Annotated in this window: 86 protein-coding genes and 5 tRNA genes (1 of these 91 running past the window's edge); 56 read left to right on the top strand and 35 right to left on the bottom strand. The window is 33.0% G+C overall.

Features of this window, described 5'->3' with window-relative positions; translation table 11 throughout:
* Window positions 1-534: 534 nt before the first annotated feature.
* From DMB71_RS05225 to DMB71_RS05215, 3 genes are all read right to left on the bottom strand, one after another.
* The gene (locus DMB71_RS05225) at window positions 535-1,956 is read right to left on the bottom strand and encodes a coiled-coil domain-containing protein (protein ID WP_111364262.1); all 1,422 of its coding nucleotides are present in this window, start codon (window positions 1,954-1,956) and stop codon (window positions 535-537) included.
* A gap of 70 nt (window positions 1,957-2,026) precedes the next feature.
* Complete coding sequence (locus DMB71_RS05220; protein ID WP_162614783.1) at window positions 2,027-2,635, bottom strand: hypothetical protein; 609 nt, start codon at window positions 2,633-2,635, stop codon at window positions 2,027-2,029.
* Window positions 2,636-2,894: 259 nt separating this feature from the next.
* Window positions 2,895-3,092 (bottom strand): ATP-binding protein, encoded by a 198-nt coding sequence (locus tag DMB71_RS05215; protein ID WP_262510404.1) that lies wholly within the window; start codon window positions 3,090-3,092, stop codon window positions 2,895-2,897.
* Between the two features lie 420 nt (window positions 3,093-3,512).
* On the opposite strand from DMB71_RS05215, the gene DMB71_RS05210 reads away from it, so the two are divergent.
* The gene (locus DMB71_RS05210) at window positions 3,513-4,604 is read left to right on the top strand and encodes a hypothetical protein (RefSeq protein WP_111364256.1); all 1,092 of its coding nucleotides are present in this window, start codon (window positions 3,513-3,515) and stop codon (window positions 4,602-4,604) included.
* 7 nt (window positions 4,605-4,611) lie between these two features.
* Here the strand turns inward: DMB71_RS05210 and DMB71_RS05205 are convergent, their stop codons facing one another.
* The 10 genes from DMB71_RS05205 to DMB71_RS05155 all read right to left on the bottom strand — a co-directional run bounded on the left by DMB71_RS05205 (window position 4,612) and on the right by DMB71_RS05155 (window position 18,152).
* Window positions 4,612-5,076, bottom strand: coding sequence for a JAB domain-containing protein (locus DMB71_RS05205; RefSeq protein WP_111364254.1), 465 nt, complete (start codon window positions 5,074-5,076; stop codon window positions 4,612-4,614).
* 426 nt (window positions 5,077-5,502) lie between these two features.
* A complete protein-coding gene (locus tag DMB71_RS05200; RefSeq protein WP_111364252.1) occupies window positions 5,503-7,821 on the bottom strand; it encodes a hypothetical protein in 2,319 nt (772 codons plus the stop codon).
* Between the two features lies 1 nt (window position 7,822).
* Window positions 7,823-9,028 (bottom strand): hypothetical protein, encoded by a 1,206-nt coding sequence (locus DMB71_RS05195; protein WP_111364250.1) that lies wholly within the window; start codon window positions 9,026-9,028, stop codon window positions 7,823-7,825.
* Window positions 9,029-9,184: 156 nt separating this feature from the next.
* Entirely contained in the window at window positions 9,185-10,480 is a 1,296-nt protein-coding gene (locus DMB71_RS05190; protein ID WP_111364248.1) for a hypothetical protein, read from the bottom strand.
* On the bottom strand, window positions 10,468-10,896 hold the full coding sequence (locus DMB71_RS05185; RefSeq protein ID WP_111364246.1) for a hypothetical protein: 429 nt from the start codon (window positions 10,894-10,896) through the stop codon (window positions 10,468-10,470). Before DMB71_RS05185 ends, DMB71_RS05190 begins: the two co-directional genes overlap by 13 nt.
* A 95-nt stretch (window positions 10,897-10,991) precedes the next feature.
* A complete protein-coding gene (locus tag DMB71_RS05180; RefSeq protein WP_111364245.1) occupies window positions 10,992-12,569 on the bottom strand; it encodes a UvrD-helicase domain-containing protein in 1,578 nt (525 codons plus the stop codon).
* A complete protein-coding gene (locus DMB71_RS05175; protein ID WP_111364243.1) occupies window positions 12,566-14,407 on the bottom strand; it encodes an ATP-dependent nuclease in 1,842 nt (613 codons plus the stop codon). Before DMB71_RS05175 ends, DMB71_RS05180 begins: the two co-directional genes overlap by 4 nt.
* Before the next feature lie 311 nt (window positions 14,408-14,718).
* Window positions 14,719-16,455 (bottom strand): DUF4209 domain-containing protein, encoded by a 1,737-nt coding sequence (locus tag DMB71_RS05165; protein WP_111364239.1) that lies wholly within the window; start codon window positions 16,453-16,455, stop codon window positions 14,719-14,721.
* Window positions 16,456-16,530: 75 nt separating this feature from the next.
* Window positions 16,531-17,775, bottom strand: a complete 1,245-nt coding sequence (locus DMB71_RS05160; RefSeq protein WP_111364237.1) for a relaxase/mobilization nuclease domain-containing protein — start codon at window positions 17,773-17,775, stop codon at window positions 16,531-16,533.
* Entirely contained in the window at window positions 17,763-18,152 is a 390-nt protein-coding gene (locus tag DMB71_RS05155; protein WP_111364235.1) for a plasmid mobilization protein, read from the bottom strand. The genes DMB71_RS05160 and DMB71_RS05155 overlap by 13 nt, the downstream gene beginning before the upstream one ends.
* Before the next feature lie 529 nt (window positions 18,153-18,681).
* On the opposite strand from DMB71_RS05155, the gene DMB71_RS05150 reads away from it, so the two are divergent.
* Window positions 18,682-19,959, top strand: a complete 1,278-nt coding sequence (locus DMB71_RS05150) for a hypothetical protein (RefSeq protein ID WP_111364233.1) — start codon at window positions 18,682-18,684, stop codon at window positions 19,957-19,959.
* Window positions 19,960-20,099: 140 nt separating this feature from the next.
* Window positions 20,100-20,867, top strand: coding sequence for a hypothetical protein (locus DMB71_RS05145; RefSeq protein WP_111364231.1), 768 nt, complete (start codon window positions 20,100-20,102; stop codon window positions 20,865-20,867).
* A gap of 105 nt (window positions 20,868-20,972) precedes the next feature.
* On the opposite strand, the gene DMB71_RS05140 is transcribed toward DMB71_RS05145, so the two are convergent.
* Entirely contained in the window at window positions 20,973-21,377 is a 405-nt protein-coding gene (locus DMB71_RS05140; protein ID WP_111364229.1) for a helix-turn-helix domain-containing protein, read from the bottom strand.
* 180 nt (window positions 21,378-21,557) lie between these two features.
* Between DMB71_RS05140 and DMB71_RS05135 the strand changes: the two genes are divergently transcribed.
* From DMB71_RS05135 to DMB71_RS22285, 5 genes are all read left to right on the top strand, one after another.
* Window positions 21,558-22,127, top strand: a complete 570-nt coding sequence (locus tag DMB71_RS05135; protein ID WP_111364227.1) for a hypothetical protein — start codon at window positions 21,558-21,560, stop codon at window positions 22,125-22,127.
* 34 nt (window positions 22,128-22,161) lie between these two features.
* Window positions 22,162-23,784, top strand: coding sequence for a hypothetical protein (locus DMB71_RS05130; RefSeq protein ID WP_111364225.1), 1,623 nt, complete (start codon window positions 22,162-22,164; stop codon window positions 23,782-23,784).
* A gap of 16 nt (window positions 23,785-23,800) precedes the next feature.
* Window positions 23,801-24,151, top strand: a complete 351-nt coding sequence (locus tag DMB71_RS05125) for a hypothetical protein (RefSeq protein ID WP_111364223.1) — start codon at window positions 23,801-23,803, stop codon at window positions 24,149-24,151.
* 261 nt (window positions 24,152-24,412) lie between these two features.
* Window positions 24,413-24,682 (top strand): hypothetical protein, encoded by a 270-nt coding sequence (locus DMB71_RS05120; protein WP_111364221.1) that lies wholly within the window; start codon window positions 24,413-24,415, stop codon window positions 24,680-24,682.
* Between the two features lie 3 nt (window positions 24,683-24,685).
* Entirely contained in the window at window positions 24,686-26,335 is a 1,650-nt protein-coding gene (locus DMB71_RS22285; protein ID WP_111364278.1) for a recombinase family protein, read from the top strand.
* On the opposite strand, the gene DMB71_RS05110 is transcribed toward DMB71_RS22285, so the two are convergent.
* A tRNA-Met gene (locus tag DMB71_RS05110) sits at window positions 26,295-26,367 on the bottom strand. The two genes, DMB71_RS22285 and DMB71_RS05110, sit on opposite strands and share 41 nt — an antisense overlap.
* A gap of 117 nt (window positions 26,368-26,484) precedes the next feature.
* On the opposite strand from DMB71_RS05110, the gene era reads away from it, so the two are divergent.
* The 4 genes from era (at window position 26,485) to DMB71_RS05090 (ending at window position 33,072) form a co-directional block, all read left to right on the top strand.
* Window positions 26,485-27,366: a GTPase Era gene (gene era / locus DMB71_RS05105; RefSeq protein ID WP_111364219.1), complete on the top strand. Its 882-nt coding sequence runs from the start codon at window positions 26,485-26,487 to the stop codon at window positions 27,364-27,366.
* 345 nt (window positions 27,367-27,711) lie between these two features.
* Window positions 27,712-29,025, top strand: a complete 1,314-nt coding sequence (gene der, locus DMB71_RS05100; protein WP_111364217.1) for a ribosome biogenesis GTPase Der — start codon at window positions 27,712-27,714, stop codon at window positions 29,023-29,025.
* Between the two features lie 179 nt (window positions 29,026-29,204).
* Window positions 29,205-30,116 (top strand): hypothetical protein, encoded by a 912-nt coding sequence (locus DMB71_RS05095; RefSeq protein WP_162614782.1) that lies wholly within the window; start codon window positions 29,205-29,207, stop codon window positions 30,114-30,116.
* 205 nt (window positions 30,117-30,321) lie between these two features.
* A complete protein-coding gene (locus DMB71_RS05090) occupies window positions 30,322-33,072 on the top strand; it encodes an outer membrane beta-barrel protein (protein ID WP_111364213.1) in 2,751 nt (916 codons plus the stop codon).
* Between the two features lie 105 nt (window positions 33,073-33,177).
* On the opposite strand, the gene DMB71_RS05085 is transcribed toward DMB71_RS05090, so the two are convergent.
* The 8 genes from DMB71_RS05085 to DMB71_RS05050 all read right to left on the bottom strand — a co-directional run bounded on the left by DMB71_RS05085 (window position 33,178) and on the right by DMB71_RS05050 (window position 40,712).
* Window positions 33,178-33,921, bottom strand: coding sequence for a DUF2490 domain-containing protein (locus DMB71_RS05085; RefSeq protein WP_239452928.1), 744 nt, complete (start codon window positions 33,919-33,921; stop codon window positions 33,178-33,180).
* 141 nt (window positions 33,922-34,062) lie between these two features.
* Window positions 34,063-36,624, bottom strand: a complete 2,562-nt coding sequence (locus DMB71_RS05080) for a TonB-dependent receptor (RefSeq protein WP_111364211.1) — start codon at window positions 36,622-36,624, stop codon at window positions 34,063-34,065.
* 251 nt (window positions 36,625-36,875) lie between these two features.
* Window positions 36,876-37,289, bottom strand: a complete 414-nt coding sequence (locus tag DMB71_RS05075) for an RrF2 family transcriptional regulator (protein ID WP_012023964.1) — start codon at window positions 37,287-37,289, stop codon at window positions 36,876-36,878.
* 92 nt (window positions 37,290-37,381) lie between these two features.
* Entirely contained in the window at window positions 37,382-38,215 is an 834-nt protein-coding gene (locus tag DMB71_RS05070) for a TPM domain-containing protein (protein WP_111364209.1), read from the bottom strand.
* 3 nt (window positions 38,216-38,218) lie between these two features.
* Entirely contained in the window at window positions 38,219-38,656 is a 438-nt protein-coding gene (locus DMB71_RS05065) for a TPM domain-containing protein (protein ID WP_111364207.1), read from the bottom strand.
* A 79-nt stretch (window positions 38,657-38,735) separates the two neighbouring features.
* Window positions 38,736-39,320 carry a LemA family protein gene (locus DMB71_RS05060; RefSeq protein ID WP_111364205.1) on the bottom strand — a complete coding sequence of 195 codons (585 nt, stop codon included), beginning with the start codon at window positions 39,318-39,320 and terminating at the stop codon, window positions 38,736-38,738.
* Between the two features lie 34 nt (window positions 39,321-39,354).
* Window positions 39,355-39,687 (bottom strand): MerR family transcriptional regulator, encoded by a 333-nt coding sequence (locus DMB71_RS05055; RefSeq protein WP_111364203.1) that lies wholly within the window; start codon window positions 39,685-39,687, stop codon window positions 39,355-39,357.
* Window positions 39,688-39,734: 47 nt separating this feature from the next.
* Window positions 39,735-40,712 (bottom strand): M23 family metallopeptidase, encoded by a 978-nt coding sequence (locus DMB71_RS05050; RefSeq protein ID WP_111364201.1) that lies wholly within the window; start codon window positions 40,710-40,712, stop codon window positions 39,735-39,737.
* A gap of 277 nt (window positions 40,713-40,989) precedes the next feature.
* Between DMB71_RS05050 and alaS the strand changes: the two genes are divergently transcribed.
* Window positions 40,990-43,629 (top strand): alanine--tRNA ligase, encoded by a 2,640-nt coding sequence (alaS, locus tag DMB71_RS05045; protein ID WP_111364199.1) that lies wholly within the window; start codon window positions 40,990-40,992, stop codon window positions 43,627-43,629.
* Window positions 43,630-43,904: 275 nt separating this feature from the next.
* On the opposite strand, the gene DMB71_RS05040 is transcribed toward alaS, so the two are convergent.
* On the bottom strand, window positions 43,905-45,650 hold the full coding sequence (locus tag DMB71_RS05040; RefSeq protein ID WP_111364197.1) for an ABC transporter ATP-binding protein: 1,746 nt from the start codon (window positions 45,648-45,650) through the stop codon (window positions 43,905-43,907).
* A 357-nt stretch (window positions 45,651-46,007) separates the two neighbouring features.
* Here DMB71_RS05040 and DMB71_RS05035 point away from each other — a divergent pair, with 357 nt between their 5' ends.
* The 6 genes from DMB71_RS05035 to DMB71_RS05010 all read left to right on the top strand — a co-directional run bounded on the left by DMB71_RS05035 (window position 46,008) and on the right by DMB71_RS05010 (window position 57,119).
* Window positions 46,008-46,784, top strand: a complete 777-nt coding sequence (locus DMB71_RS05035; protein ID WP_111364195.1) for a hypothetical protein — start codon at window positions 46,008-46,010, stop codon at window positions 46,782-46,784.
* A gap of 104 nt (window positions 46,785-46,888) precedes the next feature.
* The gene (locus DMB71_RS05030) at window positions 46,889-47,848 is read left to right on the top strand and encodes a GSCFA domain-containing protein (protein ID WP_111364274.1); all 960 of its coding nucleotides are present in this window, start codon (window positions 46,889-46,891) and stop codon (window positions 47,846-47,848) included.
* Between the two features lie 114 nt (window positions 47,849-47,962).
* Window positions 47,963-48,685 (top strand): hypothetical protein, encoded by a 723-nt coding sequence (locus DMB71_RS05025; RefSeq protein WP_162614781.1) that lies wholly within the window; start codon window positions 47,963-47,965, stop codon window positions 48,683-48,685.
* Between the two features lie 212 nt (window positions 48,686-48,897).
* Entirely contained in the window at window positions 48,898-53,997 is a 5,100-nt protein-coding gene (locus tag DMB71_RS05020; protein ID WP_111364191.1) for a translocation/assembly module TamB domain-containing protein, read from the top strand.
* Window positions 53,981-56,296, top strand: coding sequence for a translocation and assembly module lipoprotein TamL (tamL, locus tag DMB71_RS05015; protein ID WP_111364190.1), 2,316 nt, complete (start codon window positions 53,981-53,983; stop codon window positions 56,294-56,296). The genes DMB71_RS05020 and tamL overlap by 17 nt, the downstream gene beginning before the upstream one ends.
* Before the next feature lie 193 nt (window positions 56,297-56,489).
* Window positions 56,490-57,119, top strand: coding sequence for a DUF4230 domain-containing protein (locus tag DMB71_RS05010; RefSeq protein WP_111364272.1), 630 nt, complete (start codon window positions 56,490-56,492; stop codon window positions 57,117-57,119).
* A 251-nt stretch (window positions 57,120-57,370) separates the two neighbouring features.
* On the opposite strand, the gene DMB71_RS05005 is transcribed toward DMB71_RS05010, so the two are convergent.
* From DMB71_RS05005 to DMB71_RS04995, 3 genes are all read right to left on the bottom strand, one after another.
* Complete coding sequence (locus DMB71_RS05005; protein WP_111364188.1) at window positions 57,371-59,134, bottom strand: aromatic amino acid hydroxylase; 1,764 nt, start codon at window positions 59,132-59,134, stop codon at window positions 57,371-57,373.
* A gap of 137 nt (window positions 59,135-59,271) precedes the next feature.
* The gene (locus DMB71_RS05000; RefSeq protein WP_111364186.1) at window positions 59,272-59,718 is read right to left on the bottom strand and encodes a hypothetical protein; all 447 of its coding nucleotides are present in this window, start codon (window positions 59,716-59,718) and stop codon (window positions 59,272-59,274) included.
* Between the two features lie 76 nt (window positions 59,719-59,794).
* A complete protein-coding gene (locus DMB71_RS04995) occupies window positions 59,795-60,205 on the bottom strand; it encodes a group III truncated hemoglobin (protein ID WP_111364184.1) in 411 nt (136 codons plus the stop codon).
* A 376-nt stretch (window positions 60,206-60,581) separates the two neighbouring features.
* Here DMB71_RS04995 and DMB71_RS04990 point away from each other — a divergent pair, with 376 nt between their 5' ends.
* Window positions 60,582-62,747 (top strand): RICIN domain-containing protein, encoded by a 2,166-nt coding sequence (locus tag DMB71_RS04990; RefSeq protein WP_111364182.1) that lies wholly within the window; start codon window positions 60,582-60,584, stop codon window positions 62,745-62,747.
* A 79-nt stretch (window positions 62,748-62,826) separates the two neighbouring features.
* Here the strand turns inward: DMB71_RS04990 and ilvA are convergent, their stop codons facing one another.
* From ilvA to DMB71_RS04970, 4 genes are all read right to left on the bottom strand, one after another.
* A complete protein-coding gene (gene ilvA / locus DMB71_RS04985) occupies window positions 62,827-64,071 on the bottom strand; it encodes a threonine ammonia-lyase IlvA (RefSeq protein ID WP_111364180.1) in 1,245 nt (414 codons plus the stop codon).
* Window positions 64,072-64,331: 260 nt separating this feature from the next.
* Window positions 64,332-64,868, bottom strand: coding sequence for a DUF4136 domain-containing protein (locus tag DMB71_RS04980; protein WP_066032610.1), 537 nt, complete (start codon window positions 64,866-64,868; stop codon window positions 64,332-64,334).
* Window positions 64,869-64,897: 29 nt separating this feature from the next.
* Window positions 64,898-66,874 (bottom strand): urocanate hydratase, encoded by a 1,977-nt coding sequence (locus DMB71_RS04975; protein WP_111364178.1) that lies wholly within the window; start codon window positions 66,872-66,874, stop codon window positions 64,898-64,900.
* A gap of 506 nt (window positions 66,875-67,380) precedes the next feature.
* Complete coding sequence (locus DMB71_RS04970; RefSeq protein ID WP_066032608.1) at window positions 67,381-67,560, bottom strand: DUF5522 domain-containing protein; 180 nt, start codon at window positions 67,558-67,560, stop codon at window positions 67,381-67,383.
* Window positions 67,561-67,674: 114 nt separating this feature from the next.
* On the opposite strand from DMB71_RS04970, the gene DMB71_RS04965 reads away from it, so the two are divergent.
* From DMB71_RS04965 to hemL, 5 genes are all read left to right on the top strand, one after another.
* Entirely contained in the window at window positions 67,675-68,010 is a 336-nt protein-coding gene (locus DMB71_RS04965; protein WP_111364175.1) for a hypothetical protein, read from the top strand.
* Window positions 68,007-68,912: a 1-aminocyclopropane-1-carboxylate deaminase/D-cysteine desulfhydrase gene (locus DMB71_RS04960; RefSeq protein WP_111364173.1), complete on the top strand. Its 906-nt coding sequence runs from the start codon at window positions 68,007-68,009 to the stop codon at window positions 68,910-68,912. Before DMB71_RS04965 ends, DMB71_RS04960 begins: the two co-directional genes overlap by 4 nt.
* Window positions 68,905-69,804, top strand: coding sequence for a glucosaminidase domain-containing protein (locus DMB71_RS04955; RefSeq protein ID WP_111364171.1), 900 nt, complete (start codon window positions 68,905-68,907; stop codon window positions 69,802-69,804). The genes DMB71_RS04960 and DMB71_RS04955 overlap by 8 nt, the downstream gene beginning before the upstream one ends.
* Before the next feature lie 52 nt (window positions 69,805-69,856).
* Window positions 69,857-70,363, top strand: a complete 507-nt coding sequence (locus DMB71_RS04950) for a hypothetical protein (protein ID WP_162614780.1) — start codon at window positions 69,857-69,859, stop codon at window positions 70,361-70,363.
* Window positions 70,364-70,429: 66 nt separating this feature from the next.
* Window positions 70,430-71,716, top strand: a complete 1,287-nt coding sequence (gene hemL / locus DMB71_RS04945) for a glutamate-1-semialdehyde 2,1-aminomutase (RefSeq protein ID WP_111364167.1) — start codon at window positions 70,430-70,432, stop codon at window positions 71,714-71,716.
* Window positions 71,717-71,795: 79 nt separating this feature from the next.
* On the opposite strand, the gene DMB71_RS04940 is transcribed toward hemL, so the two are convergent.
* The gene (locus DMB71_RS04940) at window positions 71,796-72,212 is read right to left on the bottom strand and encodes a hypothetical protein (RefSeq protein ID WP_111364165.1); all 417 of its coding nucleotides are present in this window, start codon (window positions 72,210-72,212) and stop codon (window positions 71,796-71,798) included.
* 194 nt (window positions 72,213-72,406) lie between these two features.
* Between DMB71_RS04940 and DMB71_RS04935 the strand changes: the two genes are divergently transcribed.
* Window positions 72,407-73,408 carry a 2-hydroxyacid dehydrogenase gene (locus tag DMB71_RS04935; protein ID WP_111364163.1) on the top strand — a complete coding sequence of 334 codons (1,002 nt, stop codon included), beginning with the start codon at window positions 72,407-72,409 and terminating at the stop codon, window positions 73,406-73,408.
* A gap of 25 nt (window positions 73,409-73,433) precedes the next feature.
* Entirely contained in the window at window positions 73,434-74,030 is a 597-nt protein-coding gene (locus DMB71_RS04930) for a hypothetical protein (protein WP_111364161.1), read from the top strand.
* 115 nt (window positions 74,031-74,145) lie between these two features.
* Here DMB71_RS04930 and lysS read toward each other — a convergent pair whose 3' ends face one another.
* Entirely contained in the window at window positions 74,146-75,849 is a 1,704-nt protein-coding gene (gene lysS, locus DMB71_RS04925; protein WP_111364159.1) for a lysine--tRNA ligase, read from the bottom strand.
* Window positions 75,850-76,006: 157 nt separating this feature from the next.
* Here lysS and DMB71_RS04920 point away from each other — a divergent pair, with 157 nt between their 5' ends.
* The 5 genes from DMB71_RS04920 (at window position 76,007) to DMB71_RS04900 (ending at window position 80,014) form a co-directional block, all read left to right on the top strand.
* Window positions 76,007-76,777: a hypothetical protein gene (locus DMB71_RS04920; protein ID WP_239452927.1), complete on the top strand. Its 771-nt coding sequence runs from the start codon at window positions 76,007-76,009 to the stop codon at window positions 76,775-76,777.
* Window positions 76,778-76,782: 5 nt separating this feature from the next.
* Complete coding sequence (lipB, locus tag DMB71_RS04915; RefSeq protein ID WP_111364155.1) at window positions 76,783-77,481, top strand: lipoyl(octanoyl) transferase LipB; 699 nt, start codon at window positions 76,783-76,785, stop codon at window positions 77,479-77,481.
* An 18-nt stretch (window positions 77,482-77,499) separates the two neighbouring features.
* The gene (locus tag DMB71_RS04910; RefSeq protein ID WP_111364153.1) at window positions 77,500-78,318 is read left to right on the top strand and encodes an AraC family transcriptional regulator; all 819 of its coding nucleotides are present in this window, start codon (window positions 77,500-77,502) and stop codon (window positions 78,316-78,318) included.
* A 79-nt stretch (window positions 78,319-78,397) separates the two neighbouring features.
* Window positions 78,398-78,997, top strand: coding sequence for an NAD(P)H-dependent oxidoreductase (locus DMB71_RS04905; protein ID WP_111364151.1), 600 nt, complete (start codon window positions 78,398-78,400; stop codon window positions 78,995-78,997).
* A gap of 165 nt (window positions 78,998-79,162) precedes the next feature.
* A complete protein-coding gene (locus DMB71_RS04900) occupies window positions 79,163-80,014 on the top strand; it encodes a nuclear transport factor 2 family protein (RefSeq protein ID WP_111364149.1) in 852 nt (283 codons plus the stop codon).
* 42 nt (window positions 80,015-80,056) lie between these two features.
* Here the strand turns inward: DMB71_RS04900 and DMB71_RS04895 are convergent, their stop codons facing one another.
* On the bottom strand, window positions 80,057-80,719 hold the full coding sequence (locus DMB71_RS04895) for a ribonuclease HII (RefSeq protein WP_111364270.1): 663 nt from the start codon (window positions 80,717-80,719) through the stop codon (window positions 80,057-80,059).
* A gap of 652 nt (window positions 80,720-81,371) precedes the next feature.
* Between DMB71_RS04895 and DMB71_RS04890 the strand changes: the two genes are divergently transcribed.
* The 7 genes from DMB71_RS04890 to DMB71_RS04860 all read left to right on the top strand — a co-directional run bounded on the left by DMB71_RS04890 (window position 81,372) and on the right by DMB71_RS04860 (window position 92,032).
* On the top strand, window positions 81,372-84,656 hold the full coding sequence (locus DMB71_RS04890; RefSeq protein ID WP_111364147.1) for a SusC/RagA family TonB-linked outer membrane protein: 3,285 nt from the start codon (window positions 81,372-81,374) through the stop codon (window positions 84,654-84,656).
* Between the two features lie 3 nt (window positions 84,657-84,659).
* Window positions 84,660-86,174 carry a SusD/RagB family nutrient-binding outer membrane lipoprotein gene (locus tag DMB71_RS04885; RefSeq protein WP_239452926.1) on the top strand — a complete coding sequence of 505 codons (1,515 nt, stop codon included), beginning with the start codon at window positions 84,660-84,662 and terminating at the stop codon, window positions 86,172-86,174.
* Between the two features lie 248 nt (window positions 86,175-86,422).
* Window positions 86,423-88,408, top strand: a complete 1,986-nt coding sequence (locus DMB71_RS04880) for a putative porin (protein ID WP_111364143.1) — start codon at window positions 86,423-86,425, stop codon at window positions 88,406-88,408.
* Between the two features lie 48 nt (window positions 88,409-88,456).
* Window positions 88,457-89,818, top strand: coding sequence for a pyridoxal-phosphate dependent enzyme (locus DMB71_RS04875; protein WP_111364141.1), 1,362 nt, complete (start codon window positions 88,457-88,459; stop codon window positions 89,816-89,818).
* 79 nt (window positions 89,819-89,897) lie between these two features.
* Window positions 89,898-90,380, top strand: coding sequence for a 3'-5' exonuclease (locus DMB71_RS04870; RefSeq protein ID WP_111364268.1), 483 nt, complete (start codon window positions 89,898-89,900; stop codon window positions 90,378-90,380).
* Window positions 90,381-90,454: 74 nt separating this feature from the next.
* On the top strand, window positions 90,455-91,726 hold the full coding sequence (locus tag DMB71_RS04865; RefSeq protein WP_111364139.1) for a DUF2851 family protein: 1,272 nt from the start codon (window positions 90,455-90,457) through the stop codon (window positions 91,724-91,726).
* Between the two features lie 78 nt (window positions 91,727-91,804).
* On the top strand, window positions 91,805-92,032 hold the full coding sequence (locus DMB71_RS04860) for a PspC family transcriptional regulator (protein WP_008466940.1): 228 nt from the start codon (window positions 91,805-91,807) through the stop codon (window positions 92,030-92,032).
* A 52-nt stretch (window positions 92,033-92,084) separates the two neighbouring features.
* On the opposite strand, the gene DMB71_RS04855 is transcribed toward DMB71_RS04860, so the two are convergent.
* Complete coding sequence (locus tag DMB71_RS04855) at window positions 92,085-93,557, bottom strand: APC family permease (protein ID WP_111364138.1); 1,473 nt, start codon at window positions 93,555-93,557, stop codon at window positions 92,085-92,087.
* A gap of 327 nt (window positions 93,558-93,884) precedes the next feature.
* Between DMB71_RS04855 and DMB71_RS04850 the strand changes: the two genes are divergently transcribed.
* The 17 genes from DMB71_RS04850 to rpoB all read left to right on the top strand — a co-directional run.
* Window positions 93,885-94,709, top strand: coding sequence for a ComEA family DNA-binding protein (locus DMB71_RS04850; protein WP_317048394.1), 825 nt, complete (start codon window positions 93,885-93,887; stop codon window positions 94,707-94,709).
* 13 nt (window positions 94,710-94,722) lie between these two features.
* A complete protein-coding gene (locus DMB71_RS04845) occupies window positions 94,723-95,862 on the top strand; it encodes an acyl-CoA dehydrogenase family protein (protein ID WP_111364135.1) in 1,140 nt (379 codons plus the stop codon).
* A gap of 145 nt (window positions 95,863-96,007) precedes the next feature.
* Window positions 96,008-96,202, top strand: a complete 195-nt coding sequence (gene rpsU, locus DMB71_RS04840) for a 30S ribosomal protein S21 (protein ID WP_026730435.1) — start codon at window positions 96,008-96,010, stop codon at window positions 96,200-96,202.
* Window positions 96,203-96,292: 90 nt separating this feature from the next.
* Complete coding sequence (locus DMB71_RS04835; RefSeq protein ID WP_111364133.1) at window positions 96,293-97,186, top strand: tyrosine-type recombinase/integrase; 894 nt, start codon at window positions 96,293-96,295, stop codon at window positions 97,184-97,186.
* Between the two features lie 32 nt (window positions 97,187-97,218).
* Entirely contained in the window at window positions 97,219-97,521 is a 303-nt protein-coding gene (gene hpf, locus DMB71_RS04830) for a ribosome hibernation-promoting factor, HPF/YfiA family (RefSeq protein WP_008466930.1), read from the top strand.
* Between the two features lie 90 nt (window positions 97,522-97,611).
* Window positions 97,612-97,685 (top strand) — tRNA-Thr (locus DMB71_RS04825).
* 59 nt (window positions 97,686-97,744) lie between these two features.
* Window positions 97,745-97,825, top strand: a tRNA-Tyr gene (locus DMB71_RS04820).
* Window positions 97,826-97,905: 80 nt separating this feature from the next.
* Window positions 97,906-97,977: transfer RNA gene (locus DMB71_RS04815), tRNA-Thr, on the top strand.
* A 55-nt stretch (window positions 97,978-98,032) separates the two neighbouring features.
* Entirely contained in the window at window positions 98,033-99,220 is a 1,188-nt protein-coding gene (tuf, locus tag DMB71_RS04810; RefSeq protein ID WP_111364131.1) for an elongation factor Tu, read from the top strand.
* A gap of 55 nt (window positions 99,221-99,275) precedes the next feature.
* A tRNA-Trp gene (locus tag DMB71_RS04805) sits at window positions 99,276-99,346 on the top strand.
* Window positions 99,347-99,364: 18 nt separating this feature from the next.
* The gene (secE, locus tag DMB71_RS04800; RefSeq protein ID WP_008466927.1) at window positions 99,365-99,562 is read left to right on the top strand and encodes a preprotein translocase subunit SecE; all 198 of its coding nucleotides are present in this window, start codon (window positions 99,365-99,367) and stop codon (window positions 99,560-99,562) included.
* A 10-nt stretch (window positions 99,563-99,572) separates the two neighbouring features.
* Complete coding sequence (nusG, locus tag DMB71_RS04795) at window positions 99,573-100,124, top strand: transcription termination/antitermination protein NusG (RefSeq protein ID WP_008466925.1); 552 nt, start codon at window positions 99,573-99,575, stop codon at window positions 100,122-100,124.
* Window positions 100,125-100,191: 67 nt separating this feature from the next.
* A complete protein-coding gene (gene rplK, locus DMB71_RS04790; RefSeq protein ID WP_008466923.1) occupies window positions 100,192-100,629 on the top strand; it encodes a 50S ribosomal protein L11 in 438 nt (145 codons plus the stop codon).
* A gap of 13 nt (window positions 100,630-100,642) precedes the next feature.
* Window positions 100,643-101,332, top strand: a complete 690-nt coding sequence (gene rplA, locus DMB71_RS04785) for a 50S ribosomal protein L1 (RefSeq protein WP_008466920.1) — start codon at window positions 100,643-100,645, stop codon at window positions 101,330-101,332.
* 22 nt (window positions 101,333-101,354) lie between these two features.
* Entirely contained in the window at window positions 101,355-101,855 is a 501-nt protein-coding gene (gene rplJ, locus DMB71_RS04780; RefSeq protein ID WP_111364129.1) for a 50S ribosomal protein L10, read from the top strand.
* Window positions 101,856-101,946: 91 nt separating this feature from the next.
* Window positions 101,947-102,318: a 50S ribosomal protein L7/L12 gene (gene rplL, locus DMB71_RS04775; RefSeq protein WP_008466917.1), complete on the top strand. Its 372-nt coding sequence runs from the start codon at window positions 101,947-101,949 to the stop codon at window positions 102,316-102,318.
* Window positions 102,319-102,584: 266 nt separating this feature from the next.
* Window positions 102,585-104,773: the 5' portion of a DNA-directed RNA polymerase subunit beta gene (gene rpoB, locus DMB71_RS04770; protein ID WP_111364128.1), read on the top strand. 1,624 nt of this gene lie beyond the right edge of the window; 2,189 of the gene's 3,813 nt are visible here — the first part of the coding sequence; the start codon lies at window positions 102,585-102,587; its stop codon lies off the right edge, out of view.

Below are 104,773 nucleotides of genomic sequence, written 5' to 3'. Positions count from 1 at the left end.
AAAGGGACAAAGAAGAAATTTTCCTCTTTGTCCCAATTAGTAGCGGGAACAGGACTCGAACCTGTGTCCGCCGTGGCGGATATGAGTTCGACAAGCTGATAAATTTTGAATAAAAAAACACCAGCTTTTTCAAGTGGTGTTTTTCTTTAGTAGCGGGAGCAGGACTCGAACCTGTGTCCGCCGCGGCGGATATGAGTCCGACAAGCTGAGAAATTTTGAATAAAAAAAACACCAGCTTTTTCAAGTGGTGTTTTTCTTTAGTAGCGGGAAGCATTCAATTATCTAACCACTTTATTGAAGATTATTGTAGTTTGATCGCATTCGCATCATAATTTTGTGTCCGCAGGGAAAATCAAAATGGTTAAAAATTATAGAGAGGATAGTTAATAGTACCATTTTTAATTACTCCATCGGTCAATATCCTGATTCTTTATAAAAAAACTGTTCCCCACCTTTCGCTTTCTATCAATGGAATGAAGAAACAAGTTTGATTATATGAATAAAAATCAGTTGATCTTTCTTTTTCATTTGTAATTAATTTAATTTTTGCTTTTCATTTTCACTTTTAGTAAGTGCATTTTCAATTTTATGTGATTTTTCTTCAAGTTTCTTCTTAGTATTCGATTCAAGTATTGCAGCTACTTTTCCTAATCCAGGTATTCCATCTAATTTATCAACTGCGAGTTGGAATTTATAGCTTTGTTCAAGTGCTTCCATTACTGGGTGATCAGAGGACTCGTAATTAGATATAAGTTTACCAGGGTTCTCAGATGTAACTTGAAGAAAATTAGACAACAATCTATATTTTAATTCGGCTGTTTGCTCATCGTTATCTAAATTATTTATTTGTTTAGATAGGCCTTCGTAAGTTTTGCTCAGTACTTCTTTGTGTGCATATTCTTCAATTAACCTTTTTGAAAGGTTTAATTTTTTGTTTGCAGAATACGTAAACCATAATATAGGAATGTACATAGGAATAATTCCTAAAACCATACGAGGAAGTTTAAAAATTACCTGATCTAATGATTCACCACGAGACATCAATACAATGCTTACAATAAAAGGTATAAAGCTAGCTGCTATCAAAAAATAAATTCCATTTGAAAACCTTGTTTGCATTAAGCTTAAATTAGTTTCTTCTTCTTTTTTCTTTGTAGAAAAAGCAGAGCTTAAGCCCGCTGTTAATGCTGCTGGTAGTAAACTAGCTATTTCTTTATTTATTTTTGAATAGTTTGTTTTATGTTCTTCTTCGAAGTTCTTATAATTAGCTTCAAAATCTTTATTTATTGTATGAATTCTAACTTCCGCTTTTGTAAGCTTTTCTTCTAAATCATCATAGGTGGTTTCTAATGCGTCTTTTTTACCTTCTACTACTACAGTTTCTCCATCTTCATTTTCATCTTCATATCCAAAAAGTTCTTGATAATATTCATCAATTTCTTTTTTTCGAGTATTAATTGTTGTCAAAGAAGTTCTTGACTTCGATAAATTACTTTCAATATCTTCAATAAACTTGCTAATGCCCTCTAATTTTTCATCCAAATCAGGATATTCTGTCATAAAATCGTTTAGATACTCTATATTTTCCTTTAGTTCATTATAAGCTTTATCAAATTCTTCATGAGTATTTTCAGCTTTAGCCTTAAATTCAATAACCAACTCATGATTTTTAGAAATACTGCTTAATAATTTCTCTGACTCAGCAAGTTTCGAGTTAATTTCTCCAAGTTTTTGATTTGCTTCTGTTAATCTTTCTTCAGTCTTATTCCTAAATTCCGCTGCCTTACGTGAGTGTTGAGCTGCTTCGCCTTGCGATTCAGAAGCTTTCTTGACTATTTCACCTCTAATACTCCTATTATCAGCTTCAAGCCTAACTAACCTATCCCAAATTTTTTTTCTCTCATCTTCGAGATGCTCTATTTTCTTTCTTGCTTCTTTGTCGTCAAATAAACCCATATGTTTTAAATATTATAATTTAATAAAATTACATTCCATAGTTTATATAAAAAACTATCGAAGTAAAGATTCAGCTTTTCCAGAGGTTGCAAACTGCTTGAATAAGGACAAAATTAATCGACCCTCTTCTTCCTTTTTTTCTTTCTTCGGATAGTTCAGTAAACAGGTTATTCATCGATTTTTCTATCTCATCTTCTTTTTTTGTAACAATTTTTTGCTCATTTCGACTTCTTTCAAAAGCATCTTCTGGTTTGCAAAGGGTTGCTCTATCTCGCAACAGCATACAAACATGATGAGCATCTCTAATATCGATAGTTGTCTGCAAGATGTAATCGTAGAACCTATAAAAAATATGATTTTCATCGTATTCAGCCCATATTTTTTCTCTTAATAGCAATAGTTGTTGATACTGTTCATAAGTTTTTTTTGTTCTAGTGAGAAAAATCATGTATCTATATTCCTCAGGAGTTGGAGGATCTATATTAATTCTCTGCCTTTCAATGATAACATCATCTGTTATTTCTCCTTCAAATGTTATAGGATCTCTGATAGACCTAATCATCCCCATAGCACTTCTACTATTGGCAAAAATTTCAATTCGAAGTTCATGTTTTTTCTGCTGTTTCCAACTTGATAAAGCAACATATGCGATTATACTAGTTACGATTGTCGCAATCATTGTCCAGAACTCGTAATTACTAAGAAAAGTCATATCTATGTACACAAACAAATTAAATTAATAATGATTAAGCAAATTTGAGTTTCTCACAGTGAGAATTAATATTGAGTAATGTTCTTATTTTTAAGTGTATTATATTGATTAATATATCAGCCGCCATACCCCCATTGCGCCTCACACTCAGGCACGGGAACTTACCCGTTCATCAACATAGGTAATTACCAATCACGTAATTGAGCGAGTTCTTAGTTGATTAATATTAATCTTCACTATTATTTTCAATTTTTCTTTGGCATGGAACAGCAATAATCGTCATACCCGCTTCGTCATACTTGTTCACTCCATAGATTATAACTCCACCATTAGAATTTGCAAAAGCAATAACATCTTTTGAATTTTCGTTTTTTTTCTTGTTTGTGCTTGAAATAGAATCAGCAACTTTATAATCTAAGTGTATGTTTTCTTCTACACCATCAAATATATAATAATAAACTTATAAATCATCAGAAAGACTTTGGTTTGTAGAATGCTTTTAATAGTGACATGGATATAATTTTAGTAGTTTTTACTACGGAATTAATCAATTTTAAGCTCAATTGCACAGCAAGCAATAACTGCAACATCCAATACTTTTTCCAAAACACATTTGAAAAGCAAAGCTTCAGAGAAAATTGAGATTTCTATTTTAAATGTCAATTTCTTGAGCCACTTTTCTTAGGAACTTGATAAATTATATTTTGTTTACTCTAGCATCTTGCAGTTTGAGTCATAAACAATTTTGTAATTTAAGCAATATCTGATATTTATCAAGACTTTAATTTTTTCTGATAAAATATGAACTACCTTCCTGCCGTTTTGGGTTGTAAACAAAGTGCTTATGAAAACAATCACGTTTACAAGGGAAGAATTATACGATCTGGTTTGGAAAAAGACCATGGAGCAGATTACAAGACTCTATGGCATATCCAGTTACAGCCTTCGTGCCGCCTGCGCAGAAATACAGGTTCCCCTGCCTTATGCCAGCTACTGGGTACAGGTCAGGTACGGCAGGGAATGGAAGACAAAACTGCCAGAGAATTATACGGGATCACAGACAGTGGAGATCCTGAAAAAGAAGTTTGAAACTGAAAAACATATACCGATTCCGTCTCCTATAGTAATGCTTACAAGAGAAATTGAAAAAGATCCGAAGGCTCCCCTTGAAGTTGGGGAAAGACTTAGCAAGCCTCATAGACTCATACAGATTACTAAAGATAACTGGGAAAAACGAGACAAAAGCAAAAGTTACTGGGAGCCGAATAGGGAAGGACTATTCTTGCACGTAGCTGATGCGCTTATGCCCAGGGCATTACGCTTCATTGATGCATTGATAAAACTGCTTGAATACCGTGGACATGAATTAAGAAAGAACCAGTACGGCTATACGGTCGCAGTGGTGGATGGCATCGAAATCGAGGTGCATCTTCGTGAAGCGAACAAACGTGTACCTTCGAAACAAGGATACAGCGCAACGGAACTAATACCAACAGGTGTATTTGTTTTTCAAGTGGGAAAATATTCCGACCAGAAAGAATGGCGAGACGGTACGACACCCTTGGAAGGAATACTTGCGAGGATTGTTGCCAAGCTGGAAATAATGGCAGAGAAGGAAAAGAAATGGCAGGAAGAAAGCCTACTGCGCCAAATAGAACGGGAAAAACAGGAAGCCATTGAAAGGAATAAAGCTGAGAGAAAGCAAAAAGAGGTGCAGGATTTCAAAGCCTTGCTTGAGGAATCACAAAGATTTGATGAGGTGACGAAAATACGGAATTATGTAAAAGCTGTTCAAAAGCAGGCAACCCCATTAGATGATCAGACTCAGCAATGGATAATTTGGGCTGAAAAAAAGATCAACTGGATGGATCCCCTCATATGTGCTTCTGATGACATCTTTACAGAATATGACTTAAAGCAATATAAAAAATGGTAAATGGCGCCTACAAGGCGCCTTCATCCGCAAAGGAGTAATAAGTCTCCGAGGTTATGATTAGATGATCCAGCAGTTTTATATCCAGCAGTTCGCCTGCTTGCCTGATCTTTGCAGTCATATGTTTATCTGCTTCTGAGGGGCTTGTATTTCCTGAGGGATGATTATGTGTAATCATAATGTTTGTGGCATTTGCTTTCAGGGCTGCCGAAAATATCATGCGAAGATCTGCTATAGTTCCTGTTATTCCTCCTGAGGACATTTCGTAAAGTCCTAAGGCTTTGAAAGAATGATTCAGAAATAAGATCTTAAATTGTTCAAAATAATCTATCTTACCCTGATCCCATGAGGATTTCAAAAGTAAGTAAGCGTCTTTAGATGATTTGATCTGAGGTCTTTCAGAGGTTTTAATTTTTGATTTGTAGACTAATTCAATTTCCGATACAATCTGCCATTTCTGATTTAAAGTTTCCATAATTTCTAAATTTTAAAATTAATTATGGAACATCAGTCGGAAATCATCCAGCAAGCGCAAAAAGCAACGCAATAAAGCAGGATTTTTATCCTGCATTTATGGGGGAATTTTTTGCAAGCGCCCGCAGATGATTCCCGAACTTTGTGACTAAATTAAATGAGATATTATAATAATGTACCTTATAGTATAGTCAAAAAACAAATTCAATTTATAATACTATGGTTCGAATCCCTTCGGGGTCACATTAAAAACTAAATTGTAAAAGATTAATACTTGTTCAAACTTTTAAATTCTAGCGACCTTGGCGGTACAGAATTCGAACCATTTATTACAAGATCTAAAAATTATAAATGATTTATAATACATAATTTTTCATCAGATTGGAAAAGTTCAGTTAATTTAATTAATCCAGAAATTTTATAATTACTATTTAATTGTAATTTCATCTATAATCTTTTTTTGTATAAATAAGCCAAAACATTTAATAATATCATTATTACAATTAACATTTAAAAATTCTAGAATTTCTACTAAATGATCAGTTTTAAGAGATAGCTTTCTGGTGGCTATGGCATATAAAAATTCTAATAATGCCTCTCCTTGTTCTTCTTCATGATATTTTATTAATGTTTCCAGAATGTTTTTCATTTCAAAAGACATTTCATAATCAATAGAATAGCTTAGTTCATCCGCTGTAGCACTTCGAAGTATTGAAGCTTGTATTATTCCATCATTAAATCTATTAAAATTAGCTGGAGATAACAAATTTCTAACAAATGATGACTGGCATAAAGACTTTTCAATTTTTTCAGAATTTCTTAGACTATTTACAATATTAGATATAGTAAAATAAATATCGGACTGATTAACATCTTTAACATAGTTGTCGAAATTCCAAAACGCAAAATTGTTTCTTAATTGCAAATTTTTATATGGTTTTGAAGTAACAACATGATAAAACAATTCATTACTTAGCCCTTTTAGAGTGTTACTGTAACTATTATTTATAAAATCTTTCCTTTGGTTAAAGTATATAAGAGAATTAGTGTCATTTCCTTCATCTTTAATTAGTGAAATCATGTCTTTTAAAAAATCAAGTTCTAATAGCCATGCACTTTTTTTCGATTTGTTGAGACAGGAAATACTTTCAACTTCAACATAGGTACTAGTCTCAGGGCCATAATTACCTTGTTTTAAATTACTCTTTAAAACTCTAAGACTATTTGAATTATTCATTCTTGATACTCCTACAAAATAAACAACTCTAAGTTTTTCAAAATTTCTCAAAGCTCTACTCAAATACAATAAATTTTTTCCATTTGAAATGCATGATCCTACTACTAAAACACTGCCATTACAATCTTTAGGAATTTCTTTTGATAATTTTGCATCCTGACTAATCAACAAAGGTTCTTTGCCATGCTGATAATTATCTTTTATTTTGTCTAAAATATATTCTGATAATTCTCTAGAGGAATTGTCTTTTAAATGGATAATAAATCTTGTATTACTTGGTACAAATTGATTTATATACGCATCTAATTTATTTTTATATTTAATATATCTTGTAGATTTAATTCCTTGTAGTATCTCAGAATAATCAATATAAATTTCATACTTGTTGGTCGGGTCATTCTCCTTGTAATTTGTTTTAAGGACGGTATTTTTATAATTTAAAGATTTAAATTGTTCAACAAATTTTGATAATTTTTTATCTGCATCATCAACACCAATTAAAATAGAATTTATACGGGGCTTTTCTAGTAAGAAAACATCCCCTGATACCTCAACGGGATACGAACCTGTTTTGCATAGTTGGCAATCTTCATTTTTATATGACCTATATAGTATCAAACCATTTGGGTTATTTTCTTTATTTTCAGTTAGATTGCATAAAACGTTTTCTTTTACCTCAGAGATTCTATTGTCCATATCTAGGAAGTACAAGACAACAATGTTAGATCGACTTAATTCCGAATGAACTTTAGTTATATAATTTAAAATATTACCTGATGTTGAAGCTGAAATTAATAAGAGGGCATTGTTTTTATAATTTAAATCATTCTTATACAATCCCTCATAAGAACTGAAACTTTCTATATGTGTAAGACTTGGCTCATCAATAAATCTATTTTTAAGTTCGCTTAATGCTATAGCAATTGCATTAATGGAAGAACTATCACAGTAAATTTGAGAATGCCTCTCTTCATCATAATATTTTAATAATGAAAATGCAATGAAGTAAATTTCACTACTATAAAGTAATATATTCCCGGTTCTTAAGAACTTATCACAATGCTTTCCAGAAGGAAAAACATAGTGGTGTGTCCCTTGGGTCTCAACTAATCCACCTCGTTTTATAAAAATATTTTGTAATCCTTCATTAAACAATTTTTCTTCAAAAGAATTAGGAAGTTTGATATCTCCATTAATTAAACTGAGATTTCTATTACGATCAAATGTAAATATATGCACGTTTTCATATAATGAAGTTTCTTCCCTTCTCGGTACCCCTTTAAATGTTTCTTTCTGATTATCAACAAATACCTCCATTAACCTTTCAAATAAATATTCTCCTCCGATGACAAAAATTTTATCTGTCTGGGAGTGGTTTTGATAAAACTTTTTTATTTCATCTGATAAATTAGTTTCGTTGATTACACTGTTATTACAAAAAATTACTGTGGATGAGATAATATTTGATTTCTCTTTAAAATCAAACTTATATATGTAAAAATTGTTCATATTAGGCTAGATTTAAGGATAATGGATAAATTATTGTAATTACTGAACCTGACGCATTTACATATTCAGTAAAGTTGTCTTTATCATCAGTTCTCCAATCAAATAGCTCCATTTCATTATCTGTATCGGTTTCTTCCAATTTTAAAGGATTTAAAATTAAATTTCGATATAAACATGTACTTCCTGTTTTTATTCTGAAAAATCCTTTTCGATTAAGAATATTTAAGATTCGATCTAAACCCAATCCTTTGTCAAATCTGTCAAGTCCCTTAGCAGATGTATTATGTTTTATGAGACATTTTTTAATAATATCGATGTTATTTAGTTGAGTATCGTTATTTAATGCTTTATATTTTTGGACAAATCCAGCACCACTATCAAAGACAGATATTTCTAGAAAATATATCTCACCTTTATCATTTTCTTTTAATAAATCGCTCTTGAAATAATCACATACAGCATTGTTACTATTGTACTCTTGAATAAGCTTTACTCGTGTCTTTTTATAGAACTTCATTAATAACCCCCTAATATTTGGATCATATGGAACACCCGTTTCATTATCCTTAGCCCATTCAAATGTGTTTTTCATCAATTCATATATGATTCCATTTAATTCATATTGCTCTTCAATATAGTTTTTTCTTGTAGTTGCGTCATATTTTAAAACATCGTTATGTATTGTAGTCTTTAGACTTTCTAGTAACTCGTTTTCATTTGAAATGAACTCTCCATTTCTCTCAAAACATGGTAAAATGCCTTTATTTTCAGATAAATGATCAAAATTCGTAAGCAACAGCTTTTCTCCTTTAAAAGCTTCAACCTTTTTCATTTTAAGAAAAGTAGCATTCTGCATAATCTTTAGATTATTACGTAAACTATTATTACCTGATTTATCAAAAACACCGTTTGTATCCCAAACCAAAGAAATAATCGGAAAGATAAACTCGTTTTCATAAATATCTCTAATCATATCGTCTGAAGGATTTTCAATATCAAGTCTGAGTTTACCAGATTGGTTGTATCTAATCCAAGTAGATATGTACTGAATTAAACTGGGTGTAATACCTAAGTAATTCTTTTTTAACATGATAGGTATTATTATATCAATTAAATAATTATTCTTAATTGCGTCGTATAATTCAGTATAGAGGTGGTCAATTTCTATAAGACCAATATTTTTGTCAACTTTGATTATTTTCAGCATGTTTTATATGTATTTTATCATTTTATAAAAAGTGATCCCGCTATTAAAAGATTGTGTAAAATTGTTGTTTAAAATTTCTTAGTTGCAATCGAAATTCAACATAGAAAAATAGAACCTTTTGCAAAAGAGTAAAATGTAAATTGCGAACTTCAAGTTTTAAAACGGTAAATCATCCGATTCCTTAAATAAACTTTCATCTGTATCATCGAAAAAACTTGTTTTTATTGTTCTTCGATGCTTTTCAGACTTAAATTGAATGCCGATTTCTTTATTCTCTTGATTTAAAAAGTAGTCATGATTAAAAGAATAAATTTCAATTCTATCGTCAAGGATTACGTGAAGGTGATTTTCATAATTAATTGATCGAGGATAGATTCTCCATCTGGTTATTGGACCTTCAATATTGAACACATTACCATCACTTTGTATAACAACTAATGCATTTTCGCATTCTACAATGTTACCAAAATAAGCTGTTCCACCATTTACTACTTTACCTTTCCACGCATTAAAATTTACACTTTTTAGGCGATTGAATTTATTTTCTCCTTTTTCTGGATTTGCATAATTATTATATTTAATAATTTCGAAACCACCTTCATTAGCTTTATATAATTTATCTTCAATACCCCAGCTAACAAAATGTTTTTTGCTTTTTACATTAAATATTTCATTATCACCTATACTAACATCAAAATCTCGTAAAGCTTTATCATTATTATTTCGATCTTTCGTCATATTCCATTTAAACATAGCTAAGAAAGAATTTTCTATTAAAGATGAATTATATATATTTAAATATGAATAATTAGAAAAAGACGAATGATTTTCGCTTACTTGAAATATAGGTCTGTTTTTCTCAATTCTTTTAAGATTACTGGGTAAACTAGTAGCCATGTTCAACTCAAATAGTCCATCACTACCTCCTGATAAAGCCAATTGTGGATATTTATTTGCTTTTATAGATAATAGATTGCAATCCCACAATTTTGTAGGCCTAGAACTGACGGGAAATTTAGCAGACTTTTCTCTATGGGCAGAACTAGTATAAAGACCTTTTTCGTGTATGAAATAGAGTTTGTTACTGTAAATCTCAGTATCGGTAGGTAAAATCCCAGTAGGAATATCTTGTTGACCAAATAAATATTTTTCAAGTTCAACTTCGCTAATATCAAAAGTTAATTTATGGATCGAATTAAATTTATTTAATAATAGATTTTTAAAATCTTCATCTTTAAAGAGCTCTATGAGGGAGGATTTATATAAGTAATTTCCATCTAAGAAGCAAAAAGTCATTGCAATTTTATCAGTTTCTTTTCTAATAAACGATTGTACTAATTCATTCCAATTATAAACCTTCAGAACACCTTCAAATGTCCATAAATATAGTCTGCCACGGTAAATTTGACAGTCATAGTAGTCTCCTTGAATTGTGATCTTTACAGGTAGCATAATTGACCTTGTCTAATTTTGTTCATCTTTGCTTTTGTGATATAGCCCAGATCAACCCATTTTTTTAAAATTTCTGTTGTTGGTCTATCTTGCGAGTTAGCCATGTGATTTGCTGGGTATCCATGCCAAACATTTTTTTTATTACCATCTACAAATTTAGCTAATTTTAATTCTTCTTTCATACTGCTTAAACCTAGAACCTTTAAGTTTGAATTTTCATGTTTTAAACCCCAAGCCTCAACTCCATCTTTCCAGTTGTTACTAATAGTTTGTATAAAACAATCTATTTCTTCTTTAAAATCTATTAACCAAATACTTTTATTCATATTTCCTGTTCTTCTATGTTGTGAGGAAATAATATATATACCATCAATGTGTTCACCTAAATCAATTTCAGTATCTGCTTTATATGTCATTTGAAATAATATTAGTAGTAAGTTTCAAGAAACTTAAAATGTTTTATTTATAAATTTAATTCTCATTTAATTTAGTAAGTAATCTGATATTGAACTTAAATCAATTTAACACCTAAATTTTCAAGTCTTGCTTTATTATTTAAATTTAGTTTTTCTAAACATCCAATGTAAAGAGCTGTCTTGGCTCTGCTAAAAGCAACAAATCCCAATCTATAATGATCGTCAAAAGCTTTTATCTTATTTTTGGCACTATACTGTATAGTAGTTCTATTATTGTGATCTGTTTCGAGCCATAAACTTAGTTCTTTGTTATCTTTTGCAACAACTAAAACGCAAGTAGCTTCCAATCCTTTTGATTTATGAATGGATGTTGTGAAATCTGTCAATTTGGTCGATATTTTTTTAAGCTTTAAATTTTTTAAATCTTCATAACACTTTTCAATATTTAACAAATTGTTATTTATATTAAGATGAAGTTCATTTGTTAGAAATTTTTTAAATTCATTAGAGTTTTTAAAACTTGCCTTCCATAATTTAATTGCCAATATTCTCAGTTGAAGAACATTCAAATTGTATTTTTCACAAACTTGTTTATGATTACAATCTTCGATCTTTGTTATAATTTGCAATACCTCCGAGAGTATGTGATTTGGTTTTGTAGTTTCATTGGAAATTTTTGACAAATTCATTTGTTCATATACACCGTCGAACATCTTATTTTCGTACGCTAGGTAAAATCTTTTGAAATCATTCTCTCCTTCCCACTTTATAGTTTTGTCTTTAAAAATTTTAACGACTTCTTTCAGATCTGATTTAGTTATGTAAAAAACTCCATCTTTATCAATAGTAGAAAAACTGGCATTTTGTTGTAATTGCGTATTGAAATTATTTATAAAATTTGTAATCTGAGAACTACAGCGGTTATTAATTTTTTCTTTTAATATTTCATATTTATTTTGATGGTGAACTATTGGTATTTTAGAGAAGTCTTTAAAACCTGCCGAGAAATTTGATATAAATTGTTCCGCATCACCTACCTTATATATCATAGTTTTTTTAGATTTTCTAATTTGGTCAAAAACTTCAAATTGCTGATTACTTGCATCTTGAAACTCATCAACAAATAAAAATTGCAATCTATTTCCTAATGCTTCGCGTATAACTTTATGATCTTTAATCAAAATGGATGAAATACTTGCTATTTTATCAAATGGAATCTTTCCACTTTTTAATAAATTATTTATAAATGCATTTTCATATATTATTTTTTTGTGAGGTTCTAATGTACTCCAGTTAGTGTAACTTGCTTTTAGAATCGTGTTTAGTTTTTTGTCATCTAATTCAAAAAAAATCTTGTCTACAGCAATAAAATCTTCTTTTATTCTATTATTTTTTTTGTCAATTGTAACTTTAGGTAATAAAGTTGCATAAGGTAACACCAAAAATTTATTAAAAAATGCATAGGTAGTTCCAATAAAAACATTTGGGGGTATTTTTATTTTTCGACTTAATTTTTCTTTAATTGAATTGGTTGCAGCATTGGTGTATGTTATTGCAACTAAAAATCTATATGGTTCTAGTTGAGGTATACTCCTCACAATTTCGGTAACCATGTTTGTTGTTTTACCACTACCAGCACCAGCGATTATTAACTTAGGTTTCTCGTTTTTCATGTGGTAAGAAATTTTAAACCTTTTTCAATATAGGATGGTACAATTACTGAATCTAAATTATTATTCATTTGATCTAAAAGATTAAATGCAAATTCTGACTTATAGTTTTCAATTTCATCAAAAAAAGAATTTACATCTAAATCTGAATTACCAATACTAATCTTATACGTTGAAACATTTTTTCTATTGCAGAGTTTTGTCTTTGTTTTTTGAAGTGCCTCTAGAAGAGTATTTTTGCCAATCCCTGATTTATTCGCCTCAATTAAATCTTTTTCAAAAGTTTCTTGATTAGTAATCTGTACATCTATTATAAATTCTTTAGAATAAGCTCTTTTAAGAGCAGGTGCTCTATTTTTAGTTCTTTTAGTAAAATCACTATCAGTAAAAACTACACATTTTATAAAAAAACCATTTTTTATTATTTTTAAAAAATGAGAAAAAGAAACTCCGTTCACATTTATAACATTACAATTTTCTTTTTCCAGAGTACTACCTGTAACTTTTTCAAAAAACTTGGGAAGTAATAGCTGTTCAGCTATACCTTCAACTAGGATGATTTTACGCGAATAAAACATTGTAGATTTCGTTGCATCTAAGTACTTCGAAAGGTAATTGATACTATCTTTATCTTTGTTTAAATCCAAACCATCTAGAATGTAATGGGATTTAATTTTTATTCCTTCTTTAAATAATACCAAAGTATTGGCTAATTTAAGATTTGAAGAAATATGGGTAGAATGAGAAGTTAGAATAATTTGTAAGTGTTTTTTATTATAACCAATATTCTCTATATTTTGTGACAAATGATTTTGTAAGTTCGGGTGCAAATGTGCTTCTGGCTCTTCAATTGCAATAATTCGAAAAGCAGTAAAATCTCTTATACTTTGTTCTGCTTTAAATTTTTGTTCCTCTACTATTTGAGAAAGAAGTAAAGTAATGTATAGAAGATTATTTCTTCCTAATCCATTTCTTTCAACACTTATAGGATTCGTACCATAAGTTAAACTTAACTTTTTTAAAATTTCAGATGTTTCAGGCGAACTAAAATCAAAATCAATTTCATTAACAGTATTTTTATCTGTTAATGAAACTTTATCAAGAAGTATGTTTACATCTTTTTTTATTTCTAGTAAATTGTGATTCTTTGTGATTTCTTCATTTAAACTACTTAGAACGTCTTTAATTTTAGAATAATTTGATGATTCTTTTCTATTTAATATTTTATAAAGAAGACGGTTATCACTATTAGCAACTAACTCCTTTTTGGCGTCACGCAATGCGTCTAAAAATTCCATTTTTAACATGCGCAAAAAATAGAGGTCACAGCGATTTGAACTATCATCTCCTCCAAAAATATGATATTCATATGAATCAATTGGAAAGTCAATTTTATCGCAATTTAGATCGGGGGATTCCCTTTGTTTAGCTATCCAATCATCTTTTTTAAAACTTAGTTGAGGCGCAAATTCGTACGTTATCTTAGCTTTAGATAATTGCCTGTCTATACACCAATCAGCTACGATCGCGGATTGTTCATCTAAAAAATCAGTTAATGTAACTTCTATTTTTACAATAGGTAATTCAATCGCTGTAGTAGGTAAATTTCTATTAGCTACTTTCCGTTTAAATTCCATAATTGAATCATAATTGAAATCATCAATTTCTAAAAACCTTTTTTTGAAAATAGTAATTTCTTGACTAAATATAAGTCCTATAGCATTTAATAAATTTGTTTTACCAATATTATTTTCGCCAATAATAAGAGTGAATGGTCGCAAATCAAGCTCAATATTGGAGAAATTCCTATAATTTTCAATCTTCAGTTTACTTATATACATATCCTGGTTGTAGTTATCTATAGATCATTATATTCATAATTTTTACGAAAAATTATTTAGCTCTTTTTATTGACAAATAAACTTTAAAAAAAAACTATTACTTTACGGAAAACCATAACAATTAAAGAAATATAATAAATAAGTACAACACGTATTTATACGTATATTTCAGTTTGAACAATTGGTCAATTTGCTCTTTAAGTTTACTAATTTTGTAAAAATCGTTAATGGCAACATATAATGAAGTATGAAAAAAGGATGAGCATTGCTCATCCTTTTTTTTTTCAACAGTAAAGTTTTGAAATTTAATTTCAATTTTCCATTTTATCTTTAAATTCATAATCTCCTAATTTTAAGAAAGCACAAATTAAAAGCCACATTAATGAAGCGGAATAGTCTTTTGGAGTATAAAAACTATGTGCAATATTGTTTCTGAGATTTAGCCCTTTAGAGGTAAATAAGAATTTAAAAAATGCAATATCATCTTCTTCAACTGCATCCATAAATTTTTCATTATCTAAAAGCTTATCGAAATTAATTCGCATTTCTGTATTTAGATCTTGGGCTTCAATTATTTGAGCTCCAATTAAATTTGAGAATTCTCTTAAAACTCCTTCAAATTTCATTGTTAATGAATCAATACCAACGATGTAATTTTCTCGAATATGAGTTGAGTTTTGAATATCAATTTCTGATTGATTAAAAAACAATTTTAAAGGTGGTAAAATAAATTCAAGCCATTTATATGAATTGTCATTACCATTAATTTCATTTTGTTTTTTAGTAATATTATACCATGAATATTTTTCTAAATATTCTTTTAAACTTTTATAAGTAATTTTTCCATTCCTTTGACCTTTAGTAAATATTTGTTTTAAATGTTGTATTGTGAAAGCTTCAAAATGGAAACGATAAGAATTAATGCCTTGATAGTTGTTTAAACTTAAATTTTTATTTTTATCTAACGATATGCTTGTTATAAAATCTAGTGATTGTGGTCTTATAAAATCCTCTAAAGTATTAGCTCTCGGATATAAATTCTTAGCACTTATTAGATAATGATATATCATTTCACTTGGTTGTTGTTCAGTTAAATTAGTAGAAAATTCATCTAAAGTTTTATAAAGTTTGTCTATCTCAGGACTGCTTTCAGTGAATGTTACCTTTTCTAATTTTAAATCATTTTTTGAATCTTCAATTAATTTAGAGACCTTATCTAATTTTTCTTTATTAGCTGTTTTTTTAAACATTTTCATTGCTGATAAATAATAAGTGTGGTCTGCAAAGTTATTACCTTGTTTTTTAGCTTCTTCGATATAGAAATCACCTAATAAATTTTGATATTCCTTTTGTGACTTATTAAGTTTTTGTGCTAGTGAAATAGCTAATTTTAAATATTCTTCTCTGTCGTTCGGAAAATTATTTTCATTTATTTCTTTTAAGATATAACTAAAGAAAAATTCTTTAGTCGGCTGATTTAACTTCATTGTAGATAAAGTAGAATCCATAAGAAGAAATGCAGTAAAACCTTCACTAGCAGTTAAATATTTTTTCACTAATTCAATAACTTCGTTTTGATTATATTTTACCTTTTCACTTAAAAAGATAAGATTATCAAAGAAATTTATAAAACCAATATTTTCTTGGTTGTCTTCTTGATTATATTGAATTGAATTAATAAAATTTAAATAGCTGTCAATTGCATCTGTTGCATAGCTTTTGTGATTCGTTTTTAAATAAAGCAAATGGGAATATTTTGCTTTATATTTATCATTAACACAATTAACTTTCCTTTGTTTTAGATAATTTAAATCATCAAATGCTGATAAATTAGGGTAACAGTTTTCTCCATTTTCAAACAGCGGGATATATCTTCCTTTACTAAATTGAAAATCATGAAAGCATATTTCAAAAGTACAATTTTTCCTTTCATCTTCCGAGTTTAGCTTAAGAAATAAAGGTTTTAAATTACTTGATAGCCCCATGTGTCTTTTGTAAGATTTATCGTCATTTAAAAAAGAATAATATTCTTCAAAGTTGTTGAACATTTTATTTAGGTTATTTGATATATGAACAAAGATATGAGACAAAGTTAAGGGCTCAATTATGCTCTATTAACTTTTTTAAATTCCTTTGTAAAATCTCTTTTTCTTTTTTGGTTTAAATTGTTTAGAAACATAATCATTTACTTTTTCACCACGAAGAAGTATATCTGCAAGATTTTCTTTTACATAATCTTGCGATTCGATATTTTGAAAGTTTTCTGACGCCATTGAATTGGACTTTTGAAATTTCCTTTCAAGTGTAAGAATGTTCATTGCACAGCTTTCCTGAATTCCTTTTGCACTGAATTCTTTTCCCAGACTGCTTCCGTTGAAAACGGATCTGGTTTTGTGGTCAATATAAGTTATTCCATAAAGCTGTCCTTCCTTGCTTTTTCTCAGTATCATGTGAATGCTTTCTCCTTCTAATGCTTTGGATAATTTTTCGGGAGAAAATATGCTTTCACGATAGAAAGCCAGTTTTATGGCATTCTTCACATATTTTTTATAAGACTCTTTCTCTGACTCATTAGACTTAAACTTTCTTTCCAAAAACTTTAAGGTAGGTCTGCTGTAGAATTCGCTGGCTTTTATCGGCACACCTATCGGTTTAGAATTCTGGTCAAGTATCTTGTAAAGCAGTCCATTGTTTTTAAAAACTCTCGATTCCTCAGTCCCTCTGTCAGCATGAACATTATAGAGGTTTAGAACTGCATTGAGTTCAGGCAGGCTTGAATATTTATAATCAAATAGAACCTTATTCAAAACTGAATTAATTGCTTTTCTTGACTCTGCTTTTCCGTATTCAACTCTGCCGACACTTATCGGTTTTAAAGTGAAAACTTCTTTCTGTTTTCTACCTTCCGCTTTTACCAGCCCAAATATATCTTCAGTTTCTTTTCTTGCAGGTTCTGATTTTTTAACGCCTATCAGATGCAGATCAATTCTTTTCCCGTCTCTCTGGATATTATTTGTGACTACGTGCAGATGAGGATGTCCCGCATCATGGTGCTGATAGACCAAATAGGGCTGTTTCCCAAAACCTATTTTGTCCATATAAGTGTCCGCAATTTCAATCAGCTTTTCTTTAGAATGATTTTCCGACGGATCAAAATTGAGCGATATGTGAACGCTGTTCCGTTTTGTGTTTTCATTAAGCGAAGACAGGTTTACAAAACGGTTCAGTTTCTGGGTAAAGCTTAACTTCTCCAATTCCAATGGATAGTTTACGGCATTGATGCACTCAGCCACTCCTTCCTTAACTTTGTTTTCGTTATAGTTGAGAATGCTGTTTATTGAACGGCTGGTTTTTATCACTGCAACCATCGCTCAGATATTTTTTGGGTGTGACTGGAAACTTCTTCCATTTTATCAAAAAGCTTTTTTCTCTGCACTTCAAACAGATAAAGATGCCCTTTGAAGTCGGGAATCATTTTCAGTGTATTTACTTTTCTGGCAATCTGGTTGATGTTGTTTCCAATTGAACGGAGTTCTGAAGAAAGCACGACGGTTTCTTCCATAAGTTCGTCTAATGACTGGTTACGGTATGTGCTTGTGATCGGTCTGCTGAATAAGTGTTTTCGAATATAATCGCTTAATTTTCTGCAGGTGCTTGCTTTGAACTGGCTTTCAATTTTTGCATACTCTTTCTCTGTCAGGCGCAGGGTTATTCTGCGTGATCTGTTTGAATTTTCTCTTTCCATTATTTTTCCTTTTCATTGTTTTCAAACTCTCTTCTTTTAAGATTCTCCACCGCCGAGTTCCGAGGCAATAGGTGGCAAGATAGGCGGTTGTCAGACAACCGTACATCTTGCCGATTGCAGGAACGTGGCAATCTTTAGAGATTTTTAAAAGCAGGCTTCTAATTTAAAGAAAATATTTAAAAGTATCATGATCAAAATATGGTCATGATAGCTGTAGGCTGTTGCAATTGATAAATGCTTAAAAAAAGAAAAAGGAAAAAAAGAAAGCATTCAGACAAAGGATATAGGTATAAGATGTGCTATAAATCCCGAAGGGTGACAGAAGGAGGAACGAAACCTGACATTATGCGCACATCTTATACCTATATCCGTTAATTTTGCTTACCTTTTTTTGTTTGATTTTTTTGAAAAATAATTCTAATTTTATGGGAAAACATAATTGCTTTCAGTTTTTTTATGTAGTATTGTGTTTACACAAAAAAATAGAGGGAACATAAAAGTTACAAGCTAGTTACGGTATAAAGTATATATGACTACACAAAAAGAAATAAAATTAAAGCATAATTCAGCTTATTATAATTTCGAACTTTTACGGGAGTTGGATTATGTAATTGGTGGTTATGGTAAAGCATCCCAAGAATTTATTTTCAACTTTAATAATTTTGTTGAATCATTCATTTTAAATGAATATTTCTTGTTATCCAATCAAGAATGGGATCATCATTTTTTAACCTCAAAAGTTACATTTACAAAGGGCAGACCAATAACAAATTTAGTTTTAACTCACAAAAATGGTATGCAAATTAGGGGGTTTCCATTTTTCATTAATATGGGAAAAGTTTTATATGCAGAAGATGTTCCAATCAATATTGACAGAAAAGACGAGTCCAAGTTATATGTTGATTTTCAAGATAAAAACAAAGACTACTTAATTGGAAAATATTTCCAACCAAAAAAGTTTGAAGATTTTGAGGTAAAGTACCCCGTTTTAATGGCTCACTATTCGGAAAGTCAAAAAAAAGATACCAAAAGATTTGTTGTAATTGAATGTTCTACCACGCCAAAAGATTTACTGTCAAGTCTTTACAAGTCATTGCCTGATAATAATTTTCAAACAACAATTCCTTTAACTGGGTTTAAAGCTGAATTGGAGATAAACAAAGGTCTTGGGATTTCTAAATCAACAATCGAAACCTTAAAAAAACTGCACGATATTAACATCGAAGAATTAGTGAAATTTAGTGGTTATAGAAAAATTCCTATTCCACCTTTAGTTCCCATTCTTTTATCTCAATGTAAAACAATTGATGATATACCAGATAAATTATTACAATTAAGAATCGATTTTCAAGAATTAAGAAATTCTTTTTTTAATTATGAACAGAAAATTTCAGAATCAAAAAATCTTAAAGAACAATTTGCAATCTACAAGGAATATAGTAGTTTTTGGGAAGCATTCAGCAGAAAGAATAAAATTAGTACTAATAGACTAATGTTTCATTTTTGGGATTTAGGAAAAGAATCGAATATAATAGATTCTGTTGAAAAGGTAGTCGATACAGGAAGTTTTGATGATTTTGTGGGAGATTTAAGTTTTACAAAAATGGGTGCAAAAGGAGTTGGTATAGTAATGGATTATTTCAAAGACAGAAAAGCCTTAAACAGATTTAAAGGGGTAACAAATTTATGGGACTTATTTCAGAAATCACCAACTTTAGAAAATCAAGTAAAAGATTTTGAACGAATTTTTGGAATAAAAGTAGATATTAATGCTTTAAATAGAATAGCTAAAACTTTGAATAAATAACTATAAATAAAAGAAAATTAAAAATTCTAACGTAATTGAAATTTAAAATCAATAGGGTTTAATTTAGCTCAATTCCACTGTAGTAATTGGATTTTAGTAATAATCTTCAAAATAACTTCAAACAAAATAAAAGATACATAATGAAAGTTAAAAAAAAACTTTTCAAAAAGCTCCTAAGTGATTTAAAAAGTATACCTAATTCAATTGACGAATACAAATATATTGGAACAGGAAATCCATATTCTGATATTTTAATAGTTGGAAAAGAGGCGGCAATATCAAAAGGATCAGAACAGTATCAAAGAGAAATCGTGGATAATTTTAATTATTGGAGTAATATGGAAGAATATGATTCTAAAGATATTATAGAAAGAGATTTAGAAAATTATTCAGCTTTATATCCATATAAAGGGCAAATTCTGAAAAAAGATAATGGGAAAAATTGGGGGACAAGTAAAACGTGGATAAATTATCAAAAGTTAATCAACTATCTCTTTGATAATAATGAAAACAGCCTAATCAATTTCCACGAGAAATCGTTCATAACTGAAATAAACTCAACTCCAAGTAAAATAACAGCAAACGCTGACATTGAATCAATTCCTTTTAGAAAAAAACATATTTTAACTTCTGATTACTTTCAAAGTTTTTCTATTGTAATTATTTCAGGAGTTGGATATTTTGAAATATCTGAACATAACAACGAAATTGAGCAGATCTTCAACGTAATTTTTATGGAAAAAAAATATGCTGATAACGAAAAAAAAAGTCAGCCTTATTGGATTCATTGTAATAAACAAAAAACAAAAATTGTAATAAACACATATCAATTAAGTATTGGTGTCGCTGAAATTTTATTGAAAGAAATTTCAAAAGAAATAAAAAATGCTAACTTATTAAAGAGATGATTAATAGTTAAAGCCTTATTGAGGTAAATAAATATTCTTAATAAACCAAAAAGAGACATTTAAGTCTCTTTTTGTTGTTTGAATTAATATGTCTTTTATTTGTAATTATTTACTAATTAGTTTTTCAAGCCTTGCCATCATTTCATCTTTTTCCTTTAGCATACGCTCATATAAAGCAATTTTTTCTTCGTGCAATTTTATGAATTGATCAATTTGATTAATTGTCGAATTGTAAAATACAGATGCAGGCTGCTGGCAGTTATCAAACGTATTCGAAATAATATTTATAGCCTGCTCTTCATCAAAATTCTGAAAAGCTTCAACAGGAATTTTCAGAGAATTGGAGATCTGCTTAAGCAGACTATCTTCAATAACGTCCTTCTGCTCCAGCATAGAAATCTTCTTCTGATTCCAGTCTTCCCCCAGATCATAAGCCAATGCCTCCTGCTTAATTCCAAGCATTTCTCTGAAGCGTTTCACATTTCTTCCCTGATGAATTTTCTGTTCCATAATGAGTGTTAGTTTTCTGAAGGCTCAAAGATAAAGCCATTTGGATTAAAAAGTCTGAAAACCAAAGATAGAAAAATATCCTGTAAAATATCCCTTTTGTCAGATATTATATCCGATTTCTGAATAGTTTATCCTTTTGAAAGGCAGGAACTTCGCTTTTGAATTCTAAATATTTCCGCTATGAAAAAGAATAAATTATCCTTTGGAACTAATTTTTGGTCAGCTTACGAGGCAGGAAATCCGTTTGATGCCCTTCATGCTTTTTTTGACTTTTCACATCTTGACGAGTACAAGCAGACTTTAAACGATCTAGTGATGCACAGCTACAGGACGGAGATTTGCAGACAGCATAACCCCTGCCATGTCTTTGTCATTTATACCGCTTTAAGCTCTTTTTTAAAAGTCTGCCACTGTCTGAAAAGAAAAAGCAGAAAATGGATTGTGAAAGGCTCGGGTGACTATACTTCACTAGTACATCTAGCTTCCCTAAGTAAAGCAGAGTATAAAAATCCTTTTAAAGCATTTCAAAAGGCATTCGAAGAGAAATCGCTGGATCAGTTTGAATCGTTTCTGTGTGAAATAGTGCATCTTTCATTATCTCCCCACGCAGAAGAATCGGATTATGACATTATCACTCCTTATGTGCACTTAGTCAAAATGCTCGATGCAGGACAGCTTATCATGGAAAGAGGGATTGAAAAGATTAAAAAAGAGAAACAGAGAGAGGATATTTTATCCTCTGCCGAGTAGATAACCGCAATATCAATTTCAAAAAACATACATTATGAAAACTTTAGAAAAACTTACTTTTCCACAGCTTGAAAACGAGTATCTGGAAAACATATTAAGAGAACTTGCGGGTAAATATAATATCGTGCAGATGTTTTTTACAAGAGCACAATCATCGTTATTTTCAAAACTTATAATCAATATTGAGAGCAGTATAGATGCGCAGAAACATCAGCATGCCAAATGGGTTAGAAAAGTTAAAGAACGCCTTCAAATAGATGTATTATTTATTTTTACTTCAAAAATTAGACATCACTATTCTTTAGGTGATCCCTTCAAAGCATTTTACTGCCATGAGTCTGCGGTTATCTACCAGAATAATGAATTTGCAGATTCTACTTTTAAAACGGTGGAATGGAAGAAATTCAAGAAGAGATTTAATGAATTTGAAAACAATTTCCATCATGATCATCAGCTTCATAAATGGCAGATTAAAAATCTCATTTCAGAAGGCTCTTCCAACAGTGTTTTTACATCTTACAGCAGGCTCATTGAATATGATCTCCAATGGCTGGAAGAATTATATATAGGAAATAGATCAGACTCTGCCGATCTGAATGAAAGGATAAATAATCTTATCCGATACATTCCAGTAATCCAAAAATACTTTGTAAAAACTGCTAAAGGAGGGTATTACCTTATTGATCTTTTTGAGCAGGCAAAAGAAGCTTCCAGCGATGAGGAAGCGATGTACAGAAATGAAATGTTTAAGGCTGTGGAAAATGCGGAAGAAAGTTTGTACGGGCTTATCGGGGATAGATTTAATGAGTTTAGAAAACTGATAAAGAAAGGATTTGTGCTGAAACAGGAAGTTTTATGTGATGCAGAACCAAGCGATAAAGTTCTTAAAACAGCTGTTCAGACTATTTTAGATTCAGCTGATGCAGAACAGATTTATTTCTACAGTAAGGCTGTAAACCATTCAAAAACTTCTTATTATCTTCTGATAATTGGTGAGGGTCTGGGGAATGAAAAATTAAAATCAATCACTAACTGCATAAAAAGCAGGACAGAAGGCAGATCTTCTTTTGTTCTGATCAGCCACAGCCGTTATTGGATACAGAATAATCTCTATGAATACCAAAACTTTTTTCAAAAGATAATTAAGGAAGAATTTCTAATCTATTCATCAAACATGAATCACCCAGATTTTCACTGGGAATCTCCCCACAGACCATATCATGGCGACATCGATTTTTTTTACAGATGGACAGAACAGAGTTTCCGCCAGTTTTCTATGATCGCCAATAATGCTGATGGCAATTACTGCGGGCTGACCACCATCTTCTCATTGTTTTTCATGTCATTCTGCAGAACCTACATTTTTGCAAAGACTTACTATATGCCTAATTATCTGCCAAGCCAGACCTTGTGGGAACTTTGCATTTATGCCGAACCAGATATGATAAAGCATAATTATTTAACGGAACAGTTCTGGACTGGATTTTTCCCTTTCTTGGATAGAAACAGGGCTGTGTTCAACTGGTCATCAAGACTGACTACGGAAGAAATTAATCAAATGAGAGTTATTGCGGAGAAACTTATGCATGAACTCGATCTTGCAGTTGTTGAAGGCGAGCTTGTGAAAAATTTTGGACAGAAGGATTCGGCAAATTAATTTAAGGATAAAGATTATGGATACAGATGAAATTATAAAACTGGAAAGAATCGGAATGTTAAGCAATAGACTGCTTAATACTTTAAAACCAGCACAGGATAAAAGAGGCATGTATAATGCAGAGATCAGGGTATATGATTATTGTGAACTTCTTTCAATTATAAGAAACCTGATGAAGCTCTGCATAATCGCTCTGGACAACGACAGTGCAGAAGTTCCGCCTACGGTTCTAAACCAGAGTATTGATGTAGGGCTTATATTGGGAGTAACCCTTCAGCTGTTCCCGATAGATGAATTTGAGCTTATAAACGAAATCAGCTATTTATACGAGGATATAAAAGAGGGAACTAAAGCAGATTCCGTGTAATGATTAACTTTTATGTACATATTATGTCCATGACAATCAGAGAAAGACCTATTAACTTTGTATGAATATAAAACTGGAGTGATGTAATGATGGGTAAATTTTACTTATGATCCTCAGTGAATTACGTTTTATATTTGTATTATCCCCACCATATTTTGATCAGGATAAAATGAAAAAAGTGTCATAACTTTATAGCGATGAATGATTGTGGAACAAAAAAGACCGAGACTCGGTCTTTTTTTAATGAAGAGGAATTGTATAATGGAAAACAGAGCAACGGATGAGAGAAGAAGAATCACCCGAGGGAAAACTTTTGTGAATTTGCAAATTGAAAAACAAGGGGTTAGGTTCTGTGAAGGAGAAAGTGGTATTTGTGACGCAGAAGAAAAAACTAAAACAAATGAAGGGAAATTAACAGTTGAAGAATTAAGAAAGTGCAGAGGTTTTGAAGAAATTTCAGAATCGGAGGGGAATGAAATAATCGAAAGCTTATTTCAATTGGCAGTGATTGTATATAATTTTAAAATGTAGATTATGGGGATTGAAAGTTTTAAGAAATTTCAGAAAGAAAAATTAGCCCAAAAAGCTGAGGTAAAAGAAATTTGGGGCTACACTAGGGTAAGCTCCAAATTGCAATTAGTGAACAACAGCCTAGAAGAACAGCGCATAGAAATAATACAGTTTGCTTCTAAGAACGGCTATACGCTCAAAAATATGCTTGGAGGAACTTATGAAAGCGCTTCAGGAGATTTTACCAGAAAGGAGTTTACAAGGCTATTGGAAGAGGTCAAAAGCGCAAAACAGAAGCCTTTTGCAATCGCCATAAAATTTATCAGCAGATTTTCCAGAACAGGAGGCAACGCCATTACAATAGTTCATGAACTTGTAGATAAGTTGGGAGTTCATTTGATCGAAACTTCTTCAGGACTTTGTACTAATGACGAATACAGCAAGCTTGACATTTACAGCAAGCTTTTAGATGCCAGAAGGGAAAACATGGACAGGCTTGAAAAGACAATTCCTGGCATGAAAGCACTTCTCAGAGCAGGAAACTGGCTAGGTAAAGCTCCTAGAGGCTATACAATGAGAGGGAGGAAAGTTGGCGATTATGCTCTAATGCAGGAAAAGCAATCTATCACAATTAATTTAGAGGGAGAGATTTTAAAGAAGGCTTGGAAATGGAAGCTTGCAGGAGAAAGGGATTTTGTAATCAGGGAGAAACTGGCAAAGATGAATCTAGATATTACAAAACAGTCGCTCGGTTCTATGTGGCGCAATCCTTTTTACTGCGGAATATTGGTAAATGCACTGCTTGAAGAGCCAGTGAAAGGAAACTGGACAGGTCTGGTCAGCGAGGACGATTTTCTGAAAGTTGACAGAATGCTCTCTGAAACCAAAGTGCCAATAAAAGAATACTCCAAAAGCAAGATCAATGAATTCAGACCTCTGACAGGATTTTTAAGATGCGAATGCGGAAGCCTTCTGACAAGCTATGTGGTAAGAAAAAAGAATGTGCATTATTACAAATGCCAGAAATGCAGAAATGCAAGTTTCAATGCATTGACCACGCCATATTCAAAAACGGAAGGGTTGAATGATTCTTTTGAAAAGCTGTTATCAACATACACGCTAAGTCCTCAATTTGTAGAACCTTTCAAACTTCAGCTGAATAAACTTTTTGATATCATGGAAAATGAGGGCAGGGAAGAAATGAAAGGTTTGCTTTCGAAGAAAAAAGATTTGGAAGCTAAAATCGAAAATCTGGATAAACGCTATTTTGAAAATCCGAATTTCGGGGATGAAAAATACAATAGATACTCACATCAGTTTGACATGGAATTAAAAGAAATGGAGATTCAGATTATGACAAACGGCAAAAAAATATCTAACCACGGCAGGCATATCGATAAAGTAATAGAGAAAGTTACAAACATCAATAAATATTGGAAAGAAGGGGATATTGACAGCAAAATAAGAATCCAAAATCTGGTATTTCCAGAAGGATTGTCAATTAGGACTGAAAACAGGGAATATCTAACAGGTAGAGTAAACTCGATTTTTGGATTAGTCCAAACATTTACAGGCATTGACAGAGGAAGTAAAAAGCAAAAAACCCATCAAAAATTTGATGGGTCATTCTCTGTAGCGGGAACAGGACTCGAACCTGTGACCTTCGGGTTATGAGCCCGACGAGCTGCCTACTGCTCTATCCCGCGATGTTTCAGGTGCAAAGATACGCCGATTTTTTAGAAATCCAACGAAAACTTAAAAAAATGTTTTATTTTCTGTATTGACTTGATATGACTACCTTTGCAGAATAAATAAAGCAAAAAATGTCACATAAAGCAGGTTTCGTAAATATTATCGGAAATCCAAATGTTGGAAAATCAACATTGATGAACGCTTTCGTTGGAGAACGATTGTCGATCATTACATCAAAAGCACAAACTACACGTCATAGAATTCTTGGAATCGTAAACGGAGAAGACTTTCAATTGGTTCTATCTGATACTCCAGGAATCATCAAACCTGCATACGAAATGCAGGAATCGATGATGAACTTTGTGAAATCGGCTTTTGAAGATGCTGACATTTTAATCTACATGGTCGAGATAGGCGAGCAGGACTTGAAAGACGAAGACTTCTTCAAGAAAATCATTCATGCTAAAATTCCGGTTTTATTGCTTTTAAATAAAATTGATAATTCAAACCAAGAACAATTAGAACAGCAAGTTTCTTTCTGGAAAGAAAAAGTGCCAAATGCAGAGATTTTTCCAATTTCGGCTTTGCAGAACTTCAACGTTCCAGAAGTCTTTGGAAGAATTATCGAATTATTGCCAGAATCCCCAGCTTATTATCCAAAAGACCAATTAACAGACAAACCAGAACGTTTCTTTGTTAACGAAACTATCCGTGAGAAAATTTTATTGAATTACGCAAAAGAAATTCCATACGCAGTAGAAATTGTAACAGAAGAATTTCATGAAACCGACAATATTATTAGAATCCGTTCGGTAATTATGGTGGAACGTGACACGCAAAAAGGAATCATTATCGGACATAAAGGCGCAGCGCTTAAAAAAGTAGGAACCGATGCCCGTGCCGATTTAGAGAAATTCTTCGGAAAACAAATTCACATTGAGCTTTATGTAAAAGTGAATAAAAACTGGAGAAGCAACGCCAATATGTTGAAACGTTTCGGATATAATCAGTAGTTTTTGTTGAATCGGTTAATCGTTTATTTGTTTAATCGTTAAACGAAAGTTCTTTTGAAAACAGGTCCCCTAGCCCAGATAGGAGCGGTATCCTTTTTCTGGCTTCTTTAGCCAGGAAAAGATATAGCGGATAGCTGGATTAGCTCCTAAAAATTATACAAAAAAACAATAAAAACTTAGGTACTTAGTCCCGATAGCTATCGGGATAGCAAATTAGTAGTTTTTTTAACTACCTTTGCAAAAAATTTAAATAAAGCACTTTTGACTTATAATTTATTGTTATATAGTCAAAAAGTGAAATCTTAAATCTAATCCCGATAGCTATCGGGACTAAAAATCAATAAAATGAGTAATAACATTGTTGCGATAGTAGGAAGACCTAATGTAGGGAAATCGACCCTTTTTAATAGGCTGATACAAAGAAGAGAAGCTATTGTAGATTCAGTATCTGGGGTTACCCGTGATAGAAACTATGGTAAAAGCGAGTGGAACGGAAAAGAGTTTTCTGTCATTGATACAGGTGGATATGTTCGAGGATCTGATGATATTTTCGAAGGTGAAATCCGTAAACAGGTAGAACTTGCTATCGACGAAGCCGATGTTATTATTTTTGTAGTTGATGTTGAAGAAGGAATTACACCAATGGATGAAACCGTTGCAAAATTACTTCGTAAAGTAACAAAACCAGTTTTATTGGCTGTAAATAAGGTTGACAACGCGATGCGTGAAAAAGACGCTGTAGAGTTTTATAACCTTGGTTTAGGTGACTATTATACTTTTGCAAGTATTTCTGGAAGCGGAACAGGAGATTTATTAGATGCTCTAGTTGAAGCGTTTCCTGTAAAACCTGAGCCTGTTACTCCAGAAGTTGAATTACCGCGTTTTGCAGTTGTAGGACGTCCAAATGCAGGGAAATCTAGTTTTATCAACGCTTTGATTGGTCAAGACCGTTTTATGGTTACAGATATTGCAGGAACAACTCGTGATGCAATTGATACTAAATTTGACCGTTTTGGTTTCGAATTTAATTTGGTTGATACTGCGGGAATTCGCCGTAAAGCAAAAGTAAAAGAAGATTTAGAGTTTTATTCTGTAATGCGTTCTGTACGTGCAATCGAACATGCTGATATTTGTATTTTGGTAATCGACGCTACACGTGGATTTGAAGGTCAAGATCAGAGTATTTTCTGGTTGGCAGAGAAAAACCGTAAAGGTGTGGTAATCTTGGTAAACAAATGGGATTTAGTAGAAAAAGATACTATGTCTACACGCGATTACGAAGAGAAAATCAAAAAAGAATTGATGCCTTTTACAGATGTGCCAATTTTATTCGTTTCTGCTTTAACAAAACAGCGTTTGTTAAAAGCACTCGAAGCAACAGTTCAAGTTTACGAAAACAGAAAACAAAGAATTGCGACTTCAAAATTCAATGAGTATATGTTGAAAGTGATTGAAGCATATCCGCCGCCAGCAACAAAAGGTAAATATGTAAAAATTAAATACTGTATGCAATTACCAACTCAAACACCGCAATTTGTGTTTTTTGCTAATTTACCGCAATACGTTAAAGAACCTTATAAGCGATACTTGGAAAATAAAATTCGTGAGAAATGGGATTTCGCAGGAGTTCCAATCGATATTTATATAAGGGAAAAATAAACGAAATAACTAACGTCAAAAAAAATCGCTCATGAATGTGAGCGATTTTTTTGTTTTTATAAAAACAAAGAATGATTATTAGTTAGCGAAAAGAAGGGTAATAATATTATTAATTTTTAAAAAAGGACTTGCATTTAACATTATTTTAAATGAAATTTGTTTCAACTAAAAAATTACATATGAAAATAAAATTACTGTTAAGTCTACTTTTTCTTAGCTTAGTAAGTTGCTCTAAAGATGATGCAAATAATAATGAAATCGTTGCTCAAGAAACTTCAATGAATATTCTTCTTAAATCAGAAAAGAGTAATATTACTGGGAAAGATGTGAAACGAGGAATACTTCCTGTTACTGTTAATTCTGTTGTAATTAAAGTTCAACCTTGGGCCACAGGGGGAGGAATTGACCCAACTAGAGTTGCAAGTGTTTTTAATTTTAATATTGTTGCAGATAATAATACCAGTGCAGCAGATGGATTTGAAATAAGAAATTTTAGTACAGGAGTTTCGAGATTGTCAGTTACAGCAAATTCTAGTAGCACTGTACAGGAATACGTTTATGGTAATTGGACAAATGAATCTAGTACATTATCTGTGAATGATTTATTTATTAAATGGGAAGCTCAATCTCCTGCAGTTAATTATATATCTAATGCGCAAACCATAAATGCGGTTGCTGGGGTAAATACTCCTGTATCATTTACTCTAATCCCAACTAATGGGCGTATAATATCAGTTTTCCAATTATCTAATGAATTGAAAGAATGGAATTATAGTGCTAAAGTGCAAACTAAATTTGAAGGAGGTAGTGGTTCAGGAATGGCAAATGTTGATAAAACTCATAATGGTATAACTCACCTTGATGGTTATTACACTTATCAAGGAGCGCCACTTAAACATTTAGTTAGCATTTTTGATGATAAGGGTGAAAAAGTTGCAGAATATGCTGTCCCTGTAACTGTAGTTAATGGAGAAAGTGTTAATACTATATATACAATACTTTCGGATAAAATACCTGAAGGAAATAAATTGCAAACTACAATATTAGTTCCTGATTTTAAATCACCATCACCAGATCAAAAGGATATTTAATGCATTCCTTTAAGATTTGATGTAATGATTTATTAAAAAATATTATAAAAAAAGAATCCCCTTTAATAGGGGATTTTTTTATGTTTTGTGTCTATCTTTATTATAGGATCAATTTTTTATTGGCATTATATTTGAATAAATGTAAAAATTACAATTAAACCTTTTGTGTTTTTTTAAGTCTTACTGATCTAACTAACCTAATTTTATGACCAGAATTTATTCATTACTATTGTTTCTAGCTTTTGTTTATTCGGCAAATGCGCAAAACAATATCGTTATTAAAGGAACTGTAGTTGATATCAACTCACAGCTTCCGCTAGAACTCGCCACCGTTTATTTTACTGCAGTAAAAGATTCAACTATTATTGAATATGCAACGACCGATAAAAACGGAAATTTCATTATCAATACTAAAAAGTATGATAAGCCGGTTTTCTTAAAAGTAAATTATACAGGATATCAAACTTATTTTGAAGAGCAAAAAGCGCTTACAGAAAGTAAAGACTTTGGTAAATTGTACCTGCTTGAAAATGCTAATGTTTTAAATGAAGTGGTAATTAAAAGTGAGGCTCCGCCAATTACGATTAAAAAAGACACTCTTGAATTTAATGCGGGCTCGTATAAAGTTCGTCCAGATGCAAATGTGGAAACTTTACTGAAACAGCTGCCTGGTTTTGACGTAGATAATACAGGAAAAATTACGGTAAATGGTCGAGAAGTCAATCAGGTTTTAGTCAACGGAAAAGCATTTTTTGATAAAGATGGAGCTATTGCGATTAAAAATCTTCCAGCTGATATCATTAAAAAAGTTCAAGTTTCTGATTTTAAAACCAAAAAAGAAGAATTGGCCAAACAAGAATCAACTTCAGATTATTCGAGCATAAATATTACCATTGACGAGAAAAAAAATAAAGGCTATTTCGGTAAAGTTCTTGGCGGATATGGTTCAGATGAACGCTACGAAAGCAGTTTAATGATGAATTTCTTTAAAAATAAACAAAAAATAAGCGTTCTGGCTTCTTCAAACAATATCAACTCAACTGGGTTTTCTATGGATGAGGTTTTTGATAATATGGGTGGCGGACGTAATGCCAAAGGTGGCGGTCAAGGTGCAAGCAGTGGAGGAAAAGGAATTACGCAATCTACTTTGGCTGGAATTAATTATTCTGATGATTGGACCAAAGATTTGGAGTTTATGAGCAGTTACAACTTTACAAATGCTGTGACTAAAAACGAAAGCAAATCGAACCAGCTTAGTTTCTTGCCAACAGGAAATATTTTAACTGAAGCCGATTCTAAAACTAGAAATGAAAACACTGGAAACAAGGTGAATTTTGAATTAGAATACAAAATCAATCCGACTATGCAGATTGTTTTTGCTCCTAAATTGAATTTGTCAGAATCAAACAGTAATTCCTCTTCTTCGACTTTTTCTGAAAATGAAAATGGCGATGCATTGAATGAAAGTACGGCAACATCGCATACCGAAAGTTCTAATACGAGTTTTGCAAACAGCATTAATTTCAATAAAACTTTCGAAAAGAAATCGCGAAATTTAAGTGTAGTTTTCAACAATAATAATACTAAAAACGATTCTAACGGAATCAATATTTCTGAGACTATTTTCTATCAGGATAATAAGCCAAATGATGAAAGAAACCAAAATGCGAAAAACACATCTAAAAGCGATGCTTATTCGCTTGATTTAGAATATACAGAGCCTGTAACAGATTCGTTGAGATTACGTTTCGGAACCGATTTTGACTGGCAAAGTTCTATGAACGATCAAAAGACATTTAATTTTGATGATGCATCGCAAGAATACTCAGATTTAAATTTATCGCTGACCAATTATACCACATCAAAACAAAATTCGATTACACCAAAAGTGGGTATTACTTGGCAGAAGAGTAAATTTACGTTGAATGTAAATTCGAGAACCTCAATTGTTGAATTTGACAATCATTCTTTTTACTTGAATCAAGCGACAGATTTGAATAAGAGATATATGCTGCCTTATGGAACTGCGCAGCTTCGATACAAATTCAACCGTTCTAAAAACTTAACTTTCAAATACGATTATTCTAATGTGCTTCCATCGGCAACACAATTAATGCCGGTTGCTGATTTAAATAATCCATTAAACAGTGTAATCGGAAATCCAAATCTTAATCCGATTGAAAAAAGTACAGCTGGTATCGATTTTAAAAACTTTGATTTTAGAACGCGTTCTGGTTACAGTTTATTCCTTAAAGGAGATTATTATAATAATGATGTGGTTTCTACTTCGATTTACGACGATAGCGGAAAAAGAAATACAACTTATGTAAATATTTCAGGAACGTATTCGGCTTCGGTTGGAGGAAACTGGAATCAGCAAATTAAAAAAGATGCTCATACTTTAAGATATGGCTTGCGCTTAAGCGGGAATTATAATTTTGATAAAGGATTTACAAATGCGGTTTTGTATTATGCAAAATCGGTTGTCGTTACGCCAAGTGTTTATGCTTCTTATGATTATGGAGAAGTGCTTTCGATTGCGCCATCTTATAGTTTATCATACAACGAAACGAGATATGAAAACTATTCAAGAGACGCTACTTCAAACGTGATTCACAGAATTAATTTGCAGACAACATCGTATTGGCCAGCCAATTTAATCTTCGGAAATGACTTTGGGTATACTTATAATTCAAATATTTCAGATGATTTCAGAAAGGATTTCTTTCTTTGGAACACGAGTTTGTCTTACGGATTTTTAGATAAAAAATTATATGCTAAAGTGAAAGTGTACGATGTTTTAAATCAGAATCAGAGTGCAACAAGAACCATTTCGCCAACTTCAATTAGAGATGAAGAAAATACGGTTTTAAAACGATATGTGATGTTTTCTTTAGCTTATAAAATTGGAAATTTCGCTGAAAGCAAAAAAGGAAGAAAACAGAGAGGATCTTGATTTTTAAGGTGCAAAGGTTCAGAGGAGCAAAGGTTCAAAGGTTACAAAAAATGCCTGTCAAATTAAATTTGACAGGCATTTTTTGTATAACTCATAACTCATAACTCATAACTTTTTCCGATTAATTCTATGATAAACCGTAAACCTAATAATATCACGATCATAGAAATCTACGCCGCTAGCACGTCTCTGAAAGTTTTTTAAATACCCTAATTCTAAACCAAGATTTGGATTGAAATGATAACGTAAAGCAACATAAAAACGATTTTGATCGAATGTATTTCTTCGATTGTCTTTTCCGAAATTGAATAATACTTCATCAGAAATGGTGCCTTTTATACTTCTGTCTTCTTTTTCCCAAAGCGTAAACATAGATTGTAATCGGTATCTAAATCGGAAAGCATATGAGAATTCATCTAAAAGTCCATTTTTGTCTGCTTTTTGAATGAATCGTTCCTCAAGTTGAAAGCGATTATGGAAAGTTATTTTAGAAATATCATTAATTAGAGTAAGGTCTTGTTGTGCACGATATTCGGGAACAGAATAATCAGGGTCAATGTTTGGATTTTGAGTATTCACGCTGAAAAAAGCAAATCCGGCGCCAAAATCCATCATTTTAGTTGCTCTGTAACGAGCTTGAGATCGTATAACAAAAAGATTTTCATGAACAGGTTTTACAAAACTTCGATTGTCAAATTCAGAATGAATAGCCCATTTTTCGGATAACGGAAAAATATTATAGTATCGAATCCAAGTCAGAGTCTGATGGTCGATATTTCTTTGATTTTGCCCCGTAATCAATTGGCAAACAAAGAGTATGAAGAAAAGTAATTTAAAAGATCTGTTCAAAAACGATAAATTCAAGCTGCGAATTTATACAAATGATCTTATTTCATTCTGTTTTAAAATTTGTTTTGAAAGTTTTTTTGTGAAAAAAAGGGACGCATTTTAAAATACATCCCTTTTTAATACTAAAACTAACTAACCATCTTACAGTGAATACTTAAAAGTAACTCCGTAAGTTCTTTGATCACCAAGAACTCCAGCATATTGTCCTGTGTTACCACTAGCGGGCAATAATTGCTCATAGTAATCTTTATTGAAAAGGTTTCTTCCCCAAATCTGAATAGATAAACCTTGAGAAGCACGGAAACCTAAACGAGCATTAAAGATAGCATAACCTTGTACAACTAAATATTTTGAAGCCGAAGGGCTTGAAGAAAATTCAGAACGAGCATATCCGTCGGCAGCAAAGAAAATTTTTCCAGCATTACCAAAGAATCTTGCATTGTCTGAAAGCTCACCTCCAAGTGAACCTGCCCATCTTGAAGCACCTGGCAATTCAGTTCCAGAAACATCTTTGTAAGATACCTGAACTCCATTAACAACAAGTCCTGTTTCTTCTAATGGAAGTGGCGCATTTGTAAATTTTACATATTTACCATCTGTGTAAGTCGCAGCACCGTTGATGGTTAAGTGCGAGCTGATCACAAAACTAGCATCCAATTCTGCACCTCTTACACGTACTTTATCTGCATTAGCAAGATATCCACGGTTTACTCCAAGTTCAGCAGCCTGAACATTGGTTTGGAAATCTTTGATATCAGTATTAAAGAACGTTAAGTTGAAGATTGAATTTTTAAATGGTGAAGTCTTTACACCAACTTCATAATGATATACTTTCTCAGGTTTAATTACCGCAAGTTCAGTCATTGGCTGTCCAGCAGAGTTTGACGGAAGTCCAGCTACGTTAACTCCAACAGGTTTGTAGCTTTTAGCAGCTGTTGCATAAATATTAATCTTGTCAGACGCTTTATAAGTAAGCGTTATGTTGCCAGAAAAGTCTGTATTGTCTGTATCTGAATCAAATGCCTGGTCAGAGTAAACTGATTTTTTTAAAGCCAATAAGGCTGGATCTGTAGTTTGAAGACCTCCATAAGTTTTACGAGCATAATGAGCGTCTTTTTTATCAAAGTTATATCTTAAACCTGGCAAAATATGGAAACGTTCTGTAAGTGCCCAATCAATCTGACCAAATACGGCAGCACTAGAAGCTCTAATTCTTGCATCAGTATGAATTCCGTATCCTTCAAAAAGACCTGGAGTTTTCCATAACGGACTAGTTGAGCTTTGAGAGAATCTCCATTGTGCATTTCCAGATTCTTCTGTACCATTTGTTTGAGAAGTCTGATCAATAAAGAATACACCAGCAACACCACTAATTTTTGAAGTTAATTGTCCAGCATAACGAACTTCTTGTGTAACCTGAGTTTGTCTTGTTGGGTTCTGAGATTTTGCCAAAACTTGTAATCCTGTAAAATCTCGGTCATTTGATGGATCCCAGTTCCAAAAACGCCAAGCTGTTGTAGAAGTAAGAGTTCCTCCTCCAATTTTAGTATCAATGTTTAACGAAACTCCTCCTAAATCTTGTCCAGAACGCCAAGGAGTATCATGATCAATCTTACGGTCAAAAGCATTTAAACTTGGCAATTGATAGTTTAAGTCTTTAATAATAGCATCAAACTGACGGTATGCAGCTCTCTGAGTAGGAGCAACACCAGCAACAACCTGAGCATATCCGTCAGGACGCTGTGTTGTAAGATCTCCTGCAAAAGTAACGTTTGTATTTTCTGTTGGAGTCCATAATAATTGTCCTCTAAAACCTTGATTGTTTAAAGTATTAGTTGGTCTTCCGGTAACAATGTTGTCAATTAAACCATCACGCTGAGTTCCTGAAAATGACAAGCGTCCTGCAACTTTTTTACCTAATGCTCCAGTGATAGAAGCCTTTGCTTGCAAGAAGGCATAGTTACCATAGCTTACTTCAAAATCTGCGCCTGGTGTAAAACTTGGTTTGCGAGAAGTAATATTAAAAGCTCCTGAAGTAGTATTTTTTCCAAATAAAGAACCTTGCGGACCACGTAATACCTCAATTTGCTCTACATCAATAAAATCTAAAGTAGTTGCAGCTGGACGAGCGTAATAAACACCGTCTACGTAGAAACCAACTCCAGGATCGATACCGTCATTGGTAAGTCCGAATGGTGAACCTAAACTTCTAATGTTGATTCCTGTATTTCTAGGGTTAGAAGAATATAATTGAACAGAAGGAACCAATTCTTTAATACGGTTTACGTTAAACGCTCCGGCTGCCTCAGCTTGTTTTCCTGTAACAACAGAAACGGCAATTGGCACATCTTGTACTTTTTCGATTCTTCTTCTTGAAGAAACGACTACTTCTACAAGTTTGTTTTCTTCACGTAAAGTTACCAATAGAGGAGAAGCTGGTATAGCTGTAATTTCAAGTTCAGCAGTATTGTAGCCTATATATTGAACTAAAAGTGTAAGAGGCAATTTTCCTTGAGATTCGATTGAAAATCGTCCTTCAGAATCTGTAATTGTGCTAAAAGTTGTTCCTTTAATTACCACATTGGCAGCTTCTAAAGGAATATTTTGATCAGTAGTTACAACTCCTTCAATTTTTTGCGCGAAAGAGATTGAGAATGTTAAAACTGCAAGTATTGTAAATATAATTTTTATAGTTGTTTTCATTTTTTATATTAAGTATATGTGATTAGTAGAATTTAAAATTAAATTTTTTTTACCAACACATACACATCATAGATGAAACAGTATTCACAGTTGTGAAATTATAATTAGGTTTTTTTTGCAAAAGATTTTGTCCACCTGATTGACTAGAATGTACTTTCATGAGTTAAAATTTTGTAAATGATTAGTTAATTATTTTTGGCAAATATATATAATTAATTCTATCGATTTACTAGACTTTAAAAAATATTTTTTTATTTTTTTACAAGTGAAGCGATTGTGATGCCTTCCATAGCCTTCAAAGTTTTATCTCTAATCAGCATCAAACCGTGACGCAGACTGCATTCAGACTCGGTTTTACAATCAGAGCAGGGCTCGTAAAAATTTAAAGAAGCGCATGGCAAAAGTGCAATTGCACCATCAAATAATCGGTGAATTTCTGCCAGAGTAATGTCATTTTTGGATTTTATCAGATAATAACCGCCAAATTTTCCCTGCTTACTGCTTACAAAACGACCGCGTTTTAGATCTAATAAAATTTGCTCTAAAAACTTTTTGGGAATATTAGCCCCATCAGCAATTTCTACAGTTCTAGAAATGTGATTTTCGTCTTGTTCTGCTAAATAAAGTAAGGCCTTAAGGGCGTATTTTGCTTTATGTGATAACATCTATAATATATTGTAAAATGTAAATGTATGATATTTTAAGATTGAAACCTAAACATGAAACCCCAAACAAAGAAAATTAGAACCAGAATAAATTACCAGCCTCCGCTAGATCCACCGCCAGAGAAACCTCCACCGCCAAATCCGCCGCCGAAGCCTCCACCTCCGCCAAAACCGCCACCAGATGATCCACCGCCGAAACCTCCAAATCCACCGCTACTTCTTCCAAGATTACTCAAAATAATAGCGTCAAGTAGGCTAGGGCCACCACCGCCATTGTTGCCAGAATTACCTCCGCCGCCTCTTTTATTTCGAGAGAGTAAGATTAAAACAATTACAACAATTACGATAAAAGGCAGAAAAGGGAAGTCTTGTCCTTTGGCTTGTTTGCGTTCACCTTTAAATTTTCCTTTAAAAACATCAATAATGGCATCAGTCCCTTTATCAAGACCATTGTAAAAACTTCCTGCTTTAAATTCTGGTATAATAATGTTTCTGATAATTGTTCCGCCAATACCAGCCGTTAAACGATCTTCAAGCCCGTATCCTGGATTGATAGCGATTTTCTTTTCGTTTTTTGCTAAAAGAATGACAACTCCATTATCGTCTTCTTTGGTTCCTCCAATTCCCCAAGTTTGTCCCCATTTTGTTGCTAATTGGCTTACATCTTCTCCTTTTAAACTTTCAATAGTAATTACAACAATTTGAGTAGTGGTAGAATCTGAATAGCGAATTAGTTTTTCTTCTAATTGTGCTTTCTCTGTAGAACTTAAAATGTTGGCATAATCGTAAACAGAAGTTTGAAAACTTGGCTTTGGTGGAATCTCAAATTGTGCAAAAATAGCATTGCTGATAAATAATGCGATAAACAAAAAAGTAAGCTGAAAAATTCTATTAGAATTTGAGATTTTAATTTGGGAATTTTTCATTATTTATCCTTTTGAGATTTCGTTAGATAATTCGTTGACATCGTCTTCCTGAGATGGAAAATATTTTTTGAGCTGTTCCCCGGCATTCAAAATACCGTCAACAATTCCTTGTTTAAAATTGCCGGCTTTAAAATGATTCACCATAATGTCTTTGGTGCAATCCCAAAAATCGTTGGCTACTACATCATTAATTCCTTGATCTCCACAAATTACAAAGTTTTTGTCTTCAACTGCAAAATAGAGTAATACTCCATTTTTCAATTTAGTTTCATTCATTCGCAATTCATGAAAAACTTCTAAAGCCCTATCAAAATGGACTTTAGAAGTTGTTTTTTCTATATGTACTCTAATTTCGCCAGAAGTATTATTTTCAGCCATGCGAATAGCTTCAACAATTTCTTGCTCTTCTTCTTTGCTTAAAAAATCTTCTACTTTTGACATGGAAATTATTTTAGAGTTTAGATTGTAGATTTTAGATTGCAGATTACATCTGAAATCGTTAATCAATAATATTAAATCTTTAGAATTTTACTTCAACAGGTTTATCAGCTCCAGTAGATGCTTCAAAGTATGGTTTTTCTTTGTATTCGCTCAAGAACCATTTGTTAGGAATAGATAAGATGTAACCGTTGTAAACTTGTACAGCTTCGTTGAAACGAGTTCTAGCCGTTAAAATCTGGTTTTCAGTACTTGCCAATTCGTCTTGTAATTTCAAGAAGTTCTCGTTTGCTTTTAAAGTAGGATATTGCTCAACAGAAACCAATAATCTTGATAATGATGAAGATACTCCGCTTTGAGCTTGGTTAAATGCTGCTAATTGCTCAGGAGTTACATTGCTTGGGTCAATTGTTACCGAAGTAGCTTTTGCACGAGCTTCAATAACTGCTGTTAAAGTTCCTTTTTCAAAATCTGCAGCACCTTTTACAGTGTTTACTAAATTCCCAATAAGATCATTACGTCTTTGGTAAGCCGTTTGAACATTTCCCCATTCTTTATTTACAGCTTGGCTGTGTTGTAAAGCAGTATTTTTAATACCAATCGACCAAAATGCGATAATAGCAATAAGTGCTACAATAATTCCTACAGGGATTAACCACTTTTTCATATTTGTTTTGATTTAAGTTTATTTCTATTTTTAATTACAATTCGTTTTTTATGTCGTTCAGTTGCGTTTTTATCGACTCTAATTTACGTATTATTTCGAATTTATCTAACGTTTTCTTCTGACCTTCTTTTAAGTGTGTTTTGGCACCTTCAAGTGTAAATCCTCTTTCTTTAACTAAGTGATAAATCAATTGAAGATTGGTAATATCGTCTGGAGTGAACATTCTATTTCCCTTTGCATTTTTTTTAGGTTTTAGAATGTCAAATTCGCTGTCCCAAAATCGTATCAAAGAAGCATTGACATTAAAAGCTTTGGCAACTTCGCCAATACTGTAATATCTTTTGTCTTTAGAAAGTTCAATATGCATGATTCGTTTTTTTCTATTTTACTTCAAAAATAGTATTTTTTGTACTATTAATCTAATGATTGATTTTCTTGGTTTGCCATTTGCGAAATTGCCACATATTCTACAGCCGAAATATTTCCGTAATAGAAATTAAGAGGGTTAACCACTTTTCCGTCTTTATGCACTTCATAATGACAATGCGGACCTTCAGATCTTCCTGTGCTTCCAACATAACCAATAACATCGCCGCGTTTCACTCTTTGCCCAGGACGGCAGTTGTATTTGCTTAGATGCGCGTACAAACTTTCATATCCAAAACCGTGCCTGATCACAACATGATTCCCGTATCCAGAAGCCGTGTTGTCAGCTCTTTCTACAACACCATCTCCTGTTGCGTAGATTGGAGCTCCTGTATTGGCGGTGAAATCCATTCCGTTATGCATTTTTCTCACTTTCGTGAATGGGTCAATGCGGTACCCAAAACCTGACGCGACACGTTTTAAATTTTCATTTCGAACTGGCTGAATGGCAGGAATAGCCAATAATAAATTTTCTTTAGCTCCAGCTAATTTTAAAATTTCATCCAATGATTTGGACTGAATTGCTAATTGCTTCGAAAGTTTGTCAACTCTCTTTGTTGCATTCAAAACCAATTGAGAATTGTTGTATCCTTCTAGCGCTTTGTATTTGTCAGAACTTCTAAAACCAGCTTTTCGAATCGAATCTGGAATTTCAGCTTTGTTAAAATAAACACGATAAATATTATTGTCACGTTCTTCTAATGCATCTGCAGCTTCATCAATTTCGTCTAGTTTTTTATTCAAAATGGCATATTGAAGTTTCAAATTTTCAATTTCACGTGCCTGTAAACGATCTTTTGGAGTTTCGAAATAAGGTGTGTTAATTAAAAGAACAAAAACTAAGAAACCAAACAGTGCCGATGCCAGTAAAAACAGTAATGCGTAACCTATTTTTATTCTTTTTCTGGTTTTTATTTTCGTATAAGCCAGATTTTCTGGGTCGTAATAATATTTTACTTTCGCCATATTTTAAAATACGCTATTTTTGCACCTTGTAAAATGAGTTAGTCGAATAAAACTGCTAATTGTTTCAGTTATTCGACACTTTTTTACGAGGATTAATGATTAGATATTGGGGCTATTTTATCATTAGATAATGCGCAAAATAGGCAATTTATTGTTTAAATTATAAGTTTTTTAATTACATTATAAAAAACTTAACGCATCACCAAATGAATTAATTAGCTAATGATCTAATTTTCAAATTGACACATTAAAACAGACACATTTTTCTAATTTAAATATGAAATCACAAGACGTACGTAAACAATTTTTAGATTTTTTTGAGAGTAAAGGGCATACTATTGTCCCTTCAGCTCCTATTGTTCTTAAAGACGACCCAACCCTAATGTTCAATAACTCGGGAATGGCCCAGTTTAAAGAATTTTTCTTAGGAAACGGAACTCCAAAAAGTCCAAGAATAGCCGATACACAAAAATGTCTTCGTGTTTCAGGAAAACATAATGACCTTGAAGAGGTTGGTATTGATACTTACCACCACACAATGTTTGAAATGTTAGGAAACTGGTCTTTTGGTGATTACTTCAAAAAAGAAGCAATCAACTGGGCTTGGGAACTATTGACAGAAGTGTACAAAATTCCAAAAGAGAATCTTTATGTCTCTGTTTTTGAAGGAAGTAAAGAAGATAACGTTCCATTTGATCAAGAAGCTTGGGATATTTGGAAAACTTTAATCGATGAAGATCGAATCATTCTTGGAAACAAAAAGGATAATTTCTGGGAAATGGGTGACCAAGGACCATGCGGACCTTGTTCTGAAATTCACGTTGATTTGCGTTCTGAAGAAGAAAAAGCTTTAGTTTCTGGAAAAAGCCTTGTAAATAAGGATCACCCGCAGGTAGTTGAAATCTGGAATAACGTATTCATGGAATTCAACCGTAAAGCTGATGGTTCATTAGAAAAACTTCCAGCTCAACACGTTGATACCGGAATGGGATTTGAGCGTTTGTGTATGGCTTTACAAGGAAAAACATCAAACTATGATACTGATGTTTTCATGCCTTTAATTAGAGAAATCGAAACCATTACTGGAGCAAAATATACAACTAATGATGTAACAGGCATTAGTGAGGAACAAAATAAAATGAATATTGCTATTCGTGTAGTGGCAGATCACGTTCGTGCGGTGGCTTTTGCTATTGCTGACGGTCAGTTGCCTTCTAACACGGGTGCTGGATATGTAATTCGTAGAATTTTGCGTCGCGCAATTCGTTACGGATTTACTTTCTTAGGAACAAAAGAGCCGTTTATTTTTAAATTGGTTGAGACTTTAAGCGAGCAAATGGGAGATTCTTTCCCAGAAATCAGAACGCAGAAAGCACTTTGTTCGAATGTAATTCGTGAAGAAGAAAATTCATTCTTGAAAACATTAGATCAAGGATTAGTTCTTTTAGATGCTGTAATTTCAAATAACAATACAGATACTGTTGATGGTAAAAAAGCATTTGAATTGTATGATACTTATGGGTTCCCAATCGATTTAACAGCTTTAATTCTTTCTGAAAGAGGATTGAAATTAGACGAAGAAGGTTTCCAAGAGCAATTACAATTACAAAAAGAAAGATCTCGTGCAGCATCTAAAGTAACAGCTGGTGACTGGAATGTGCTTGTAGAAGATGATATTCAGGAATTTGTTGGATATGACAGATTATCTCAGCAAGTAAAAATTACGAAATACCGTAGAGTAGAAAGCGCAAAAGATGGTGAGATTTTCCAATTGGTTTTCAATGCAACTCCATTTTATGGAGAAAGCGGAGGACAAACGGGAGATAAGGGATATTTAGAAGCTCAAAACGGAGACATCGTTTATATTATTGATACTAAAAAAGAAAATAACCAAACGATACATTTAGCAAAATCGTTGCCAGAAAACCTTACGGGAACTTTTAATGCGGTTGTTGATGCAAACCAGAGAGCTAAAACTTCTTCTAACCACTCGGCTACGCACTTGTTGCACCAAGCTTTACGTAAGATTTTAGGAACTCATATTGAGCAAAAAGGATCGATGGTAAGAAATGCTTCATTGCGTTTTGACTTTTCTCATTTCTCTAAAGTAACTGATGAAGAATTAGTAGAAGTAGAAAACTTCGTGAATGCAAGGATTCGTGAGAGTTTACCATTAATTGAAAAAAGAGCTATTCCGAAAGAGCAAGCTTTAGAAGATGGAGCAATTGCTTTGTTTGGAGAGAAATACGGAGATTTAGTTCGTACTATTAAATTTGGAGATTCTGTCGAATTATGTGGAGGAACTCACGTTGCCAATACATCTGATATCTGGCATTTTAAAATTGTTTCAGAAGGTGCTGTTGCAGCTGGAATCAGAAGGATTGAGGCAATAACAAGCGAAGCTGCGAAAGAATATTTTGAGTCGCAAGCTGTTTCTTTAGCTGAAATTAAAGAGGCACTGAAAAATGCCCAAGATCCTGTAAAATCAATCTTGGCGTTACAAGACGAAAATGCTCAATTGAAAAAACAATTGGAAGCTTTGTTAAAAGATAAAGCTAAAAATATGAAAGCTGATTTGGCTAAAGAATTGCAAGAAATCAATGGAGTTCAGTTCTTGGCAAAACAAGTAGATTTAAATCCAGAAGGAGCAAAAGATTTAGCTTATGAGTTAGGTAATGCTTACAACGACTTATTTATCGTTTTGGCTACAGCACATGAAGGAAAACCAATGTTAACATGTTATGTTTCTAAAGAAATTGTAGCAAGCAAAAACTTAAACGCTGGACAAGTTGTTCGCGAATTAGGTAAATACATCCAAGGTGGAGGAGGAGGACAGCCTTTCTTCGCAACTGCAGGAGGTAAAAATGTTGATGGAATTGGTGAGGCGCTTACAAAAGCGGTGGATTTTGTTAAATAAAGGTTCTAAGAATCTAAGATACTAAGGTTCTAAGTTTTTTATAAAAGTAAACCCGACAGATTTTTAAAATCTGTCGGGTTTTTTATTTGAGTATTCTCTCATTTTATGTCATTTCGACGAAGGAGAAATCTCCACGAGAAGCTCGACAAAGATTGGATTTTCGTTGCGGAGTTACTTACGGAGATTTCTCCTTCGTCGAAATGACAAATAGTACGTTTTTCGATTGTTAAAAAGCTTAGAGCCTTAGTAACTTAGAATCTTAGCGACTCAGAAAACTATTTTCTCTCCCCAATCTGCTGGCGCCACATAGCGTAATACAATCCTTTCTCTACAATCAAATCCTCATGTTTACCTTGCTCAATTATTTTACCTTGTTCTAAAACAAAAATTCTATCCGCATGCATTACAGTCGATAAACGATGCGCAATTAAAACTGTGATTCTGTTTTTATCCGAGATATTTCTAATCGTATCATTGATTTCTTCTTCGGTAATAGAATCCAAAGCAGACGTAGCTTCATCAAAAATCAATAAATTTGGATTTCTAAGAATAGCTCTAGCGATAGATAAACGCTGTTTTTCACCGCCAGAAACTTTGATTCCGCCTTCGCCAATTGTGGTGTTTAAACCATCTTCTGCACGTCTTAAAAGTTTATCACAACTTGCACGTTGTAAAGCATCATATAGTTCTTCGTCGGTTGCATTGGGTTTAACGAATAATAAGTTTTCGCGAATTGTTCCAGAGAATAATTGCGCATCTTGTGTTACAAAACCAAGCTGCTTTCTTAAGTCTAATAAATCAATTTCAGTAGAATCAATATCATTGTAGAGAACCTGTCCTTCCTCTGGCGTATATAATCCAACTAATAATTTTACTAATGTTGTTTTTCCAGATCCAGATGGGCCAACAAAAGCAACGGTCTGGCCTTGCTTGATTTCGAAATTTATATTTTCAACGGCTTTAAATTTGGCAGTTTTGTGCTGAAAACTAACATTTGCAAAAAGTAATTTCTGAATTGCGCCAATATGTTTTGGAGTTTTTGGACGGAATTCTTTCGGAGCATTTAATAAATGTTTGAAATTCTCCATAGAAACCTTTGTCTCATTCAGAGCGATAATAAAGTTTCCTAATTCTTGTAATGGACCAAAAATAAAGAACGTAAAAAACACCATTGTCAATAAGTCTCCAACGATAATTTTTCCTCCAAATAAAAAGTAATACAACGCAAAAACAACACAAGTTCTTAAGAAATGAACCGTTGTTCCTTGAATAAAACTTAAACTTCTAATAAAACGGATTTTTTGCAATTCTAATTGAAGAATCTTAAATGTATTTAAGTTTAGACGTTTTTCTTCCTGATAGGTCAAACCAAGACTTTTTACCAATTCTATATTTCGTAAACTTTCGGTAGTTGAACCCGCCAATGCATTGGTTTGATTGACAATTTTTCGAGAAACGATTTTAATTTTTTTTCCTAAATACAAACTTACCAAAGCAATAATTGGCGCCGTAATTAAGAAGATAATTGAAATTCTGAAATCAATTCTCGCAACATACACGATTACAAATATAAAACCGATAATAGTCTGGAAAATTAAAGAAATAGAAAGCGTAATCAGTTTTTCTGAATCAATTCTAACTTTTGTCAGCTTACTCAAAGTTTCGCCACTTCGCTGATCTTCAAATTCAGCATACGGCAGGTCAAGAGATTTTTTTATTCCGTCAGTATACATTTGAGCACCAGTACGCTGAATAACTACATTGGTAAAATAATCTTGAAAGTTTTTGGTAATTCTGGAAACCATGGCAGCACCAAGCGAAAGTCCAAGCCAGAAAGCCAAAGATTTTATAAATCCGATTTCGTTTCCTTTGTATTTTGCAATTCCGACACCGCAATCTTGCATTAATTTCCCTGTAATTACAGAGTCTGACAAACTGAAACAGATGTTGATAGTAGCCATTATCAACGCAAAAAACAAGAGCATTTTGTGTCTGATAATGTAGGTATATAGTAATTTCATATAAGATTTTAAAAAAATGGAAGATGCAAAAATAAGGAATTGTTTTAGTTTCTAGAGTTGGTTTTTGTTATTAAAAATCTAAATTTTTTACAGGTGAAATTGCCAATGGGATTTTTAAAGTTTTATGTGTTTCAATTTTTTAATTGAAAAATAAATAAGTCATAAAAATGGTATTGTTTTTTGATATTCAAGTTTTTTTTGGAAATTTTTCCTATTTTATTGATCATTTATATTGTTTGTTATTAGTGTCTTAAGAATTGTCTCAATTGGAAAATGTGCTTTGATGTGGAATCCCGTAAGGTTTTGCTATTTGGTTATACTACGTTTGCACCATTAAGAATTTTAACCAAGACGAAAATGAAAAAATTATTATGCCTTTTTGGTGCTTTAGCACTAGTTTTAACATCTTGTTCAAGTGATGATTCATCAGAATCTACAGATGCTGTACTATTACCAAAAAAAATTACTGAAACAGAAGTTCTTAATGGACAATCAGGAAGTTATACTTATACTTTAACGTATGATGGAAACAAATTGAAAGAACTTGCTGGTTCAGATGCGTCTAGATCTGTATATACGTACACAGGAGATCTTATTACTAAAGTAGAAAAGTATGCTTCTAGTGTTTTACAATCGACAGATGTTTATGCTTATGAAGGAACAAAATTAGTTTCTAAAATTTCAACATGGGAAGCTAATAAAAGTACTCAAGAGAAATTAACTTTTGTGTATAACGCAAACGGAACAGTTAATGTTAACCAATCTCAAATCATCAATAAACAAGAAATTAAGTATGATACTACTACACTTTATACTTTCGCAAACGGAAATTTAGTATCTTCAGAATTAATTGATGGTGTATTGGCGGAAAAAATAACAAGCACTTATGACAACAAGAAAAGCCCTTTTATCAACATTACAGGTTTAAAGGCATTATTAGATTTAGATAGTGATTTTGACTTTTATTCTGTAAATAATACAGTAAAAAGTGTTACAGTGACTTATGATTCTAACGGTGCAGTTACTAAAACAGCAACTGTAGAAACGACTAATAAATACAATAGCAGTAACTATGTTACTGAATTCTTTTCTGGAGACTCAAAAAACTCTTTTAAATTAGAAATTGCTTACTAATTTTAGTTTTTAAATAAAAAAAATCCCCAAATTAACAAATGAGTTAATTGGGGATTTTTTTGATCATAAATGAGGATTTAACTGTATTTTTGAATAAAAAAGCCATGCAATTCAGAACCCAAATACCCATTTCAAAAAGTAACAATCCTATCGATTATAATTCGAAAGTGCTTTCAATTGGATCTTGTTTTGCAGAAAATATGGCGGAGAAATTTGATTATTTTAAATTTCAGAACGAAACCAATCCGTTTGGAATAATTTTTAATCCCGTTTCAATTGAAAGTTTATTTAGAAGAGTTTGCCAGCAGAAACTGTTTGAAGAAAAAGATGTTTTTTTTCAAAATGAGCGCTGGCACAGTTTTGAAGTGCATTCGGATTTGAGCAACGCTGACAGACAAGAGTTATTAGAAACGCTAAATAAAGCAGTAACAGAAACACATAAACAGCTTAAAGAAGCAACTCATAATATCATCACTTTAGGAACTTCTTGGATTTATAGAAACCTTGAAAAAGATGAAATTGTAGCCAACTGCCATAAAGTGCCTCAAAAGCAATTTTCAAAAGAATTATTGTCGGTAGAAGTTATTCAGGAAAGTATTGAAAGTACAATCGAAGCTATTCAGACTTTAAATCCCAATATAAATTTCATTTTCACGATTTCCCCAGTTCGTCATATTAAAGATGGATTTGTAGAAAACCAATTGAGCAAATCGCATTTGTTTACTGGCTTGCATCAAGTTTTAAAAACTCATAATTCAAAACTCATAACTCATAATTATTTCCCTTCCTATGAAATTATGATGGACGAACTTCGAGATTATCGTTTTTACAGCGAAGATATGTTGCATCCCAATCAGATTGCGATAGATTATATCTGGAAGCTTTTCAGTGAAAATTATGTTTCAGAAGAAAGCGGTCCTGTAATGAAAGAAATAGATGAAATCCAAAAAAGTCTGCGCCACAGAAGTTTCAATCCAGAATCAGACCAGCACAAAAAGTTTCTAGCCAATCTTCAGCAGAAAATGAAAAACGTTGAGAAAAAATGGCCTCATATTGTTTTTTAATGTATTAATGAAGTTTTTTTGAAGTTTTTGTTTGAAAATACTCAAAATAAAAATCAGCAAAATATTATGTTTTGACTCTGAAATTATGTTTATTTGTAATAAATACCTTTAAATATGATGAAGAAAATTACTTATATGCTTTGCATTTCGCTATTAGTTTTTACATCTTGTTCAAGCGAAGCCGATACTTCTCAAAATACTGAGACAAGTAGAGTGCCAAAAAAACAAATTATTTATAACCTTGATAACCCTGTGACTATTGATTTCGTTTTTGATGGAAATAAAATTGTAAGTAGTACTCATTCTGGTAATTATGTTGTAAAATATACTTATACAGGAGATTTAATTACAAAGAAAGAGGCTTCAGACTTTACAGATGAGTACAGTTATACTAATGGAAAACTGACAACTTATTTGCGAAAACTTCCAGGACGCGACTATTATGATAAGTATTCCTATACGTATGAATCTAATGATGTCGTTTCATTTGTAATAACTCGAGTTACTATTTCAACTGGAGCAGAAGAAGTCATTTCAGCAAAAAACTTTTATACATTAAAGGACGGAAATATCATAAAATATGAGACTAAATCATCTGTAACAACATATAAATACGATAATAAAAATAGTCCGAAGAGAAATATTTTAGGGTTTAATAAAATCTTTGAGGAGCAACCGCAAGTTAGTTCATCGGTTAATAATGTAACAAGTTATTCTACTACTTTGCCAGACAATTCTAGTTACACCAATGAGATCACATATACTTATGATGACCAAAATTTCCCTACCGAAATTAATTACAAAGCGATATCATTCAAAGCCACATATTCTTATTAGAAAGGTTTGTAACTAAAAAATAAAATCTTAAAGCCAAATAATTTTATTGTTTGGCTTTTTTATTGTGTAATAATAAATCATTTAGCAATAAAATTTTAGAATAATTGCTCATAATTATGTAAATTGTTAAGGTTTAAATTTTACATTTTTGTAAAATGTGCAATCCTGCTTTTTTCAGAAGCGATTTTAATCTAATGCGATTTTATTGACGTATGAATAAGAAACCAGTCTATTTTCTTAAAAAAACACTTCGTATCTTAATGTGGTGCGTGGTTTCTATAATTGCAATTTTACTACTTCTTATAATCTTAATTCAAGTTCCGTCGGTACAAAATTTCGTTAAAGATAAAGCGATTACTTATCTTGAAGGTAAAATCAAAACCAAAGTTTCTCTCGATAAAATCTTGATCAAATTTCCCAAAGATGTAGTTCTGGAAGGTTTTTATTTTGAAGATCAAAAAAAAGATACTTTGCTGGCTGGTAAACGCTTAGAAGTTGACGTTGATCTTTTTAAATTGGTTAGTAGCGAATTGGAAATCAATTCGGTTTCGCTGGAAAATGTAAAAGCCAATATTTCCAGAAATAAAGACGGGGTTTTCAATTTCGATTATATCATAAAAGCATTTGAATCAAAAGAACCAAAAGTTGAAGACCCAAATGCTAAGCCGTTTAAAATTTCGGTTGTTAAAGTAAATCTTGATCAGGTTAAATTTAATTTTAAAGATGATTTTTCGAGAAATGATATCAAAGTGAACTTAACTCATTTTGATACCAAATTCAAAAAGTTTGATCTTGACAAAATGGATTTTAATATTCCGAATATTAATTTAAATGGTCTAAAAATAGTTTTAGATCAAGATGTTGTGGAGAAAATTGCCGAAGTTTCAGTTAAAACGGTTGATACAGTTTCGAAACGGCCAGATTTTAAATTGACATTGAATAAAATCACTTTATCAAAAATCGATATTTTATACGATAATAAAGATTCTAAACTCAATTCAGGCATTCGTTTAGGAAATTTAAATCTTGCTGTAAACAAAATTGATTTGAACAAACAGCTTTTAGATTTTGATACTTTCGAAGTAAAAAATCTTAGTGGAAATCTGCGATTAGGCGCAAAAGACAAACAAATTGTAACTCCCAATTTAGATACAACGGCAATAAAACAAGCAGGTTGGAAAGTGAAACTCAACGAAACCAATCTAGAAAATATCGCTTTCAAGTTTGATGATGAGCAGTCAAAACCCAAGACAAAAGGAATTGATTACGCGCATTTGGATTTGGATAAATTCAATTTTAAAGCAGAAAAATTATATTATGGAAATGATACAATTTCAGGAAATATAAAAACACTTACCGTAAACGAAAAAAGTGGTTTGCAGATCCAGTCTTTCAAAACCGATTTCTTTTACGGACCGAAAAATGCTTCGTTGGAAAATTTATATTTGAAAACACCGCAAACTCTCGTTCAAGATAAAGTTCAAGCGCAGTATAAATCACTAGAATCCCTTCAAAAAGATTTAGGAAATCTTGCTATTGATGCTAATTTAAAGCAATCTAAAATTGGTTTCAAAGACATTCTTTTGTTTGTTCCCAATCTTCAAAATACAAATCCGTTTAAAAGTAATCCGAATGCGGTTTTGTATTTGGATAGCCGTGTGAGCGGAAAAGTAAAAGATTTGAATATTTCGAAGTTTGAAATGAGCGGAATTGGTTCTACAAAAGTTTCTCTTTCGGGGAAAATTGCCGGATTGCCAGATGCTCAAAAAGCATATTATGATTTGGATATCAAAAAAGCTTCGACCACTTCAAAAGACATTAATATGTTTGTACCGACGGGAACAATTCCGAAGAACATTCAACTGCCATCTCAATTAAGTTTGCAAGGGAAATTTAAAGGTTCTGTTCAGAATTTTAAAACGAATATGACTTTAACGAGCAGTTTCGGAAATGCAAAAGTCGATGCACTGTTTGATCAGCGAGTTAAAAAAAGAGAAAAATATGATGCGCAAGTTTATCTGTTGGATTTCGATTTGGGACGTTTAATAAAAAATGATTCAATCGGAAAAATTACGCTTAAAGCAAAAGTTAAAGGAAACGGTTTAGACCCAAAAACCGCAAATGCAGCAATTGATGGTTTAGTTCAGAAAGCAGTTTTTAATCGATATACCTATAGAGATTTAGCTTTAAAAGGGAATATAGAAAATGGTTCTTTTGCAGTAAAATCTGGAATGGAAGATCCAAATCTGAATTTCAATTTAACGGCATCTGGTGATACAAAAGATAAATATCCAACTGTAAAATTAAAATTGAATCTGGATATCGCCGATTTAGAAAAACTGAATCTGCATGCGGGACCAATGAAACTTCGAGGAAATGTCGATGCTGATATAACCAACAGTAATCCTGATTTCTTAAACGGAAAAGTGTTTTTATCAAACATTCAGATTTTACAAGACGTTGAACCAATTGTTTTAGATTCTATTCGTGTTTTTGCTTTCGCGGATAAAGACAGCAATTCGATTAAAATTTCGTCCCAATTTTTAAAAGCCGAAGTAACTGGAAAGTACAAATTGACGACCTTGGCAAACTCACTTCAAAAATCATTATCAAAATATATTGATCTCAAAAATCCAAAAGTCAATGCAGAATCAGATGAGCAAAGACTGGCTTTTATGCTCAAAGTAGATAATGATCCTGTACTTTTTAAATTGTTGCCAAAACTGACAGGTTTAGAGCCTTTTACAATTAATGGAAAATACAACAATCAGATAGATTCTTTGGAAGTAAAAGGAACGATTCCGAGAATTGTTTATGCAAATAACACTATTTCCGACGGAAGAATCAATATTGAGGCTAAAGAAAATGCTTTAGAATATTCAGTTTCTGTTGCCACAATTGAAAGCGGTTCTTTAAAAATTCCGTTTACAAGTTTGTCAGGAAATGTGCAAAATAATATTCTGACTTATGCGCTTGAAGTTCAAGATGCAAAACAAAAACAGCAATATTTTATTGCGGGGGAATTTAAAGCAGAAGATTCTAAAAATATTGTAAAGCTTGATGCGGATAGTTTTATTTTAAATTATGATAAATGGAATGTCGATCCTGAAAATGCAATTGAGTTTGGAGAAAAACGACTTTACGTTAATAAGTTCAATTTGAGCAATAACGGAAACGAATTAAAAATTCAATCTCAAGGAACACAAGACAATGCGCCTTTGCAAGTCAATTTTGTCAATTTCAAAATCGAAACCATTATGAATATGGTTAAAAAAGACGAACTATTAATGCAAGGTTTGATAAACGGAAATGCATTGGTTGAAAATGTAATGACAAATCCAACTTTCACATCCGATTTAAAAATTGATGATTTTACTTTTAAAGGCTCAAAAGTTGGTGATTTAGAAATAAAAATTGACAATAAAACCGCCAATACGCTTGTTGCAAATGTAGCCTTGAGCGATGAAGGAAATGACTTAAAGGTAACGGGAGATTATCTGATGGATACTGGAAACTTTGATTTTGATGTAGCTATTAACAAACTTTATATCAAAAGTATTCAAGGTTTCAGTATGGGAAATATTACTGATGGACAAGGCTTTTTATCTGGAAATTTTAAATTGACAGGAAATACTTCAGCTCCTAAAATTAATGGCGAATTGAATTTTAATGATGCTGGTTTTAGAGTGACACAGCTGAATTCGTACTTTAAAACGAAAAACGAAAAAATTACTTTTAATGATGGAAGCATTTCATTTAACAAGTTCTCCCTTTTTGACGAAAATGACAATGAGTTGTTTGTAAACGGAACCATTCAATCTCCAGATTTCGTTAAATACAATTTCAATCTGCTTGTTGAAGCTGACGATTTTAGAGCCATTCATTCAAAAGCAAAAGACAACGATTTATTCTACGGTGATTTATTCTTAGATACAAAACTAAATATAAAAGGAAATTTGGAAAGTCCGGTTGTTGACGGAACGCTTAAAATAAATAAAGAAACCAAATTTACGGTGGTAATGCCACAATCAGATCCCTCTATTGCAGATCGCGAAGGAATTGTAGAATTTGTTGACGAAGACAATATGTATTTGAAACAAACAGTTGATCTTCAAAATAAATTAGATCAATCGGAATTGAAAGGAATGGATGTAAATGTTGCTATCACGATTGATAAAGAAGCCGAATTGACACTCCTGATTGATAAATCAAACGGAGATTATCTGAACTTGAAAGGTGAGGCCGAATTAGTCGGAGGAATCGATCAGTCTGGAAAAACAACCCTTACAGGGAAATATGAGTTTTCAGATGGTGCCTATGAAATGAACTTTAACGGAATCAAAAGAAAATTCGATATTCAACAAGGAAGTTATATTACCTGGAACGGCGAGCCGACTATGGCAAACGTAAATATTACAGCTATTTATAAGGTCAATGCAGCTCCAATAGATTTAGTTGGAAAACAGTTACAAAGTGAGACGCCGGCAGTACAAAACACTTATAAACAAAAACTTCCATTTCAGACTTTATTGAAAATGAATGGAGAATTGATGAAACCTGAAATTTCTTTTGGAATTGTATTGCCAGAAGGAAATTACAACGTCTCGACAGATGTAGTTACAACAACGCAAAGCAAATTGAAACAGCTTGAGCAAGATCCGGCTGAATTGAATAAACAGGTTTTTGCTCTTTTATTATTGAATCGTTTTGTAGGCGAAAACCCATTTGCAAGTCAAAGTGGCGGTATAAGTGCTGAAACAATGGCAAGACAAAGTGTAAGTAAAATACTTTCTCAGCAATTAAATAATCTGGCAGGAGATTTAATAACAGGATTTGAAGTCAATTTTGATTTAGAATCGACCGAAGATTACACTTCTGGAACCATGCAAAACAGAACCGATCTGAATGTTGAGGTTTCTAAAAAGCTGTTGGATGATAGATTGAAAGTAACCGTTGGAAGCAGTTTTGGAGTCGAAGGGGCAGAACGTGCCAATGAAGAAAGCACCAATATTGCTGGAGATGTAGCGTTGGATTATCAATTAACAAAAGACGGAAGATATATGGTTCGCGCGTATCGCAAAAACCAATATCAGGTTGCAGTGGAAGGACAGGTTATAGAAACGGGTGTTGCATTTGTTATTACGATGAGCTACAATAAATTTAGAGAACTTTTCCATCGCAGTGAAAAAGAAAAGGAATTGATAAGAGAAGAAAAGCTTCGAAAAGAGAAAGAAAAACAGAAAAAAAAGGAAGATAAAGAAAAGGAGAAATTGCAAGAAAATCAAATTGAAGGGAATGAACAAAAAACATAATCATATAAATAATTTTTTTACGAAGTGTTTTGTGCTGACATTCCTTTTTTTTGTTTTCGGATGCAGTAATACAAAATATCTTCCAGAAGGCGATTTGCTTTATACGGGAGGTTCTGTAAAAGTGAAAGATTCTATCATGAAAAAGAAAGATAGAAAGGCACTGCAAACGGAATTAGAAGGTCTTATTCGTCCAAAACCAAATAAGACTTTTTTAGGATTACGTCCAAAATTGTGGTTTTATAATATTGCTGGCGAGCCTAAAAAAGAAAAAGGATTTAGATATTGGCTTCGAAACAAAGTTGGAGAGGAGCCAGTCCTTTTTAGTAAAGTTGATTTAGATTATAATGCTTCAGTATTACGTAATTTTACTGAAAACAGAGGTTATTTTAAAACTCGTGTTAGCGCTGATTCTACCGTAAGAAACAAAAGAGTAACAGCAGAATATACAGTTGTTCCCAAAAAACAATATATTATTAAAAGCGTGACTTTTCCAGACGACTCTTTAAAGATGTCAAAAATAATTGCAAGATCAAGCCGACGCAGTTTATTGAAAGTTGGTAAACCGTATGATTTAGATGTTATAAAAGCAGAAAGAGAACGTATCGATGCAAGACTTAAAGAAAAAGGATATTACTATTTTAGTCCCGATTATCTTCTGGCAAAAGTAGATAGCAGTAAAGGAGATCATGAGGTAAAAATCAGATTGGTTATTAAAGACGAAACTCCAGCAAAAGCGTTAAGAGCTTATACGATAAATAACATTTTTGTTTATCCGAATTATTCTTTGGCGAACGATAGTATGGTTTACAGAAATAGAAATATCACTCATTATAAAGATTTTACAATTATTGATACAGCAGAAACTTTTAAACCAAGAGTTTACGATAGAACAATCTATTTTAAGAAAGGAGATTTATACAATCGAACTGATCACAATTTGACTTTGAACCGTTTTGTAAATCTTGGAACTTTCAGTTTTGTCAAAAATGAGTTTAAACCTTCTGATAGTATTGATAATGCTTTGGATTCGTATTATTATCTTACGCTTTTGCCTAAAAAGTTTATTCGTGTAGAAGTTATCGGGAAAACCAACTCGGCAAGTTATACAGGAACAGAATTAAATCTAAACTGGAACAACCGAAACTTTTTGCGTGGAGCAGAACTATTTACCGCTTCTGTTTTTGGTGGTGCCGATTTTCAGTTGGGAGGAGTAAATAAAGGGAAAAATATATATAAGCTTGGAGGTGAAGTCAGCTTGACTTGGCCAAGATTTGTTACACCTTTTAATATCGAAGGAAACAGCGAATATGTGCCTAGAACCAAAGCAACCATTCGCTATGAATATCAAAAAAGAACACAGCTTTATGCTTTGAATTCTTTTAATACTTCATTTGGATATTTGTGGAAAGAAAACATCCGTAAAGAACACCAGTTGAATATTGTCGATGTGACGTATGTGAGCCCGAATCATGTTACGCCAGAATATTTAGAAGATATTGAACAAGATCCAGCATTAGGAAAAGTAATTGAAAAACAACTAGTTTTTGGTCCAACTTATAATTATACGTATACCAATACAATGCAGAAACGTCGAAAAAATACTATTTATTTTAATGGTGAATTAGATTTGGCTGGAAATCTTACAGGGTTAATTACGGGTGCTGACTATCCAAATAAGGTTAAAACAATATTTGATGTTCCGTTTAGCCAGTATGTAAAAATACGATCTGATTTTAGGCATTATTTGAAATTAGGAAAAGAAAGCGAATTAGCCAGCAGACTGATTGTTGGAGCCGGATTTGCCTATGGAAATTCGAATACGATGCCAGCTTCGAAGCAGTTTGTTGTTGGAGGAACTAATAGCATTCGAGCTTTTAGAGCCAGGACTTTAGGACCGGGAAGTTATGTTATTCCTCCGCCAACAAGCGACAATTATACGCCAGACCAATCTGCTGATTTAAAACTGGAATTCAATACCGAATACCGAGCAAAACTTTTCAGTATTGTAAGAGGCGCGGTATTCCTAGACGCTGGTAATATCTGGCTTTTACATGCCGATCCAAATAAACCGGGAGCAGAAATCTCAAAAGATTTTATGAAAGAAATCGCTGTTGGAGCAGGAGCAGGTCTACGTTTCGATTTATCATTCTTGATTTTAAGAACAGATTTAGCTATTCCGCTGCGAAATCCTGCATTGCCAGATGGACAAAGATGGGTAATTGATAATATTAATTTCGGAAGCAGTTCTTGGAGAAAAGACAATCTAATTCTGAATATCGCTATCGGCTATCCGTTTTAAATTTATTTCCTGGGTTCGATTAGCCACGAATTCACGAATTATTTTTAATTTGCTGATTAGCTAGGTCGAATTTTTCGAATTTGATTTGTGAAATACTTTCATATTTTAAAGCCAAAGGAATTAGCGAAAATTCGTGAATTCGTGGCGAAAAGAAAGAAAAAATGAAGTAAATTCGTTTAAATATATTATAGGAATGCAAAACTTGATCAAAAGAATTATAGGCGTTGGGGTGATTGTTTTACTTATTGTCTTGGCCTTTAAATATTGCCAGTTCAAAAAAGAAGACGATTCAGATATTCAGTACAATACCAATTTAATTCAGCAGCAGATTCTTAACGTTGGAAAATTGGTTGTTACCGAAGGGCATTTCTCGGAAGTCATTACATATAAAAATCAGCAGAAATATTTGATGGACATGATTTCTTTTGAGAAAAAAGCGCTAATTGTGGTCAATGCAAATGTGACCGTTGCTTATGATCTGCATCAAATGAAATATGATATTGATGAAAAAAATAAAACCATCACAATTTTAAATATCCCGAAAGAAGAAATCACCATAAATCCAGATATTCAGTTTTACGATGTTGAGCAAAGTAAACTGAATCCGTTTACGGGAGATGATTATAATAAAATCAACAAATCGGTAAAAGCGAATCTAGCTAAGAAAATCGAAAATTCTACTCTTAAAACAAACGCTCAAAATAGACTAATAAGCGAATTGTCTAAGATTTTAATCATGACCAATTCGATGGGTTGGAAACTGCAATACAACGGAAAAACTATTGAATCTGAAACAGAATTGACTCAGGATTTGAAATTGTGATTTTGAGGTTCAAAGCAACAAAGCGACAAAGTAACAAAGGCTTCTTTCCACAATCTTGTCATTTCGACGAAGGAGAAATCAGACTCGTAAATCGACATAGTGATATTACTACGCGGAATTTCTAGTGTGATTTCTCCTTCGTCGAAATGACAAAACAAGCAAAATAATTTTGCGACTCTGCGCCTTTGCGAGATTAAAAAATCAGCACAATTAGCGAGAAAAATAAAAACTTTGCGTCTTAGTCCCGATAGCTATCGGGATTGTGGCAAATTATCAAAAATCAAATCCAAACCACCCGAAATCAAATGTGCAATTTCAGGACGTTTTACTTTCAATTGATCTAAATGAACTAAGACTTCTTGTAAAAGCTGTTTTTCATCAGAATCTTTCAAAAGTTCTGCGATTTCGACAGATAATAACCAGTCGTTAGAGTGGTTGCTTTTCAGTTTCTCAAAAACAGATTTTAATTCTGTTTTAGCGCTTTTATTTGTTCTAATATCTCTAACGGTTGCATATAAATGCTCTAATTCGTCGCGCTTTTCAGTATGTTTTGCTTTGATCGTTTTACTTGAAGGAACAATACTGATTAAGTCAAAACTATTTACATCGGCAGGACCTGAAAATGCAGAAATCACTTTTTTACCAATTGCCATATCGTAATTGCCCCATTCAGGTTGAAACAAAACAGTTTCTCCATGAGTTACGGTGCAATTTCTAAAACTGATTAAAATAATTTCTCCGTGAAGATTTCGAGAACCTGTAATAATTTCACCTTCCACAATAATATTGCCTTCAAATTCCAGTTTTACAGTTTCGTTTTCCACGATACTATAAGCCTGTAAATCCTTCGGACTCATATCTTCAATTGCAAGATTAAAACCTTTCAATTTCCCAATCGGACTTCCAAATCCGTGCGGATGGGTTAACGTTCCGTGACCAACTAATTCTTTTTCGCGGTAAGCCAAAGCAGTTTTTCCTGTAGTTTGGATGTAAACGGGTTTTCCTTCATCTTCAATAACATTGGTGAAAACTCCTGAAATTTGCAGACCAGTGCTTAATTCAATAGTTCCTAAAGCATTTGATTGAATCAGTTTTTTAATTCCAGAAAGACCTCCAGTTCGCAGAGCCATCTTATTGGCAAATTCTTCCAGAACTAAACTTAAATAAGAAAAATTCGGAGTTACATAAAGTTGTGGCTGTAATTGCGTAATATCAAAATTCTGATTCGCAGCAGAAATATCATAAGGGATTTTCTTTACATTATCGGTCATACAGTGGGCGCTTTCGCCAATTGAAGAAAGCAATCCCGCACCATATATTTTCGGATTTTCAACGGTTCCAATCAAACCGTATTCAACTGTCCACCAATGTAGGTTTCTAATTTGTGCCATTTCAGACAATTCTCCCATATCATTTTGCAAATCGGCAACCGCTTTTTCTGCTTCATCAATTTTTTCTTGTGGAGTATCTTCGGCTTCTTTCAAAATAGAAAGCAGACGAATTGCTTCATACATTTGATAATCTTTGTGAGAAGAAATTGCTTTACAGCCAATTTCGCCAAAACGTCTTAAATATTCAGCATATTCAGGATTTGCAATTATAGGAGCGTGGCCGGCGCCTTCGTGTATGATGTCTGGAGCAGGAGTATATTCAATATGTTCTAATTGACGAATATCAGATGCAATAACGAGAACATTATAAGCTTGAAATTCCATAAAAGCATTTGGCGGAATAAATCCGTCAACGGCAACCGCTGCCCAGCCAATTTCGCTAAGAATTCGGTTCATACCGTACATACTCGGAATAGAATCAATTTCGATTCCTGTTTTACGCAAACCTTCCAGATAAGAATGATGCGCAACTTTAGAAAGATAATCTACATTTTTGCGCATAACATATCGCCAAACCGCCTGATTGATAGGAGTGTAATCGCTATAATCTTGAGGTTTAATAAATTGCTGTAAATGTTTAGGCAATCGCTCTAATAACGGATTGGTTTCAATGTTTGGATTCATTTCGAAAACGTTGTAGATTAAAATGTAAAATTACGAATTTACGGTTCGTTTTTTTATCATCCATCACAAAATTTTTATTCGAAATTGACTTTTATTGCATTTTTGTAGATTTTACAAAGGTGGAAATAAATGGAATTCTAGCAGTCATTATTTTCATAATTCACTTTTTCCATTGTCTTTTCGAAATTTTCCGATTCTTTTTTAGTCATTGTAGCTTCTTTTAGATCAACTTTTAACTGCTTTTTAGTGTCTGGACTAATCCATAAACCTGTAAATGTATTTCCGTTTTTCTGCAAAATTAAAACACCGCTAAAACCTTGTTCAACCATAACAAATTCATTTTCTTTCTTTTTACCCTGAGTAACATTCAGTTGAATCCAATTGTTAGATTTGTTGTAGCGATACATAGAAGTAAACATTAAATCTGCAGTGCAAGGATTTTCTTCTGTTTTAATATAAACCGTTATAGGAGTTTTTCCGTCAACAGTTCCTTTATATAAATTGGAAATTGAAGTTTGAGATTGTGCTGATAGTTGGTTTAAAAAAGAGAAACAGATTGCAATAAAGAAAATTACTTTTTTCATAAATAAAAGAATAAAGATTTGGGTTTAATTCATTTATTCAAATATAAAGTTCTGCTTTTTATTTGAAAGAATTTCTTTAAGATTTTTTTATTGCATTTCTCATTTCATTTTCTGCATTTCTGAAATATTCAATTTTATGGCTGAACATAAAAGCCATATTAGTAGCACGCATTTTTGCTTCTTCTGTTATTGGTCCTGCAAATTGCGAATCGATTGTCGAATTAAAAATTGCGATCCAGCGATCAAAATGCGTTTTGTCTACCGGTAATTGTTTATGCGGAGGAAAGGGAGTTCCAGAATAAGCGCGAACATCAAATAAAATAGTTTGCCAAAAATTATACATTTTTTGAAGATGAGACTCCCAGCGATCTTGTAGTTTGTCATTAAATATCGGCCCAATTAGATCGTCCTTTCTAACATTTGCATAAAAGCTGTTAACCATTTGCTGAATGTCTTCAATTGTCGAAATATCTTTTAAAGCTGTCATTTTATTGTATTTTAAGTAAGCTGCAAAAATACAATATATCTTTCTTTTGCTTCCCTGATAATTGTCATATGCCCTTTAATTGCTAGGCAAAATCACATTTTGTAAGGATTTGTATAGATTTTTTATTTTATGATAAGTTATTTAGGTTTTAACAGGTAAGTTTTTTATGATTTTTAATTTTTTAAAAGATTGTTTTTCAGTGTTTTGAAAAACAATAAGACTAGTTTTTGTTATATCAATTTTTTTAATTTGATGTGTATTTGTAAAGTTTAAAAAATGAGAATGTTTTAAAAATACTCATAATATTGTGCTGTTTTAGTAAAATAATACTGAATAAATAAGAAAAAACTAATTATCAAACCAAAACCACAAAAGAATGCACAAAACTACTCAAACACCTACAATTCGGGTAAGTAAAGCGTTGAAACTATTATGTTGCAGTACGCTTTTATTCATGAACAGCTTAAACGCTCAGACGGTAACTCCGTTTATTACTTCAGGAGATCAGACTAAACTACTACAGCAGCAGGCAACGGTAAGTTTTGGAACCAATTCGGGAACCAATCCTTCAACTGTAACAGTAAATGCAGGAACGACCTATCAAACTATGGACGGATTCGGTTATACTCTTACTGAAGGAAGCTGCGAAGTCATTTCCGGAATGGCTGCCACACAGCAAAACCAATTGTTGAATGATTTATACAATCCAACAACGGGATTAAATGCAAGTGTTGTTCGTATCAGTATTGGAGCTTCAGATTTAAGCAGTTCTTCTTATAGTTATAATGAAACTTCGGGAGATACCAACATGAACAACTTTAGTTTGAACGGACCTGATTTGACTTATTTAGTTCCAATCCTTAAAAAGATTCTGTTGATTAATCCTAACATCAAAATCTTAGCAACACCTTGGTCTGCTCCACGATGGATGAAAACCAATGGATCTTGGGTTGGAGGTTCTCTGCAAACGCAATATTATGCAGCGTATGCAAAATACTTCGTAAAATATTTTGATGCTATGAAAGCACAAGGTATCAATATTTGGGCAATTACACCACAAAACGAGCCAGAAAATCCAAATAACGAACCGAGTATGCTGATGAATTCTACAGAGCAAAAGAATTTCATCAACCAGCAGCTTGGACCTCAGATGGCAGCTGCGGGTTACGGAAACATTAAAATTATCGCGTTTGACCACAATTGCGATAATACAGCTTATCCGATTGATGTTTTAAATAATAGTTCTTATGTTGACGGAGCAGCATTTCACTTGTATTTAGGAAATATCTCAGCTATGTCAACAGTGAAAACTCAAACCAATAAAAACGTTTATTTTACAGAACAATACACTGGTTCGGGCGGAAGTTTTAGTGGAGATTTTGGCTGGCATATGCAAAATGTTGTGATAGGCAGTACAAATAACTGGTCTAAAACAGTTTTAGAATGGAATGCCGCGAATAATGCAAGCCTAGGCCCTCGTACTCCTGGAGGATGCAGTACTTGTTTAGGCGCTATTACAGTTAATAATAGTACAAGCTATACTAAAAATGTAGCGTATTATATTATTGGTCAAATTTCAAAATTTGTAAAACCTGGTGCTTTGCGAATTGGGGCTTCAAGCACAAACAGCAGTATTCAGTCTGCTGCTTTCAAAAACCCTGACGGATCAACTGCACTTGTAGTATACAATTCTGGCGGTTCATCAAATACGATAAAAGTAGTTTCAGGATCTTCGGCATTTAATTATGCTGTTCCAGCTTCGTCCGCAGTTACTTTTACTTGGAGCTCTGGAACACCGCCTGCTACCGAATTTCCTGGATATTATAACATTATTTCAAGAAACAGTAACAAAGGTTTAGATGTGGCTGACAATGCTACTGCAAGCGGAAGCAGAATTCAGCAATATGATATAACAAACGGAGGAGGAAGTAACCAACGTTGGAAATTTGTTCCTGACGGAAGCGGTAATTATTACATCATCGTAAAATCGACTGGAATGTATTTGGCTGTTGAAAACAACGGAACAGCTGATGGATTAAAAGTACAGCAAAAAACGTTTTCATCTTCTAATGAATTTAAATGGACAGTAACAAGTCTTGGCACTGGATATTATAAAATTATAAATGTGAACAGTGGTAAATCGCTTGATGTTGAAAACGTTTCTACGGCAAATGGTGCCAATATTCAGATTTGGGCTTATACAGGAGGTTTAAATCAGCAGTGGCAGTTGGTGCAGGTTGAATCTTCTACAGCAAAAAGTGCTTTGGCGGTGCAAACTCCTGTAGTTGAAAATACAAGCTCAAATGATATGACGATTTTTGTAAATGAAACAGATGATTCTTTAAAAATTGACACGAGTCATGAAGGAGATGCTGAAGTGCAGGTTTTCAATATTACTGGACAGCCAGTTTTGAAGAAAAATGTAAAATTTGTAAAAGGAAATCAAGCTGAAATAGAAATTTCTCGATTGCCAAAAGGCGTTTACATCGTAAAAGTTAACGATAGTAAAGGTTCGTATTCGAAAAAAATCTTGAAGCAATAATTACATCCACAATTCAATTAGTAATTTGTATTGAATTTGAAAAGGCTGTCATCCCATCTGACAGCCTTTGTTTTTTATTTTATCCAATCAATTGCGTAAACAAATCCTGATTGTCATTCAGATATTGAAACTCAAAACCATTTTCGGTCATCTTCAATTTAATTGGCATAATATCATTTTTATTTTTCAATTCTAAACCAACTACGACAGAACCTACTTCGCGGCTGTTTTTCTTAGCAAACTGGAAATATGTGATGTCGTCATCTGGACCTAAAATATTATTGACAAATTCTTTTAAAGCCCCTGGACGCTGTGGAAACTGAATCATAAAATAATGCATTAAGCCTTCATAAAGTAAAGAACGTTCTTTTATTTCGGCAGTTCTTTCAATGTCGTTATTGCTTCCGCTTACAATGCAGACTACATTTTTTCCTTTAATTTTATCTTTATAAAAATCCAAAGCAGCAATTGTTAAAGCTCCAGCAGGTTCAACCACCATGGCTTCTTCGTTATATAATCTTAAAATTGTGGTGCAGACTTTTCCTTCTGGAACCAAAATAATATCTTCAAGATTGTATCGGCAGATTTCAAAAGTTTTATCGCCAACTTGTTTAACCGCTGCACCGTCTACAAATTTATCGATTGATTTTAGCGGTGTATTTTTGTTTTCTTCAATTGATGTTTTCATCGAAGGAGCGCCTTTTGGCTCAACGCCGATTATTTTGGTGTGCGGACTTAAATGTTTAAAAACTTCTGATAATCCCGAGGCCAGTCCACCGCCGCCAATTGGAACAAAAACATAATCGATTGGTTCTTTAAAACTTTCCAAGATTTCCAATCCTACAGTTCCTTGTCCTGCAATTACTTTTTCATCATCAAAAGGATGAATAAATGTTTTATGATTTTTGATGGCATCAGCAGTTGCAGAAGCATAAGCATCATCAAAAGTATCTCCAGTTAAAACAATTTCAACAAACGATTTTCCGAATAGTTGAACTTGTTTTACCTTTTGTTTTGGAGTAGTTTTTGGCATGTAAATTTTACCATGAATCTTTAAAAGATTGCAAGAATAGGCAACACCTTGAGCATGATTTCCTGCACTTGCGCATACAGTTCCGTTTGCTTTTTCTTTTTCGTTTAACGAAGAAATCTTATTATAAGCGCCTCTAATTTTATATGAACGAACAATTTGCAAATCTTCTCTTTTTAATAAAATAGTCGATTCAAATTCGTCTGAAAGATTCAGATTTTGCGTTAAAGGTGTTGCGGCAACTACATTTTCAAGATGCTTTTGGGCATTAAGTACTTCTTCAAATAAACTCATGATGTTTTGTTTTTTTTTGCCACGAATTCCCGAATTATTTTTTATAATCTTTGAACAGATACATTTTCGAATTCGTGGCGACTTTTTAATTATCCTTAAAATAAAAAACCTCCCAATTGGGAGGTTTCTATAAATTATATTTTACAAACTTATATAGCACCTCGCCATTATTGCTGAATTGCAATAATGCTAATAATAGCGATAATAATGTTGTTAAAGTTTGTCATTTTCTTTACTGATTGAAGGGCAAATGTAAATAATTATTTTTTTACTGGCGGATATTGAGCTAAAATTTTGCCTACAAACTCAGCAATTTTTTCATCTTTTTTATCGATGTTTCTTGTCAAAGTTCCAATTCCTTCACCTTGCCAAATCATTTCTTTCTTTTTAGCATCGATCAAATCAATGTACAAAGTGCCTTCAGTAGAAGTTGAAACTGTAGTTTGGCCTCCGTACATCATGTAAGGATTCCAACCCCAACCCCAGCCGTAACCCCAGCCAGCTGTAAATTGGTTTACATCTACTTGTTCTCTTGACTTAGTAAAAATGTTTACTAGCAAGTCAGGATTGTCACTTTTCGTAAATCCTTTAGCTTGCATTTGATCATCAATTGCACGAAGAATTCTTCTTTTGTCTAAATCTGATATTTCGACCTTGTCAATTCCGGGCTTAAAGTAGGCGTACGTTTTATAAGGCGTAAAATCGACAGTTTTGTCATAGTCAGAATAAACAGTCACAGTACTGCAAGAAGTAAGTATCAGCAGTAGCAAAAACGGAATTAACTTAAGTGTTTTCATATTTCTAAGAATTAATGTTCTCAATTTAATTAAAGCAGACTTTCATCAACTAGATTAGGTAAAGTTACTTTCAATAATGGCTCAACCTCCATAGCTCTTTTTATAGCAAAAACAGCACCCTCATTTCTTGCCCAGCTTCTTCTTGAAATTCCGTTGTTAACATCCCAGAAAAGCATTGAAGCTAAACGCTTTGAAGCCTCTTTAGAGCCATCAAGAACCATACCAAATCCGCCATTTATAACCTCTCCCCAGCCAACTCCGCCGCCATTATGTATTGACACCCAAGTTGCTCCTCTAAAGCTGTCTCCAATCACATTATGAATTGCCATGTCAGCTGTAAAACGAGATCCGTCATAAATGTTTGAAGTTTCTCTGTAAGGAGAATCGGTTCCAGAAACGTCGTGATGATCGCGTCCTAAAACCACAGCGCCAATTTCGCCTTTTGCAATAGCCTGATTAAAAGCTTCTGCAATTTTTATTCTTCCTTCTGCATCAGCGTATAGAATTCGAGCTTGTGAACCAACAACCAATTTATTTTCTTGCGCGCCTTTAATCCATTTGATGTTATCCTGCATTTGCTGCTGAATTTCATTTGGCGCAGTTTCAGCCATTTTTTCTAAAACTTCACAAGCAATAGCATCAGTTTTTAATAAATCTTCAGGTTTTCCAGAAGTACAAACCCAACGGAAAGGACCAAATCCGTAATCGAAACACATTGGTCCCATGATATCCTGAACATAACTTGGATATTTAAAATCAATATTATTTTCAGCCATTACATCAGCTCCCGCACGTGAAGCTTCCAATAAAAAGGCATTTCCGTAATCAAAAAAGTAAGTTCCTTTTGCAGTATGTTTGTTAATTGCTGCAGCGTGTCGACGTAAGGTTTCTTGAACTTTTTCTTTGAATAATTCTGGATTATTTGCCATCAAATCATTTGCTTCTTCAAACGAAATTCCAACTGGATAGTAACCTCCAGCCCACGGATTATGAAGTGAAGTCTGATCTGAACCTAAATCAATTTTAATATTTTCTTGATCAAAACGTTCCCAAACGTCAACCACATTGCCTAAATAAGCAATCGAAACCGTTTCTTTATTGGCTTTCGCCAAAGCAACTCTGGCAACCAATTCGTCAGTAGAAGTTACGACTTCGTTAATCCATCCCTGTTCGTGGCGAATTTTTGTGATTTTCGGATTTACCTCAGCGCAAACTGTAATACAACCAGCAATATTTCCTGCTTTTGGCTGAGCGCCAGACATTCCGCCAAGACCAGAAGTTACAAATAAACTTCCTTCAGGATTTTGTTTTATTTTTCTGAAACCATTCAAAACCGTAATCGTAGTTCCGTGAACAATTCCTTGAGGTCCAATATACATGTAACTTCCCGCTGTCATTTGTCCGTATTGCGAAACTCCAAGAGCATTCATTTTTTCCCAATCATCAGGTTTCGAATAATTTGGGATCACCATTCCATTTGTTACCACAACTCTCGGCGCTTCTTTATGAGAAGGAAATAATCCCATTGGGTGGCCAGAATACATTGTTAAAGTCTGCTCATCTGTCATTTCAGACAAATATTGCATCGTCAATAAATATTGCGCCCAGTTTTGAAAAACCGCTCCATTTCCTCCGTAGGTAATCAATTCGTGCGGATGTTGCGCCACAGCATAATCAAGATTGTTCTGAATCATATGCATAATTGCTTTTGCCTGCAATGATTTCCCTGGATATTCGTCAATTGGTCTTGCGTACATTCTGTAATCTGGACGAAGACGATACATATATATACGCCCGTATGTTTCTAATTCTTCTGAAAATTCAGGAAGTAGTTCGGCATGGTGTTTTGGATCAAAATAGCGCAAAGCATTTTTAAGAGCCAGTTTTTTTTCTTCTGCCGAAAGAATTTCTTTTCGTTTCGGAGCGTGATTAATAGCTGGATCGTATTCCTTTTTTGGTGGTAATATAGATGGTATTCCTTGTTGTATTTGTTCTTTGAAAGTCATTTTTTAAGATTCTAAGGTGCTGAGGATCTAAGACGCTAAGATATTGCGGTTAGATTAACAGCAGATTAATTTTTTGTTTTTTATAAAATTATGTCGCCCCGCTGGGGCTTATAGGTGACAAATGGTTACACTATTTCTATAAGTATGTCGCTCCTCTCGGAGCTTTTGAAATATAAATTTGCCTATCCTTGAATTAAAGCCTTGGAAAGGTGTAATATTTATAGAAAATAAGAATCACCCAGTACAGAAGCTTCAGAGGAGCGAAATAGTAACCGACGTAATTGGTTTATTTTAATTATCTCATTCCCATATTGCCACATTTTCTAATTAAAAAACTAGGGATAACGGATATCCGACCTATGATAGGACTTGTGGATTTTAATCCTGAATTTTAGTGAATGGATATCCATATAATATTTTAGATTGTTGCTTGTTAATTTTAGATTGGAATTTAAAAATTGAGATTTATTGAATTATCTAATTTTCAAATTGCCACATTGTCTAATTCATTTCTTTCTTATTTCTCCTGTCCTTTTATCAAATCCGTACGGACAATGGCGGCAGCCGCTTTTACAGCAATAACCACGTTTTAAATGATGTTTTTCGGTAAAGCATTTGTAACCTTCGGGTGTATAGTAAAAATCTTCACCTTCGATTAATTTATTTTCATTACTTTGCTCTTTCATAAATCTGCTTCGTGTTCTTTTTCGAATAATTAAAATCAAAAATAAAAATATTTGATTATGATTTTATTGAAATCGAACAATTTTATAGCTACAAATTTATAAATTTTACAGCCAATGTTTCTGATTGTTGCCAAATATTTAATTCCGAAAGGTTATCGAGGAATGGCTGTATTTCCTTTTGTTTTGATAAAATATGATTTTGATAAAGCAAATGGAGTTTTTGTCAATCATGAAAAAATACATTTACGTCAGCAATTAGAAATGTTAATTCTTCCATTCTTTATTTGGTATGTTTTTGAGTTTTTAATTCGTTTAATCCAATACAAAAACAAAGATTTAGCATATCGAAATATCAGTTTTGAAAGAGAAGCTTATGCAAAAGAAGCGGATTTAAATTATCTTAAAAACCGATCTTTTTTTCAGTTTTTGAATTACATCAAATTAAAATGAAAGTTTTCAATCAACATATAAATATCAATTTTCCGAATCATATTTCTTTGACAATAAAACGCGAAGATCTAATTCATCCTTTCGTTTCAGGAAATAAATTCCGAAAATTAAAATACAATTTGCTTCAGGCTAAAGCCGAAAATAAAGACACTTTATTGACTTTCGGAGGAGCATTTTCTAACCATATTGCAGCAGTGGCTTATGCAGGAAAAGAGCAAGGTTTTAAAACTATCGGCATTATTCGCGGAGACGAACTTTTAGATAAAATACAAGAAAATCCAACTTTGAAATTTGCTCAAGAAAACGGAATGCAATTTGAGTTTGTTTCGAGAGAGGAATATCGTTTAAAAAGTGAAATTTCATTTATAGAAAAACTGAAAAACAAGTTTGGAGATTTTTATCTCGTTCCCGAAGGCGGCACAAATGAACTCGCGGTAAAAGGCTGTGAAGAGATTTTGGCAGAAGAAGATTCGGTTTTTAATTATGTTTGCTGTGCTGTTGGAACGGGTGGCACTATTTCGGGATTAATTAATAATTCGCTGTCAAATCAGAAAATTTTGGGCTTTCCAGCGTTAAAAGGTGACTTTTTAACCGATGAAATTCGTATTTTTGCAAATAAAGATAACTGGAATTTAATTTCTGACTATCATTTTGGAGGTTATGGCAAGATAAATTTAGAATTAATTGAATTTATTAATGCTTTTTTTGAAGAAACAAAAGTGGCCTTAGATCCAATTTATACGGGAAAGATGGTTTTTGGCGTTATAGATTTAATCGGCAAAAATTATTTTCCTGCACATTCAAAAATTTTACTCATTCACACAGGCGGATTGCAGGGAATTGAAGGAATGAATATAAAGTTGAAGCAGAAGAAATTACCAATACTCAAAACCAATGATTAAAAAAATTGTATTACTTCTCGTAATATTAGCTTTAGCAAGCTGCTCTTCCAGTAAGCCTGCCATCGCGACGACTAAAAAAGCGGCAGCTGTTCAAACTCGAACGGCGGCGACAAAAAGAAGTACTCCTGTTAAACCAATCGGTAAAAATTACCCTTCTACAAATAATACAACTGAGGTTATTCAATCTACATCCAAAACAGTTGTTACCAGCGATTTGATTAATAATTATGTATTGCAGTACAAAGAAATTGCAATGGGAAATATGAAGACTTACGGAATTCCAGCGAGTATTATTTTGGCGCAGGGAATTTTAGAATCTGGTGCAGGAAGAGGAGATTTAGCTGTAGATGCTAATAATCATTTTGGGATAAAATGTCATAATGATTGGTTGGGAGAAAGTGTTCGCCACGACGATGACTCGGCTCAGGAATGTTTTAGAAAATATCCTCAGGCATCAGAATCGTATAGAGATCACGCTTTATTTTTGGTTGGAAAAAAACGATATGCTAGTTTATTCACTTACGAAAAAGACGATTACAAAGCTTGGGCAAAAGGGCTTAGAGCTTGTGGATACGCAACAGATCCTAAATATCCAGATAAATTGATCAGTTATATTGAACGCTACAATCTGCATCAGTACGATTGTCAGGTTACAGGAAGAAACTATGTTCCAATTAATACTTCGGCTCCACCAAAAAAATCATCTTATGATGTCGCTTCTGATCCAAAGATCAATATGAATCAATATGATCCTAATTTGTATGAGGTTCAAAAAGGAGATACGCTTTATTCAATTTCAAAGAAATTTAATTTATTGGTTGAAGATTTAAAAAGAAAAAATAATCTAACTGATAATGCGATTTCGATCGGGCAGAGGTTGAAAGTGAAATAATTAATTCTATTTAAATAGCTTTTGGGACTGAATTCTAAAATTTAAAATAACGGTGATCTATAAATATTGCGGAAATTTTGAGAGATCAAATTTGGAACTTAGTTGTGAAAAGGAACACTTAACAGAATTAGATTCCTATTTCCTGAGAGAGGGAAAACTGAAAAATTTAATCTATAAATGCTCCAAATGTGGTGGCTTATGGAAAATGATTGAATACAAAGATGTTCAAAAATGGTTGCAAGTAAACGAAGTTGTATCAAATGAATATGTTCCATTTGAGGTTCAAAATTACTTTCCTGTTGAGCATTTTGAAATTGCAGAAGTTTATTTTTATGACAACTCTGTACAATGTGGGAATCCAAAAGAATGTGAAAAATATTTTGGATTAACTTGTTCTCTAAAAGGTTTAAATCTTATAGAGACAATTCTAGAGGAGGATATTGGATGTTGCAGTATTAAAGAAGAAATGTACCAATGTAGTGAATGCAAAAGTAAGTGGATCTTAAAAGAAGAGTTTGATTCACATCATGGATATGCAAGGTCTGCAACTAAAAAATAAATAAAATAAAATGTTTTAATGAGTTTATAAGGAAGAATCAATCTGAACTCAAAAATCTAAAATTAAATGTTATACAAAAGAAGTAGTCAGCTTTTTGCTGAAGCAGAAAAAGTAATTCCAGGAGGAGTAAATTCACCAGTAAGAGCGTTTAAAGCGGTTGGCGGAACTCCAATTTTTGTAAAAAGTGCCAAAGGCGCATATTTATATGATGAAGACGGAAATAAATTAATAGATTACATCAACTCTTGGGGGCCAATGGTTTTAGGCCATGCTTATCAGCCAGTTGTTGATGCTGTAATCGAAAAAGCAAAACTGGGAACTTCATTTGGAATGCCAACTGAATTGGAAACAGAAATTGCTGCTTTGGCTGTTTCTATGGTTCCAAATATTGATAAGATTCGTTTTGTAAATTCAGGTACAGAAGCTTGTATGAGCGCGATTCGTCTGGCTCGCGGATTTACAAAAAGAGATAAAATCATAAAATTTGCAGGCTGTTACCACGGACATTCAGATTCATTCTTGATTCAGGCGGGAAGTGGAGCCGTAACTTTTGGATCTCCAAATAGTCCAGGCGTTACAGAGGGAACTGCAAAAGATACTTTGTTGGCAAAATACAATGATTTAGAAAATGTAAAAACTTTAGTTGAAGCTAATAAAGGAGAAATTGCTGCGATTATTATCGAAGCGGTTGCAGGAAATATGGGGTGTATTGTGCCTAAAGAAGGTTTCTTGCAAGGTTTAAGAGACTTATGTACAGCAAACGGAATCTTATTGATTTTTGATGAAGTAATGACAGGTTTTCGTTTGGCGCGCGGTGGAGTTCAAGAATTGTACGGAATTGATGCTGATATCGTGACTTTCGGTAAAGTTATTGGTGGAGGACTTCCAGTTGGAGCTTTTGCAGCTCGTGAAGAAATCATGAACTATTTAGCGCCACTTGGACCAGTTTACCAAGCGGGAACATTGTCTGGAAATCCATTAGCGATGGCTGCTGGATTAGCAATGTTAAAAGCACTTGATTCTGACAGAGAAATTTTTACTCGTTTAGAAGAAAAAACAGCTTATTTAGAAGCGGGAATCGATAGAGTTTTAAAAGCTAATAATGTTGTATTTACGATCAATAGAGTAGGTTCTATGATTTCTGTTCACTTTGATGCAGACCCAGTTACCGATTTTCAAACTGCTGCAAAAGGAGATAATGAAACATTTAAGAAATTCTTCCACGGATTATTGCAGGAAGGTGTTTATATCGCGCCATCTGCATACGAAACGTGGTTTATTACAGATGCATTGACTTACGAAGATTTAGATTTTACAATCAATGCGATTGATAAAGTATCAAAATCATTTTAAATAACAAAAAAGAGGCTTTAAAGCCTCTTTTTTTATTTTTTGAACAAGATTATTTTTTGTCTTTTCTGTGTTCTTTCATTTAGTTTTTATCTTTTCTGTATTCTTTCATTTTTTCTCTCGCTTTGTCTTTGTTTTCTTCTTGAATGGTTTTCCATTTTGTATATTGGTCAGCATTCAAAATCGATTTCATTTTAGCATCGTTTGCATCTTTTTCAGCCATCATTTCCTTTTTAAAAGCTTCTTTTTCTGCAGCAGTTGGTCTTGTGCCGCTTTCTCTTTGCTCTTGGCGTGCATCTCTTAGTTTTTCAGCTTTCGCGCTTCGGTCTGCCAAAAGTTGCTTAACCTGAGCTTGCTGATTGGCATCAAGATTTAATTCTGTTGTCAATTTTTGCAATTGCTTTTCATTGCGCTGTTCTGGTGTTAATCTTTCTTTTTTTTCTTGTGCAAAACTTGCTATTCCAACAAATAACAAAGCTGCAATTAATAATTTTTTCATGTTTTAAGTTTTTTTAATTGTTTATAAGGAATTAGACTTTTTTGAATAAAACAGGTTTAATTGAATTTTTAAAAATTATATTTTTTTTAACAAATTGACAAGTAGTTGATTAGCGATTTAGTTAAGTACTCATTGAAAATAATTTCTTATTTTTAATGGATCAAGAAATTTGAAATGAATTAATTCTCAAAACCATGAATAAAATAGCCTTTTTCTCTACTCAGCCTTACGATAAAACGTTTTTCAATAAATACAACGAAGGTTTTGGTTTTCAGCTGAACTTTTTTGAAACACAATTGAATCCGCAAACTGTAGCTTTAATTGAGGAATGCGAGATTGTTTGTGTTTTTGTAAATGACATTGTAAACGAAACCGTTATCAATCAATTGGCAGAAAAAAAAGTAAAAATAATTGCTCTACGTTGCGCCGGATTTAATAATGTCGATTTGGAAGCTGCTAAAAATCAAGGGATAAAAGTTTGTCGTGTTCCTGCATATTCTCCTCAAGCGGTTGCAGAGCACGCCATGGCAATGATTTTAACTTTAAACAGAAAAACACACAAAGCCTATAACAGAGTTCGTGAACAGAATTTTTCTTTAAACGGCTTATTAGGATTTGATTTATTCGGAAAAACAATCGGAATTATTGGAACAGGAAATATTGGAAAAGCATTTTCTAAAATAGCACTAGGTTTTGGCTGTAAAGTTTTGGCTTATGATATTGTTGAAAATGAAGAGATGAAAAAGGACGGTGTTTCTTTTGTAGGTTTAGAAGAAATCTTTAAATCGAGTGATATTATTTCGCTTCATTGTCCGCTGAATGAGCAGACGAAACATGTCATTAACACGACTTCTATTTCTTTTATGAAAGACAGCGTTATGATTATCAATACAAGCCGTGGCGGGTTAATAGAAACGTCGTCGGTTATTGAAGGCTTAAAAGAAGGCAAAATTGGCTATTTAGGAATTGATGTTTACGAACAGGAGGAAAAACTGTTCTTTAGGGATCTTTCTGCAGACATTATTCAAGATGATGCGATTCAGCGTTTGATGAGTTTTCCAAATGTTTTGGTAACCGCGCATCAAGCATTTTTTACCAATGAGGCTTTGACACAGATTGCTTTGGTGACTTTCAATAATATAAAATCATTGTTGATGCAGAATGATATTGAAAATAAAGCGGCATTGCTGGTGTAATTATTACGAATTTAAATATCAGATTATGAAAAATAAAATTTTAATTCTAATCGCAATTCTGGCATTAAGCTCTTGCCAGAATAAAGATAACTCAAAAAATATTGTAAAAACGGTTGTTCAAGATACGCTATCTAAAACACTTGGTGGAACGGCAAATTTAAGTGAAGCTACTCCAAAAGAAGATAAAGCAGTAGAATTAATCCGTAAACAATTACTCATTTTATTAAAGAATGATATTCCTGCACTAACAAAAGACGATCGTTATTTTTATTACGATGCTTTTGATTTAAATAATGATAAGAAAAACGAATATTTGGTTGGTTTCTCAAATTCTTATTTCTGCGGAAGCGGAGGCTGTTCGGGATATATTTTGAAGAATGACGGAAGTGTAATAAATCGCTTCACTGTAACCGATTTTCCTATTTATGTAACCACTTCATCAACAGAAAAGTTTTATGATCTTAAATTTGAAAGTGGAGGAAAATTTCATCTTTTAAAAATGAAAGGTGGTAAATATCCATCTAATCCGTCTGTTCAAGAAGTTATAAAAGGTGATGTTCCAAAAGAAAGTGCAAAGGTTTTAGATATTCAAGGGAAGAAATTGGAGAAGTATTCGTTTTAATTAGATTATTTTAAATAGAAAACCCGACAGGTTTTTAAATCTGTCGGGTTTGTAATATTATAGATTCCAAGTTGGTATTTGGAATTTCAATTTTTGGAATTTCAATTTTTGGAATTTAACTAACTAGTTCCACAAACTTAAACTCACCATCCACAACAACTTTAGTCAAACCGTGTTTAGATAAGTTTTTCATAGATGCATCCCATTTTTTACCGCTTAAGTTAGCAGAAACTTTTAGCTGAGATAAATCCATTTTATTTTCGTTTCCTTTTAATAAAGTCAAGATTACTTTTTCTTCTTCTGTCAATTCAATCTGAGCTTGTTTTTTCTCAGGACGCATTTGAGGGAACAATAAAACTTCTTGGATAGAAGCATTGTTTGTCAAATACATAATCAAACGATCCATTCCAATTCCCATTCCAGATGTTGGAGGCATACCGTACTCAAGCGCTCTTAAGAAATCTTCGTCGATAATTCCGTTTGCTTCATCATCACCTTTTGCAGCCAAACGCATTTGATCTTCAAAACGCTCTCTTTGATCGATTGGGTCATTTAATTCAGAATATGCATTTGCAATTTCTTTACCACAAACCATTAATTCAAAACGCTCAGTTAAGTCTGGATTATCTCGGTGTTCTTTACAAAGCGGAGACATTTCTTTTGGATAATCTGTAATGAAAGTTGGCTGAATATAATTTCCTTCACATTTTGCTCCGAAAATCTCATCTATCAATTTTCCTTTACCCATTGTTTCGTCAACCTCGATTCCCATTCCACGTGCAGCTTCAAACAATTCTTGCTCTGTTTTTCCAGAGATATCAAAACCAGTAAAATGTTTGATAGAATCTGTCATTGTAACGCGTGCATAAGGCGCTTTAAAGTTGATTTTGTGCTCGCCAAAAGTTACTTCGCTTGTGCCATTTACAGCAATCGCACAATGCTCTAATAAACCTTCAGCAAAGTCCATCATCCAGTTGTAGTCTTTGTAGGCTACATATATTTCCATTGCAGTAAATTCAGGATTATGTGTTCTGTCCATTCCTTCATTACGGAAGTTTCTAGAGAACTCATAAACACCTTCAAATCCACCAACAATTAATCTTTTTAAGTATAACTCATTTGCAATACGCATGTAAAGCGGTATATCAAGCGAGTTGTGGTGCGTAATAAATGGTCTTGCCGATGCACCACCAGGAATTGACTGTAAAACAGGAGTATCTACTTCAAGATATCCAGCATTGTTAAAATATTCTCTCATTGCAGTGAACAATTTAGTTCTCTTTAAGAAAGTTTCTTTAACCTGCGGATTTACCGTTAAATCTACATAACGCATTCTATAACGTAATTCAGCATCATTGAACGCATCGTGTACTTTTCCGTCTTCATCAACTTTTGGTAAAGGCAACGGACGCAATGTTTTACTCAAGAATGTAAAACCAGTTACGCGAATACATTTTGCACCCACTTGTGTAGTAAATAATTCACCTTCGATACCAATAAAATCACCTAAATCGGTTAATTTTTTGAATACTTGGTTGTATAAAGTTTTATCGTCACCTTCGCACAAAACGTCACGGTTTACGTACAATTGAATACGTCCTTCGCTGTCTTGTAATTCTGCAAAACAAGCTTTACCTTGATCACGAACACTCATCAAACGTCCTGCAACGATAACCTTCTTACCTTCCTCAAAAGTTTCCTTTATCTGCTTCGAAGTATGATTTACAGGAAAAAGATTAGCTGGATAAGGATTGATTCCCAGATTGCGTAAGTTTTGAAGTTTTTCTCTTCTGATGATTTCTTGTTCTGATAATGCCATTTTTGTGCTATTTTTTTAAGTGTGCAAAGATAAAGAAAAGAATGCAGATTTTAGAATGCTGTTTTTAGATTTTTTGTGACATCAATTTATTGGGTTTCAATCATCTTTAGCCCCTTTATGATCTGATCATGAGAGAATGTAAAAAATCGTATATTTGATGAAAAATTGTACAATGATGAAATTATATAAATTACTGAGTTTTTCTTTTTTAATAGCCACGTTAACCAGCTGTACATTTACTGAAAATATTTACGTCAATGAAAACGGAACCGGAAAATTTTCGGTTGACATGGATGGTTCTGCCTTAATGGAAATGGCTGGCGATCAGATTTCGGGTCAAATGGGAGATACCAAAAAAGATATTGATACTACTTTTACCTTCAAGCAACTATTTGAAGAAAAAAAAGACAGTATAGCTAAGTTATCGCCAGAAACTCAGAAAGAACTAAAAAAGCTTGAAAATTTTGTCGTTTCAACAAAAATGAGTTCAGAGAAAAAACAGTTTTTAATGAATTTGGGAACAGATTTTAAAAATGTCAATGAACTGCAGGATATTTTACAGACTTTAAGCACTTTTCAAAAATTAGAGGGAGGAGCGAATGCAACTCCGCTTGGAAATGGTTTTGGAGATAACAAAAGTAAATTAAGCTATACTTATGACGGAAAGAAATTTACAAGAAAAGCAGTAATCGATCAGGAGAAACTACAGGCTGCAAAGGCAAAAGATACGGCTGCTGATATGACTAAAATGATGTTTGCTTCGTCTAGTTATATTGTAAATTATCATTTTCCAAAAAAGATTAAGAAAGTTTCTAATCCGAATGCTTTGTTTAGCGACGATCGAAAATCAATTACAATTCAATACTCTTTTACGGATTATATGGAGAATCCTGACAAACTGAACTTTGATGTTGAGTTTGAAAAATAATTAAAATGAATAAAAAAATCCAACTTCAGGATCTGGGGAAAAGAGACTATAAATCGACTTGGGAATATCAAGAAGAAATCTTTAAAGATATAGTCGATTTAAAAATCAAAAACAGAAGAGAAGAACTAGATCTGCCAACGCCAAATTATTTATTGTTTGTTGAGCATCCGCATGTTTATACTTTAGGAAAAAGCGGTGATCTTGAGAACTTATTATTAAACGAAAAACAGCTCGAAGCCAAAGGCGCGACTTTTTATAAAATTAACCGCGGAGGCGATATTACGTATCATGGGCCAGGACAGATTGTAGGTTATCCTATTTTAGATTTAGAAAATTTCTTTACTGATATTCATAAATATCTTCGTTTGCTAGAAGAATCAATTATTCTGACTTTAGCCGAATATGGTTTAGAATCGGGTAGAAGTGAAGGAGAAACTGGTGTTTGGCTTGGCGCTGGGACTCCATTTGCCCGTAAGATTTGTGCAATGGGTGTTCGCGCTTCACGCTGGGTTACTATGCACGGATTTGCTTTAAATGTAAATGTCGATTTGGGTTATTTTGATAATATTATTCCGTGCGGTATTCGCGGAAAAGGTGTTACTTCTTTAAATGTAGAACTTGGTGTAGAAAAAGTAGATGAAGAAGAAGTAAAATCTAAAATCATTAAACATTTAACGGAACTATTCGAAGCTGATTTTATTTAAAAATACAATATTCAAGATATGAAAAATGCCGAAGAAAATAACAATTATAGAATTGCAGTTCCTTCGGCATTTGAAACAGTTTTTTCGCATTTCTACTTTGCAGAAAATAAAACAGCATTTCCAATTACAAAAACCCTACTTCCAAGTTTTCAAACCATTATGGTTTTTAATTTTGGAACAAAATCATCTCTAAAATCGTCACAGGACACTGTTTTAGAAATTGAAAAATGTATTGTTTTAGGCCCAATCAAACAAGCTTTTGATTATACTTTAGAACCTAATTCTGAAATTTTAGTTGCCAATTTTAAGGAAGATGCTTTTTACAGATTCTTTGGTAATGTGCTTTTCGATTCTCTGCCTGCTCATCCTGATAATTTAATCGATGAAAATTGTTTTACTCTTCTATGGGAAGAACTCAAAAAAATCGCTGATACGAAAGAACGTGTCGATTTTATTTTAGAATTCTGTAAACCTTATCTGCAAGAACAAACCATAATTTCAGAGCTTTTAAAGGATTTTCAGCATCATAATCTAAATCCGATAAAGGTTGTCGCATCACAAATAAACCAAACACAAAGAAATATTCAACTTAATCAGAAGAAAGTTTTTGGCTATACGATTAAAGAATCTAATAGGTATGAGAGATTTTTGAAAGCCGTTAATCAAATTCAGAAAAGTACTTCGAGTGAGGCGAAAACTGATTGGCTAAATATTGTTGAAGAATGCGGTTATTACGATCAAAGTCAGTTAATTCATGATTTTAAATATTACATGAATATTTCCCCAACAAAGTTTCTTAAATTTCAAAGCGATATCTGCAGTTCAAACTTAGAGTAGTACCAATTTCGTTTTCTTACAATTGCTAGCGAAAGTTGCGTTTTACATTTGTCATGTTCAATCTTTAAAAATAGAAAACATGAAAAATTTAATTATTTATGCACATCCAAATCCAGCTAGTTTAAATCATTTCCTTAAAAATACAGTTGCTGAATCTTTGGAAAAATCTGGTCAGGAAGCTGTTATTCGTGATTTAAATGAAATCAATTTCAATCCAGTTCTTTCTTTGCAAGATATGCAGGGGCAAAGAATGGGACAAGTTTCCGATGACGTAAAAACAGAACAAACTTTTATTTCTTGGGCAGACCGAATTGTTTTTGTTTACCCGATTTGGTGGACAGGAATGCCAGCTATCATGAAAGGCTATATTGATCGTGTTTTTAGTTACGGATTTGCTTATAGATATGATCAGGGAATTCAAAAAGGTTTGCTGACAGGAAAACAAACTATTATTATAAATTCTCACGGAAAATCAAATGCTGAATATGAAGCAATAGGAATGGGCAAATCATTAGAGTTAACTTCAGATATTGGGATTTTCAAATATTGTGGACTTGAAATTAAGAAACATTTTTACTTTGATAAAGCCGATAGAGTTTCAGCTGAAAGTGTTTTAGAATGGGAAAGTGAGCTTAAAAATATATTTCGACTTATCGATAAAGTTCCTGTTTTTGAATAGAAGATTGTTTAATAAAAGGAATATTTGCATAAAATCTAAAATTATTCAGTTTAGCACTTTGATTTTAAATTGATAGCAAATTGCAGTGTTATAGTAGTTTTCTAATTGTTTTTATGGTAAATTTGGTTTTGTACTATTAAAATTCATTTTTATTCCAGATTGCTTATGAGAAAAATCTACTTACTCTGTTTCCTTTTTGCGTTGAATGGTCTTTTGGCACAAAAGAAAGATAAATTATATCCAGTTGCAGTTTATGAAAAAGTGTGGCAGGAAAAAAATAGCGATACCAGATTGAAGATGATAAAATCAATTTGGTTAGAAGATAGTACTTTTGAAGATCCTTCGGCTTCAATAAAAGGAATTGCGGCATTTAATAATGTTATCAACGAATTTTACAAGAAAAACCCAGACGCAGTATTAACATCGGGAACAAAAATTGTAAAAGACAATTATGTAACTTGGGAATGGAAAGTTCTTGATTCTAAAAATAATCTTATAATGGCGGGACGTGATTTTGCACGTTTAAATGGTAAAGGCCAAGTAAGTAAAATTATTAGTTTCTGGGATAAAGGTGCGACTTTGTCTGAAGCAGATGTTTTGAAAAATCTTGAGACTGATAATTTAAAAGTAGTAGCAAAATATTATGAAAGTCTTTTTAAAACGAGAGATTTTGATGCTTTGGCAACTGTTGTGGCAGATGGAGCAGTTTACAATCAGGCTATTGGTTTGCCTTATGGGGGAACTTATGTTGGTTTTAGCGAATGGACAAAAATGTTTACAAAATCAACTGAGTTTTTCGATCTTCAAATAGAAAAAGAACCAACTTATTTTAGTGATGCTTCTAAAAATGAAGTAATCATTTATTTTACAATAAATTGTAAATCTAAAAAATCGGGTAAAACAATGTCTGTTCCCATTTCAGAACATTTCGATTTGAAGGATGGAAAAATTACAGCTGTGAGGCCATTTTACTATGACACAAAAACATTTGCGGAGTTTTTAAAAAGCAAAAAGTAAAAGTAAAAAAAAAACGACCTATTATCTAGGTCGTTTTTTTTATTAAAACAAATCGAGTTCTAATTGTTCAGGCAAAAGCCTAAAACTCATTCTGTGATATTTTGTTGTTCCAAATTCTTTAATAGCTTCTCGATGCTCTTTGGTTGGGTATCCTTTGTTTTGTTTCCAGTTGTACATCGGAAATTCTTCGTGAATTTTGTCCATGTATTCGTCACGATACGTTTTTGCTAAAACAGAAGCAGCAGCAATGCTCAGATACTTTCCGTCACCTTTTATAATACTTTGATTCGGAATCGATTTTAAAAGCGCAATTTCATCTTGAGAAAACTGTTTTCCGAAAGTGTTTTTAAGTCCAAGTTTGGCATTTAAGGAACGATTTCCATCAACTATAATATATTCCGGAACATGCTTAAGTTTTAAGATACATTCCTGCATTCCTTTCATTGATGCATTTAGAATGTTTATTTCATCAATTTCATCTGGGAATAAATGCGTAACAGCAAAGCAAACTGCCTGCTCTTCGATAATAGGTCTTAAAAGCGCTCTAGTTTTTTCAGACAATTGCTTACTATCATTCAGAATTTTATTCTCAAAATGTTCAGGTAAAATTATAGCTGCAGCAGTAACAGGGCCAGCTAGACATCCTCTTCCTGCTTCGTCAGTTCCAGTTTCTAAAACAAATCCTGAGAAATTTTTTTCGAGCATTTTTTTAGGTTTTAAAAAAGCAAATATGCTGCTTTTTTTTCTAAAAATCATTAAGAGATTCAAACGAGTACATAGGGATATTTGCATTTTTTTAGATGGCCTTATTATGGGGCAAAATTGACGCAAATTTCATGATTTTTCAGATTGACTAAAATCTTATCATCTTTAGTAAATGCAGGGTAAAAAGGTTGTTTTTTAAGATTTTTTTTGTGGAATATTTAATTTTAGATTTTGCAAAATTGAGTGGGAAAGATGAAAACTTGATTTTATAAGACTTGATTTACAATTTGTTACATATCGATAAAGAAATGTAAACTGAAAATTTTTCAAATGAAACATTTTCAGTGCAGAATGTTTTATTTATAGGGTAAATATGTAAGATAATACTTTGTCTCATTTTGCTTTTTTCTCTCTTTTTCTTGAGGAAATTCTTGCTTTAGATGTTAAATAAATGTTAATATTTTGATTAACAAAATTACAGTATTTTATGTATAAAATTATGTATAATGCTAGTTTTGCGTTAATTAAACATTTCAAAATAAACATGTGTTAAAATAATATTAAAATAAAGTTATATAGTATCAGTTTGTTGCATTGTTGTTTTAAGAAAATATTATGATGTTTGTCGGATACTAATTCAAAATTTTTAAAAATGAAACTAAAGTTAAATGGATTCTTAGTGCTTCTGGTGGCGCTGATTACGCAACTAACCTTTGCGCAAGAAAGAACTGTTTCGGGTGTAGTTTCCGATAATGCAGGAATGCCTCTTCCAGGTGTGAGTGTATTAGTTAAAGGAACTAAAAGCGGAACGCAAACTGATTTTGATGGAAAATTCTCTATCAAAGCATCGTCAAGCGAAGTCTTGATTTTTACTTACATTGGAATGAAAACGCAAGAGGTTGTAGCTAGTTCTACAGCATTAAATGTAAAATTAACTAGTAATACTACAGAATTAGAAAGTGTTGTTGTTACCGCACTAGGTATTAAGAGAGAGAAAAAAGCTCTTGGATATACAACTCAAGAAGTAAAAGGAGAAGATTTAGTTGGGGGTACCGCAAGCGCAAACTTCATTAACGATCTTTCTGGTAAATCTGCAGGAGTATATGTTAGAAAAAATACAAACTTTGGAGGATCTACAAACGTAGTATCAAGAGGTGTTAAAAACCTTACTGGAAATAACCAAATGCTTATTGTTATTGACGGTATGCCAGTTAACAATAGCAATGTAAATTCAAGCCAAGGTTCACAAACACAAGGAGCTCGTAATACTTACGATTATGGTAATGCTGGTATGGACATTAATCCTGATGATATCGAAACATTAAATATATTGAAAGGTGCTGCTGCATCTGCTTTATACGGGTTTCAGGCGGGTAACGGTGTAATTATGATTACTACTAAAAAAGGAAAAGCTCAAAAAGGTATGGGAGTAACTATATCTAGTGAGTTTGGAGTTGGTTCTGTTGATAAAAAAACTTTTCCTGTTTACCAAAACAAATACGGACAAGGTTATGGACCAACTTATGATGCCAATGGTAAGCCAAAAGGTACTCCAGTTGGGCCAACAGGTGCATTCTTTGTTATAGATAAAAGTGGCAACCAAGTGGTAAGTACTACAGATGATGCTTCTTACGGTGTAGCATTTGATCCGAATCTTTCTGTTTATACTTGGGAGTCTTACTCTCCATATTCTTCAAAATACGGACAAAAATCTCCATGGGTGGCTGCTAAAAATGGTCCAATTACATTTTTTCAAACAGCTCAAACCTTCAATAACTCAATCTCTTTTGAAGGAGGGTCAGATAAAAGCAACTTTGTTATCAATTACAACAATTACAAAGAAAATGGTATTTTGCCAAATAGTGAATTGAAGAAAAATAACGCAAGTATTAAATTCAACCACAAAATGACAGACAAATTATCTGTAAGTGTTTTTGCGAATTATGTAGCACAAACAACAATGGGTAGAAATACTACTGGTTATGGTGGTGATAACGTTGCAGGTTTATTCCGTCAATGGTGGGGAACTAACGTAGATATTCAATCTCAAAAAGAAGTTTTCAACAATTCAGGAGGACAAAATATTTCTTGGAATATGGCAGATCCTGCTAACGGAAATACAAATCCTAAATATTGGGATAACCCATATTTTACAAGATATAAAAATTATCAAAATGACGAAAGAAACCGTTTCATCGGTTATGGTCAGTTAGATTATAAAATTACAGATTGGTTAAACGCTACAGGGAAAATAAGTACAGATTCTTATTCAGAATTACGTGAAGAGAGAAAAGCGGTAGGTTCTTTAGCTGGAACATTTGGAATTAACCGTTTAGCTGTTGGTTCAGGATACCAAAAATATACAGGTATGTTTTCTGAGCAAAACTATCAGGTTACATTAAATTTTAATAAAAAACTAACCGAAGATTTTACATTGACAGGTTTGGTTGGGTATAATGCTTTAAGAACTAGACGTACCTCTACATTGGCTTCTACAGATGGAGGACTTGTTATTCCAGGAATCTATGCATTATCAAATTCAGTAAATGCTTCTCCATTCCCAGTTGAGGTTGAAGATAATTCAGCGGTAAACAGTGTTTATGGATCTGCTTCAGTAGGATTTAGAGATTTCCTTTATGTAGAAGGAACAGTGCGTAATGACGCATTCTCTATGTTGCCATATGATAATAATGATGTTAATACATATTCATTATCAGGTAGTTATGTTTTTACAAAACATATTAATGTGCCATGGTTAAATTTCGGTAAATTAAGAGCTAGTTATGCTGAGAACCCACAAGGAAGCATTGATCTTTATGCATTACAAGATGTATTTACTAAATTCAATCCATTTGGTTCAAACCAACTTTATTCAAGACCAAACACTGGTAATAATCCAAATTTACATCCTGTAAAAACTACATCTAAAGAGCTTGGTTTAGAAATGCAATTTTTTGACAGAAGATTAGGATTTGATGTAAGTGTTTACAAAAGTTTAAGTGCAGATCAAATTTTCGCCGTAGATTATTCTACTGCAACAGGCTACTCTTCTAAATATGTAAACGCAGGGTCAGTAGAAAATAAAGGTGTTGAGGTAATATTCAATGCTACTCCTGTTAAAGCAAAAGATTTTCAGTGGGATATTAATGTAAACTGGTCTAAAAATGAGAATACTGTAGTAGCTTTATCAGATGGTGTTCCTGTTTTAACAATTGGTTCATTCCAAGGAGGGGTTAGTATTGTTGGTATGGCAGGACATGCTTATGGAGATATTCTTGGGAAAGATTATATCTACAAAGACGGGCAAAAAGTAACTAAAAATGGAGTGTATTTACAAACTGCAAATACTAATAATGTTATTGGTAATATTACTCCAGATTGGATTGGTGGCTTCCGTAACAAATTTACTTACAAACAAGTATCTCTAGGTTTCTTAATCGATGTTCAAAAAGGAGGAGATATTTTCTCTCTTGACCAATATTATGGACAAAGTTCAGGTTTGTATACTTCTACAGCAGGAAACAATGAGCTTGGAAACCCTGTAAGAAATACACTTGCTAATGGTGGTGGTGTTATTTTACCTGGAGTAAATGAAGATGGAACTCCTAATACTACAAGAACTCCAAGTCCTGAAGTGGCAGGAAGTATTTATGGCTACAATAATAACCCGCAAAAAGCATTTGTTTACGATGCAAGTTATGTAAAATTAAGAGAGGTAAGCATTACTTATAGTTTCCCTAAACAATTTATAGCTAAAGCAGGTTTGAATGATTTACGTCTTTCTTTAGTAGGTTCTAACTTATGGATCATCAGTAAAAATCTTCCAGATGCAGATCCAGAAAGTGGTCTAAGTTCAGGTAACTTATCTGGAGGTTATTCAGGAGGTTCACTTCCGACAACAAGAAATATTGGTTGTAACCTAACATTAAAATTTTAAATCATGAAAAAAGTACTTTTATTAATGTCTGTGGTTGGTATGATGGTTTCGTGCAGCCAAGACATTACAGATATGAATGTTGATCCTAAAAAACCAACAATTACCAAAGCAGAATATTTGTTTACCAATGCTGAGAAAAAATTAGTCGATCAAATGGTTAGTACTAGTGTGAATAATAATGTTTTTAGATTATTTGCGCAACAATGGACAGAAACTACTTATCCTGATGAAAGCCAGTATAACATTACAAACAGAAAAATTCCTGATACGCACTTTTTGGTTTTGTACAGAGATGTTCTAGCCGATTTTCATGATTCAAGAGTTATGATTTCAGCAACAGTTACTACAACTCCTGCAGACGAAGCCGTTAAGCAAAATAAATTAGCTCTTATAGATATTTTAGAGGCTTACGCTTACAGTGTATTAGTAGATACTTTTGGAAATATTCCTTATTCGCAAGCAATTGACATTCAAAAATATCCTTTGCCAGCTTATGATGATGCAAAAACGATCTATCAGGATCTTATTAAAAGATTAAATGCAGATGTTGCTGTTTTAAAAGCGAATAGTACAGTAGCTAATTTTGGTGCGGCAGATATTATTTATCAAGGTAATGCTGCAAGTACTGCAAAATGGGCAAAATTTGCTAATTCATTAATCATTAGAATGGCTGTTAACATGTCTGATATTGATCCGACTTATGCAGCGTCACAAGTTCAAGCTGCTCTTGCTTCTGGTGCTTTGGCGAATAATAATGATAATACAAAATTGACTTATTTAACTACATCAGGAAATCAAAATCCATTGTATGCTGATTTAGTAACAAGCCAGAGATTTGATTTTATTCCTGCTGAGCCTTTTGTTTCTGCTATGGATGCTATTGTTCCTGGAGGTGACCCAAGGATGCCTAAATATTTTACTAATTTGACTGCTCCAGCTCCTGTTATTCCTGTAGGAAGAACGTTTGTAGGTGGAACGTATGGTGCAGGAAACGTTTATACTTCTTATTCACAAATATCTTCGACATTAAACAATCCAGCTTTTCCTGGAACTATCTTTGATTTCGCTGAGTTGAATTTCTTATTAGCAGAAGCTGCTGAGAAAAATTTAATTCCAGGTGGTTCTGCTCAAGCAAAAGTATACTATGATGCTGGTATTAGAGCTTCTATGGCAGACTGGGGAGTAACTAATACTGCTGCTATTGATGCTTATATTGCAAGCCCAAAAGTAGATTATAATAATCCGTTAAGTGGAGCAACGTACAAAGAGAAAATTGGTACTCAAGCATGGTTTGCTCTTTATAACAGAGGATATGAAGCATGGACTTCTTACAGAAGATTAGATTTCCCAGTTTTAAAAGCGCCTCAAGCAGCTATAAACAAGCTTATTTTTACTGTACCAGTGAGATATACTTATCCAGCTGCAGAAGCAAATATCAATACAGCAAATTATACCAAAGCTTCTTCTGATATTGGTGGAGATTTATTAAATACTAAATTGTTCTGGGATAAATTCTAATCTTTAGAATGTTCTATATCAATTAAGTTGATGATTAAAATTGATTTATACCCAGTTTGGGAATAAGAATAATAAATATTTTGATTTTTTTTTGGGAGCCCCGTATACTTTTGTGTACGGGGTTTTCGTTTTCAAAAGACCGAAACGATTCTCGTTTCATATTACATATTATGTTTTTTCGTTTATACGTTTTTATCTTACCTTTGCTTCGCAAATTTTGTCAAAATAAATTTATATAAAGCCATCAAATGAGAATATTCATTTTTCTATATCTATTAGTTGTTCCCACATTATTGTTTTCGCAAGAAAAGAAAACTGCTTCTAAAAATAATTTAGATATGAATACGGAATATTCAAGCATAACGGATACCGTAAAAAAGAAAAAACAAAAAATAGCGACGATAGATCAGTATAAAATTTTGACATTAGAACACGATACTATTTATGCAGATACTTCGCTGACTATTAAAAGCGCTTACAGACAGAATCACCTTAGAAAAGATCTTTTCGGACTTCAGGAGTTATCAAATATTGGTCAACCATTAAATACCCTTCAGTATAGTTTGACTAGTTTTTCTCCTTATCCAGAAATTGGTTTTAGCGGGAAGCATTCTCTTTACATGCAAGCAGATCAAATTAGATATTATTCTGTTGCAACACCTTTTACAGAATTGTTTTTTAATACAACGATAAAAAAAGGACAGAATGTAGATTCTTTTATCACATTAAACGTTTCTAAAAATCTTAATTTCTCGATTGCATATAAAGGTCTAAGATCTGAGGGAGATTATAATAATCAATTGGTTAGTGCTGGAAATTTAAGAATTACAACGAGTTATGCGACAACCAACAAAAGATATGCAATAAACGCACATTTTACGAATCAGGATATAATGAATGAAGAAAATGGTGGTATTACAAACGACACTGATTTTGAAAGTGATAATAAAGATTATAAAAACCGACAAAGATTACAAGTTTATTTGACTGATGCTGAATCCTTTTTAAAAGGAAGAAGATTATTTTTTGATCATGCTTTTAGAGTAAACCCAACTGATGGAAGTAATAATTTGTATATAACACATCAGTTTAATTACGAATATAAAGATTATGAATATAAACAGCCAACTGTAATCTCGACCATAACTGCTAATGACGGAACAACTACACGTATACAGCGATTTGGAGATTCCTATGTAGCAAACACGATTAATGATCAGACAAAATACGAAAGGCTTTATAATAAAGTAGGAGCTGCTTACGAAAATTCGCTTTTAGGTAAATTTTTATTTTTTGTAGACGATTATAGATCCAATTATAAATACAACAGAATTATTATTAATGCTGATGGAAGTGCGGTTCCAGATAATTTGTTCTTGCAGTTTAATAATTTTGGTGCTCAATATGAATATCAGAAAAACAAATGGAATGGTCGATTTTTATATTCAAGATCAATAACCAACGAATCCCTGTCAGATTTAGATGCTAAGTTGCGATACGATATGAATGAAAAAATTAAATTTGATTTCAGATATCGTAACATTAACAAACTGCCAAACAACAATTATAATTTGTACCAAAGTAGTTGGATTTCATACAATTGGTCAAATGATTTTAAAAACGAAAAAATTAATTCGTTAAGTGCAGAGATTACAACTCCTTGGTTGACAGGGCAAGTTCAGTATACAGTTTTAAAAGATCATTTGTACTTTACTGATATGGCTACAGACGCAGAAAAAGCGGCAAGCGAGCAGATTGTTAAGCCTATGCAGTACGGAAATGCGATTAATTATTTAGAAATAAAAGCAAGCCGAGAGTTTAAATTTGGGCCTTTTGCGCTAGATAATACACTTTTATATCAGAAAGTAGATCAGTCAGATTTAATTTTAAATGTGCCTGATTTTGTAACTAGAAATACATTCTATTATTCAAATCATTTCTTCAAAAAAGCATTGTTTATGCAAACAGGGCTCGTGTTTAATTATATGACGAAATATTATGGAGATGATTATAACCCTGTTATTGCAGAATTTTTTGTGCAGCAGGATAAAAAAATCGGTGGCTTTGCGACATTCGATTTCTTTGTAAATGCTAGAATACGCCAGACTCGTTTTTATTTAAAAGCAGAACATTTTAATGCTTTATTTTCACAAAGCAACTATTATGCAGCGCCTCATAATCCGTATCGTGATTTTGTGCTGCGTTTTGGTCTGGTTTGGAATTTCTTCAAATAAAAACTGGCTTATTTTTTATTTAGAACCACTAATAAAACTTAAATAAAAATGGACTTTTCAAATAACATTTTAGAAACAATTGGTAACACACCATTAGTAAAACTCAACAAAATTGTTGCTGAAATTGATGCGTTAGTATTGGCAAAAGTCGAAACCTTTAATCCTGGTAATTCTGTAAAAGACAGAATGGCTGTAAAAATGATTGAAGATGCTGAGGCAGATGGCCGACTAAAACCTGGAGGAACTATTATTGAAGGAACTTCAGGAAACACAGGTATGGGACTTGCACTTGTTGCAATCGTAAAAGGATACAAATTGATTTGTGTGATCTCAGACAAACAATCTAAAGAAAAAATGGATATTCTTCGTGCTGTTGGTGCAAAAGTTGTTGTTTGCCCCACAGATGTTGAGCCTACAGACCCACGTTCTTATTATTCAGTTTCAAAGCGTTTAGCAGAAGAAACACCAAATTCTTGGTATGTAAATCAGTACGATAACATGTCAAATTCATTGGCGCACTACGAACAAACTGGACCTGAGATCTGGAAACAGACAGACGGAAAAATCACGCATTTTGTTGTAGGAGTAGGAACAGGAGGAACTATCTCTGGAGTTGGAAAATACCTAAAAGAACAAAATCCAAATATCAAAATTTGGGGGATTGATACTTATGGTTCTGTTTTCAAAAAATACCACGAAACAGGAATCTTTGACGAAAACGAAATTTACTCTTATATAACTGAAGGTATTGGAGAAGACATTCTTCCTAAAAATGTTGATTTCTCTCTAATTGATGGTTTTACAAAAGTAACAGATAAAGATGCTGCTGTTTATACGAGAAAGATTGCTCTTGAAGAAGGGATTTTTGTTGGAAATTCGGCAGGAGCTTGTATAAAAGGCTTATTGCAGTTGAAAGAGCACTTTAAGCCAGATGATGTTGTTGTGGTATTATTTCACGATTCAGGAAGCCGATATGTAGGTAAAATGTTCAATGATGACTGGATGCGTGAGCGTGGATTCTTAGAAGAAAATGTAACAAAAGCTGAAGATGTTATCAAAGATCATATTGATAAAGAATTGATCGTAGTGCGTACCGAAGAGTTGGTTTCGCACGCTATTGAACGTATGCGTAAATATAAAATTTCACAAATTCCAGTTGTTGATATTAATGGTTTTGTTGGTTCTGTTGACGAAACAGATTTGTTTAGAAGTTATGTAGCTGATAAAAATGTGGCCGAAAAACCAATTAAGGAAGTAATGGGCAAACCTTTCCCAATTGTAAAATTAGGAACGCCAATTGAAGAAGTTTCAAAACTATTCAGCAAAGAAAATGACGCTGTTTTGGTTGATTTAGGAAATGGACACCACCATATTATTACAAAATATGATATTATTGGCTCAATAAAATAAGCCTTTACAAATAATAACAATCCATAAGCCTAATTGTTTTTCGATAAGGTTTATGGATTTGTCTTTTAAAAATAGAATAATGAATTTTACTGCTATTGATTTTGAAACTGCAACAGGATATCATCCGTGTTCGGTGGGAATTGTTACGGTTGAAAATGGAATTATCGTTGACGAATATGTTTCTTTAATTAAACCGCCAAATAACGAGTACAATCCGTTTACGATTCGTGTTCACGGAATTTATCCGAAAGATACAGTCAATGCAAAATCGTTCTTCCAGATATATCCTGAGATTGAAAAGAGGCTTAAGAATAGAGTTGTGGTAGCCCATAATGAAAGTTTTGACCGTAATGTTTTAATGAAAACTATGCTACTTCATGGTTTAAATTATGATGATTTGAATATTGCCACAAAATGGGAGTGTACAGTTAAAATTTATAAAGCAAAAGGCGTAAAACCAACAAAATTGAGTGACTGCTGCCGCGAAATGAACATTCAGCTCAATCACCACGAGGCGTTATCTGATGCAAGAGCTTGTGCAAAATTATACATGCTTAGTTAAATATTTTTAATTTGTAAGAATAATATTAAAAATTAATTACTTTTAGATTTTGTAATTACACTATAAAATCTAAAATGAAAGAAGATTTTCTGCATTATCTATGGAAATTCAAGAAATTCGATTCCTTGAATTTAAAATCTGCTCAAGGCGAATTAATTACGATTCTTAAAGCAGGTGATTATTTAGAGCTTTCAGGTCCTGATTTTTTTAATGCTCATATAGAAATCGAAAACCAAAAATGGGCTGGAAATGTAGAGATCCATTTAAAATCTTCAGATTGGTATTTGCACAATCATGAGAATGACCCAGCCTACAAAAACGTTATACTACATGTCGTTTGGGAAAACGATACGGCTATTTTTAGAGAAAACAATACTGAAATTCCTGTTTTGGTACTTAAAGATTATGTCTCAAAAGAAATAATCGAAAACTATAATGCATTAGTTTCTCCTAAAACATGGATTGCGTGCGAAAGACAATTAAAAGAAATTGACAAATTTGTATTTAAGAACTGGCAAGAAAGGCTATTTTTTGAGCGTTTAGAACGAAAATCCGGATTTATTTATCAATTATTGGAAGAAACCAATCAAGATTGGGAAGCGGTCTTATTTTGCCTCCTAGCGAAGAATTTCGGCTTAAATACAAATGGAAATTCCTTTTTACAGATATCAAAAGCAATTCCATTTTCAGTAATAAGAAAAGAAAGTTTTGAAGTTGAAAACCTTGAAGCATTGCTTTTTGGAACTTCAGGATTATTGGAAGCAGAGAAAGAAGATGTTTATTATAAAGATTTAAAGTTTCGATATTTCTATTTATTGCATAAATATCAGATAGAAAGGATTTATGTAGATCCTCTTCAATTTTTTAAACTCCGTCCAGATAATTTTCCTACCATCAGGTTTTCTCAATTAGCATCTCTATATAGCAAACATCAAAATCTGTTTTCAAAAATAATTGATTTAAAATCTGTTAACGAAGTATATCGTTTATTGAATGTTTCTGCAAGTTTGTATTGGCAAAATCATTACCAATTTGACAAAGAAAGTCCGAAGAAATCTAAAATGCTTTCTAAGTCATTCATAAATTTAGTGATTGTCAATACTATCATTCCTCTTCAATTTGCTTATTCTAATGTAAGAGGCGAATCAATTGCTGAAGATTTGATTGATTTTTTAAATGAAGTTGCTTCAGAGAAAAATGCCATCATTGATAAGTTTAATTCATTTGGAATAAAGTCCCATTCAGCATTTGAAAGTCAAGCATTGCTCGAACTTAAAAATGAATATTGTGAACGTAAAGCATGCTTAAAATGTGCTATCGGATTAGAGTTGCTTAAAAATAATTAGGCAATTAGAAAATATAGCGATGAGATAATTGTATTTTTGCAATCTAAAGTCTAAAATCTTAAATCTAAAATATTAAAGATGTCAGCAATTTTAAAACTTAAATTCTTTTTTGAAAAATATGGTTTTCATGTTTCTTCAAGACTAGCGGATAAACTCGGAATGCGCGTAACAAGTGTGAGACTGTTTTTTATCTACATCTCTTTTGTTACCGCCGGTTTAGGATTTGGAGTTTATTTAACTCTTGCTTTCTGGATTAGGCTAAAAGATTTAATTCGATCAAAAAGAACATCAGTATTTGATTTATAAAAAAAGCTCCAAATTTAAATTTGGAGCTTTTTTTATTGACTGGAATTGAAAATTATTCAACATCCGCAGCTGTATTATTAAGTCTAGATCTTTTCTTACTATATCCAAAGTATACAATGATACCAAGAATAAGCCAGCCAAAAGATAATAACTGTGCATCTTTACTTAAATTGAAAATTAAATAAGAATTGATTGCAATTCCTAATACTGCAATAACTGGTAAAGCAGGGACTTTAAATGTTCGGGTTAATCCAGGTTGTTTCACTCTTAAAATCCAAACAGCAATACAAACCATTGTAAAGGCAAACAAAGTGCCAAAACTTGTCATGTCTGCCAGTTTGTTGATTGGAGTAAAAGCAGCAACAGTTGCAATAATAACTCCAAGAATCATTAAGTTTGTTTTTGGAGTTCCAGAAATTGGGTTTACTTTAGAGAAAACAGATGGAATTAATCCATCTTTAGACATTCCAAGGAAAATTCTAGATTGTCCCATAATCATAACCATTAATACAGAAATTAAACCAATTGTAGCAGCTACGGTAATAATGAAACCTGCCCATCCTTGTCCGGCAATATCAAATGCATAAGCAACAGGAGCTTTGATAGCTTCAGGATATTTTCCTAGCGGGTTAAAATCTTGGTAATTCATCATTCCTGTTAACACTAAAGAAACAAGAATGTATAAAGTGGTACAGATTAATAAAGAAGCAATGATCGCGAATGGGACATCTTTTTTTGGATTGATAGCTTCCCCAGCTTGTGTAGAAACGGCATCAAAACCAACATAAGCAAAGAAAATTGCTGCAGCTCCGGAAATAATACCTCCAATTCCGTAAGCATTGTGAGTAGTTTCTTTTTCAATAATCTGAGTTGCTTCAGGAATAAATGGACTCCAGTTTGCAGTATTGATGAAGAAAAGCCCAGCAACAATTACAAAGATTACGGCAGAAACTTTAAGGATTACAATAGCATTATTTGCTTTTGCGGCACTTTTTGTTCCTTTAATAAGCAATGAAATAACTAAAATAACGATCAAGAAAGCAGGAAGATTCATAGAGAAACCTTCTCCAGTATAACTTGCAGGATCTGTTGTAAGCCAATCTGGAAGTTTTATATGAAATAATTTTAGCAATTTATTAAAGTATCCCGACCAGGAAACTGCAACAGTCATTGATCCCATAGCATATTCGAGAATTAGTCCCCATCCAATAATCCAGGCAAAAACTTCTCCAATCGTACCGTAAGCATAGGCGTAAGCAGATCCCTCAACAGGTAAAATAGAAGCAAATTCAGAATAGCAAAGAGCCGCAAAAACACAAGCAATACCTGCGATGATAAACGAAATTGCTAATGCTGGACCTGCATGATAATAAGCCCCAGTACCTGTAAGTACAAAAATTCCCCCACCGATAATGGCACCAACACCAATGGCAGTAAGACTCCATTTTCCTAGGACTCTCTTTAAATCACTCTTTTTCATATCGGCCTCAAAGGCTGATATAGGTTTAACTCTCCAAATTGACATATTATTTTATTGGTTTATTTGTTATTAAGTGCCAAATGTATTGTTTTTTGCAAAAAATAAAAACAATTATCATCTTTTAAGTTATAAAATCTTTGATTTTTTTACAGTACTCGTAAGAAACATTCTTCAAGTATTGATATTCATTAAATTAATTAGGCTTTTATGGAAGATTCGATAATTTTTTAAAAACTGTTTTTGCTGCTAATTTTCTTAATAAATTTGAAAGATTTTTCTTAATTTGTTTTTTCAAGAGTATTTTCAATCATGAATTTTAAATCTTTAAATAAGTATTTCTATTTCACAAGACAGCAACGAATAGGTATTTTCATGCTTTTTAGCATAATGATAGGACTGCAGTTATTTTATTTTTTATCTGATTTTAATGTTGCAGAAACCAAAAGCCAGGAAAAAGAAGAGTGGCTTGCACTTCAGTCAGAAATTGATCAAGAGAAATTGATAGATAAAAACGCAAAACCAATTAATTATCCTTTCAACCCTAATTTTATTTCTGATTATAAAGGATACAAACTTGGAATGTCGGTTAAAGAGATTGATCGTCTAATGGCATTTCGAAAAGAAAACAAATATGTAAACTCAGCAGAAGAATTTCAAAAAGTTACTGGAGTTTCCGATTCTTTATTAAATGTAATTTCTCCTTTATTTAAATTTCCAGATTGGAAACAGAATAAAAATAATTATAGCACTGAGAAAAAAGATTTCAGTATAAAAACTTTCCCCAAAAAAGAAAAGCTCGAAATATTGGATATTAATCAGGCAACCAAAGAAGATTTAATGAAAATCTACGGAATAGGAGAAGGGCTTTCAACTAGAATACTAAATCAGAAAGAAACTCTGGGCTCTTTTGTATCAATGGAGCAAATGAAAGATATTTGGGGACTTTCGCCAGAAGTTATAAATGAACTGGATAGTCATTTTAAAGCTGTAATTCCTTCAACTTTAAAGAAAATAAATGTAAATGAAGCGTCATTAAAGGAGCTGGCTCAGTTTTCTTACTTTAAATATGGACTTGCAAAACAAATTGTAACGTATAGAAGTATGAACGGAAATTTTAATAATATTGAGGATTTAGCAAAAATTAAAGATTTTCCTGTTGAAAAAGCAAAAATAATTAGTTTATATTTGGAGTTCTAAAAGAAACTAACTCATGAACTTTGATTACAACGAAACACAATTAATGATTGCGCAGTCAATAAAAGACTTTGCAGAAAAAAATATTAGACCTTATATAATGGAATGGGACGAATCTCAAATTTTCCCAATTCAATTATTTAAGCAACTTGGCGAAATGGGCTTCATGGGAGTTTTAGTTCCAGAAGAATATGGAGGTTCAGGTTTAGGTTATCATGAGTATATTACAGTAATTGAAGAAATTTCAAAAGTAGACCCTTCAATTGGGCTGTCAGTTGCGGCACATAATTCTTTATGTACTAATCATATCTTAACTTTCGGAAACGAGGAACAAAAGAAAAAATGGCTTCCTAAATTGGCGACAGCTGAATTTATAGGTGCTTGGGGATTAACAGAACATAATACAGGTTCTGATGCTGGCGGAATGAATACAACTGCGGTGAAAGATGGTGACCATTGGGTTGTAAATGGTGCAAAAAACTTTATTACGCATGGTATATCTGGAGATGTTGCTGTTGTGATTGTTCGTACGGGTGAAAAAGGAGATTCTAAAGGAATGACGGCATTTGTGTTTGAAAAAGGTATGAAAGGTTTTTCATCTGGCAAAAAAGAGAATAAATTAGGAATGAGAGCAAGCGAAACAGCCGAATTGGTTTTTGATAGCTGTCGTGTTCCTGATGCAAATAGATTAGGAGAAGTAGGTGAGGGTTTTGTTCAGGCTATGAAAATTCTTGATGGAGGAAGAATCTCTATTGGAGCTCTATCTTTGGGTATTGCAAAAGGTGCGTATGAAGCAGCATTGAAATATTCAAAAGAGAGACACCAATTTGGTCAGCCTATTAGTAATTTTCAAGGAATCTCTTTTAAGTTGGCAGATATGGCAACAGAAATTGAAGCTTCAGAATTGCTTTTGCATAAAGCAGCCTATTTAAAACAGCAGCATAAACCTGTAACAACATCAGGCGCAATGGCAAAAATGTATGCCTCTGAGGCATGTGTGAAAATTGCAAATGATGCAGTTCAAATTCATGGCGGTTATGGTTATACGAAAGATTTTCCAGTAGAAAAGTTCTATAGAGATTCTAAATTATGTACTATAGGAGAAGGAACAACTGAAATTCAAAAGCTTGTTATTTCTAGAAATTTATTAAAATAACAGATTAGAAAGCCCTAATTATGGTAGCTTATAATAGGTTTTGTTTCTGTTTTTGAGCTAGAAGAAAAATAATTCATAATTTATAACTCATAATTCATAATTAATATATACATTTGCAGCCTTAACGAGAGGAGGTGTCTATATTATGTTAATTATACCAATTAAAGACGGAGAAAATATCGATAGAGCATTAAAGCGCTATAAAAGAAAATTTGATAAAACAGGAACTGTTCGTCAATTAAGAGCACGTACTGCTTTTATTAAGCCTTCTGTTATCAAAAGAGCTCAAATCCAAAAAGCGGCTTACATTCAAGGCTTGAAAGATAGTTTAGAAAGTTAATATCAGCTTTTAGAAAATAATTACCGTTAGTGGTCAAAATGTTTTAATTTTGATGCTAACGGTTTTTTTTATGCCTAATTTTTAGATTTTATGAAAACGAATAAAGAAGCTTTTTTGGATTATCTTTTGTTGGAAAAAAAATATTCTTCGCATACTGTTGGCGCTTATCTAAATGATATAACTGCTTTTGAGTTTTTTGTGAAGGAGTATTTTGAGCAAGAAAGTGTTGATTTGGTGAATTATAGCCAGGTGAGAAGCTGGATTGTTTTTCTAGTTGATCAGGATATTTCAAATGTTTCGATTAATAGAAAGATGGCTTCTTTGAAAGCTTATTACAAGTTTCTTTTAAAATCAAAGCAGATTGAGGTTAATCCGATGCTGAAGCATAAATCTTTGAAAACTCCAAAAGTGGTTCAGGTTCCTTTTTCGGAAAAAGAATTAAAGGATTTGCTGGATGTGATGGAGGCTCCAGTTGGTTTTGAAGAAGTCCGAGATAGGCTTATTGTGGAAATGTTTTATGTTACAGGAATGCGTCGGGCAGAATTAATTCATTTAATGATTAAAAATGTGGATTGTTCAGGTGGTGTGATTAAGGTTTTAGGAAAAAGGAATAAAGAACGTATTATTCCTATTTTGCCAATTATTGCTGATCAAATTGAATCGTATATAAAAGAAAGGGATGGTTTGGAGAGTTTGTTTGATTCGGACTATTTTTTTGTTTCGAAAAAAGGGTTAAAATTGAGCGAATCTTTTGTTTATCGTTTAATAAATTCATACTTTAGTAGGGTCTCAGAAAAGGTAAAAAAAAGTCCGCATGTGCTTCGTCATACTTTTGCAACACATCTTTTAAATAATGGGGCAGATTTGAATTCAGTTAAAGAATTGTTAGGGCATTCTAGTTTGGCATCTACACAAGTTTATACTCATAATAGTCTTGCGGAGCTTAAAAAAGTATATAAAGGTGCGCATCCAAGAAGCAAATAGCGATTCTAAATGTTAATCCTAAAATTTTTATTATGAAGGTAGATGTTCATGCAGTTAATTTTACTGTCGACAGAAAATTGGTCGATTTTATCCAAGAAAGAATGGGTAAGCTAGAGAAATACTACGATCGTGTGGTTTCATCAGATGTTTTTTTAAAAGTAGAAAGAACAAGTGATAAAGAGAATAAGGTGGTGGAGATAAAGATTAATGTTCCTGGTGATGATTTTTTGGTAAAAAAACAGTGTAAAACATTTGAAGAAGCGGTTGAGCTTTCTGCAGAGTCGTTAGAACGTTTGCTTGTAAAAAGGAAGGAAAAAATAAGAGCGCACATTTAATTGAAATTTTTTTCAAAAAATGTTTTGATTAAAAGATAAAATAGCTACATTTGCAGTCCGTTAGAAATAGCGGACTTTTTTAATGTATTCGCCGATGTAGCTCAGCTGGCTAGAGCAGCTGATTTGTAATCAGCAGGTCGTGGGTTCGAGTCCCTCTATCGGCTCAATAAATTTCAAATGCGATTTGAAATTGGTTCTTTAAAATAATGAGATTTTAAAATTAGGGGAGATACTCAAGCGGCCAACGAGGGCAGACTGTAAATCTGCTGTGTGAACTTCGCAGGTTCGAATCCTGCTCTCCCCACAAATAGAGGTTAAGATCTTGGATTTTAGGTTTTTAAAGATCTGAAATCTAAATTCAGAAATCTAAAATCAGAACTCTCTGCCGGTGTAGCTCAGGGGTAGAGTGCTTCCTTGGTAAGGAAGAGGTCTCGGGTTCAAATCCCGACATTGGCTCAAGTAAGTAGGAAATTGAAAATTAATATATAACTAAGATTAAAAATTAAGTAAAATGGCAAAGGAGAATTTTAATCGTTCCAAACCGCACTTAAACATAGGTACAATTGGACACGTAGATCACGGAAAAACTACATTAACTGCTGCAATTACAAAAGTATTGTCAGATGCTGGTTACTGTCAAGCAAAATCGTTTGATCAAATCGATAACGCTCCAGAGGAGAAAGAAAGAGGTATTACTATCAATACATCTCACGTAGAGTATGAAACAGCTAACCGTCACTACGCTCACGTTGACTGTCCAGGTCACGCGGATTACGTAAAGAACATGGTTACTGGAGCTGCTCAAATGGACGGAGCTATCTTAGTAGTTGCTGCTACAGATGGTCCAATGCCACAAACTCGTGAGCACATCCTTTTAGGACGTCAGGTTGGTATTCCAAGAATTGTTGTTTTCATGAACAAAGTGGATATGGTTGATGATGCTGAGTTGTTAGAGCTTGTTGAAATGGAAATTAGAGATTTATTATCTTTCTACGAATATGATGGAGATAATGGTCCTGTAGTTCAAGGTTCTGCTTTAGGAGGATTAAACAATGATCCAAACTGGGTACCTAAAATTATCGAATTAATGGAAGCTGTTGATAACTGGATCGAAGAACCAGTACGTGACGTTGCTAAGCCATTCTTGATGCCAGTTGAGGACGTATTTACAATTACAGGTCGTGGAACTGTTGCTACAGGTCGTATCGAAACTGGAGTTGCTAACACTGGAGATCCTGTTGAAATCATTGGTATGGGAGCTGAAAAATTAACTTCTACTATTACAGGAGTTGAGATGTTCCGTAAAATCCTTGATAGAGGTGAAGCTGGAGATAACGTAGGTTTATTGTTGAGAGGTATTGATAAAGCTGATATCAAAAGAGGTATGGTTATCATTAAGCCAGGTTCAGTAAAACCACACTCTAAATTCAAAGCTGAGGTTTATATCTTGAAAAAAGAAGAAGGTGGACGTCACACTCCATTCCACAATAACTACCGTCCACAGTTCTACGTACGTACAACTGACGTAACAGGAGTTATTTCTTTACCAGCAGGTGTAGAGATGGTAATGCCAGGTGATAACTTAACTATTGAGGTTGCTTTATTAAGCCCAATCGCTATGAACGTAGGTTTACGTTTCGCTATCCGTGAAGGTGGTAGAACAGTTGGTGCTGGTCAGGTTACTGAAATCGTAGAGTAATTCTATTAAAATAAATAAGAAGCCAGTGATTATTTTTTAATCACTGGCTTTAATTACGGGCGTAGTTCAAGGGTAGAATAGCGGTCTCCAAAACCGTTGATGGGGGTTCGAATCCCTCCGCCCGTGCAATAAAAAATATATCAAATGACAAAAGTTACTAATTATTTATCAGAGGCTTTCGAAGAGTTAAAGTCAAATGTTACTTGGCCAGCTTGGGCTGAAGTACAAAAATTAACAATTGTTGTGGCTGTATTTTCGATTTTATTCGCTTTGGCAACTTGGGGAGTAGACGAATTTTTTGCAAAAGCTTTGGCTGGATTTTTTAACTGGTTAAAAGGATAATTTTTTTGTGATGGCAGATAATAATGTGAAAAAATGGTACGTAGTTAGAGCGGTTAGTGGTCAAGAAAATAAAGTGAAAGCTTATATCGAGACTGAGATTGCGAGATTAGGTATGGAGGATTATGTTTCTCAGGTTTTAGTTCCAACTGAAAAAGTTGTAACTGTAAAAGATGGGAAAAAATCATCTAAGGATAAAGTATATTTTCCTGGATATGTTATGATCGAAGCTAACTTAGTTGGTGAGATTCCTCATATTATTAAGTCTATTACTAGTGTTATTGGATTTTTAGGAGAGACTAAAGGCGGGGAGCCGGTTCCTTTGAGACTTTCAGAAGTAAACCGTATGTTAGGTAAAGTGGATGAACTAGCCGTAAATACAGATACTCGTTCTATTCCATTTAGTGTTGGTGAAACGGTTAAGGTTATTGATGGACCTTTCAACGGATTTAATGGATCTGTTGAGAAAATCAATGAAGAGAAGCGTAAACTTGAAGTAATGGTTAAAATTTTCGGAAGAAAAACTCCATTAGAATTAAGCTTTATGCAAGTAGAAAAAGTATAATTTTTTGTTACACTATAATAAACCATTGTAATCGCTTCCATTGATTACAGTGTTAAATTTTTTAAAAATGGCTAAAGAAATTAGTAAGGTAGTTAAACTACAAGTTAAGGGAGGTGCTGCGAACCCGTCGCCACCGGTTGGACCTGCTTTAGGAGCTGCTGGGGTTAACATCATGGAGTTTTGTAAGCAATTTAATGCTAGAACTCAAGATAAACCTGGCAAAATTTGTCCAGTGCAAATCACTGTGTACAAAGACAAATCATTTGATTTTGTTGTTAAGACTCCTCCAGCAGCGGTTCAGTTAATGGAAGCTGCAAAGCTAAAATCTGGTTCTGGTGAGCCTAATCGTAAAAAAGTAGCTAGCGTTACTTGGGAACAAATTAGAACTATTGCTGAAGACAAAATGCCAGACTTAAACGCTTTCACAATTGAGAAAGCTATGAGTATGGTTGCTGGAACAGCTAGATCTATGGGTATAACTGTATCAGGAGATGCTCCTTTTTAATTAAGAAAAAGAAATGGCAAAATTAACAAAAAAGCAAAAAGAGGCTGCTTCAAAAATTGAAAAGAACAAATTATACTCTTTAAAAGATGCTGCTGCATTAATTAAAGTTGTTGCTTCTGCAAAATTTGATGAGTCTGTTGATATCGCAGTTCGTTTGGGTGTTGATCCAAGAAAAGCGAATCAAATGGTTAGAGGTGTAGTTACTTTACCTCACGGAACTGGAAAAGACGTTAAAGTATTAGCATTGGTTACTCCAGATAAAGAAGCGGAAGCTAGAGAAGCTGGAGCAGATCACGTTGGTCTTGACGATTATTTACAAAAAATTAAAGACGGTTGGACAGATGTTGATGTGATCATTACTATGCCTGCTGTTATGGGTAAATTAGGTCCATTAGGTCGTATTTTAGGACCTAGAGGTTTAATGCCAAACCCTAAAACAGGTACAGTAACTATGGATGTTGCTAAAGCTGTTCAAGAAGTTAAAGCTGGTAAAATTGACTTTAAAGTTGATAAAACCGGTATCGTTCACGCTGGTATTGGTAAAGTTTCTTTTGGAGCTGAGCAAATCGTTGAGAACGCGCACGAAATTATTCAAACATTAATAAAACTTAAACCAACTGCTGCTAAAGGTACATACATCAAAGGTATTCACCTTACAAGCACAATGAGTCCTGCTATCGCATTAGACCCAAAAGCAGTATAATTGGTAGTTAAAAATTTTTAGTATGACTAGAGAAGAAAAATCAATCGCGATTGAAAATTTAACTGCGCAGTTAGCTGGTACAAATATCATTTACATTTCTGATATTTCTGGTTTAAACGCAGAGACAACTTCAAACTTACGTAGAGCTTGTTTCAAAGCAGGTATCAAATTAGAAGTTGTAAAGAACACTTTGCTTGCAAAAGCAATGGAAGCTTCTGATAATGATTATGGTGATTTACCTACAGTTTTATCAGGTAACAGTGCTATCTTTATTTCTGATGTTGCTAACGCACCTGGAAAAATTATCAAAGATTTCCGTAAGAAATCTGATAAACCAGTTTTAAAAGGAGCTTACATCAATTCTGAAGTATATATTGGGGATAACCAATTAGATGCATTAGCTACAATTAAATCTAAAGAAGAGCTTATTGGAGAAATCATTGGATTATTACAATCTCCAGCTCAAAGAATTATTTCTGCTTTACAAAACAAATTCGCTGGAAGCGAAGAAGGAGCAGAGTAATAAATGTAAGGGAGCTTGCTTCCTTGCTGCTTAATTAGCGCACAATAATTAAATTATATTTTTACACAAATCATTTTAAACGATAGAAAAAATGGCAGATTTGAAACAATTCGCAGAACAATTAGTTAACTTAACAGTTAAAGAAGTTAACGAATTAGCAACAATATTAAAAGATGAGTACGGAATCGAGCCTGCTGCTGCTGCTGTAGTAGTTGCTGCTGGTGGAGGAGACGGTGCTGCTGAAGAAGCACAAACTGAATTTACAGTTGTATTGAAAGATGCAGGAGCTTCTAAATTAGCTGTTGTAAAATTAGTTAAAGAATTAACTGGTTTAGGTCTTAAAGAAGCTAAAGACGTAGTTGACGGTGCACCAAGCAACGTTAAAGAAGGTGTTTCTAAAGAAGAGGCTGAAGGTCTTAAAAAATCTTTAGAAGAGGCTGGAGCTACTGTTGAGCTTAAATAATTAAACTCAGTTTAAGAACTAGGTTTAGGTCTTGAGTTAACACTCAAAGGCCTAAACCATTTTTCGTATAATAAAATATATCAATTTTATTATCCCATAGTTTAAAATACGAAAAAGTTTTTGATCAATACGAAGAAAGAAAATTAGACTTAATTTATAGAACTAATTTTTAAAGATGTATTGATTATAATAAGAAAGTATAGATTAAACAGTGTGTATTTACACAAAAATAAATTACTTTTTTTTAATCAAAATTTTGTCCATTGATGATAACAAATCAGACTGAAAGATTGAATTTTGCCTCTACAAAAAATATCCCTGACTATCCAGATTTCTTAGATGTTCAGGTTAAATCTTTTAAAGATTTCTTTCAATTAGAAACGAAATCTGACGAAAGAGGCAACGAAGGGTTATACAATACCTTCATGGAAAACTTCCCAATTACAGATACAAGAAACAACTTTGTATTGGAATTCCTAGATTATTTTGTTGATCCGCCACGTTATACAATTCAAGAATGTATAGAGAGAGGTCTTACTTATAGTGTGCCTTTAAAAGCTAGGTTAAAACTATACTGTACAGATCCAGAACACGAAGATTTTGAAACAATTGTACAAGATGTTTATCTTGGAACAATTCCTTACATGACTCCTAGTGGTACTTTTGTTATTAATGGTGCCGAGCGTGTTGTAGTATCTCAATTACACCGTTCTCCAGGGGTTTTCTTTGGACAGTCATTCCACGCAAATGGAACTAAACTTTATTCTGCGAGAGTAATTCCTTTTAAAGGATCTTGGATAGAATTCTCTACTGATATCAACAGCGTAATGTACGCGTATATCGATAGAAAGAAAAAATTACCTGTAACAACTTTATTCCGTGCTATCGGTTTCGAAAGAGATAAGGATATCCTTGAAATTTTCGACTTAGCTGAAGAAATTAAAGTATCTAAAACAGGAATTAAGAAATATATTGGAAGAAGACTTGCTGCGCGTGTTCTGAACACATGGCACGAGGATTTCGTAGATGAGGATACTGGAGAGGTAGTTTCTATCGAGCGTAACGAAATCATCCTTGATCGTGATACTATTATCGACAAAGATAATGTTGAAGAGATCATCGATTCTAATGTAAAATCTATTTTGTTACACAAAGAGGATAATAACCAAGCAGATTATGCTATTATCCACAACACGTTACAAAAAGACCCTACAAACTCTGAAAAAGAAGCTGTAGAGCACATCTACCGTCAGTTGCGTAACGCTGAACCGCCTGATGAGGAAACTGCTCGTGGTATTATAGATAAATTGTTCTTCTCTGATCAACGTTATAACTTAGGTGAAGTTGGTCGTTACAGAATGAATAAAAAATTAGATTTAGATATCCCTATGGATAAGCAAGTGCTTACTAAAGAGGATATTATTACAATCGTTAAATATTTGATCGAGTTGATCAACTCTAAAGCAGAGATTGATGATATCGACCACTTATCAAACCGTCGTGTTAGAACAGTTGGTGAACAATTGTCTCAACAATTCGGTGTTGGTTTAGCACGTATGGCTAGAACTATTCGTGAGAGAATGAACGTTAGAGATAACGAGGTGTTTACACCAATTGATTTGATCAATGCTAAAACATTATCATCAGTTATCAACTCTTTCTTTGGTACTAACCAGTTATCTCAATTTATGGATCAAACGAATCCATTAGCTGAGATTACACACAAAAGAAGACTTTCTGCACTTGGACCTGGTGGACTTTCTAGAGAAAGAGCTGGTTTCGAGGTTCGTGACGTTCACTACACGCACTATGGTCGTTTATGTCCGATTGAAACTCCTGAGGGACCAAACATTGGTTTGATTTCATCTCTTGGTGTTTATGCAAAAGTAAACGGAATGGGATTCATCGAAACTCCATACCGTAAAGTAACAGATGGTGTTGTTGATTTAGAAAGCGCGCCAATCTATTTAAGTGCTGAAGAAGAGGAAGGAAAAATGATTGCTCAGGCAAACATTGATATGGACGCTTCAGGTAAAATTACAGCTAGTAACGTTATTGCTCGTGAAGAGGGTGACTTCCCAGTTGTTGAGCCAAGTTCAGTACACTATACAGACGTTGCTCCTAACCAGATCGCTTCGATTTCTGCATCTTTGATTCCTTTCTTGGAGCATGATGATGCGAACCGTGCGTTGATGGGATCAAACATGATGCGTCAGGCAGTTCCTTTGATCCGTCCTGAAGCACCGATTGTTGGTACAGGTTTAGAGCGTCAGGTAGCTTCTGACTCAAGAGTACTGATCAATGCTGAAGGGCATGGTACTGTTGAATACGTAGATGCTAACATCATTACTATTAAATACGATCGTACAGAAGACGAGAGAATGGTAAGTTTTGATGCTGATGAGAAAACGTACAACTTAATTAAATTTAGAAAAACCAATCAAGGTACAAGTAT

It is taken from the genome of Flavobacterium tistrianum, assembly GCF_003254545.1.
GTDB classification, from domain to species: domain Bacteria; phylum Bacteroidota; class Bacteroidia; order Flavobacteriales; family Flavobacteriaceae; genus Flavobacterium; species Flavobacterium tistrianum.
Note: the sequence above shows the minus strand (reverse complement) of the source record. Positions and strands in the feature narration are given on the sequence as shown.

Excerpts from the sequence above, each read along its gene's own strand:
- DMB71_RS04835 (WP_111364133.1), top strand. The coding sequence starts at position 96,293 with ATGAAAACGAATAAAGAAGCTTTTTTGGATTATCTTTTGTTGGAAAAA.
- DMB71_RS05175 (WP_111364243.1), bottom strand. The coding sequence starts at position 14,407 with ATGTATATAAGTAAACTGAAGATTGAAAATTATAGGAATTTCTCCAAT.
- DMB71_RS04965 (WP_111364175.1), top strand. The coding sequence starts at position 67,675 with ATGTTTCTGATTGTTGCCAAATATTTAATTCCGAAAGGTTATCGAGGA.
- DMB71_RS05025 (WP_162614781.1), top strand. The coding sequence starts at position 47,963 with ATGATGAAGAAAATTACTTATATGCTTTGCATTTCGCTATTAGTTTTT.
- DMB71_RS04895 (WP_111364270.1), bottom strand. The coding sequence starts at position 80,719 with ATGCTCGAAAAAAATTTCTCAGGATTTGTTTTAGAAACTGGAACTGAC.
- rplK (WP_008466923.1), top strand. The coding sequence starts at position 100,192 with ATGGCTAAAGAAATTAGTAAGGTAGTTAAACTACAAGTTAAGGGAGGT.
- der (WP_111364217.1), top strand. The coding sequence starts at position 27,712 with ATGAGTAATAACATTGTTGCGATAGTAGGAAGACCTAATGTAGGGAAA.
- DMB71_RS04865 (WP_111364139.1), top strand. The coding sequence starts at position 90,455 with ATGAAAGAAGATTTTCTGCATTATCTATGGAAATTCAAGAAATTCGAT.
- DMB71_RS05060 (WP_111364205.1), bottom strand. The coding sequence starts at position 39,320 with ATGAAAAAGTGGTTAATCCCTGTAGGAATTATTGTAGCACTTATTGCT.
- DMB71_RS05035 (WP_111364195.1), top strand. The coding sequence starts at position 46,008 with ATGAAAAAATTATTATGCCTTTTTGGTGCTTTAGCACTAGTTTTAACA.
- DMB71_RS04890 (WP_111364147.1), top strand. The coding sequence starts at position 81,372 with ATGAAACTAAAGTTAAATGGATTCTTAGTGCTTCTGGTGGCGCTGATT.
- DMB71_RS04930 (WP_111364161.1), top strand. The coding sequence starts at position 73,434 with ATGAAAAATAAAATTTTAATTCTAATCGCAATTCTGGCATTAAGCTCT.
- DMB71_RS05010 (WP_111364272.1), top strand. The coding sequence starts at position 56,490 with ATGCAAAACTTGATCAAAAGAATTATAGGCGTTGGGGTGATTGTTTTA.
- DMB71_RS05000 (WP_111364186.1), bottom strand. The coding sequence starts at position 59,718 with ATGAAAAAAGTAATTTTCTTTATTGCAATCTGTTTCTCTTTTTTAAAC.
- DMB71_RS04990 (WP_111364182.1), top strand. The coding sequence starts at position 60,582 with ATGCACAAAACTACTCAAACACCTACAATTCGGGTAAGTAAAGCGTTG.
- DMB71_RS05190 (WP_111364248.1), bottom strand. The coding sequence starts at position 10,480 with ATGCTACCTGTAAAGATCACAATTCAAGGAGACTACTATGACTGTCAA.
- hemL (WP_111364167.1), top strand. The coding sequence starts at position 70,430 with ATGTTATACAAAAGAAGTAGTCAGCTTTTTGCTGAAGCAGAAAAAGTA.
- DMB71_RS05205 (WP_111364254.1), bottom strand. The coding sequence starts at position 5,076 with ATGGAAACTTTAAATCAGAAATGGCAGATTGTATCGGAAATTGAATTA.
- DMB71_RS05070 (WP_111364209.1), bottom strand. The coding sequence starts at position 38,215 with ATGAAAAATTCCCAAATTAAAATCTCAAATTCTAATAGAATTTTTCAG.
- DMB71_RS04995 (WP_111364184.1), bottom strand. The coding sequence starts at position 60,205 with ATGACAGCTTTAAAAGATATTTCGACAATTGAAGACATTCAGCAAATG.
- DMB71_RS04900 (WP_111364149.1), top strand. The coding sequence starts at position 79,163 with ATGAGAAAAATCTACTTACTCTGTTTCCTTTTTGCGTTGAATGGTCTT.
- DMB71_RS05005 (WP_111364188.1), bottom strand. The coding sequence starts at position 59,134 with ATGAATCCAAACATTGAAACCAATCCGTTATTAGAGCGATTGCCTAAA.
- DMB71_RS05040 (WP_111364197.1), bottom strand. The coding sequence starts at position 45,650 with ATGAAATTACTATATACCTACATTATCAGACACAAAATGCTCTTGTTT.
- DMB71_RS04870 (WP_111364268.1), top strand. The coding sequence starts at position 89,898 with ATGAATTTTACTGCTATTGATTTTGAAACTGCAACAGGATATCATCCG.
- DMB71_RS05080 (WP_111364211.1), bottom strand. The coding sequence starts at position 36,624 with ATGAAAACAACTATAAAAATTATATTTACAATACTTGCAGTTTTAACA.
- tuf (WP_111364131.1), top strand. The coding sequence starts at position 98,033 with ATGGCAAAGGAGAATTTTAATCGTTCCAAACCGCACTTAAACATAGGT.
- DMB71_RS04960 (WP_111364173.1), top strand. The coding sequence starts at position 68,007 with ATGAAAGTTTTCAATCAACATATAAATATCAATTTTCCGAATCATATT.
- DMB71_RS05155 (WP_111364235.1), bottom strand. The coding sequence starts at position 18,152 with ATGGAAAGAGAAAATTCAAACAGATCACGCAGAATAACCCTGCGCCTG.
- DMB71_RS04850 (WP_317048394.1), top strand. The coding sequence starts at position 93,885 with ATGCTTTTTAGCATAATGATAGGACTGCAGTTATTTTATTTTTTATCT.
- DMB71_RS22285 (WP_111364278.1), top strand. The coding sequence starts at position 24,686 with ATGGGGATTGAAAGTTTTAAGAAATTTCAGAAAGAAAAATTAGCCCAA.
- rpsU (WP_026730435.1), top strand. The coding sequence starts at position 96,008 with ATGTTAATTATACCAATTAAAGACGGAGAAAATATCGATAGAGCATTA.
- era (WP_111364219.1), top strand. The coding sequence starts at position 26,485 with ATGTCACATAAAGCAGGTTTCGTAAATATTATCGGAAATCCAAATGTT.
- DMB71_RS05030 (WP_111364274.1), top strand. The coding sequence starts at position 46,889 with ATGCAATTCAGAACCCAAATACCCATTTCAAAAAGTAACAATCCTATC.
- DMB71_RS05150 (WP_111364233.1), top strand. The coding sequence starts at position 18,682 with ATGACTACACAAAAAGAAATAAAATTAAAGCATAATTCAGCTTATTAT.
- DMB71_RS04940 (WP_111364165.1), bottom strand. The coding sequence starts at position 72,212 with ATGAAAAAATTATTAATTGCAGCTTTGTTATTTGTTGGAATAGCAAGT.
- DMB71_RS05095 (WP_162614782.1), top strand. The coding sequence starts at position 29,205 with ATGAAAATAAAATTACTGTTAAGTCTACTTTTTCTTAGCTTAGTAAGT.
- DMB71_RS05210 (WP_111364256.1), top strand. The coding sequence starts at position 3,513 with ATGAAAACAATCACGTTTACAAGGGAAGAATTATACGATCTGGTTTGG.
- DMB71_RS05180 (WP_111364245.1), bottom strand. The coding sequence starts at position 12,569 with ATGAAAAACGAGAAACCTAAGTTAATAATCGCTGGTGCTGGTAGTGGT.
- DMB71_RS05135 (WP_111364227.1), top strand. The coding sequence starts at position 21,558 with ATGAAAAAGAATAAATTATCCTTTGGAACTAATTTTTGGTCAGCTTAC.
- lipB (WP_111364155.1), top strand. The coding sequence starts at position 76,783 with ATGAATAAAAAAATCCAACTTCAGGATCTGGGGAAAAGAGACTATAAA.
- DMB71_RS05130 (WP_111364225.1), top strand. The coding sequence starts at position 22,162 with ATGAAAACTTTAGAAAAACTTACTTTTCCACAGCTTGAAAACGAGTAT.
- DMB71_RS05065 (WP_111364207.1), bottom strand. The coding sequence starts at position 38,656 with ATGTCAAAAGTAGAAGATTTTTTAAGCAAAGAAGAAGAGCAAGAAATT.
- DMB71_RS04970 (WP_066032608.1), bottom strand. The coding sequence starts at position 67,560 with ATGAAAGAGCAAAGTAATGAAAATAAATTAATCGAAGGTGAAGATTTT.
- alaS (WP_111364199.1), top strand. The coding sequence starts at position 40,990 with ATGAAATCACAAGACGTACGTAAACAATTTTTAGATTTTTTTGAGAGT.
- DMB71_RS04935 (WP_111364163.1), top strand. The coding sequence starts at position 72,407 with ATGAATAAAATAGCCTTTTTCTCTACTCAGCCTTACGATAAAACGTTT.
- rplJ (WP_111364129.1), top strand. The coding sequence starts at position 101,355 with ATGACTAGAGAAGAAAAATCAATCGCGATTGAAAATTTAACTGCGCAG.
- DMB71_RS04860 (WP_008466940.1), top strand. The coding sequence starts at position 91,805 with ATGTCAGCAATTTTAAAACTTAAATTCTTTTTTGAAAAATATGGTTTT.
- DMB71_RS04855 (WP_111364138.1), bottom strand. The coding sequence starts at position 93,557 with ATGTCAATTTGGAGAGTTAAACCTATATCAGCCTTTGAGGCCGATATG.
- DMB71_RS05125 (WP_111364223.1), top strand. The coding sequence starts at position 23,801 with ATGGATACAGATGAAATTATAAAACTGGAAAGAATCGGAATGTTAAGC.
- DMB71_RS05165 (WP_111364239.1), bottom strand. The coding sequence starts at position 16,455 with ATGTTCAACAACTTTGAAGAATATTATTCTTTTTTAAATGACGATAAA.
- rplL (WP_008466917.1), top strand. The coding sequence starts at position 101,947 with ATGGCAGATTTGAAACAATTCGCAGAACAATTAGTTAACTTAACAGTT.
- rplA (WP_008466920.1), top strand. The coding sequence starts at position 100,643 with ATGGCAAAATTAACAAAAAAGCAAAAAGAGGCTGCTTCAAAAATTGAA.
- DMB71_RS05195 (WP_111364250.1), bottom strand. The coding sequence starts at position 9,028 with ATGCTGAAAATAATCAAAGTTGACAAAAATATTGGTCTTATAGAAATT.
- DMB71_RS04885 (WP_239452926.1), top strand. The coding sequence starts at position 84,660 with ATGAAAAAAGTACTTTTATTAATGTCTGTGGTTGGTATGATGGTTTCG.
- ilvA (WP_111364180.1), bottom strand. The coding sequence starts at position 64,071 with ATGAGTTTATTTGAAGAAGTACTTAATGCCCAAAAGCATCTTGAAAAT.
- hpf (WP_008466930.1), top strand. The coding sequence starts at position 97,219 with ATGAAGGTAGATGTTCATGCAGTTAATTTTACTGTCGACAGAAAATTG.
- DMB71_RS04845 (WP_111364135.1), top strand. The coding sequence starts at position 94,723 with ATGAACTTTGATTACAACGAAACACAATTAATGATTGCGCAGTCAATA.
- DMB71_RS05220 (WP_162614783.1), bottom strand. The coding sequence starts at position 2,635 with ATGATTGCGACAATCGTAACTAGTATAATCGCATATGTTGCTTTATCA.
- secE (WP_008466927.1), top strand. The coding sequence starts at position 99,365 with ATGACAAAAGTTACTAATTATTTATCAGAGGCTTTCGAAGAGTTAAAG.
- tamL (WP_111364190.1), top strand. The coding sequence starts at position 53,981 with ATGAACAAAAAACATAATCATATAAATAATTTTTTTACGAAGTGTTTT.
- DMB71_RS05055 (WP_111364203.1), bottom strand. The coding sequence starts at position 39,687 with ATGCATATTGAACTTTCTAAAGACAAAAGATATTACAGTATTGGCGAA.
- DMB71_RS04920 (WP_239452927.1), top strand. The coding sequence starts at position 76,007 with ATGAAAAATTGTACAATGATGAAATTATATAAATTACTGAGTTTTTCT.
- DMB71_RS05120 (WP_111364221.1), top strand. The coding sequence starts at position 24,413 with ATGGAAAACAGAGCAACGGATGAGAGAAGAAGAATCACCCGAGGGAAA.
- DMB71_RS05020 (WP_111364191.1), top strand. The coding sequence starts at position 48,898 with ATGAATAAGAAACCAGTCTATTTTCTTAAAAAAACACTTCGTATCTTA.
- DMB71_RS04975 (WP_111364178.1), bottom strand. The coding sequence starts at position 66,874 with ATGACTTTCAAAGAACAAATACAACAAGGAATACCATCTATATTACCA.
- DMB71_RS05185 (WP_111364246.1), bottom strand. The coding sequence starts at position 10,896 with ATGACATATAAAGCAGATACTGAAATTGATTTAGGTGAACACATTGAT.
- DMB71_RS05075 (WP_012023964.1), bottom strand. The coding sequence starts at position 37,289 with ATGTTATCACATAAAGCAAAATACGCCCTTAAGGCCTTACTTTATTTA.
- nusG (WP_008466925.1), top strand. The coding sequence starts at position 99,573 with ATGGCAGATAATAATGTGAAAAAATGGTACGTAGTTAGAGCGGTTAGT.
- DMB71_RS05145 (WP_111364231.1), top strand. The coding sequence starts at position 20,100 with ATGAAAGTTAAAAAAAAACTTTTCAAAAAGCTCCTAAGTGATTTAAAA.
- DMB71_RS04910 (WP_111364153.1), top strand. The coding sequence starts at position 77,500 with ATGAAAAATGCCGAAGAAAATAACAATTATAGAATTGCAGTTCCTTCG.
- DMB71_RS05140 (WP_111364229.1), bottom strand. The coding sequence starts at position 21,377 with ATGGAACAGAAAATTCATCAGGGAAGAAATGTGAAACGCTTCAGAGAA.
- DMB71_RS05050 (WP_111364201.1), bottom strand. The coding sequence starts at position 40,712 with ATGGCGAAAGTAAAATATTATTACGACCCAGAAAATCTGGCTTATACG.
- DMB71_RS05225 (WP_111364262.1), bottom strand. The coding sequence starts at position 1,956 with ATGGGTTTATTTGACGACAAAGAAGCAAGAAAGAAAATAGAGCATCTC.
- lysS (WP_111364159.1), bottom strand. The coding sequence starts at position 75,849 with ATGGCATTATCAGAACAAGAAATCATCAGAAGAGAAAAACTTCAAAAC.
- DMB71_RS04980 (WP_066032610.1), bottom strand. The coding sequence starts at position 64,868 with ATGAAAACACTTAAGTTAATTCCGTTTTTGCTACTGCTGATACTTACT.
- DMB71_RS04880 (WP_111364143.1), top strand. The coding sequence starts at position 86,423 with ATGAGAATATTCATTTTTCTATATCTATTAGTTGTTCCCACATTATTG.
- DMB71_RS04905 (WP_111364151.1), top strand. The coding sequence starts at position 78,398 with ATGAAAAATTTAATTATTTATGCACATCCAAATCCAGCTAGTTTAAAT.
- DMB71_RS04955 (WP_111364171.1), top strand. The coding sequence starts at position 68,905 with ATGATTAAAAAAATTGTATTACTTCTCGTAATATTAGCTTTAGCAAGC.
- DMB71_RS05200 (WP_111364252.1), bottom strand. The coding sequence starts at position 7,821 with ATGAACAATTTTTACATATATAAGTTTGATTTTAAAGAGAAATCAAAT.
- DMB71_RS05160 (WP_111364237.1), bottom strand. The coding sequence starts at position 17,775 with ATGGTTGCAGTGATAAAAACCAGCCGTTCAATAAACAGCATTCTCAAC.
- DMB71_RS05090 (WP_111364213.1), top strand. The coding sequence starts at position 30,322 with ATGACCAGAATTTATTCATTACTATTGTTTCTAGCTTTTGTTTATTCG.
- DMB71_RS04875 (WP_111364141.1), top strand. The coding sequence starts at position 88,457 with ATGGACTTTTCAAATAACATTTTAGAAACAATTGGTAACACACCATTA.